The sequence below is a fragment of the Colwellia sp. 75C3 genome (assembly GCF_002836255.1).
GTDB lineage: Bacteria > Pseudomonadota > Gammaproteobacteria > Enterobacterales > Alteromonadaceae > Colwellia.
The window spans coordinates 1-115,343 of sequence record NZ_PJAU01000055.1 but is presented as its reverse complement, the minus strand read 5'-3'; the positions used below and the strand labels follow the sequence as shown (position 1 = coordinate 115,343).

Here is a 115,343-nt window from a genome sequence, read left to right as displayed (position 1 = left end):
CAAAGTTTTGTACCACTGCTACTACCAAAAGTAAGTGTGCCAGACCAAAGTTCCTCTGTTGGAAAAACATCACTCTGGCAGCTAAAAGCAAGCCCTTCAGAGATCACTTTGCACTCACCACCATCATCGGAAATGAATGCGGAGGTTAAGACTTTATTACTCGAAGATGATACTTGACCTGATATTGTTAACGTACTGCCCGTCATACACTGATATCCTTCGGCAGATTTATCTTGGCTAATATTGGAAAAGTTTTCTCGTATCTGGGTACATGAAATAAGGGAATAATCTGTATTTAGCTGAATATAGCCATTCCAGCCATTGCCCCAATCATAAACATCACAGGAATAGTTAAGTAGATATTGTCCGCCACTTGGTTTCATCACCTCTCCAATAGCGCAATTTCCGCTACCATCAGAAGTATTTACCATCATATTACCAACAAGTTCCGTAATATCCTCTGGAGATACAACAGAGACAGAGCCAGTAATAATGTGGCGTTGAGAAGGAGGATCACTTGGATCAAATGGGCAAACATCATCTATAGAGAAAATTGAAGAATCAAAGCTATCAACCAACTCACTATTTTCGTTAAAACAGAAAAAATCAGTCGGTACTTGTGTAAATAAATCACCAACTGTTCCCTGTTTATTGCTATCGGGACGCACCATCACTCCTTGATTAATACATTGTTCACCGCCAGTATCACTATTATTTAATGATGAAATAACAAAGTCATGACTGGCTCCATTTTCTGTAGGAATTTGTGCAGCATCCCCAACACCAATAGAGTAATAAATAATGTCACCTGATTCATTTTTTACAGGTACACCTTTTTCATCTACTTTATAAGTCATCCCTCTATAAACTCTCCTCGCGGCAATACTAGGTTGCTGCCAAAGGTTGTCCGAAGTGGGATCCCCTTGGCACACTTTATCTTTTTGAGATATTCCTCCATCGAGAATAATACCAATATTGCCGTGCCAACCTCCCCCTAGATAACAGGTATAATGATAATATTTATAATCGCCTTGTGGCGCAGTAACCATCGCTTGAGTATCGCCAACACTTAGCTCAACTGTTTTTCCGCTCATATCGGTATAATATTGCTGGCAATAAGCAGCATCCGAAGCTTTGACAAAAATATCACCAGGATTAAGTTTGTTTTGAGACGCTACATCGATATAAACAGAGCCTGATATTCGAACGAAATCTGTACATTCACCGCTATCAAGGTCACATGCATCCACAAGTGTTAATACAACATTTCCTTCGGTATCGACCAACAGGCTATCATCATTTTCAGCCTTATAGACTTTCATTAAGTCCTCATTAGTCGCTATTAATATCGCGGAGTCATAATCACTTATCACTCCGGCACCTAATACCGCACGACCTGTAGCAGATGGAATAAGCGCTTCAAAAGCATCACCGACAGAATCTCCCGCTGAACGTGGTTTTTGCCAAGCAATCGATGAATTTACACTAACAGTTTGCTTTTGTTCACTTCGATTTTGCCAGTGAACAAAAATAGTAACGTCTTTTACTTTATTCGCGTCAGCAATAGACTCTACTCGCGTAAACGAAGCGTTAGTACCGGTGAATAAGGTTTCATTACCATTAGTTATATTACTATAGCTTTCTGAAAACTCCTCTTTCGTGGTGATATCTGCACTATAGTTTCTTAATTGCTCAAGCCGCTGCTGTGCAATGACCATCGCTTCCGATTGTGCCTTGTTATCGCTACTTTTCTTGATAATATTAGAATGTAATGTTCCTATTGATAACAAGCCTACAGCTAAAATCATCATCGATACTAGTACTTCAATTAGGCCGACTCCGCCTTGGTATTTTTTAATTAATTGCATACTGTTTTCCTCGTTAAAAGTCTCGCCAAGAGCCCGCAGATGAAGCTAAAGGACCATTTTCGCGAGTACCTTCTAATAAGCCAGAGTTGTACCAAATGTCTAAACTACCTGTGGTAGATTTTGCGATGCCACCAATAATGACTGCCCCATGAATGGTACTATTACCAGATAGAGAGGCATCTCCCATAACATAAACAATGCCATAGAAATGAGGACTTCCTTTTAAGCTGGCATTACCATTAATAATAACGATTGAAGGTGCTTCATTTGCTGAAGAACAGCGGTTGTTGCCTGTGACGCTAACCTTGCAACCCACCGTTACTTTACCTATATCAACATCACCTTCGTACCAAACTATTTTATGCTGAGCTAAATTTGCTGCGCTATTAAAGTCATCACCATTTGCTGCGGATAAGTCAATGTCGACCATAGCAGCACGATAAGCCTTAGGTGACATACCAAAAAAATTTTCAAACATTTGTTCTGCGGTTAAATTGGCTAAATTTGAGTCATGTTCAATAATGTCTAAACCAATGGTCGTTTTATTAGATGTTTGCGTTTCACTGCAGGTCATTGGTGTATCCATACAACTGGGATATGCAGGATCAGCTGGATTAGCAATATAAGTAGCAGTACTATTGTTAGAGCCAACATCAACATCACCACCACTCCATATTGTGCTGCTACCTTCCAAGTTATGCACGGTAGCAGAGCCGTTAACATCAACCGTACCATGCGCAGTTAAAGGGTTATTAGGGACATTTGGCAAAGCATCAATCACGGTAACAAATTTAGTTATTGTACGAGTTGCTGTACTGTCATCACTAAAACCTTGCGCTACTATTTCAAACGCTAAAATAACATCAGGATCGGAGTCAATATCCCTGATAGAAACCTCAACACGTTGTTGACCTACCGCACTGGTATTCACTGTGCCAACATTGTCACTGTTTAACTCAAATATCGCATCAATAATGCCATCACCATCTCTGTCAGGGTCATCTGAAATATACTGATATGCTGCTGAAACACCAAATTCTGCCGCTTCAAACGCTAATTTAGATCGCATTTGATTATTGATTACTTTTTGCTCAAACAAAATTGAACGTGTCGTAAATAAAGTCACCAATGTGATTAATAATAGAAATATAATGGAGAAGGTTATGACCACAGCTCCACGTTGTCTTTTCCCATTATAGGGTGTTACATTTTCTCTTGTTTTCATTATCACCAAGTCCTAACTCTGTCATTTCTTACTCTAAAAACTTGATTCAACTGACTTTTAACAAAAGGATCACCAGTTAAAGAAGACTCTATTTTTACAGTGATTTGCACCGTTTCACTAGTAACATCACCGCTAGTTATTTTGGGTGATTGTTGATAACAATCCATTTCCGCATCATCATCAATACCGTTACTTGAATCATTGTCGACATTGTCTGGTTCACGGGTATTAATACAAACTGATTTTTCTAACGAAAAGGTTAACTTATCAATATTAACCACTTCGCTATCCGTGAGATCTTCCCAAGTGCCACTAAGACAACTGTCATGTTTTGTGCTGGCAATATCACCTACATTACGCATTTGAGCAACGCCAGCATTTAGACGAAAACCAACAATATCTTGAGCACTTAACACGCCGTCACCATTAATGTCATAACTAAAAACTAAACACTCTCCAGTAGCAGCACTGTTGCCAAAAATAACGGTATTACTTTTAAGACTATCAATCAGTGTTAATTCACTATGACTGCTTTCATTAAAAGGATTAGCTGATGGGTCTCTGGCAATATAATCACTTATCGTTGAATCTCCCTGTCCCCAATAGCCTGCACGGCGAATATCGCTGCCAATCATATTCATTAAAGCTGAGCTTTGCTGCAACAGCTTACTCATTTGTAACGTATCGCTACTACTAACAACTGTTGATACATAAACACTCATAAGACCAGAGATAACAATAGTACCTAGCGCGAGAGAGATCATGAGCTCAACTAAAGTAAAACCTTTCGAACAGGTATGTGAATAAGTACGCTTATATAGGGGGATTTTCCCTGATTGATTCATTAGCAATTTTTGCTACTATAGCCAACAATGGAGTCATCAGGTGAGCACATTCTGATCATCCCTAACCGACTGATTTTGATTTTTAATTTATTGCCATTATTGGATATAAGAGAAATTTCACCTGAGTCTGAGAGTCCTCTCATGGGATCAAAAGTAATTTGTGAATTTGAATTGGGGCTAGTAAAGTTGTCAATATTCATTCTAACGTTATTAAAGTCACTACCGGCAAACCGCATCAAAATTAGATCATCCATATCAGTACCATTGTCACCATGTATAATGTCATCTCCATCATTCACAACGACTGTACAAGCATTAACAGCTATCGGATTAATCTGAGATAAGTCACAACCAGCAGTGCCTTGCGAAAAACCGTAAAGCCATTGCTCTGAACCTGAAGCAGAGAAACTCATGGTTACATTTGTTGAGCGTGCAATAGATTCAATCCGTGCTTGTTGCAAATGGCCATAAACTTGCTCTGAAGCACCAACAATACGTTTTTCATCAAAAGTATCTAAAAAGCTGGGTAAGCCTATGGAAAGCAATATAGATAAAATTGCAATACTAATAAGTAATTCTAATAACGTAAAACCTTTTGCGAAGGCTCTATTTCGGTAAAAGAGTGGTGGTACTATGGGGTGCATCTACTGTCCAATATGATTAAATATCGTTCACGAAATTATTTCAATGAGCGTTAAAGCGAGGATATTACGGTCAATAAGAAAACAATTGTAGATGCGTAGCGTTAAGCTTTGTAATTAAAGGTACGAATTGATATTTATGAGTTATAGGAACGAATGAAAGCGTAGGATCATGGCGGGATAATATTAACTGGTACAGATTCTATTTTTGATGCCTTTTGTCAATAAAGGCATCTTATTAAATAAATTAATGATTACAAAAGTCTTCCTTGAATAAGGTACAGCAGAGCTAAATAACCCCTAGATAAACCAGCCTACTATACTGCTAATTAACTTTGGTAACATACCTAAAGGTTCAACAACCAAGCCATCCAATACTATTTGAGTTGATTTATCATGCTGACTTAACTGGCTACTCAACATCAGTAAATCTGCCGCCATTAACGGTAATCCGGACTCTTCTGGTTGATAAATAGTACCTATTTCATAATATTCACCTGCTCTGTTGGTCATTTCAATATGCGCCCCTAGTATTGCGCTTACTTTATGCTTACGGGTGAATTCAACCAAACGAGTAATACTGTCTTTGTAATCATGCCACTCTTTAACATAGATAACTCCAGGGTAAAGTGTATCTCCAGTAAGCAACCACTTGGTTTGTGTATCATAAATTGAAATAGCTTCTTCTTGATGACCAGGTGTTGGAATAATAGTTACACTGCGCCCGCCAAGATCGATAGTTGTCTGTTCTTCAGGCCAATCTTTAAACGCGTAATATTCTTTAATCCCCTTACTGTTAGGTGCCACTACCGTAACATTTGGCTGATTTTCAAATTGAGAGTCTGCGCTGTAATGATCACTATGACTATGTGAATGAATCACCAGCACTTCTCGATTACGACTATTGTCTTGCTCTGCATGCTTTTTATTTAAAGTTTGTACTGTTTTATAAAGAGGAAATTCCTGTTCACTTGCCGTTGCGCCGGTATCTAACACCAATATTTTATCTTCACCCACAAGAACATAGATAAATGGCGCTTCATAACTAAGACACTTATTTTGGCGAAGTATGTAACTCGATTTATCATATTGGAAGACTTCAATAGCCGGATCATCATTCGATTTACAGTCCTCAGAACCATGCAGCCATTGCTTATTCTGCAATGACTCGATTAATTCATTAGATGTTTTATTTGAAAAGGTATTTGAAACTTTATTTGAGATGTCATCACTAAGCTCTTTATCTTCGTCAGCAACCACTTCGCTTGCTAAAGAAACTAAAAGTATTGCGAGTAGTAAACGGTTTTTCATCATATTTCCTTGAGTAAACAATATGAAGTAAGTCCAGCTAAGCTGTCTACTTCATCGGTGTTAATTTATTGAGTCTATCCATTACTAAGGAAGTTCTGTGCCAGTTTTAATATAGATTAATTATCCATCTTTATCAGCCAGTTACGACAAACAATACTAATTAATGCTTCTTCGAGCTTTACAATTGTTCGATTTCATCATGAAAATGTTCGAATCTAATTTATAACAATTATTTTTACTTCCTCAATTGCTGCACATTTGCTGCACATTAACGTTTTAAGCTAACTATACCCGTTCCACTTGAAGATGTAGGATTCAGCTGGAATTATAAACGCCTTTAGGCAAGGCGTTTATTGAAGTTAATAGTTATTCTATTGTCGAAATCAATAACGCAGCATAAAGCGTTTATAAACCAGCCCTTTGGGGAAGCATGAGCAAAACATACTCGTCGTTACATTTGTTTTTAAGGGAGTAACCCTTAACAAAAAAATGTGCCTTGATTATGATTTACTCAAATTTACTGAAACGAGCACTTTCAAGTGGAGCGGGTATATATCAACGCAGCATAGTGACAGGTGGATTCACCGAAAAGGAAACTTAACAATGAAAGATAAACTTAGTATTTGGAATAGCTCAAACTCAGTATTTTTGAGCTTATTAGTCGCATCGACATTGAGCGCTTGTGGTGACAGTACAACGAGTGATGATAGTGGTGAGATTATAATCACCAATACTGCACCCGCCGCTAATGCAGGTAGTGACCAAACCGTATTCATCAACAGTACCGTTGTGCTTTCAGGTGAACTAAGTAGCGATGCTGAGGGTGATACCCTTGGTTATGCTTGGACTTTATCAACACTACCCAGCGGCAGTGTTGCAACCTTGTCGAGTGAAAATACTATTACCCCTTCATTTGTCGCAGACGTAATGGGTAGTTATATTGTTCATTTAACCGTGGATGACAGTCAACTAAACAGTGAAGTAGATAGTGTTGAAATTACAGTGTCAGAGATAACAGAGGGCTCTACCTCGAACGTTTTATGTGATTATAATTATAACGAATTTAATGATTCAATTTATGTACTTAATGACAGTATGGCGCAATGGAGCTGTACAAATGGCGAACGTTTACTCAGCGCTAATGGCATCCCAGATCATGACGTAGGAGAATTTCCAAACGCGCATAATCCCAATACAATTACCGAACAATCGGTATCTGCCAATCTAACGTTATCACCACTAGAATCTACAACCGCGACTACCTTGGGTGGTCCAAGTGGCGCTACCGGTTATGTACTTAATGGCGTAAAAATTGATGCCAACACCGCAGGAAGCTGCGATGACAGCGGTAATAACTGCAGTCTCATCGGCAACACAGGTAATTGGCATATCGAAGCATTAGGCCAAACGAGTTTTAACTTTGGTACTGATGACAATAATGCCCACGTACAACCTGGTGGCATATATCATTATCATGGAATGCCTGAAGCTTTTGTTACGAAGCAAGGTGGTAATAGCGCAACGATGACAATAATCGGCTGGGCCGCTGATGGTTTTCCTATTTATGCGCGGTATGGCTATAGCATAGCTAGTGATTCAAGCTCTGCACTTAAGTCGATGACCGGTAGTTACGAACTAGTGAGCCCTGTGAGTAGTGCTAGACCTTCTGCTGATATTTATCCATTAGGTACTTTTGGTGAAGATTGGCAGTATGTAGCTGGCTCAGGTGATTTAGATGAATGTAATGGTCGTGTTGGCGTAACCCCTGAATTCCCTGAAGGTATTTATCATTATTACGCTACCGACAGTTACCCCTACTTTCAGCGCTGTGTAAAAGGTGAAGTTGAAGTTACTGGTGCAATGCCGCCACCATAATCAAGTTCGCTCTTTTGCCTTTCAATCACTATGAATATTTTCCAAGGACATTTTACTCAACCATGTCCTTAGTAACAAAAGCTGATAACTCAGCGTTTAAATAAACTGAGTTATCTTCACTTTACTTGGAATTAACACAATGAAATATTTAAAAAAATCATCGGTCATTGCTGCTGTAATATTACTTAGCATACTATTTTCTCAGCAGTTATATGCACATATGATAGTTGCCCAACATGGTACATTAAACGTTGTTGATGATGGCGTATTTATGGTGCTTTCATTGCCCGTTTCAGCCTTTGAAGGCATTGATGATGACAAAGACGGTAAACTTTCTTCCAAAGAGTTCACTGAGCATCGCCCTGCCATCATTAAAAGCATTCACAACAACATTGTATTAAAAGAAGAAAATGGCAAAGTAGCGCTACAAGGCATGATGTTATCACCGGTTACTTCCCATCATTCACCTAAGTCGCCAGCGTCACAGCTAATGGTTATGGGACGTTACACAATAATTGAGCCAAATAATGAGCTTGAATTTGAAGTAACATTGTTTGGTAAAGAGACAGTAGAAAAAACATTAATAATCACCGCAACGCGGAAAGAAAGTGATAGTAAACAAAAAATTGAATTATCGAAAAATAAGTCAACGGTAATACTATTTGAATAAACTCTTTGCCGCATTGCCATTAGTTTCACTAACGCTAATGCATAAGCTTAATGATCTATAGTAACTATCTTTTAATTACTGTAATGGTGTAAACCTTTACAGAGTAATAAAGCTAAAATTCAAATAGCCAACTAATCGTTATCCACGCTAAAGCCTTTATGTACCCATCGATCTCGTCCCTGACTTTTTGCCTGATATAACGCTTGGTCTGCTACTTTTAATACTTGGCTTATAGTTACTCCCTTAACAAATTGACTAACAAGACTTGAGCCAATACTGCATGTTAAAGTGAGTGATTTTTCATTTGGTATTTTTACTAACCTAATATTATCTAGAATACGTACAATTATCTTTTCTAATTCTTCGGTAGAGATATTTTGTAAAATAATAGCAAATTCCTCCCCGCCAATGCGTGCATGAAAATCACTCTTTTGTCTTAGTGCCATCGACACTGCATTGACAACAGCAACTAAACACTCATCCCCAACGTCATGACCATAAGAGTCATTCACAATCTTAAAATAATCTAAGTCATAAATAATAACAGCAACAGGCAATACTGCGCCGGCATCATTAATCATCTCCTTGCTAAACTCATCAAAATATCGTCGATTAGCAATCTTAGTCAAAACATCAGTTCGAGCCATCTCATTCAGTAAAAATGTTCTTTTTTCTACTTTATTCTCAAGCTCTTTAGTCAAATTATTTGAACGTTTTAAGGTAAAAAACATGCAGAATAGACCAATCATAGAAAAAGAGATAAACATTATATAAGCATAATTAACCGTGATTGCTACGCCATCTGTATTAGCCGCTAATGGAATAGTGATATCAATAGCACCACGTATATCACCTATTTCCCAATCAGTTTTAGGGCTCGATTTATGATTGTTATGGCACGCTATACAACTTGCTTCCATAAAAATGGCTTCGGCATGACGTAAAACAGGCAGTCCGTTAAGGCTTTCTACGCGTTCAAAAACGGTTCTCTCCGCGGAAAGCTGCTCTAGAGCGTCATGTTGAAAAGGATCTTGTGGGCCCGCTAATATTGTTCTTTCTGAAAACGGGTATTTACTATAAGTGCTTAAAATAAAGCCTTCTTGGGGCTTTGAAATTGCCTGACCTAATTCAATAGCGAAAGTAGCAGGGTTAGGAATAGCTAACGCATGGTTATGGTAATTAGCTTGCACGTGAATGTCAGAATGTGACCTGATCTTGGCCACAGCGTTAACACTATAAGAAACTCTCGCTTGGTTAATAACTGACGCCAATACTTCAGCGGTACGTGAGGCAAGTGCTCTTGAAGCTGAATACTCCAACTTTTGAATAGCAATTAATGAAATGACAGCCATTAAAATAAAGAACAATGCAAAATAACTCATTACTTTATTTTGAGAAGTACTCATAATAATGAAGTCCACCTTATAATAAGCGATTTAATCGGATTTAAGCTATGTTCTCTGGAAAAGGAGGCATTAGCCATACCATAGAGTATTGAAGAAAAACCAACGAGATATTCAATGATGTCTCAATTCGATAGCCTACTATTGATAATAGACCATTCTTATTTACATAAAATGATAAAACTCAATTCACGCAGTTTCCGACGAAAAAGGAGTCTTATATATTCGATAAATGGTGATGATAAAAGCTAATTACAACGTTGTAAATTAGCTTTTACCTTGTCGATTATCTATTTTTCAGCAGCTATTTTTATCTGTTATTTCTTAGCGGCTAGAGCACGTGCTTGATGCAATTTCTTATAACTTTCAATCAGTCTTTGATGCTTATCTAAACCTTCAAGGTTCATGCTAGTTTCAGTTAAACCAAAGAATCTAACTTCACCAAATACCGAGCCAACGACATTAACCATGTTTTCTTCACCAAACATTCTATTGAAGCTATGCAGGTAATCTTCAAGCTCCATTTCTTCGTCTATGGTCACTTCAAGTACCGAGTGAATGGCTTGATAGAATAAGCCACGTTCAACGGTATTGTCATTGTACTGTAAAAATTCTCCCACTAACTCAATAGCATCTTCAAGTGCGCCTAGTGCTAAACAGATAAGAATTTTCAATTCGAGAATGGTTAATTGCCCCCAAACTGTATTTTCATCAAACTCAATACCAATTAACGTTTTGATATCAATGTAGTTATCTTGCTGACTTTCTTCTAAGCGGTCAAATAAACTGGTTAATTCATCTTCACTTAAACGATGAAGATTTAAAATATCTTCACGGTAAGCTAATGACTTATTCGTATTGTCCCAAATCAAGTCTTCAACTGGGTACACCTCTGAATAATCAGGTACTAACATACGACAAGCGGTAGCGCCTAATTGGTTAAACTCAGCAATATACACTTCCTTGCCTAAGTCTTTTAAAATGCCCATTAAGCCGGCATTCTCTTCTTCATTGGTACCAGAGAAATCCCATTCAACAAATTCATAATCATGTTTGGCACTAAAGAAGCGCCATGAAACAACACCGGTTGAGTCAATAAAATGGTCAACAAAGTTTTCAGGCTCTGTTACTGCCATGCTATTAAAGGTAGGTTTAGGTACATCATTTAAACCTTCAAAGCTTCGACCTTGTAATAATTCAGTTAAGCTACGCTCTAACGCTACTTCAAAGCTTGGATGCGCACCAAATGAGGCAAAAACCCCACCGTTTTTAGGGTTCATCAAGGTGACACACATTACTGGGAATTTTCCGCCTAATGAGGCATCTTTTACCACAATAGGGAAACCCTGCGCTTCAAGCCCTTCAATGCCTGCTAAAATAGCTGGGTACTTAGCAATAACGCTTTTAGGTACATCAGGTAAAACGATTTCTTCAGCGATAATTTGCTTTTTAACAGCACGTTCAAATATTTCTGAAAGACACTGTACTTGTGCTTCGGCTAAGTTATTACCCGCACTCATACCGTTACTTAAAAATAAGTTTTCAATTAAATTTGACGGGAAATAAACCGTTTCACCATCAGAGTGGCGAACATAAGGTATTGAACAAATACCACGCTCACTCATACCTGAGTTGGTATCAATTAGGTTTGAGCCGCGAAGCTCGTCTTCAGGGTTATAAATAGCTAAACAATAATCATCTAAAATATCGCTCGGTAATTCGTCATTCTCACCTGGTTGGAACCACTTTTCATTAGGGTAATGAACAAAATCACTGGTCGCAATATCCGTCCCGAAAAATTGATCGTTATAGAAGAAGTTACAGTTAAGTCGCTCAATGAATTCCCCTAAGGCAGAGGCTAACGCACTCTCTTTCGTTGCGCCCTTACCGTTAGTAAAGCACAGTGGGGATGCAGCATCACGGATATGCAATGACCAAACATTAGGTACTATGTTACGCCACGAAGAGATTTCAATTTTCATACCAAGGTCAGCCAAAAGACCTGACATATTGGCAATGGTTTCTTCTAAAGGTAAATCTTTACCTAAAATAAAAGTGCTAGTGCCATCTTGTGGCTGCTGCATCAGCATAGCTTGAGCATCACCTTCAAGACTAGTAACTGCCTCAACTTTAAATTCGGGTCCCTGCTGAACAACCTTTTTAACCGTACAACGGTCAATTGAGCGTAAAATGCCTTTTTTATCTTTTTCAGAAATGCTCTCAGGTAGCTCGACCTGAATTTGAAAAATTTGATTATATCTATCTTCTGGGTCAACAATATTATTTTGTGATAAACGAATATTGTCCGTTGGGATATCACGAGAATTACAATAAACCTTAACAAAGTAGGCTGCACACATAGCTGAAGAGGCTAAGAAATAATCAAAAGGACCAGGCGCTGAGCCGTCACCTTTATAACGTTTAGGTTGATCAGCGATGACACTAAAATCGTCAAACTTGGCTTCAAGTCTAAGGTTGTCGAGAAAGTTAACTTTGATTTCCATTGATATATTTCCGAAGTTGTATACAGCCAATCGGTGGATTGGTTTTAATGCCGCTAATTATCGGATTTTTTGAGTCATTAGTCTTGGATTAATTCAGCAATAATGAAATAAATTACACAAAGCACTCTTTCTCGATGAAATAGTGCTTTATTCAGACCAAGCTTTATAGAGAAGAAACTTCAACTTTTCAATATCTGTCAGGGTATTAATACCCGTATTTGAAGAAGCTTCAGAGTAAGCGCAAATACACAATGCAGCGAAAGGTATTACGCGGTTAATATTCCATACTAGGTATGAGTGATTAATTCATAAAAAAGGCTCCTTTATCAGCCGTACAATAATTATTATGCAGGTGATAAAACAGCCTATTCACTAAGTAAGGTTTACTGCTCTAAAATGATAGAGTTACTCGGTTAATACACCGTATAAAGCAATTTCTTCTGCTGTCATCCAATGGATACTGTCAGCTGAAGCAGCTTCAAGGGTATACCAGTAAAAGTCAGTCGTTATGCCGATAGCATTATAATAATCAAGGTATATATCATGTGCTTGATGTCCTTTAGGATAATCTAATGCAGCCTTGCCACTGCCATCACTCCATGAATGAACACCGATTTTAGCGCCTGGGGCAATACTGCGTTTAGTTCCTGCTAAAAACATATCGCTACCGCCCGATGCCACCATGCCATTAGCAGGGATATGAGTAGCAATGCCACGATTTCTAATTTCCATTGACGCAAGCAAGTTAATGTCATCATCCATAGAGCCCGGTACATTTTGCATTACCAGCGTTTTAATTTGTGGATAGCTATTAAATAATGTCTGCATAACAGCTAAAGTATTTGAACCGATAACACCATTCATATAAACAGTATCAGCGCTGTCATCATCATTTTTAAAAGTGAAAGTGGCTAGTTTTTCTTCGCCTTCACCTTCATCAGTATCAGCCTCTGTTAGGCTAATAGTGAACTCTTGAGCAGAGTAGTCACCATCGGGTAATATTGCTGCCAAACCATATTCGGCATTTGTTAGCAGCTGATATACTGCAATGTCCTGGTTTTGTACTTTTTCACTGGTATTTAACTGCCACTCCTCGCTAATTTCCGCTAAACGTTCATCGCCTGCTTGAGCACCTAAAATAGAGGTTAACGACCAATAAACATATTCAGTCACCATGCAGCTATAGTTACAGGTTTCATCATCATAGGTATACCAGGCTGCATTAGGGTAACTTGCAGGAATGCTTTCAAATTGACCACCACGCGCAATATCCATCGCATTGCCGATGTCTGAGCCTATTTCTTCACCAAAAACTTCTGGGTATACACCGGCATAACCAATATGGGTGATCAGGTGTAAAACTTCTTCAATCGTGGCATCAAAGCCCCCTTCTGCGCCCCCAATAACCACTTCACTGGCATAAAGATCTTGTAATGCTTCCGATACTGATTCTGGAATTTGTTCAGAGATGGTTCCGATTTCGCTTTCATCTTTAGCCATAATTAAAGTAGCACCTTGTTCAAGCATATACTCGACCACTAAGGCATTATCCGGTTGACCATCTTCATCATTATCTAAATATTGCGCCATCACATTAGCTGCGTGTAACATCGCTTTATCAGGGGTCTGTGCCGTACCATAAATTGGGATGCCAAACACTGAGGTTTTCTTAGCAAAGGCTTGCTCTAATGATGAGTTTTCACCTGCTTCGCTTTCATAAGTTAGCTCTGAAATTTTATCTACACAGCTTGCATCAACCACTTTATTGGGTTCAGCTAAAAAGTCACTCGCTAGGTTATTAAAACAAGTAGAGCCAGAAAAGAGTTGTCCATGACCACCTTGTGGGTTAGTGAGGTTTTGTGCATTAGGCATGTTTTTAGCAACCAATTTCCCCCACGCTGCAGGTGTTTGAGTATCTTGATCACCATTAAGTATTAATACCGGTAAATTGCTTGTCACTGCTTGTGTCTCAATGTCATTAGCTGGAGCAAGATCCCAAGCTTTACATGAAGCCTTATCGAAGCCCATATGATACATATCACCTACCGTAACTTGTGTGCTTGCTGACCACCCCTCGCTGTTATCACCTGTTAAAGCTGTAATATTCAGAAATGGATATTCTTCAGCACAAATAGTAGATAGACCCATAGCATTGTAGAAGCGATCTTCTTCGCCCTGCTCATCACCTTGAACATCATCTTGCTCTGTCATGATGTTATTAAAAGCTGATGCATATTTACTGACATCTTTATTGACTGTTAGTAAATAATCCATAATTACCGGCTGTGCACCAAGTTCAAGTAGGATTTGAACAAATTCTCTACTTTCAATAATCATGTCTTCATTATGCATACGGGCGATAATATCTTCGATAATCATTTTGAATTCATCTGCAGGACAGTCAGTTGAATTTTTACAGTTTTTTACTATTTGATTTAACGACTCATAATTTGCCCACGGCGTATCCGTAATACCGTTCACTTCGATTGGGAACATACCATCGAGAATAACACTACGAATACCTTCGCTATTTTCACGCATAATGGTAGTAGCAAGGCGGGTACCATAAGAGATGCCATATAAATTCCACTCTGCGACATTTAAGGCTTTTCTTAATTCAATAAAATCCATAGCATTTTGCACACTTCGATAAGCATTTAAATCAACACCTGATGCTTCCAGCCTTGTTTTACATGCTGCTACTTGCTCTGGCGTACCTGCCATGTCAAATTCTGTACAAAACAATGCAGGTTTTGAATGGCCTGTACCACGTTGGTCAACTAAATAGACATCCCTGTCATTGAGAAAGGTAGCATCTTCTTTGATGTACTCAATACTTGACGTTGCACTACCACCTGGACCACCTTCTAAATAAACAACTGGATCAGATTTTTTATTGGTTGAAGTAGAAGCAAGCTTAACAACTGCAATTTCTATATTCTTTGTGGATGCTGGTTTGCCATATAAAGCATGCTTTTCTGGCACGGTTAAGTAACCACAACTAGAGCCAGAAGTTAGAAGAGATAGCTGTGCCGCTGACAACATATTCTTACACTCAACATCTTTATATGCACTAACGTTAGGGACCGTTGGTGTGGTAGTCGTTTCTTTTTTTGTGTCAGAGCCACCACAAGCCGTTAATATGCTTGTAGTCATTACTGCTAAGGCGATAAGCGATTTATTGGATTGCATCATTATAATTTTCCTTTATTACTCATTAATAAAATAGTTGCAAAACGCTTTTATAACGTTTCAACCTGCAACATAAGTGATGAGTGATTATCAACGATTCAATAGAGGTTTAGGGTAAGCACAAGTAAGCCACTGTAAGCATAACTAGTGTTTGTAAGCACATGTAAGCTGGACTTTATTAGCGCGAACTTTTACGTTAAATTTGCATCGTGGTGCAATAATAAAGAGAAATGATGAGCAAGACACGAATATTACTTATTGAAGATGAAGCAGAAATATCACGGTTAACCGCCATGTACTTAGACGCTGAAGGCTATCAAGTTTCCGTTATTGATGATGGTTCACTAGCAATAGAGGCGATAAAAGCTACCCAGCCCGAATTAATTATTCTCGATTTAATGCTGCCCGGCATGAGCGGCATTGAAATTTGCAAACTTGCCAGAGAATTTTATCAGCAACCTATTTTAATTCTCACCGCCTGCGATGATGATGTCAGCGAAGTAAGCTTATTAAAAATGGGCGCCGATGATTATTTAGTTAAACCTTTACGACCTCATGTACTTGTCGCCAGAATAGAAGCATTGCTAAGACGAAACCAACATGCTCAAGAGAAAAAGCGTGAAAACATGCCATCAAATTCAGCATTGACAATAAATGAAGCCAGTAATCGATAAAGTTGTAGTGTCAGAATCTTCTTTAGGCGGTGCTATGTTTTCTTTTACTCAAGATGTTTAATACAATACTTTGCTGGTAAAATAACTTATTCAAGGTTTTATTAGTTCCATTACCGCCTTTTTATAACCATACCTTCATCGCTATAAAGGTATGGTTATGTAGATTTACTCTTGGGCTATTCCCTTAGGCTCTTTCTTTAAGGTATGTCAGTGCATCTAGTCGGGTAGCAAATACATGATCAGGTGCTATTTTATCGAGCAGTTTTAATTTATTAAAATCCTCTGCCACACGTTCACAGACATTTGATAGTAAAATATCTCGCCCTTGATTTTGATAACTAACAACAATTTCTTCAATGGCAATAGTGCTAGTAATGCCAACGAATCGCGCATCAGTTAAATCGATTAATAAGGTTTTATTTTGATCTGACTCTGAAACACTTTGTTTTAAGCCGCGAGCAACACCAAAACCAATAGGTCCTGAGATATTAAGCAATAATACGCTATCATCCATTGACGCTAATAATTGCCTTTCTGGCGGGGATAAATGCTCGGCCTCTTTCGCGGTACATAACTTAATATTATCCAGCTGGATTTCTGATAAGCGGCGAATTGTTACTAAGTTAGCTACAAACACGCCAACTAAAACCGCGGTTACTAAATCAAATGCTACTGACATGATCATAGTCGAGATCATTAAGCCAACGCTAAACAAAGGCACTTGATGAAGTCGCTTGAGGAAGTTCCAATCAATAATACTGATGCCTACATGGGTCAAAATAGCGGCTAAAACGGCCACAGGAATATACGCTGTGTATTCCCCTGCCCATAAAACAATGGCTAAAATAAAGAGAGCATGAAGAATACCCGACAAAGGCGTAGTACCACCTGCTCTTAAATTCGTGACTGTACGCATAGTCGCGCCACCACCGGGTAATGCACCAAATAAACCGGCAACAATATTACCAATACCTTGGCCAACAAGTTCTTGGTCTGAGTCATGTAATTCGTTAGTAATACTATCAACGGTTAGTGAGGTCATTAATGAATCTAAGGTACTTAATGTGGCAATTAGCAATGCTGATTTAATCATTTCACTGGCTAAAGCATTGTCCCATATAGGCATACTAAACGAAGGTAATTCGCTGGCAATTGCGCCAACTACAGGCATATCAGCGCCTGAGAAAACATAAAATATTGTTGCGCCCGCTACCGCGATAATACTGGCGGGTACCACACGACTATATTTTTGCGGCCATAAAAAGAGAACCACTAAACAAGCCAGTCCTAATAAAGTATTGGTGCTAGTTAGCGTGCTGAGTGACAGTTGTAATTCTGGTAATGAATGGCCGAATAAAGGTTCAATTTGGGACAGAATAATTAACACACCAATGCCCGAAGTGAAACCTGAAATAACGGGGTATGAAACAAGAATAAAGTACTTACCCAATTTAAAAATACCAAAGAGCATTTGAAACAGCCCAGCTAAACTCACTACGGTAAATGCCGCCGCAATACCATTTTCAGGTGACTGTGCAACAAAGCTGGTTAAGATAGCAACCATAGCAACCGTTAAACCGGTATTAGGACCCGATATTTGTTGGTTAGTACCACCAAATAAAGAGGCGAATAGCCCGGTTAAAATAGCACAATAAATACCGGCACTCGCACCCGCGCCAGAGGTAACACCAAAAGCTAATGCAAAAGGAAGAGCAACTATTGTTGAAGTTAGCGCACCAAAAATGTCGCCTTTAATGGTTTTTCGGTTAAAATGGGCTAAAGAAAGCATGGCTACCTAATTTAAATTTGTTGATTAGTGGAAATAGTACTCATATTGCTGATATTTCGTTCTTTATATCAACGTCGAAAGAACTATTCCCATGAAAAGTACGCTGTGAAGCATTTTACACTCATTGCTCCAATACCTCGTTAGAGACCAAAGTATAGATTATACACTAAAAAAACCATTTCTTGACACTATTGACAAGTTTTCTACTTTAGGTATAGGATGAATAATGCTCATTTTCAGATAAGTATCATTAAATAGCACTAAAGTACTAATAAAGACATTAGCAAAGTAAAATATTCTGGGAGATATACTGGGGCCTTTAGATTACTGATAATTAACGTTAACTTGATTTTACCATGTGAAATTTAACGGTTTTACTTTTCACCGTTATCTCTCGTTATCGTTAAATTTATAGGATATAGCGTATATCCTATAGTTCAGACTGGTTTCACTATATGGAATTGACAAAAGCTTTAACTTGTTAACTTTGCTTTTTATTTATGTATTAATAAATCAGCTATGCGGAAATTGGGTCCAACACAGCCTCTTTCTTAATATTAGCAACCGCTGTCATTATCGGCTTTATCGGTGAATCAGCGACTAGAGAGTTAAGTTTTTAAAAATTATTACCAGCAGGTCAAACTTTAAAAAATACAAATAAACGACCTTAAATATAAATCAACGAGAGAACTGTAGTTATGGAACAGGTTAGCAAATCTTGCGAGAATGAAACTGAAGAGCAAAAAGATGACGTCGGTCTGTTAGAGCGTCTTTTTAAACTATCACAGCATAATACCACGATAAAAACTGAACTCATGGCAGGTCTTACTACCTTCGTGACTATGTCTTATATTATGTTTTTAAACCCTATCATTATGTCTAAAACAGGCATGCCATTTGATGGTTTGTTCCTAGCTACCTGTTTAGGTGCTGCAATTGCTACCATCATAATGGGTATGTACGCTAACTGGCCTGTCGGTCTTGCGCCAGGTATGGGGTTAAATGCCTTTTTCACCTTCTCCGTTGTTGGGGGCATGGGCTACAGCTGGGAAATAGCCCTAGGTGCTGTATTCCTGTCTGGTGTTATCTTTGTATTAATGAGTGTCACTCGGCTTAGGGAGTGGATGCTTGACAGTATCCCCATGAGTTTACGGCTTGCCATGACTGCAGGTGTTGGTCTTTTCTTAGGTTTTATCGGTTTACGTTTTACCGGTATTATTGTTGCTAACCCTGATAATGTTGTAGCCCTTGCTGACATGACCCATTTTGGTTTTGGTGCATTTGGCCCAGAAGCGCCGGCATTAGGTTTCCTAAGTTTCTTATTAATCGCTGTTCTTAGTTACCGTAAAGTATTTGGCGCGGTATTGATTGGCATTGCTGTAACGACCTTCATTGCTTTTGCGATGACTTGGTTACTTCCTACTGATTTCTTTGTGGTTGCTGAAGCAGCTAAATCATTTGCACCTGAATCAGGCTTTGTTGCCTATAAAGGATTATTAGCGATCCCTGAGTTTTCGGCCCTTGAACCTATCTTTTGGAAAGCAGATATTGTTGGCGCTTTTGAAGTCGCATTAATTCCTGTTATCGTTACCTTTTTGTTTGTGAATATCTTCGATACTGCTGGTACGTTAATGGGTGTTGCTGAACGCGCTAACCTACAAGATGAAAACGGTAAAATTGAAGGTTTAAGCAAGTCATTAAAAGCTGATTCTGTTTCTTCTGTTATTGGTACAGCTTTTGGTTGTCCTCCAGTAACATCGTATGTTGAATCTGCTGCTGGTGTTGCTGCGGGTGGTCGTACAGGTCTTACTGCTGTAACTATTGGTTTGTTATTTGCTGCGGGGGTATTCTTCTTACCACTAGCGCAAATGTTACCTGGTTTTGCCGTTGATGGTGCGCTTATTTATGTTGCCATGTTAATGATGAGCTCGCTTAAAGGCTTGGATTGGGATGATTTAACCGAATATGCACCTGCTGTATGTACGACAGTTATGATGGCATTCACCTTTTCTATCGCTAATGGTATTGCCTTTGGTTTTATCACTTACACGGTATTAAAAGTAGGTGCAGGAAAATCGAGTCAAGTATCTAATGGCGTTTGGGCATTAACAGCATTATTTGTTGCTAAGTTTATCTTCTTAAACTAAACATTACGTTAATGTGAAAAAAAGCCTTTGTTCGCAAAGGCTTTTTTTCGTTTAAATAGCCTTTTAGTTTTTAATCACTAACTTAAATAAAAGAGATAACTATGAAACATACCATTGAAGTCATGATCTCAGAAGAAAAAATTAAAACACGCGTCGCCCAATTAGGGATACAAATTAGTGAGCATTATCAAGACAGCGATAATTTAGTTATGGTGGGCCTATTACGCGGTTCATTCGTGTTCATGGCTGATTTGACCCGAGTTATTACCGTTAATCATAGCGTGGATTTTATGACCGCATCAAGCTATGGCAATAGTATGGAAAGCTCTCGTGATGTGCACATACTTAAAGATTTAGATGATAATATTGAAGGCAAGGATGTTTTGTTGGTAGAAGATATTATTGATACCGGCAATACATTAAGTAAAGTGCTACAAATTTTAAATTTACGTGGACCTAATTCCATTCAAATTTGTACTTTGTTAGATAAACCTACGCGCCGCGAAGAAGAAGTTGCGGTTAAATGGGTAGGTTTTGAAATCCCTGATGAGTTTGTCGTGGGTGTTGGTATTGATTACGCACAAAAATATAGAAACCTGCCTTACATTGGTAAGGTCATTCCTACTGAGTAATCTGTAAGAAATATTTCTTTGAAGAACGTGTACTTAGTAATGGCTACGTAACGCTATTAAAGGCTAATACAAGGTAAGTTTTGCAATAACAAACTTACCTTGTATTAGCCTTTTAGTCGTATAATTTCATTGATGATATGATCAAGATTAATAGGTTTACCGACAAAACCCACCATGCCTGCCTCAGCACACCTTTTTTTATCTTGTTCCATTACATTAGCGGTCATAGCAACTATAGGCATATTTTCGTTGCCTGGCAGTTTTAGAATTTCTTTCGTCGCGGTTACACCATCCATTTCTGGCATTTGCATATCCATAAAAATCATGTCGTAAGCTTTATTTTCTACCGCGGTTACGGCTAATCGGCCATTCACAGCAATATCGACGGTATAACCCAATTTACTAAACAACTTACGGGCAATGACTTGGTTAATATTATTATCTTCAGCCACTAAAATAGTTAAGGGATATTTACTCGCCAGCTCACTTTTATTTTTGATAAGGATGTTTTGACTATTGTTGACTAGTTCCTCGACCACCGCTAAGTTAAGGGCTAATGAGAAAGTAGAGCCTTGACCTTCTTTACTCTTTACAGATATGCTGCCCTGCATTTGTTTAATCAACTGCGCACAAATAATTAGCCCTAAACCGGTACCACCATACAAACGCGTGGTTGAGGTATCTACCTGAGAAAAAGGCTTAAACAATTTATCATGATCTTCTACAGAAATTCCAATACCTTGATCAATAACTTCTATCGTTAGGCTGCAATCGTCTTCCGTTAATGAATTTAAGACTAGGTTAAGCTGAACAGTACCCTTGTTGGTAAATTTAATAGCGTTACTGAGTAAGTTTAATAAGACTTGCCGTAATCTTAAACGATCACCCACTAAATATTTAGGCAATTCGTTATCGAGGGATATTGAGATGGTGATACCCTTTTGCGAGGCCATACTGTCGAGTAGATAACAGCTTTCATTAATCATTAACCTCAAATCAAATGCCTGTAGATCTAGGTCTAATTTGCCAGCCTCTAATTTAGAAATATCAAGAATATCATTAATAACAACCAGCAAACCATCACCACAAGAGCGGATACTCTCGATATATTCTAACTGCTGTTTATCTAGCGTGGTATCTTCCAACAAAGTAAGCATACCTAAAATACCATTCATTGGTGTGCGGATTTCATGAGACATATTTGCTAAAAAGTCTGTTTTAACTTTAACCGCCGACTCCATTGTTTCAATAGATTTTTTTAACGACACCGCCATTGAATTAAAGCTTTGAGCAAGTAAATAAAACTCGTCTGTAGAATTTAGTAATAGCGGTGAATCAAAGTCGCCTTCCGAGATTCTTTTTGTAGTTTCCATTAATTGATTAAGGTTTTGAACGATATAACTATAAATATACACGGACAAAAAAACAGCCAGTAATAAGGTTGAAATAATACCTATAACCACTACCCATTTAGCTTTACTGACTGCTTGCTCTGCTGATAACTCTCGCGCTAATAACAGAGACTCTTCGACTTGAATAAACTCTGACTTTATTTGCCGGATCTGATCAATAATATTCTTGCCTGTTTGGGCTTCAATTAATGCTATCACGGTATTCATGGTATTCATGGTATTCATGGTATTCATGGTATTCAAGTCTGAGTTATTGACCTCGCGTCTAGCACTAATTTCTTTTTCTGCTGCTTCGACTAACCACTGTTTTTGTAATAAATCTATTTTTGTTAATCGCTCTACTTGAGTGGCATTGTCCGAAACAAGCTGTTTTAAATTATCTAACTTAGTTGTCCATACATACCCCGCTTCATTAAAGGGCTCTAAAAAAACTTCATTTCCTGTGATTAAAAAACCTCGTTCACCTGTTTCCATATCCACTAATAATTTCAATAATTCATGTCCCTGAGAGAGAACACGGTGGGTATGTTGAACCCATTTAGCCGTTTCAAGCTGTCGCTCAGTACTCACATATAAAAGTGTCGCAACGAACGTCATCAATACCAGAGGAATAGCAAAGGCGAACACGATTTTTTGACGTATTGATAAGTTCAAGCGATTTAAGATGGAATAAGTGTTCAAAGGAGTTATCCAAGAATATATTTAGCTAATTAATTTATGCTTTTCAATACTATAACTTGGCAGGATTTTTTAAATATAGCAAGAATGAGTGATAATCCCTTAAATATATAACAGACTGATGAGAAATATTAGACAATAAAAAGCCGACAGAAGTCGGTTTTTTATTTTAGAACATAGCATGTAATCAGAATACTACCGAATTTTTTTCAATAAAATTAACGACGTGAACGCTTATGCTTCATTGAGCTAAATTTTTCTAATTGCTCTTCAGTTAACACACTTTTCATAGCAAATTTACTTTTTGCTTTAATCAACGCCATAGCAGAAAAAACATCTTGATTATTTTCCTGTAATTGAACAAAAGCTTGTTCGTCAAAGCTATCGGCAGACATTAAAGTTTTAACTTGCTCACGAAAGGCTTTCATTGCTGGCTTTATTGTTTGCATTTGTGCTTTTTCTTCTGCTTTTAGTGTTTTAATATCAGCTTGCTGGCTTTCTGATAATCCTAATTTACGCGTGAGCTTAGCCAGTTTTTTTTCACTCATTTGTTGCTGATTTTTCTCATGATGACCTTTATGGTTTGAGTTGTCATTACCAGCAAAACTTACCGGTGTTAAAACCAGTGCAGAACAAAGTGAAGTGGCAATTGCTATATTTTTTAATGTAATTTTCATTGGAAATTCCTTTATGGGTAATTTTATTATACTGATAGAAAGTTAGCTTACGCTTGATTAAGTTCAGCTATAGTATATCTAGGCTTTATGCAAAGCAGTGCAAGGCAGTGTAAAGCTATGTAAAGTTCTATTCTGCTTAGCTAAGTTCACGTAAACTAAGAAACTGATCGTTAGTAAACTGAAACAGTTATGTCTCTTATTCTTAAAAAGCAGCCACTCATATGACACAATCCCCGACACAAACTAAACACATCTTATTAATAGATGATGATGCCGAGCTTGCTGAGCTATTAACCGAATACCTTGACAGCGAAAATTTCCAAGTAACGTCATGTTTAGATGGTGCCAGTGGTTTAGCTAAAGCATTTGATGACAGTTTCGACTTGATTTTACTTGATGTCATGATGCCAATATTAAATGGCTTTGAAGTATTAAAAGCTCTGGGCGGTAATCATAAAACCCCTATTTTAATGTTAACAGCTAAAGGTGACGATAATGACCGAATTTTAGGTCTTGAATTAGGCGCTGATGACTATTTGGCTAAACCTTTTAAACACCGTGAATTATTAGCACGCATTAATGCGATATTAAGACGTATTTCCATTGTAAAAAGTCAGAGTTCGTCACAACTAAATGCTCCGACTGAGCAACTGATCGTTAATCAGGTTAGGGTTAACCAAGCAACTCGTGAAATAAGCTGTCAAAATAATTTACTTGAGTTAACCGGTACTGAATATTTAGTGCTTCTTTATATGCTTGAAAATCATGGTAAAATAGTCAGTAAAAATGAAATATCAGAGCAAGTACTCCAACGTAAGCTCACTCCATATGATCGAACTGTTGATGTACATGTTGGTAATGTTCGTAGAAAATTACTCGCTATTGATCCAGTAGATAAGATGAAAACGGTACGTGGTGCTGGTTACGTTTTTTTACAAGGTGAGCACTAACAATGACTAATGCTACGAATAAGTTAGCTTCACCACTGCATAAGAAATTCTCCTTAGGCATTAGCTTAAAACTGTTTCTTGCTTTTTGGATAGTTATACTCATCTCAGTACTCATTAGTTACCTAGTCACCATGCAATTTAGGCATAGTCCTAGCCAAGAACAAGCCAACCCTCAACAATTAAAATTGTTAAGCATGTACACTGAGAAGTTAGCGAATAAAAAACAGATAAAACTTAAAGCAATACAGAGAAGTTTTGACCGTAAACACCATCAAATGTTAATCATAAAAAAAATCAGTAATAATAAAGTTTACGCGCCAAGAAAGCGTGGCTGGATAGAAGTAAAAAACTACTTAGAAAAGCATCCCCTCGATAACCCCGTGACCATTGATTTTGATTTTACCAAAGTGACGTCTTCTCAACCCATAGTTATTAATGGTGAAAAATTTCAACTTTTCATTGCCAGTGAAATGCGCCGTAAGCGTATCGTTAGCTGGGTAACCCAATTACCTTTGGCCATGCGTTTAATCATGCTGTTACTGGTTAGTTTCCTATCATGTTGGTTGCTCGCTAAGAGCTTTACAAAGCCTTTGATCGCTTTACAAAAAGCAAGTGAAAGTATAGGTAAAGGTAAATTAGCAACACGTATTACAAAATTTGAACAACGCTCTGATGAATTTGGCGCCCTTGCACGAAGCTTTAATCAAATGGCTGAGCAATTAGAAAACAATATTACAGCGCATCAACGTTTATTAGGTGATGTCTCACATGAGCTAAGATCTCCCTTAACACGTTTACAACTAGCGGTTGCTTTAGCCGAAAAAAATATGGGCAATAGCGTTGAACAGCAAAAACATTTAAACCGCTGTGAAACTGAAGTAGACCGATTAGATGAAATGATAGCTGATGTATTAACGCTTTCAAGACTGGAGCATAACCAGAATGTCTTCGATGCTGATGAGATTGATCTCAAAGATTTAGTAGAATATGTAGTTAACGACTGCCAATATTTTGCTACCAGTAAAAATGTCACTATAGATTTCAAAACTGAATTTAGCTGCCCACTTTTAGCCGACAGTAAACTGGTCGCGAGTGCCATCAGTAACGTTGTTAATAACGCAGTAAAATACTCACCTACAAACCAAGTGGTTACCCTTGAATTAAGCGAAAAAGATGAACAGATAACGTTAACTATTTCGGATCATGGTCCTGGTGTACCTGATGAAATGATAGAAAAACTGTTTACTCCTTTTTTCCGCGTGGCAGATGGCAGAGAAAGAAGTAGCGGAGGCACTGGTTTAGGATTAGCAATTGCTCAGCAAGCTATAACCTTGCATCAAGGTTACATAGTCGCCCAAAATCAAGTCTCGAGTGGTTTGAAAGTTATAATTACCTTACCAACATTATTGAAGCAGAATAAAACTAATGTTTAACATTCTTTAAACTGTTTAAGGCTTAATAGTGTCGATTAAATCCATGCATTTGTACAACAAACCAAAATTATTGAGCTTAACAACCCTAAACAAATGATACAAAAAAAGGCACCTAATTAAGTAGGTGCCTTTTAATTTCAACTTGCAATACTTTTGTTATTAAAACAAGTCAATTTACTTACGTGTTAAAACATTAACATCTGTATGCGGAAAAGCTTTACCGTAAATATCTAAATGAGTTGTCATCGCGTAACGTAAACTATCGCCATTAACTGTCACTGTCATTTCAAACTTTGTCGTTTTAGCATTTTTTTGCATAAACGGAGACTGGCCTATTTCAGTGTCAGTCGACACTTTAATTGCCCCTGATGCGGTTAGTTTACCACTCGCCATCAGCGTCACTGCACGTGGAATACTCAAGGTATAATGTATCTCTTTGGTCGCCGCATCATAGATCCAGTAACCTATTTGATCATGAAACTTTTTACCATCCGCTTTGCGAAAAACTTCTTGATGATAACTTAAAATTGCCAATTTTTGAGTGCCTGCATTAGTCACATCACCAACGACTTCAACTTTAATTGTTTCAAAATATGGCGCCACTAGCGGGACAGTTTTTCCTGGTGCAACATCTACGCCCTTATCTCCTTCCCATGTCCCAACTAAACTAGCGATAGGGCCAAATTCTAAACCGTCTATCTTTGTACTTTTTGCATTAACATTAACCGATAATAATGTGATAAATAACACTGATAATAAAACAACAACTGCTCTCAAGGTAAAACTCCGTAGACATCTATAAAATAGATGAAATTATATCAAGGCTCCTATTTACTTATTGTTTAATTGTGTAACGATAGTTCATGTATTGAACCGTTTAAGAGCAAGTTATCGTTTATCTTCTGTGAAAATACATTATGGAAGTAGCAAACGACTTCCATAATGTAAGTTATGCTTTAAAACACATCCCAATGTTCAACAATTTTTTTAATATTGTTATCAAAACGCCATAAATCAACCGTTTGCAAATTATCAGTACCTGGGCCCGAAAAGGTCCAAACCATATCACCCTCACCTAACGTCAAAAAGATTGATAACCCTCCAGTACCTCCGCCACTAACGTAGTTAAACAAACCCTCACTACCATTTGGCACCCAAAAATTATGTTGCAGGTAACTTGGGTCTACTAGCTCTTCAATTAAATCAAGATTCTGGTTGTTGAATAAGTCCAAATAAAAATTAGTCACGATCACTTTATTTATTTCTTCAATACTAGTATTCGTATTAGCAGATGTGTCCGTAGGATAAATATATAAGTCACTAAAAACAGAATTACCACTTGCTGTGTTCATGTTGGGGACCATAACCACATCCCAATGTTCCGTGATCATGCTGTCTTTCAACTTATATAAGTCAACTCTAGCACTACCAATAAATTCATTATCAACGTCTTGCGCATAGTGCCAATGTACTGCAACATAATCGCCATCAGCGACGATATGTTTAATCGTTGCCACATGACTAGGGTTGTTAGCCGTCATTGTTTCGAAGTATTCTTCTTGCCCTGCAACACCCGCTGCAATGTCGGAATTATGCTGAATAAAGTCTTCTGCATATAAGGAAGTAACTAATCCGGTATTTAAACCATTAATCACATCGGTGTATATTTGTTCTACGATTACTTTATTATCATTTTCTTCTTCGACACAGGCGGTAACACCCAATAGCAGCACCAGGCTGGCAAGTTTGATTATGTTCATTTAACTTCCTTTTTAAAACTATTATTATTTATTAAATATCGAATAAACGTTCTATTTCATTGTAAATAAAATCTAATATAAGATTATTGATGTGGTATTTTTGTGAATCAATTTTATAAAAATCAATGTCACAATTTGATTTTGTGTTAATGTATTGTAAAGATACATAATGAAAAACTAAAAAAAACATCATTGTTTTATTTGGTTTAAATTCAAGCGGCTATATACATTGACAACAAAATTTTCTGATGAAAAATTCAGCTTTAACGAGTTTGAAGCAATCCCTCAAGCCAACTTGTTAATTAAAAGATCTCGAGAAAAACGAATAGAGCCGAAAGTGATGTCGTTATTAATATTACTGGTAAGTAAAAATGGTGAAGTTGTTACTCGAGCTGAAATTTTGTCTGCACTTTGGCCAAATATTGTTGTGGGTGATGAAGTTATTTCTCAACTGATTTATTCATTACGCAATGCGCTAACTGATGATGCAAAAAATCCGAAATATATCGAAACTATTCCCAAAAAAGGCTATCGATTCATAGCGAAGGTAAAGCTAACTACAGCAGAACACTGTACAACAGAGCATAGGACAACGATTGAAAACAAAGCACTGATTGAGAGTTTACAAAATAATAAACACGTCAGTCTAAAAGTGAAATGGTTAGTAAGTAGCTGCTTACTTTTAATTACAGTATCAATAAGTACTTGGCTGTTGAATAATGCTTTATTAGATAAAAACGTCAGTCACTTGAGTATTCAGAATATTTTACCTGTCACCAAAGATATAGGTGTCGAAGGCGACTTTAGCTTTCATGAAAATCATAATAAAATGATTTATGTCAGCGCTCGCGGTGAACGGGTTGATCTTTATCTAAAGACATTAGGTGGCAATCAGTCAGAACAAGTCACTAATGATGAATGGGGTGAATACTCTCCTATATGGTTGGACGAAAAAACCATTACCTATATCCGAGAAAAGTCAGGCCAATACCAAATTATTCGACATGAGCTACCCAGTAAAGTTGAAATTATTTATGAATCTGACAACGCCATTTTTAATTTATCTCTAAAAACAAATGAGGCTTCTGCGATAAGTTTCATTGAATACGATGATTACCAACATAATAAATTACATGAAGTTAAATCAATAAACACGATTAATCGTAAAGTGACCTATTTACATGAATCGACCTTAAATTTACCGAGCGATATTCGATATCAAGTCTATTCTTTAGACGGTCAAACACTTTATTTTTTCAATAACAGTAATAAAGTAAAAGAAATAGTCTCTTTAAACCTTAAAACCCATCAATATATAACTATCACGGACCAGTTTTCGTGGGTTGAACACATCGCATTGCTTGACTCAGGAAACTTACTCATATCAGGTGTAGTATCAGCAACTAAAGGTATTTGGCAGCTAAATATAAATGATCATTCGATTAACAGCATACTACCTAGCTCAGGTGGTCAACGTATTATTCGAGCACAACTTAAACAAGGCCACCTTTATTACGCCACCTATAAAGCGTCGACGAATCAAGTAATCGCCGATATTGACCAACAAAAATTTGATACTCTGCCCAAACTTAATAGTGATGCCAACGAATATTATGGTGTTTATTCAAAAGATAATAAGACAATTTATTTTGTTTCAAATCGAACTGGATATTATGAAGTATGGTCCTATAACCTTAAGTCTCAAAAAACCAAACAAGTGACTCAATTACAGGCAAGTTTTATACATAGACCGGTGTTATCTAATACCGAGGAATTTTTTGCCATCGTCTATGAAAAAGAAAAACTAACCTTGTCCATTATTTCATTAATTACAGGAAAACCTGTTAAAGAAAGTTCAATTCCTAGTATGAAATATCCATTAGCATGGAGTAAAGACGATAGCAGTATATACATTAGCGAACACGTAAAGCACGTGAATATATACCAGTATGACCGTAGTACATTAGAGTCGACGTTAATACAGCCTAATGCGGGTCTGTTTGCCCAAGAAAGCTCAGACGGAGACAAACTGACATTAATCGATTATAAAGTGGGAGGTTTAATTATCAAAGACGTTATTCATGATAAAACAACGTCACTTATCCACTCAATTACTCATTTAGATTCTCTAGTGCCAGGAGAGTTAAAAGTGATTGACCAAACGGTCTACACCATAATAAAGAACGGCCCATCAAGAAAAATACAGCAAGTCCTTATAGGAAATGATGAGCAAATATCGTCAAGTAAGTTGTTGATGACTTTACCTAATTGGTCTCGAGTAACAGATTTTAATGTGGATGGTAGTAAAGCCATTTTTTTCAAAACAGATCCACCCGAGGGCGATATTATGAGAGCTCAATTAAATAATTAGCGTAATAAGCGCGTTATGCCACCCACAAAAAAGGTCATTGGTCGCATTCTGCTGTTTCTATTACATGTTTAACGATAAGTTAACTGCCTAGGAAATAAAATTACCATAGGAATTGTTATGTTACGTTTAATCGCTTCACTGTCAGTTGTTAGTCTACTTTTTAGTGTTCAAAGCTTAGCAGCTGATCTCATCTTGATTAGCCCGGATAAATTCAACCTAAAAGCTGATTATTATCAAGGTCAAAATAACGAAAAAAACTTAAACAAACGTGCGGTATTAATGCTGCATCAGTGTAATTACAATCGCACTATGTATAACCATATCGGCGAGCAATTAGCACAACAAGGTATTCATGCGCTAAGCCTCGACTTTAGAGGTTTTGGTGAAAGTGTTAGTGACGAGTTTAACGTTGCAAAAATTCGTCAACTGCCCCAAGCAGAGCGAGGTCAAGCGTGGACTAAAATGTCTTCTCATTGGCCAGAAGACGTGCAATTAGCCTTTGATTATTTAAAAGATAAGGTTGGTAACCGTGGGCAGGTAGGCATCATTGGCGCAAGTTGTGGTGGCAGCCAAGCCATCACCTTAGCTGAAAAAGAAAACATCAGCGCTATTAGTTTTTTCTCCTCATCACAGCGTGATAAAAATATTGTCCGTTATGGTAAAACGTTAGTAGAAAAACCTACCTTAATCATCGCTTCAGAGGATGATGGCAGAACATTCACCAGTGCCCAACAGCTTTTTTCAACGGCTAAACATCCCAATAGTAAAATGATCTCATACAAAGGCAGCATGCACGGGTATCCGTTATTAGACAGTGATAAACAGTTAACAAAAACAATTGTCGCATGGTTTGCTAATAATCTAGCTAGTGACTAAATAATAGCAGGACTAAAGTAATATGACTTTAGTCCTGCTATTCTGTTAGTTGAGTTTTCAGATCACTTATTACTCAGGTTATACTTGCTATCTTGCAGATTCACTCACTGACTCTACTTGCTTGGAAGTGCTAATTTAGTACTTCTATAACGCTAAAATTCTTGTCTATCTACGTTATAACAACTCAATATTTTTTCACATTTCCTTACTTGTCTTTGTGAACCTGTATCATTGTTGGTCGTTGACGCTGCAGATTGAAGATCAGCGATTTCAAAATCAAACGTATCCCCAAAAACTGCGTCTTGCTCGGTAATAACCTCTGTTCTTGAACCATGAGGCCAGGGTATTTCTGTAATTTTTTTAGCTACTTGCCCTTTGGTATTATTCATTGCTGGCATAGTGACTTTTAGATTATTAATAATTTTATTCACTTTGATATAGTGGTTTTCATTTACTTGACCACTTTTATACAAAAAACCTGCATAACGTTGTGCCGTGGAATGCTGATCTTTCAACGCTTTTACCAACCATTTATCCGATTCGCCGACATCTTTAATACCCAATTCGCCTGTACCGAATATAACACCGAGTAGAAATGCTGATTCAACATGGCCATTTCTAGCCGCTTTTCTTAAATATTTGATACCGGCTTCATTATCAATAAATTTATCTTCCATCAGATAGAAAATTCCAGTGCGGTATTGCGCATAGGCAAACTGATATCTTGATGCTTTACGAAAATAACGAAGAGATTTATCGAGATTCTTTTCCGTACCATATCCCTGATAATAAAGCTCAGCTAACGCCGACATAGCATTAACACGCTTTGCTATAGCCATAACTTTCCATTTATTAAAATAGGCAATACACTGTTCTTCCATACACGAATCAATAGGAATTGCCTGGCTGGGTTTTGCTAATAGGGTACAAAATAAAATAAAAATTAAGGAAAGGTGTTTTAAATAGGTCATTGTTATTATTCCGTTAATACAATTTATTGACTAAAAAACATCCTAACTAAAAAAAACAAAGACTACAAGGCAGCTTGATAAATAATCATCGTTTATAAATAACTACAGTAAATCAAATGCAGAAAGCAAACTACGTGCACTGAGCATCAAAGTAACAGCTACGACTATGCCTGCCAAGATATTTTGTTGACGAGTATTTTGCTGTTCTCCTAATATTTGACTATTCATCATCCATAATAAAAACAGCGCTATTAACGGTAATAAAATACCATTAGCCACTTGAGCGAACCAAATGACCGTCATGGGTTTATAACCTAAGCTAGAAATAATCACGCCGAGTAACAAAATAATAAACCAAATGGCTTTAAAGGAGAGTGAATTAAGTTCTTTGTTTAAATTTAAAATACCGCTTAAAGCAAAAGCCGCAGCTAACGGTGCTGTTACAGCCGAGGATATACCCGCAGCAAACAAACCAATCGCTATAAATATACCTGCCGCATCACCAAAAACAGGCTGCAAAGCAGGGGCTATATCCGCTGCATTAGTAATGTGAATTTGTTGTCCAAAAAAGGCACTTGCCGCTGTTGATACAATAGCGATTGAAATCAAACCACCCAAGGGTATAGCAAAGTATAAATCTTTTCGAGCATCATCAAGCTGCTCAACTTTCTGCCATTTCTTACTTGCTGTCGCGCTATGTAAAAACAAGTTATAAGGCACAACAGTAGTACCAATTAACGCAATAACGGTAAGTGTTGCACCTGTAGGTAAACTCGGGATTAATAAACCACTGAAAAAATCGGACCAATTAATATCTATCAAGAAAAAACTCGCTAGAAACGCCAAGCTCATCACTCCTACCAAAACAATCAGTGACTTTTCGATAATGCGATAGCTGCCTGTGGCTAAAATACTTAAAGCAACCAAGCCTATTACTATTGGCCAAACGGCAGAGGAGCCAAGCAGAGGTTGCTCTCCAAATAGATGCGTTAAACCTAAACTTGCCCCGGAAATATTACCACCTTGATAAGCGGCATTACCCACGACAATAGCGCCGACCACAAGAAATATAGATAAGTACTTACTTACCGGATTCGTACAAGCTAAGCGGATATTCTCACCTAAACCTTGCTGAGTTACCACGCCCAAACGCGCTGCCATTTCTTGCAAAATGATAGTGGCAAAGACAGAGAAGACAAGAGCCCACAATAAACTAAAGCCGTAATTTGCGCCGGCCATTGTTGCCGTAATAACGGTGCCCGGTCCGATAAAAGCAGCGGTAACTAAAACTGCAGGTCCAATTTGAGGGAATTTAATCATAATTATTACTTTTTTATTAATATAACCTTGTCAGGGAAATTGTCAAACCACTCAATGTAATAATTTTACAACATATAAATGCACCGCTAAATATTACTCATATTACACTATACTTAAACACTAACTATCCTTTCTATCGTTATTTTGAGGCTGTAAATGGACGAAAATATTTTAAATTCAGTTATTGAAATAACGAACAAAAGAGATACAGACTCTTTAGAAATTAGTATGAGTTTAGCGCTGGTTGAGCAAATAAAGTGCCTGCGCTTGATCATATATAAAAGAGTGAATGCCGAACACACCTTAACAATACGATCTAACATTGACCTTATTGTTCATGATACAAAATCTAAATATGAATGGTTAGAACCCGAGTTTGTTCAAAACATTAGCGATGAATTAAACTCTTGTTTTAAGTTTTCTTGTCTTATTCATAATAAACTTGAAAATGAAAATGAAGAAAGTTGGCATCCAATAGTCATCGGACAACAAACTGTCGCGGTAATCTACCTTAACTCAATAAAACTCTCTAGAGAACAACAGGTGTTGTTAAATGGATTTTGTCGTATATACGAGAACTATCTAAGCATACTGAAAGAAAGTGAATGTGATAAGTTAACAGGGTTACTCAACCGACAAACCTTTGAAGTAAAAGTAAAACGATTTAGTGAGCAAAAAAATAAAAAACAACTTGATGAATTGAACAGTGACAATAAACGAGCGCCGCATCAAAGTATAAGCACATGGCTTGCCATCATAGATTTAGATAATTTTAAAAGGGTAAATGATCAATTTGGCCATGTATGCGGAGATGAAGTTTTACTTACCTTTGCCCAGCTCATGAAAAAACACTTTCGCAATGAAGACTTGCTATTCCGTTTTGGTGGCGAAGAGTTTATTTTAGTGATGGAAGCCCCCACATCAAAAATACTGCATATAAAATTGAATGAATTCAAAAATGCAGTTAATAGTCACCAATTCCCATTTATTGAATCATTAACAGTTAGTATTGGTTTTACTTTGTTGGATCCGAATATGTTTATCTCCTCAATTGTTGATAGAGCAGACAAAGCGCTTTATTACGCTAAGGATAATGGAAGAAACACAATTCATTGCTTTGAAGATCTCATTGAGCAGAAGTTATTACAGCGCCATGATCCTGCCCTAAACTCCCCTGTAGAGTTATTTTAATTGGCTTTATATTACTTACTCTATCAACTAAAAAATTTATTGAATGATTAACTCCATTTTATTTTGGTTAAACAGTTTATCTTTACATTCAATATTATAAAAGAAACCAATTTCTGCTTCATGCACCGAGCTTTCAGAGAATTGTAATTTTTGCTTCTGAACTTCGCTTAAATTAGTTTCTGATAAGACCAAGTTGTCACCAAAAGCGTAATCCACTCTATTTTTTAAGACAAGTTGCAGCCCTTGTTCTATGGATTCAACATAAACCATTTGAAGACCTGCATCTAAGATGTTTTGATGCATTTTACCGATAACATCAGGCCTTAATAAGGCAACTATTTTCCCCTTTAGCTCCTTAAGTTCGGTCCAGTGGAAACCTTCTTTTTTTCTTAATCGGTAGAAGCCCATACTGACAACATTATCTGATAAGGAAACAAAACGGGCAACTTTATTTCCCTCTCTTGGTGGGTAAAAGGACAGACACCAATACCCATCTTTGATGACTCTATTCGCTCGTGCGGGTGGTAAGAAAAACGGCGTCAAGGATACACTAAAGTTTGATTGTGCATATTTACTTAGCAATATAAAGCTTGAACCATCGCCTGTTAGCTTTGAGCTCGTATAAGGAGGGTAATCAACCGCAATAACATCAACGTTTAGCCGTTCATCTGCAGAAAAAACAAAAAAACATAATAAGCAGAGTAATAAAAAAATAATTCTTTTCATAATCTATTATCAATCGATGAGCGATTACATAACTTAACATATAAACATAACACTGACTAATTGAGCATTAAGAAGATAAGTGATGGTTCAAAACGGTAGTTTGCTGAAAGAAATAAAAGTACTGACTGTTTATTTTACTACTATCTGATGTTTATCGCAGATACAAAAAAGGGCACCTCGTATGAGGTGCCCTTTTTATAGAATATGGCGGTGAGCGAGAGATTCGAACTCTCGAAAGGGATAAACCTTTACACGCTTTCCAGGCGTGCGCCTTCAGCCACTCGGCCAGCTCACCGTATCGTTGTTAAAAGGTCTATTTCGAGACAAATTTTTCAACTGCGCTATGGTAGGTAAAAATCTTTTATAGTGCAAGTAAATTCAGGGTGTTAACCGGTAAAATAACACTGAATGCTCAAAGAACGTTCAGTGTGAGTAAACTTGTGCACCGTCATAGCGTTTTACGCGTTGCCTTTGACTTTTAACTTATGCTCTTCTGCAAAATTTAGCATTCTGTCTAGTGAGATAGTTGCTTCTTTCGCTAAGGTTTCATCTACAAATATTTCTTTGCCTACAGAGCTCTCTAAAGCCTCTGCAATAGACTTGAGACCGTTCATAGCCATCCATGGGCAATTAGCACAACTTCTACAGGTTGCGCCGTTACCACCTGTTGGTGCGGCGATAAATGTTTTGTTTGGACTCGCTTGTTCCATTTTATAAAATATGCCTTTATCGGTAGCAACAATAAAGTGCTGATTTGGCATATCTTGGCTAGCTTTAATTAATTGACTTGTTGAACCTACCGCGTCAGCAAGCGCCACTACGTTTAATGGTGATTCAGGATGAACTAAAACGGCTGCTTCAGGGTATTTAATTTTAAGATCTTGTAATGCTTTGGCTTTGAATTCGTCATGAACGATACAAGCGCCCTGCCACATTAACATTTCAGCACCTGTTTCTTTTTCAATATAGGCACCTAAGTGACGATCAGGTCCCCATAAAATAGGTTTACCTTCGCTCTCAAGCATATCTACAATCTCAAGAGCAATGCTCGACGTTACTACCCAGTCGGCACGGGCTTTAACAGCCGCAGAGGTGTTAGCATAAACTACAACAGTGTGATCAGGGTGTTCATCACAAAAGGCTGAGAACTCGTCAATAGGGCAACCTAAGTCTAACGAACAAGTCGCTTCGAGTTCAGGCATTAGCACTGTTTTCTCAGGTGTTAATATTTTAGCTGTTTCGCCCATAAACTTAACTCCTGCAACTATTAATGTTTCTGCAGGATGTTGTTTACCGAAGCGAGCCATTTCTAGAGAGTCAGCAACACAGCCGCCTGTTTCTTCAGCCAGAGCTTGAATTTCAGGATCAGTGTAGTAGTGAGCAACCAATACGGCATTTTTTTCAATTAATAGCTTTTTAATTTTCGCTATGTATTGTGCCTTTTCATTATTTTCTAAAGGCTTTGGCTTAGCTGGAAATTGAAAATCAAAATCAACCGCAGTATTACTTACACTCATGAGTTCTCTCTAATTCTGGACACGTAAAAACGCGCCAATTATAAGGGAAAGCGGTACTAATGTGTAGTAGATAATAGAGGGTATTAATGGCAGTAGCCGAGTAATCAAGAAAGACTATTCCTAAAAGTGAATTCACCGTGTGTTAATAAGGTTTTTTAGCATCATAATAATCATCAGTAGTATTTGGATATGGCTTGACACTAATATCCCTTAAATATTTAATAAACTTAGATTTACAAGATTATTTTTTACAAGAATATCATATGGATTTACTGAATTAGCAGAGTCGGCCATGAAGGATTTGAACCTTCGAACTAATTGAGCCTGGACGGTTAAAGGCCATGGCTTTTGATATTAACTAGGATTTTTATCGGAAATACTTGAATGGTGTTGATTGAATTAGAAGTGGTCGGCCGTGAAGGATTTTAACCTTCGAACTAATTGAGCTTGGACGGTTAAAGGCCTTGGCTTTTGATATTAACTAGGATTTTTATCGGAAATACTTGAATGGTGTTGATTGAATTAGAAGTGGTCGGCCGTGAAGGATTTGAACCTTCGAACTAATTAAGCTTGGACGGTTAAAGGCCTTGGCTTTTGGGATTAACTCGGGATTTTATATAAGAGATACTTGAATGATATTGATTGAATTAGAAGTGGTCGGCCGTGAAGGATTTGAACCTTCGAACGCATTGAGCTTAGACGGTTAAAAGCATTGGTTTTTGGGATTAACTCGGGATTTTATATAAGAGATACTTGAATGATATTGATTGAATTAGAAGTGGTCGGCCGTGAAGGATTTTAACCTTCGAACTAATTGAGCTTAGACGGTTAAAAGCATTGGCTTTTGGGATTAACTCGGGATTTTATATAAGAAATACTTGAATGATATTGATTCAATTAGAAGTGGTCGGCCGTGAAGGGTTTGAACCTTCGAACTAATTAAGCTTGGACGGTTAAAGGCCTTGGCTTTTGGGATTAACTCGGGATTTTAAATAAGAGATACTTGAATGATATTGATTGAATTAGAAGTGGTCGGCCGTGAAGGATTTGAACCTTCGACAAATTGGTTAAAAGCCAACTGCTCTACCAACTGAGCTAACGGCCGTTCCTAATAATTCTGGCTCGTAAGCCTTTTACATTGTTTACTACGATATTTATTCTGAACTTTTACTTTTCTACATTTACTAGGAGTGGTCGGCCGTGAAGGATTTGAACCTTCGACAAATTGGTTAAAAGCCAACTGCTCTACCAACTGAGCTAACGGCCGTTCCTAATAATTATGGCTATAGGCCATTTACTATTTATTGCTACGAAATTTATTCAGGTAAATATATACTGTTTTACATTTAATTAGGAGTGGTCGGCCGTGAAGGATTTGAACCTTCGACAAATTGGTTAAAAGCCAACTGCTCTACCAACTGAGCTAACGGCCGTTCCTAATAATCATGGCTTATAGGCCATTTACTATTTTCACTACGATTTATTCAGGTAAATATTTACTGGTCTATATTTTATTAGGATTGGTCGGCCGTGAAGGATTTGAACCTTCGACAAATTGGTTAAAAGCCAACTGCTCTACCAACTGAGCTAACGGCCGTTCCTAATAACATATACTTTTACTTTCTTGAATTGGTCGGCCGTGAAGGATTTGAACCTTCGACAAATTGGTTAAAAGCCAACTGCTCTACCAACTGAGCTAACGGCCGATTCAAGAGTTACATTTTCAATATTTACTTGCTCAATTATCTTTACGATAAAGAGACTTTTTATTCAAACTAAAACATCACTTCAATAAGTTAACATTTAAGTTAGAAAGTGGTCGGCCGTGAAGGATTTGAACCTTCGACAAATTGGTTAAAAGCCAACTGCTCTACCAACTGAGCTAACGGCCGTTTTATCTTATAAGTAAATATTAATCGTTCTTGAATTGGTCGGCCGTGAAGGATTTGAACCTTCGACAAATTGGTTAAAAGCCAACTGCTCTACCAACTGAGCTAACGGCCGATTCAAGAGTTACATTATAAATTTACTTGCTCAATTATCTTTACGATAAGGAGACTTTTTTTTCACACTAAAACATCACTTCAACAAGTTACATTTTAAGTTAAGAAAGTGGTCGGCCGTGAAGGATTTGAACCTTCGACAAATTGGTTAAAAGCCAACTGCTCTACCAACTGAGCTAACGGCCGACGTTGTATTGAGTCACTGCCTCAATGCGGGGCATATAATACTCAAAATTTATTTAAGTGCAACTATAAACTTCGTTTTTCTTAATATTAATTTCTGTTCGAGTAAATTCCCAGCAATACGCTAGTTTTATCAGCAACAAATAGCATGTTCATGCTATTTGCGATCAAATACTTTAGTTAGTTAAACTGGCTAAACGTGGTTTTGCTAGTTTTGCTGCCGTTGAGTTTGGGTACTCTTTTAATAATTTTTGATAGCTAGTTATCGCTTTTTTAACATCATTTTGCTTTTGGGCAACCATGGCAAGCTTCAATAGTGCATCAGGACGCTTGGTTGAGTCTTTATACTTATTAACTACAATCAGGAACGCTGTGTTAGCTTTGACAAGTTCGCCTTGGTTGAATAGTAATTGTCCTAACCAGTAATGAGCATTGGGCGCATAACTAGAATTTGGAAAGCTTTTATTAAACGCATTAAACTCAATAATCGCTTGTTTATAACGTTTGTCTTTTAAGACTAAGTTAAGAGCACGGTCATAGGTTTCATTTTCAGTTAAATTATCACTATAACTTGTCGCGTTTTCTGCAGTACTAATAGTCGCCATAGGGTTAGTCGTAACTGAGGCTGCTTTACTCGTTGACTCAAGCACTTCATTGACTCGTCTATCAATTTCTTGATAAAGCTCTCGTTGACGCTCTAATACTTGGCTTAGTTGATGTGTATGTAACTCTGTTGCACCACGAAGTTCGTTCACTTCGGTTTGCAATAGGTCCAACTGACGCTGGATATTCACTTGTGCCTTATTACGTGAGTCGAGCTTACGTGACAAAGTAGTTAATTGCTCTGTTAACGCAGAAGAGTCGATAGAATTGGCGTTAACATCAATGACTGGCGCTTTAGCTACAGCTAACGCACTAACGGCGCTAGCTGTAAACATCATGCCAAATAAAACTTTATTTAGTTTCATTCAGTTACCTGCTTATGTGAGGCTTATCAAGTCTTAGTAAACTAAAACTGCACGACGGTTTTTAGCGAAAGCATCTTCACTACGGTCTTTAACCATTGGCTTTTCTTCACCGTAGCTAACTACTGTAAGTTGGCTAGCTGAAACACCCATATTTTCTAAATAGGTAGCAATAGATTTAGCACGACGCTCGCCTAATGCAATATTATATTCAGGTGTACCACGTTCGTCGGCATGACCTTCAACTAATACTTTTACATCAGAGTTAGCATTTAAGAATTTAGCATGTGCATCTAAGATTGCAGAGTACTGATCATTTACATTTGAAACATCAAAATCGAAATAGATGATGTGTTCAGAACGTAACGTTTCTAATTCTTGACGCTTTTGTTCTTCAATTTCAGCAGCACGTTTTGCAGCAGTAACTTTCACTGCTTCGGCTTCTGCTATTTTAGCATCAGCTGCATTTTGAGTCACTTGGGCATTAGTATCTACTTGGCTGTTCTCATCACTATCTGAGTTTGAGCTACAAGCTGATAAAACGGTAAGAGGTAAAGCTATTGCTAGGCATTTTACTATGTTATTAAAGCGCATGTTATTTTCCTTTGTCCTAAAATTAAAATTCAATTAGTTTGTTTTGTCTATCTTATTATTATAAAAATGGCGACCAAGCGGGTGCTTTTACTTGACCATCAAGTGCAGGCAATCTCGCTTTAAAGCGGCCATCTACCGACACTAAACCCAACACTTGTCGATTATTGTGTAAAGTACTGTATATGATCATACCACCATTAGGTGACACACTTGGCGACTCATCTAAACGAGTTTCGGTTAACACCTGGAATAATCCAGTCGCTAGCTCTTGTTTCGCTAAACGATACTTTCCGCGAGTTCTATTGACCATAATCAGTTGTTTACCATCTGGTGTAACTGAACCTCCTAGGTTCACCTCACCGTCAAAAGTTAAACGTCTTACTTTCCCCCCGGCTAAATCTACGCGATATAGCTGTGGTTTTCCACCCCGTTCTGAACTAAATATCAATGATTTACCATCAGGTGTCCAACTAGGCTCTGTATCTATCGCTCTATTACGTGTGATACGTCGTACTTTCATCGTCGCTAAATTCATCACATATAGGTCGGGGTTACCATCTTTTGACAGTACCATTGCCATGCTTTTTCCATCCGGAGAAAAGCGTGGCGCGCTATTAATACCGCTAAATGAGCTGATTAATTTTCTCTCGCCAGTGTAAATATCGATGGTATGAATTTGCGCTTGATGATTTTCAAACGAAACATACGCCAACTGCTCGCCATTAGGGCGCCAAGATGGTGACATTAACGGTTCTTTTGAACTTAACAATACATGTTCATTAAAACCATCATAATCGGCAAAAGCCAGTTGATATGGATACTTTCCTTGATCACGAACAATAACATAAGCTATTTTACTTAAAAAAGCGCCTTTAGTTCCCGTGAGCTTTTCATAAATAACATTGCTGATACTGTGCCCATATCGACGGGCTTGATTCAGTTGGATGTTGGCACTGCTTTGCGCCAATATATGATCTTTACTATTAACTAATTCGCCATTACTAAGCATTGACGTTTCACCACCGGTAATCTGCCCACGTATCACATCGACAAGCTGATAACTGACTAAATAACGACCCGGTGTCACTTCACTAATTTTACCGACGACTAACGCCTCAGCACCAAGGTTTGCCCAAGCGCTGTAATCAATACTTTTAGAATCAGAAATAGCTTGTGGAAATTTATCATGAGCAATGGGGCTAAACTTACCACTACGTAATAAATCATCGCTGATTACTTTTGATAACGATTCTGGACGTTCACCTGCACCTGTCCATTCAAAAGGTACGATAGCAATTGGTCTAGCGCTATCCACCCCCCCTGTAATGACAATCTCTAATGTTGCCATTACTTTCGTTGAACTTAACGCGATAACAGCGCCGAATAAGACGCTCGATAATAATTTCATATTTTTGTTATTTTCCTTTAGGTCGCTTCATTTAACGCTACCAATATATACAATTTAACTGAATGTAAATACTATTCCGCTAGGTGAAGTAGTACTGCTGCATTAAAATTCGGGTATTACCGTCACCCCAAGTTTTCGCATTTCTTTAAACACTTCAGGATCTTTCGAGACAGGTAAGTTGCCCGCTTTACCAACCGCTATTCTAGCGGCATCACAGACTACTTTATCGCCTTGCCCAATTTTGACGTCAATAACAAAGCCAGAAGGTGCTAGCGTAATAATTATTCGACAAGATTTACCCGTCATCGTACTTTTATCACTGAGCATTCGCTGATTAATACTCTGCGTAATTAATGCAGCGTAACGATCAACTTCTGACATCACTTGCTGTTGCCTTGCTTGATTCCGACTCGCCATTTCATCAGCCATTTGCTGCGCTAACATAGCATCTTGAATGGCCTGCTCTTTCGCGGCTATTTCTTTACGCTTACGGTCAGCAATTTTTTCAAGTCGTAAGTTTTCTGCTTTCTTCGCATCAGCTTCTTCTTTCAACCGTTTAGATCTGGCAGTAGCAGCTGCTTTTTCAGCAACTTGTTTTTCCTGTTCTTTTTGCTTACGTATTTTCTCAGCTTTAGCTGCTTTAGCATTCGATGATTTGGCGGCTTTATCAGCTTTAATTTTTTCTTGTTCTTTTTTCTTACGCTGTTTTTCTAGTTTTTTGATACGTGCTTCTTCCCTAGCACGACGTTTTTTAGCATCTGAAGCACGCTTTTCAACGGATTTAAGCCGTTTCTTTTCGGCATCAAGTTGATCGGTTTTTTGTTTCTTTATTTTATTTACCGCTCGCTCAAACGTAGCTTTATCAATCACTACCGCTTTGATGGGATCGCCAGATTGTTTTGTTGGTGTAGGTTTTAACTTAGGCGTGGATGAAAAATCGCCTGCAAGTAAACCCACAAGCAAAAAAACATGTAATGCGAGACTTAACCACAATGCTTTAGCATAAGGTGATGTCGTAGTAAAACGAGATATTAACAGCTGACCCACGTTATTCCTCCACCGAATCTGTCATTAAACCAACCGAAGGGACACCTGCGACAGTTTGTAGCATTACCATCAACTGGATAACGGCGTTATACGATACCGCACCATCACCATTAACAACAACAGGCGTGCCTGGTTCAATAGCTAAGTGCGCTTTAACTAATACTGCAACTTCTTCCGCCGACATAGGCTCTTTGTCGTTAGCTCCAACGGTTAAGTAATAACGACCTTGTGCGTCAACACTAGCAACAAGCGGTGTTTTACTGTCTGCATCAAGTGGCTCAGCCTCTGCTTGTGGCAAGTCAACTTTTACCCCTTGGGTAATTAAGGGGGCGGTAACCATAAAGATAATTAATAACACCAACATCACATCAATGTACGGAACTACATTTATTTCAGCCACTTTGCGGCGTCTAACTCTTTGGTACATAGTAATGCCCTATTTAGTAGATTGCTCAGCGGCTGATTGACGTTGTAAAATACTTGAAAATTCATCCATAAAGTTACCATAGCTGTTTTCAAGCTTTTCAACTTTATGGCTAAAGCGGTTAAAGGCAATTACCGCAGGAATGGCTGCAAACAAGCCCATTGCCGTAGCAATTAAGGCTTCAGCTATACCAGGCGCTACCATAGCTAGCGTTGCTTGTTTTACCGCACCTAAGGCAATAAATGAATTCATGATACCCCATACCGTACCGAACAAACCAATGTAAGGACTAATAGAGCCAACGGTTGCCATAAAAGGTAAATGTGTCTCTAAGCTGTCTACTTCTCTTGATAAAGCAACACGCATAGCTCTGTGTGTGCCATCAACAATAATTTGTGGGTTATCTATATGACTTTTTCTTAATCGAGCAAATTCTTTAAAACCCGCAACAAATAAATTCTCAATACCTTCTACTTGTGGTTTTGCACACGTTTCACTATAAAGTTTACTTAAATCAGCGCCGCTCCAGAACTTATCTTCAAATGCTTTTAATTCAGCAGCCGCTGTACGCAAAATTTTTCTGCGTTGAAATATCATTGCCCAACAGACAATAGAAAAAGTAAGCAAAACAAGCATTACAAATTGCACCAAGATGCTTGCTTCTAAAAATAAATTGAAGATTGATATTTCAGCTGACACGTTTAAACGCTCCTAATATTAATTCGGGAATAGCACAGGGTTTATTCTGACTAAAATCAACGCAAGCAATACGTATATTGGCCGTACATAATACTTGCTTTTCTTGATTGGTAATTTGTTGTTGAAACACTAAACTTGCGCGTTTCAATGTTACGATTCTTGAGCTCACTTCAAGTAGATCATCTAGCTTGGCCGAGGCAAGATTATCCATTTCAACCTTTCTGACCACAAAACCTAGCTTTTGTTGCAAAAATACTTCTTGGTTTATACCTATTTCTCTAAGCCACTCTGTTCGAGCTCGCTCAAAAAACTTTAAATAATTGGCATAATAGACAATACCGCCCGCATCAGTGTCTTCGTAATAAACACGAATAGCGAATTGATGTGTAGTTTCTATGTTCGATTGAGATGTTACTTCAGACATTGCTATTAGTATAATTATTTGAGGGTTAAATGATTGATGTGCTAAGTGGCTCTATAGTAATAGATAAAGCATTACGCAAACAAGGTGGCAGAGATAAATACTTACATTTATTCGCATAAAAAACACGAAATATGCTTTTTGATAGCTAAAAAACAAAAAAAGCGCCATAAGGCGCTTTTTAACGTAGAACTAGCAAATCAATTAACTTTTATATTAGTTATGACGAGGTGCTTTTTCAGTACGACGAACTGGGCGTTGTTGTTGACTAACAACTGCTTCATCTGAAGTAGTAATTGCAAGAGGTTGACGACGAACACGTACACCTTTCAATTGGTTAAACAAGTCAGTTGGGATACCTTTAGGTAACTGAACAAAACTATGTTTATCATGCAAGTTAATAGCACCGATGTAACTACTATCAAGTGAAATTTCATTAGCAATTGCACCAACAATATCACCTGGACGAGCGCCATGTTCTTTACCGACTTCTAAACGGTATGTTTGCCAATCAACATCTGTGCGGTTAACTTTAGCTTTACGTGGTTTTTCATCACGAGCTGGACGGCTATCGCGACCTGCGCTGCGGCTATCACCACCACGAGAATCTCTACGGCTATCGCCACCACGAGAGTCTCTACGGCTATCATTACTACCACGATCATTGCGGTCAGTACGTTCACGCGCATCACGACGAGGTTTAGGATCTTCTTTTGGTTGAAGTGGTTGCTTCATTTGCTTTTGGAAAAGCAATGCTGCAGCTAAATCAATCATAGAAACTTCAGATTCAGCAGCCATGCCTTCAACAATTTCACGCATGCTTGAGATATCTTTATCAGCAACAATTTTTGCTACTTCAACACGAGTACGTTCAATACGTATTTTACCAATATCTTGGATATTTGGTAAATCGTAGTTAAGCACAGTACCATTTGTTAAACGCTCATAATGACGAATTGAGTACATTTCACGTGGACGTACAAATGCAATTGACATACCTTCACGACCAGCGCGACCAGTACGACCAATACGGTGAACATAAGCTTCGTTATCACCAGGTAAGTCATAGTTAATTACAAGAGATATACGTGGAATATCTAAACCACGAGCAACAACATCTGTAGCAACTAAGATAGATGATTTACCAGACTTCATCTGGTCAATACAACGTTCACGTTGTGCTTGGTTCAAATCACCATTTAGTGCTAATGCAGGGTAACCAGCACGCTCTAATTTTTCAGCAATATCAACAGTATCATTACGAGTACGAACAAAGATAATCATTGCATCGTATTCAACAACTTCAGCAATACGCTCTAACGCAGTCATTTTAGTGATGCCACTAACTTTCCATGCGTACTGAGTAATGTTAGCTTTTGCTTTTTTAACAGCAGCAACTTTAATGTGCTCAGGATCTTTTAAGAAACGGTTAGCAATTTTACGAATTGCTGGTGGCATTGTTGCTGAGAATAAACACATTTGTGCAGTTTTTGGAATGTGATCCAAAATCCACTGAATGTCTTCTAAAAAGCCCATGTTTAACATTTCATCTGCTTCATCAAGCACACAAACACGTAATTCATCTAACTTAAGGCTTTTACGACGTAAATGGTCCATTAAACGACCAGGTGTACCAACAACAACTTGTGCGCCACGCTCTAATTGTTGAAATTGTGGTCCGTAAGATTGGCCACCGTACAATGTAGCAACACGTAGACCTTTCATGTCTTTACCGAAAGATTCAATTGCTTCAGCAACTTGCATTGCTAATTCACGTGTAGGTGCTAAAACCATTAATTGTGGTTTTCTAATTGAAGTATCAATTTTTGCTAATGCAGGTAAACCAAACGCAGCAGTTTTACCTGTACCCGTTTGTGCTTCACCTAATACGTCTTTACCAGCAAGTAATGGCGGTATAGTTAGTGCTTGAATATCGGTAGCAGAGGTAAAGCCAATAGAAAGAACGGCAGATAATAAGTTTTCAGGTAAGCCTAAAGAGGCAAAAGCTACAGCTTCAGGTTCTGTTACAGTTTCGGTTTCAGTTTTTTGATCAGTCATAAATAATTTTCATCTTCGCAAGGCAGGCGCATTACTTGAGCATAATTACTTGGGCGTAATTATAAAAATCAATCACAAAGATGCCGCCAAGTTAACTGTTAGTTAATTAGCTGCACTTGTTAGCATTTGATTTAAATTGCTAAGTCTTAACCTGCGTAAAATATATACGAGGAAACCACCAGGAAGACTTAGGCGCATAGCGTTCAATTGACGCTATATTTCTTGCTAATTCTAGGGAGAATTAGCTGGCAAGTCTATTGGGCGGTAAAACCCCACTCATCTCGATATACTTATACATCCATTAAACTATTGCTAGCTAGTATAAATAAGTCACTTTGGACTAACTTCGGCTAAGCTTCACTCAACCTGTTATCGAGGCGCGCATTATACAGAGATCTGATGAGTTGGCAAGAAGTTTATAAAATAATGTCTTGGTAAAGGTTAGCGTATTTTACCTTGTGCGAATTAAAGATAAACTTTCTCAAAGACTCTCTACCCTCCTGTAAGTCTTTAAATTTAGCGGCAACAACATTTTCTTCATGCCTAACCAGATCAAGCTCAAGCTTTAGAGGCTTCTCACCTGCTAAGCTCATTTCAAATGAAGACTGCTGCAAATCAATATAGTTATTATCTGTGGTTGGTACTTTTAACGTTAATCCTGTCGCCGAAAGTGATAACAGCTCAACGTTTTCACCATGAAAAATATCGATGATAGCAACGTTTTTAGGGGTAGTTACACGCCAACTACGCTCACTACCTTTGACATCAATAATTTCAGGGGTACCTAGCTTTGGCGAGAATTCACCTTGCTCACTAATCGATAGAGAGACGGGAAACCATAATTGATAATGATTAATTTCTGCCAACAGGGTTAACTTACTACCCATTAACACTTGTCTTACATAGTCAGGTACCGCTGTTTGTACACTCAGTTGGTGTTGTGATTCATTTACCATGCTGTCGTTTGATTCTGCAATAAAAATATTACTGAAGAAATCTAATTCTTCCGTCGAAAATTCCACTTGAATCTCATACTGGCTGTTATTATTATGTTAACAACCCTAACAAAAATGAAACACAAGTGCAATTATCGACCAAGTAAAGCTGAATTATCATTCAAAAAAAACTGACGGATAATATTATTCTTCGGCACCATTGAGTATATCAGCAAAGTTTTCAAGTTTATCTAGTGCTAAACCATGAATAGATTTACGTGGATAGCGACCAGTTTTACTAATAACCCCCGCCTCGACTTTCATCAATAACTCCAGTGATTGATCAATTGTTTCAACGGCATGAATAGCAAACTCTCCGCGAGATACAGCATTAATAACTTCATCATTAAGCATTAAGTTAATCACGTTGGTTTTTGGGATAATGACACCTTGCGTACCCGTTAAACCTTTATCTTTGCATAACTGGAAGAAGCCTTCTATTTTCTCATTAACACCACCGATAGATTGCACTTCACCGTGTTGGTTAATTGAACCTGTTATCGCAAGACTTTGATCTATGGGTAATAAGGTAATAGCAGAGATAAGCGCACAAAGCTCTGCCATGGAAGCACTATCACCATCTATATGCCCATAGGATTGTTCTATAGCAATATTCGCAGATATACTTACCGGGAATGTTTGACCATATTTATGCCCCAAGTAACCAGTTAACAGTAAAACACCTTTAGAGTGAATCGACTTGCCTAAGTCTACTTCTCGTTCAATATCGGTAACGCCTTCACTACCCGCATAAACCGTTGCCGTTATACGTGCAGGAGTACCAAAAACACTATCACCAATTTCAAGTACCGTTAAGCCATTCACTTTACCGATAAACTCACCTTCCGTGCTGATTAATACCTGTTGCTCCTTAATCTCACTGAGCCAAGTTTCACTTAATCGTCCGATACGGCGCTTTTTCGCGGTTTGTGCTAAAGCAATATGCTGCGCTGTTAACGGACCTTTACCACCTTGTTTTTGCCAACAGTAATTTGCTTCATCGAGTAAATCGTTCACTTGCACGATATTCGCTGAAATTTTATGCTTATGTTCGCCTCGTCTGAGGGCATATCGTACTAACTCTAATACTGCCTCGTCACTCACTTTGGGATAATTATGCTGCTCAGCCCGCTGTCTTATCAATTGGCCAAAAGCGATTAAATTGCTATCTGTTTTATCTAGATGACGGTCAAAGTCTGCTAATACCCTGAATAGCTCAGTAAACTCTTGATCGTAATCTTGTAAGGTGTAGTAAATTTCGGCATCACCTAACAAGATTACCTTAACTTGTAGCGGAATTTTTTCTGGTTGTAAGCTATAGCCACTAGACGGACTAAATTCAGAATAAGGATTCTCAATGGTAATTTGCTGAGTTTTCAAAGCTAACTTCAAGCGTGACCACACCATAGGTTGGCTTAACACCTTCTCGGCATCCAATAATAAGTAACCACCATTGGCTTTATGTAACGCGCCAGGTCTGATTAAGCGATAACTGGTATAACTCCCCCCCTGAAAACTAGTATAATCAACATGACCAAATAAGTTTTGATAGGTTGGGTTTTGTTCATAAATCACCGGTGTACCTTGAGTTTCCTCATGTGGTACCAGTAAGTTGGGTAAAAAATACTCCACCATTAACTTACGTAGCTCTTTATCTGTTGGCGTATCATCAGATTCAGTGACTAAAATGTCTAAAACAACATCTATTACATGGCTTTTCACTTTAGCTAAATACTTGATTACACCTTCATTTTCACTGAACTCTTTTTCTAATTCTTCAATGTAAGGTTTGATTGCTTGCTCTGCAGTGTCATTTTTAAGTTGCCTCAATTGATCGAAAGAAAGACGTTTCCATACAGGTAACTCTAATAATTGTTCAGAAAGTACATTTTCTAATTCACTGAGTGATTTATAAAAATTAGTTCTTTCTTCTTCAGTTAACTTACTGAACTCTTTATCACTTAATGGTTTACCGTCAACTAGAGGGGCAAAACCTACTTCGCCATCTTCTTCATACAAAACAACGTTTTCTTTTAGAGCAAGCTCTTCAACGACAGCAATGGCTTGGTCGTATTTTCTATTAAACTCTCGGTCAATGGCTGACTTTTGTCTTTGGTAACCTGGATTATCAAAAACCTCAGGAAATAAACTAAGTAAACCATCAATAAATTTATTCATGCTTACCAATAATTCTTTGCCGCCACCAGGCTTAACTGACAAGGTCAATGGAATATGGCTTTCGTCAAAATTATTGGTATAACACCATTCATCTGGTGATGTTTGCGCGGTAGCAAGAGAGGTTAACATTTGCTTAATTAACGTTTGTCGCCCAGTACCATGTTCACCTAAAGCAAAAACATTAAAACCTATTGCAGACATAGACAAGCCGAACTCCAACGCCTCTTTTGCTCTTTCATGGCCAACAAAATTTTGCGTTGCAACATCATTAAGTTTACTGGTTGATTTTTCACCACTGGAGAACAATGAAGCTGACAAAGGAGAAGTTAGATCATCAGCACAAAGGCGAGTTTGATCGGCAAGGCAAGCTGGAGTTTTAGTCATATAAATCCTTTAAAGAGCGTTTTGAGTCTCACTCTTAATAATGAGAGTATCGAGTTTTACCTTTCGACATCAATGTATCGACGCTAAGGTATCGAAATTTTCCGCTAGTGTACTTGTTAACATTTTAGCTAACAAGTTATTGTAAAGTTATGGATTTAATGGAAGACGAATAAAATCTGTTGATCCACAGTGAACACAATCACCTATTTCACTAAAATGCATAATACTCATTCGTTCATCGCATTGTTCGCATTGCAGTTCACCAAAACCAATGAAGTCGCCACTTTTGTATAAGCCATCATGATTGAAGTCATCAACAAGCTCGGCCCATTCCACTTGTGATTTATCTGTTAATTTAGCAAGGTTATCCCACAATGTTTCATTTAATAATCCTAAATAGACCGAATTATTGGCTTGTCTCCGATTTAATTGATAAAAGTCATGCAGGTCATATTTCAAATTTTCAGTAAATTGTTGCAGTTTCTCCTCAGACATTGTTTCAGCAGCACCAGCATATAGTTTAGCCTGTTTAATAAACTCATCAATGTGCGGCTTTTGCTCAACTTTTACTTCAACTAACCAGTCATTGAGTTTTCTATAAATATCAGCAAAGTAATCGTTTTGTTGTGACATTAGTATTCTCCTTCATGCTTATTATTTTAACTATAGGTTCAAGTATAGGAAAAGTTATAGTTTACGCTTAATTATGCTTGTTGTTACCCAGCTATATAAGGTATTCTACAGCGATAAATCACATCGATTTGACCTTTGTTTATGCCGCTTTACGTCGCGAAACAAGCAATTCGGTAACACCTTAAAAGCATTAGAGAAAGTCTTAATGGAAGCCATTTATAATCCCCAAGCGATAGAAGCAACAGTACAAAAATTTTGGACTGATAACAACACCTTTCAAGCTATTGAAAATCCAGATAAAGAAAAGTTTTACTGCTTAGCCATGTTTCCATACCCAAGTGGTCGTTTGCACATGGGTCATGTACGTAACTACAGCTTAGGTGATGTTATTTCTCGCTACCAACGTATGCAAGGCAAAAATGTCATGCAACCTATGGGTTGGGATGCCTTTGGTTTACCTGCTGAAAATGCTGCAATTAAAAACAAAACTGCGCCAGGAAAATGGACCTACGAAAATATTGACTACATGCGTAATCAATTACAATCACTGGGTTTTGGTTATGACTGGGGTCGTGAATTAGCTACCTGTAAACCTGATTACTATCGTTGGGAACAATGGTTCTTTACCCAACTTTTTGAGAAAGGTTTAGTGTATAAGAAAAATGCCACGGTAAACTGGGATCCAGTTGATCAAACTGTTTTAGCTAACGAACAAGTTATTGATGGTAGAGGTTGGCGTTCAGGTGCTCTTGTTGAACGTAAACAAATTCCACAATGGTTTATTAAAATTACTGCTTACGCCGAAGAGTTACTTGATGATTTAGATCAATTAACCGAATGGCCTGAGCAAGTGAAAACCATGCAACGTAACTGGATTGGTCGTTCTCAAGGTGTTGAGATGACGTTTGCGGTTAGCGATTCAACTGAAAGTTTTGATATTTACACAACTCGACCTGATACGTTAATGGGTGTTACTTATGTTGCCCTTGCTGCACAACATCCATTAGCTGTAGCAGCTGCAAAAGATAATGCAGATTTAGCCGCTTTTATCGATGAATGTAAAAACAGTAAAACCACTGAAGCTGATATGGCAGCAATGGAAAAGAAAGGTGTTGATACCGGCCTTAAAGCTATTCACCCACTAACGGGTAAGTTAGTCCCTGTATGGGCTGCTAACTTTGTGTTAATGGATTATGGTTCGGGTGCGGTAATGTCGGTACCAGGACATGACCAACGTGATTATGAATTTGCAACTAAATATGGCTTAGAGATAGAGCAAGTTATTGCCGGTCAAGAATCTGATGATATTAGCAAAGCTGCTATCACAGAAAAATCTACCTTAATCAATTCAGGTGAATTTGATGGTTTAGATTTCGAAGCAGCGTTTAAAGCAATCAGCGATAAATTAATCAGCGAAAACAAAGGTAAAACGACGACTAACTACCGTTTACGTGATTGGGGAGTTTCTCGCCAACGTTATTGGGGTACGCCAATTCCAATGCTTAACCTTGCTAATGGTGAATCAGTTCCTGTGCCTGAAAGCGAATTGCCGGTAATATTACCAGAAGACGTGGTTATGAATGGTACAACATCACCGATTAAAGCGGATCCAGAGTGGGCAAAAACCACTTATAACGGTGAAGAAGCTCTACGTGAAACAGATACCTTTGATACCTTCATGGAATCTTCTTGGTATTACGCTCGTTATTGTTCACCAAATGATGACACCCAGATGATTGATCCTGCTAAAGCAAACTACTGGTTGCCTGTAGATCAATATATTGGTGGTATCGAACATGCAATATTGCATTTATTATACTCACGCTTCTTCCATAAATTATTACGTGATGTCGGCTTAGTTGACTGTGACGAACCGTTTAAAAAGCTTTTATGTCAGGGCATGGTTTTAGCTGAAACATATTATCGTGAAGCTGACAATGGTGGTCAGGAGTGGATTGCACCAACAGATGTTACCGTAGAACGTGACGACAAAGGCAATATCACCTCATCAATTAGTAAAATTGATGGCCTACCTGTGTTATCTGCAGGTATGAGCAAAATGTCTAAATCCAAAAATAACGGTATTGACCCGCAGGAAGTTATCGAGAAATACGGTGCTGATACTGTACGTTTATTTATTATGTTCACTTCACCACCAGAGCAAACCTTAGAATGGTCTGATGCCGGTGTTGAAGGCGCACATCGTTTCGTTAAACGTGTTTATAAATTAGCGCATGACTTTGTTGAAAGCACTAGTAACTCACCTGTTGTTGATATTGCGACGTTAACATTAACTGCTGGCCATAAAAAATTACGTCGTGAATTACATAAAACTATTGCAAAAGTAACCGATGATATTGGTCGTCGAAATACGTTCAACACTGCAATAGCTGCCATCATGGAATTAATGAATCACTTGGGTAAAGCTAAGCTAGACAGTGATGAAGATAAAGCGATAATGCAAGAAGCAGTTCGCGCCGTGGTATTAATGTTAACGCCAATTACTCCACATTTATGTCACAATTTATGGCAATCAGTTGGCGGTAGTGATGTTAATGTTGAAGATGCTACTTGGCCTGCAGTCGACGACAGTGCTTTAGTTGAAGATGAAAAGCTTATTATCGTGCAAGTGAATGGTAAGTTACGTGCCAAAATTACCGTTGCTGCCGATGCAAGTAAAGACGTTGTTGAAGCGCTAGGTTTAAATAATGAAAGTGTATTGAAATTTACCGAAGGTAATACCATACGCAAAGTTATTTATATCCCAGGTAAGTTACTTAATATTGTTGCTAACTAACGTGTTGCCAACTGATTTTTTGTGCAATTAACAGGTAAATGACCAATGTATAAATTAAGCCTTGCCATTAAGCGCTTAACCTTGAGAAATTTAGCTATCGCACTGTTAACCACAAGCTTATTAACAGCTTGTGGTTTTCAACTCCGCGGTGATTATCTACTCGATGATGAATTACAAACACTTTATGTTAGCTCTACTGATGTTCACGGTGAGTTGACACGATTAGTTAAGCTCAGCTTAACGCGAAATCAAGTTAATGTGTTAAAACGTTCGGAAACTGACATTCCTGAATTACGTATAATTTCGGATAAATTAGATAGACGTACGTTGTCATTATTTTCTAATGGTCAAGTGGCAGAATACGAGCTGATATATTCAGTGCACTATCAAGTACGCTTTTCTGGTGAAGATGCCAAAGATTTTCGCTTTGAGCTTTATCGGGATTATCAAGACGATCCTAACCTCGCCTTGGCTAAAAGTCGTGAGTTATCATTATTATTAAGTGAAATGAGAACGTCAGGTGCAGATAAAATATTGCGCGATTTGGCAAGAATACAGCGCTAATTCTTAGTGATGCTTTAATATCACTACTCATTGCAATATTTACCTTACAGCTAGCTATTATATAAAATAAAGGCCTTCATGAAAATTTATCACAACCAACTAGACAATACCTTACGACAGGGGTTTAAACCTGTTTGGTTGGTTTTTGGTGATGAACCTTGGCAAAAAAACAGCAGTTTAACCGCTATTAAAAATCATGCGAAAAACCAAGGTTTTAGTGAAATCATTCGTTTTAGCAGTGATACTAGTTTTGACTGGCAGCAATTACTTGATGAGTATCAATCATTAAGCCTTTTTGCCAGCCAACGTATTATTGAAGTTGAATTAACGTCGGTTAAAGTGGGTGATGCCGGTAATAAAGCACTACTTGCCTTAGCTGAACGACTTACTCAAGACGCCAATAGTGGTCATGCTCCACAAGATGTTATTTTTATATTCCACGGCGAAAAACTTGATGCGCCTAGTGCCAATAGAAAATGGTTTAAAAGTCTGACCCAATTGGGCTGCTATTTACCTTTATATGACATTGAGCTAAAAGCCATGCCTCAATGGCTGAATAATCAAGCAAGACAATTGCAACTTAATATATCGCCTGAGTTAAACGCCCTACTAATAGAATTGTTTGAAGGTAATTTACTTGCCCTTACCCAAGAGCTAGATAAATTGGTATTACTTTTTGGTTCACAAGCTATCAGCATCGAACAAGCAGAGCAGCTTATCATCAAGCAGGCAAAATTTAATCCTTTCCAGGTTATCGATGCGTTATTACGAGGTGATTGTGCAAAATGTATCACTATGCTCGATCAACTACAGCAAGAAGGCATGGCACCAGCGCAGTTAATGTGGGTGTTTCACAAAGAAATAAACCAGCTATACACTATGTTAAACCAATTAAAGCAAGGTGAGAGTATTGCTAATATTTATAAGCAATATCGTATTTGGGATAAACGTAAACCACTATATCAACACGCCTTAACACACATCAAACTTGATAACGTCAAGCGTGCCATGATACGTATTGCTGATATTGATTTATTAAGCAAAACCAGTAGTGAATTTAATATTTTCATCTTATTAGCTGATTTATGTATCACCTTGTATCACGGTGAAAAAACAGCAGCCTTTAGTCTTAACTATGGCTAATTAGAGTAAACAATGACATCAACAAAGCTCGGCCTAAATACTCACTTAAATACAGGCATTGGTATAAATACAGGTATCGGAATTTTAGGTGGCACCTTTGACCCTATCCATTTAGGACACACTCAATCAGCACAAGCGGTTGCCAATGAACTTGGTTTAACTAGGGTACTTTTAATACCTGCTCATATTCCCCCTCATAAACTTTCAGCTGAGTTAGTGCCTCATGCAAGTGCAAAGCAACGCGCTGCCATGGTTGAAATTACCTGTCAAGAAAGTGAACTATTCACCTGTGACCCCCGTGAATTAAATCGCGCTGGACACTCTTATACTGTTGATACCCTCAAAGAGCTAAAGCAACAATACCCCAAAAAGACGCTGTATTTTATTATTGGTATGGATTCACTACTCACTTTTACGCGATGGCATAAATATCAAGAAATTTTATCTTTGTGTCACTTAATAGTGAATACACGACCAAATCATTCTATAGAACAATTAAATCATGAAACAAAGACCTTACTCAGTAACTATCACACAGTTGATATTGCTGAACTATCGCTTTTTGATTCAGGACGGATATTTTTTGCAAATGAATGCTTCTTTGATGTTTCATCAACAGATATACGCCAACGTTTAGCGCAAATAAAAACGTGTGATCAGTACTTATTGCCCTCAATTTCAGAATATATTCACAAAAACAAGCTTTATCGTTAACCCTGAGCGTAAAAAGTGTTAATATCGCACTATTATTTATTGTGCACGTTAAAAGTGCATCAAAAGTTACGATTAACGATAGGAATAACACCTTGCAAACTGAACAACTTAAAGCATTTGTCATAGAAAAACTTGAAGACATGAAAGGCAGAGACATCATTGCTCTTAATATTAGCGATAAAGCAAGCTTTGCTGATTACATGGTTATATGTTCAGGTAATTCGAACCGCCATGTAAAATCTCTTGCTAACTCTGTTGGTATGGAATGTCGCGCTCAAGGTTTAGAGCCACTTGGTATGGAAGGTAACGATATTGGCGAATGGTCATTAGTCGACTTAGGCGATATCATTGTTCATGTTATGACAGATGAACAACGTGATAAGTATAACCTTGAGCAACTTTGGGCTGAATAACTCCCCTTGTCTAGTAAAGAGACGAGAGCTACGTTAGTTTCATTCGCTATTGCGGATTGCAACGCTCTCGTTAACTTTTTCAAGGCAATTTCAATCTGGTCACTTCAACCTAAAAATAAAAAATATTTATGAAACTCACCTTATATGCCGTCGGTAGTAAAATGCCTGCATGGGTTAGCCTAGGATTTGCTGAGTACAGCCGTCGTTTTCCTCGAGATTTAAGCTTTCATTTAGTTGAAATCCCTGCCGGTAAACGTGGTAAAAATGCTGACATCAGTCGCATACTCGCTAAAGAAGGTGAATTATTACTTGCTGCTATTCCCAAAGGCAACCGTATTGTCACTTTGGAAGTTGAAGGACAACCCTGGACAACACCAAAACTTGCCAAACAGCTGGAAAACTGGCAACTTGATGGCAGAGATGTCGCATTGCTTGTTGGTGGGCCTGAGGGATTATCTCCTGCTTGTATCAAAGCTTCTGAGCAGAAATGGTCATTATCAGCGTTAACGCTGCCTCACCCAATGGTACGAATATTGATAGCAGAGAGTTTGTATCGCGCTTGGAGCGTAAACACTAACCACCCTTATCATAGAGAATAGCTTTTGTTAATGACTACCATAGCCTTACCTTTAGTAAATAATCTTATTTTTAATAGCGTGCGCTAATGTCTCCCCGTCGCGTTGTTATACGAAATCAATCCGCTGAAGCAAATTTATTTGCTCGACGTGCATTTATTGCTTTTACTGGTGTTGTCCTCGTTTTATTAATACTTTTTGGCAATGTATACAATCTGCAAGTTGAATCTTTCGAAAAGTATCAAACACGCTCCAACTCTAATCGCATTAAGCTACTTCCCGTTGCGCCAAACCGCGGTTTAATCTATGACCGAAATGGCGTATTGCTTGCCGATAATAAACCTGTTTATAGTTTAGAAGTGATTGCTGAAGATGTAGAGGATATTAAAGCCAGCATTGTTGAGGTAAGTAAATTACTCAATATTACCCCAGAACGTCAACGTAAATTTTTTAAATCAATGAAACGAAAGCGTCGTTTCAAACCGGTAGAACTCCACTCTCGTTTAAGTGACCAGCAAGTTGCTTTATTTTCAGTTAATCAGCACAAATTCCCTGGTATTTTCGTTAATGCTCGTTTAAAACGTTATTATCCTTTTTCCGACTTAACCACACATAATCTTGGTTATGTTGCCCGTATTAACAGAAAAGATGCCAATAAGTTAGCATTAGATGGTAAATCTGAAAATTATGCTGCGACCTACGGTATTGGTAGGTTAGGAATTGAAAGATATTATGAAGATATGCTGCACGGGACTATTGGACATCAAGAAGTAGAAATTAATAACCAAGGCAGAGTGATCCGTACACTCAACTATACGCCGCCAGTACCCGGTAAAGATCTAACCTTAACTTTAGATATTGAATTACAAATGATAGCTAAACGTGCCTTATCTGGTAAGCGCGGTGCCATTGTAGCAATGGATCCTCGAACTGGGGGCATTTTAGCTATGTATTCAAATCCAAGTTACGACGGTAATTTATTTGTTCATGGTATTAGCACTAAAAACTATAAAAAGTTACTTGAATCAAAAGATTTACCATTGATTAATCGCAGTGTACAAGGTTATCCACCCGCCTCTACCGTTAAGCCCTTTCTGGCTTTGACTGGTCTAGAGGAAAACATCATTACTCCCACGACAATAGTTAACGACCCTGGCTGGTACAAACTAGAAGGTCTGCCGAATAAATATCGCGATTGGGCAACTTGGGGGCATGGCAAGGTTAATTTAACCAAAGCGATAATAAAATCGTGTAACACTTATTTTTTCGATCTTGCCTTTAAATTGGGCATTACTAAAATAAGCAATATGATGGAAAAATTTGGCTTTGGTGATTATACCGGTATTGATATCTACGAAGAAAATAAAGCCATTATGCCCAGTGTTGCTTGGAAGCGCGCACGTTATAATCAGCATTGGTATACCGGTGATACACTCAATGTTGGTATAGGGCAAGGTTATTGGACAGTAACACCGCTGCAATTAACGCAAGCCTTGACCACCTTAGTCAATCATGGTGAACGTAAGGTTCCGCATTTATTAAAAGCGAATAGTGAATTAATCATTGAGAGTAGTGGTAATGCCTATCATCAAATTACCCCTGTTATCTATGAGCCACGCGCACCTTTAAAGCTTAAAGTAGATAACCATTGGGAGGTAGTTCTCAATGCCATGCATAAAGCTGCTGCGGCGTATGACGCCTTTAAAGGTTCGACCTATGATGCTTCAGGTAAAACAGGCTCAGCTCAAGTTGCACGTATTAAACAAGGTGAAGAATATGATGCGAAAACAACCAGCGAAAATAAACGTGATAATGCGATGTTTATTGGTTTTGCCCCTTATGATAACCCTGAAATAGTGGTTGCTGTTGCTATTGAAAATGTTGCAATAGGTGGCGGCGGTACTAATGCTGGGCCTGTTGCTAGACAAATGATGGATCAATATTTCGGTGACAGAGTTATTACTAGGCAAACGCTCAAGGCTAAAAAGAGCACTAAAGCTAAGCCAAAATTCGATTCGACCATAAAAACAATACCGCAAGAGGCTGACTAATGCGTACTAGCGGGCAAGACCAACAAAAAGTTCACAACTTTTGGCAACGACTGCATATAGATGTACCATTATTAATTGGTATATTATTATTATTAACGTTAGGATTATTTCTTGTTTATAGCGCTGGCGGCCAAGAAACCGCTGTTGTTTACCGTAAGGCAAGAAGCATTGGCGTTGCCCTAATCGGTATGTTTATCGTCGCGCAAATACCTCCCTTGGTTTATCGAAAATGGGCGGTACCTGTATTTATATTAGGCTTGTTGATGCTCATCGGTGTATTGTTATTTGGTCATGTTGGCAAAGGTGCACAGCGCTGGCTTGATTTAGGTTTTATAAAATTTCAGCCCTCTGAAATTATGAAACTTATCGTACCGATTATGATTGCTTGGTATGTAAGCCAAGACAATTTACCGGTCAAAATATCAACGGTCGTACTTGCCTTTATATTAGTGCTGTTACCAACCTTACTTATTGCCAAACAACCCGACTTAGGTACTTCGCTATTGATTGCCAGCTCAGGGATATTTGTTATTTTTCTTGCTGGTGCCAGTTGGCGACTCATTGGCGTTTGTCTTGGTTTAGCTTCTGCTTTTGCCCCCATTTTATGGATGTTTTTGATGAAAGGTTATCAAAAACAGCGCGTGTTGACGTTTTTAAACCCCGAGCAAGACCCGCTTGGCTCTGGCTATCATATTATTCAATCAAAAATAGCCATAGGCTCGGGCGGCATTGAAGGTAAAGGTTGGTTGCAAGGCACACAATCACAATTAGAATTTTTGCCCGAGCGCCATACCGACTTTATTTTCTCGGTATTTAGTGAAGAGTTTGGTTTAATTGGCGTTGGCGCCCTACTTGCTCTGTACTTATTTGTCGTAATGCGCGGTTTGTGGATTGCGGTTAATGCCCAACATGCTTTTACTAAATTACTCGCCGGAAGTCTTACCCTAACCTTTTTTGTTTATGTTTTTGTTAACATAGGTATGGTATCTGGATTACTGCCGGTTGTTGGCGTGCCATTACCTTTAGTTAGTTATGGTGGTACTTCTATGGTGACATTGATGTTAGGTTTTGGAATATTAATGGCCATTAGTACCCATCGACGTTTCCATGTTTAACGTTTCCCTGACAAATTTCACGCTATTTTGCTAACGATGAGCTTTATGACTAAACGATTTACCTTACTGTGTTATGTATTACTATTCTCATTGTTGAGTGCTTGTAGCTCAGACCGATATCAGCAAAAACATGACAGCACACCGACACGCCTGCCAAACCAAGCAGAATTAAAAGATGCGATTGCCCGTGCGGAGCCTTATAGTCGAGGGGGTAATAAAAATTATAAAGTTTTTGGTAAACCCTATAAAGTATTAACATCAGCGCAAGGTTTTGAACAAACCGGAACGGCCTCTTGGTACGGTAAAAAATTTCATGGTCACCTCACCTCTAACGGTGAAATTTATGACATGTATACTATGAGTGCTGCTCATAAGAATTTACCGTTACCCACGTATTTAAAAGTCACTAATACCGCCAATAATAAATCCGTCATTGTACGCGTAAATGATCGAGGTCCTTTTCATCAATCACGTATTATTGATTTATCTTATAGCGCTGCCTATAAGCTCGACATGTTAAAAACGGGTACTGCGCACGTTAAAATTACCGCGATTACAGACTTTGATAAAAAAACAGGCAAGGTAATAATTCCAGTAGAAAATCCAGTAGACAAATCGGTTTCGTCTGTGACTAGTTCAACAGCAACTACTCCAGCTAATATGGATAATAAAAAGCAATCCTCTGCGCAAACAACCACAACTATGGGTATTGCTACACCTTACATTCAAGTTTTTGCCACCAGTAAAAAAGAGCTTGCTATTAGTACGGCCAATAAGTTAAAAAAGCAATATAAACAACAAACCAGTTATCCTGAAAATCAAGGGCTATATCGTATTCAAATAGGTCCTATTAGTGACCTTGCAACATTAAATGCATTATTATTGGCGCTAAAAGAAAATGGCTACCCTAATGCTTATCCACGTACCGCGCCACGATAAACATCATCCACATATGTACAAGAAAAAAGCACAAGCTCCTTTAAAACGGAATTAAATAAACGTTGTTACATTTATAACGGTTTTTCTTCGATTATATTGACAATATCTGTTTTTTGCCCATAGCCAAGCTATTTAGAAGTGCTATACTTTCGACCAGTTGATTTTCCTTAATTTTCCACATACGACTAACACTATGACTAAAACAATAAAAAATTCTGGCAAATATGCCAACAACAAATTATTTACCTTTATCAATGGCGCGCTATTTAGTGCCGCCATTGCACTTATGCCCACTGCGCACGCTATTACTATTATCCCTGATGCGCCGCAAATTAATGCCAAAGGTTTTATCTTAATTGACTTCACCACAGGTAAGATCATTGCTGAAGAAAATGCTGATACCCAGCTAGCACCTGCCAGTTTAACCAAGATAATGACTAGTTATATTATTGGTAAAGAGCTTGAAAACGGTAATATTAAAAACACTGATAAAGTGATGATCAGTGAAAAGGCTTGGGCTAAAAAATTCCCTGATTCTTCAAAAATGTTTATTGAAGTAGGTACTGAAGTACCTGTTAGTTTATTAAATCAAGGGATTATCGTTGCTTCAGGGAATGATGCTTGTGTAGCTATGGCTGAGCACATAGCAGGTAGTGAAAGTGCTTTTGCCGACTTAATGAATGCACATGCAGAGCAATTAGGCATGTCGAGTACCTTTTTTGAAAATAGCCATGGTTTAGACTCCACGTCTCATATGACTACCCCAAGAGATATGGCAACGCTAGCCATTGCACTTATTCGAGATGTACCTGAAGAATATGCAATCTATAAACAAAAATCTTTTACCTATAACAACATTAAGCAGTATAACCGTAATGGTTTATTGTGGGATAAAAGCTTAAACGTTGATGGTATGAAAACCGGTCACACTTCAAATGCAGGTTACAGCTTAGTTACCTCGGCAACTAAGGGTGATATGCGTTTAGTTACCGTAGTGATGGGCACAGCAAGTGAACGCGCACGTAAAGTAGAAAGCAAAAAGTTATTAAATTATGGTTTTCGCTTTTTTGAAACAATTACCCCATATAAAGCCGGTGAAGTATTTATCGCTAACCGTGTTTGGATGGGCGACAAAGAGAATGTAAATTTAGGTATTATCTCAGACACACCAATTACCATTCCTCGTGGTCAACGTAAAAACTTAAAAGCAAACTTTGAGTTAAACCAGCAGCTAACAGCGCCATTAGCTAAAGGGACCGTAGTAGGAACATTATTTTTACAACTTGAAGATCAAGATATTGCTCAATATCCGCTTGTTACCCTCGAAGAGGTTAACGAAGGTAGTTTATACAGCCGCTTAGTTGATTATGTTAAGTTGCAATTCGCCAACTAGACATTATTAAAATATAGTAAAAAGAGCCTCTTAATTGAGGCTTTTTTGTTTTTGGGAAAGAATTATATCAGCTCTTAATATTTAATGATAAAATGGCGACATTAAGTCGTAATGTCGCTCGATAGAGAAGTAAATAAATATGAAAACCAAGTTTGACGAATTATTAGAATTTCCTACGGTATTAAACTTTAAAATTATGGGTGTTGCCTGTGACGAATTACCTGATTTGATCATAGCTGAATTACAAAAGCATACCCCTGGTGATTACATACCTAAAATAAAACCGAGTTCAAAAGGTACTTATCATTCGGTTTCTATTGCGGTAACCGTTACCAGTAAAGACCACATTGAAACTATCTATAAAACGTTAACTGCAATTGAGCAGGTACGATACGTTTTATAATATCTATTTAAAAACAGTACCCATTTAATGCGATTAGCTTTCAACACTCCAGATTGATGAGGTTTGCCTAGTGCTCCCAAGTTCAACAGTCGAGCAAGATGTTATTAATCTTGCTGACTCATTAGTCATCCGACAATTAAATACCATGGATTACAGCCAAGTTTGGCAAGCCATGAAGGATTTTACTGATAACCGTGATGACACTATCGCTGATGAATTATGGCTAGTAGAGCATCCAGCGGTTTTCACCCAAGGTCAAGCAGGTAAATCAGAACATTTACTGGTACCAGGTGATATTGAAGTAGTGAAAGTTGACCGCGGTGGTCAAGTGACTTACCACGGCCCTGGCCAACAGGTGGTTTACGTTATGATCAACCTACGCCGAAAAAAAATTGGTGTTCGGCAATTAGTAACCTTGATCGAGAACAGTATCGTATCGGCGTTAACTGATTATAATATTGCCGCCTACGCTAAAGCTGACGCACCGGGTGTTTATGTGGATGAGAAAAAAATCGCCTCATTAGGATTACGCGTTCGAAAAGGCTGCTCTTTTCATGGTTTAGCCATGAATGTGAATATGGATTTATCACCATTTTTACGTATCAACCCTTGTGGTTATGCTGGTCTAGAAATGGTACAAACGGCTGATTTACAAGGCCCAAAAGATACCGCTAGCGCAGGTACTGCGTTAGTGAAACATTTAATAAACTTACTTGAAGCAACCAATGTTAGCTATCAATCGGGTTTACCAAACGAGAATAACACGTATCATGAGTAGTGATTTAACCTCAGAAGCAAAAACATCTAATCGTGCTGCCGGCGAAAAATTTCGCGATGCAGATAAATTAGCGCACATCCCAATTAAAGTTGTTAGTTCAACCAAAGCCACTATGTTACGGAAACCAAGCTGGTTACGTATTAAATTACCTCGCTCTAGTGAGCGTATTGATAACATCAAGGCTAATTTACGTAAAAACAACCTGCACTCAGTATGTGAAGAGGCTTCATGCCCTAATTTATCTGAGTGTTTTAATAACGGCACTGCCACCTTTATGATCTTAGGTGATCTTTGTACTCGCCGCTGCCCATTTTGTGATGTTGGTCATGGTCGTCCATTACCCCCGAATAAAGATGAGCCAAAAAAGCTAGCAAATAGCCTTAAAGATATGGGCTTGAAATATGTTGTGATCACCTCTGTTGACAGAGATGACTTACGTGATGGTGGCGCACAGCAATTTGCTGATTGTGTTAAAGAAATTGGCGAGCAAGCGCCCAATACTAAAGTTGAAATTTTAGTGCCTGACTTCCGTGGTCGTATGGATAAAGCACTTGAGATACTTAACCAAAACCCACCACATGTTTTCAACCATAATATGGAAACAGCGCCCCGCCTTTATACTAAAGTACGTCCTGGCGCTAACTACCAGTGGTCATTAGACTTACTTAAGCGTTTCGGTGAAGCAAACCCAACTGTAACCACTAAATCTGGCTTGATGGTTGGTTTAGGTGAAACTAACGAAGAAATTCTAGAAGTAATGCAAGACCTACGCAATCACGGTGTCACTATGCTTACCGTTGGTCAGTACCTGCAACCAAGTAAAGATCATCTTGCTGTTGAGCGTTATGTACACCCTGATGAGTTTGCTATGTTTGAACGTGAAGCAAAGAAAATGGGCTATGAACATGCCGCTTGTGGTCCACTTGTTCGTTCAAGTTACCATGCTGATAAGCAAGCTGCAGGTGAAGAAGTTAAGTAACTTCCACTTTAGCTAAGCTGTATTAGTGTAAAAATGAAAGCCAGTAGTGATACTGGCTTTTTTATTACAACTAAATATTGTTGAACTTACCAGTTCAAATTAGTAGTAACTCACCTATAAAAATCCAAAAAAACAGCTATTAAATATTTTTCATACTAAAATAATTATGCATTTTAGCGTTATTTTCCATATGCCTACCCCAAAATTATAAAGCTGATACAGATTGATTAAATTTTGTAATATCAACTACAGTTTTTTACTTAAACTCCAACCACATACAACGAGTCATTCCTCACTACACCTGCTCCCTAAAAAACAACAAACACCTAAGTAATTGTTTAATAAGAACTCTTTGATGAAGTTCATCTCCTAAGATATAATGATTATTACCTTGAAATGGAATGTGGATGTAAACCGCATGGCTCAAATATTACTTAAACTTCACTCATAAGTCACATCAAAAGCTCACAGAATTCGTTTTAATTTAGCATTGAATAAATATAAATTCAGTAATTCTACATAACAATTCACCAAAATAAGTGTTTGCACCTCTGAAAGTTTTCATTTATGTTACATATTATTAGCGATAACAAATACGAACATATTAGTACATAAAGTAATAATGGCTAATAAAATCAAAGAAATTTATCACTATATAATAAGCATAATAAAAAAAATCAAGGACTTACAATATGAGAAAAGGTTTTAACTACAGTACACTAGCACTGTCTATCTGCTTGGCAGTAGGTAGTACTGTGTCCTTCGCCGCAGAAAAAGATTCTTCTGCGGACGCTGCTAAGTCAGATATAGAACGTATAGTTACTGTTGGTACACGTATGTCCAACCGTACAGTCGCTGACAGCCCTGCACCAATTGATATCATTTCAGCCGAAGCAATTAGAAATTCAGGTGCGACAAGCACGCCAGATATGCTTCGTAAACTTGCCCCTTCATTTAATATGAACAATACCACGACTTCTGATGGCCAAGATTTAATGCGTCCCGCATCACTAAGAAGCTTAGGTCCAGATCAAGTATTAGTATTAATTAATGGTAAACGCCGTCATCAACAAGCCGTTGTAGCTGTACAAGAAAATGTCGGTCGCGGCAGTGCCGGTACTGATCTCAGTTCAATTCCTATGACCGCTATTGCTCGCATTGAAATATTACGCGATGGTGCGGCTGCGCAATATGGCTCTGATGCGATTGCAGGCGTTATCAACATTATTCTTAAGAGTGACGAGGGTGGTACTGCTTGGACGCAATACGGTCAAACAAGTGAAGGTGACGGAGAAAGCTTTGAACTAGGCGCTAACTATGGCTTCAAAATTGGTGACCAAGGCATGTTAAACCTCACTTTAGAATATGCTGATAATGGTGAAATGAATAGAGCAACACCAACAACATGGTTTGGCTCTATTGCAGAGCCAAAACAATTGTTACTTGTTGGTGAAGCTCCAACAGAAATGACGAGCCTATGGGCAAACTTCACTTATGATTTAGGTAAAAACAGTCAACTCTATGCCTTTGGTGGCTTTACCGCTAAAGAAGGCGAATCACTCGGCTTTTACCGTGGTGCTGCTGATAATCGTGTATGGAGCGAGTTATACCCAGAGGGAGTAACACCACAATTAGGATCTAAATCTGAAGATTTCTCATTGGCGGTAGGTTATAGAACTGAAGTAGCTGATTGGGAAATTGATGCTAGTATCGTTACCGGTGAAAACCGTTTCGAATTCAGTAATATTAACTCTCTTAATGCCAGTTATGGCCCAGACAGCCCAACATCAGCTTATGATGGTGCGCTTGTCTTTAGTCAAACCACATTTAATGTAGACGCCGTTACTGCCGTTGATTTAGGCCTTTATGATGAAACCTCTATCGCTATTGGCGTAGAATATCGAATAGATGGTTATCAACAAGAAGCCGGTGATGAAGTAACTTATGCGCGAGGCGACACCCTTTGCGGTGAATCATATAATCCTGAGGGTCTCACGACAATTATTGACTGTACTGGTGATGATATTACCGCACCTGGTATGCAAGGTTTCCAAGGTTACAGTCCTGCAATGGCGATAGATACTGATAGAAAAAGTTTTGCTCTCTACTTAGATACTGAAACCTACCTATCTGAAGACTGGCTGATTGCCGCTGCGGTTCGTTATGAAGATTACGATGACTTCGGTAGCACCGTTATTGGTAAATTATCAACGCATTTAACATTAAATGACAATCTATCACTTCGTGGCTCTGCTTCAACAGGTTACAGAGCTCCGGGTATGCAGCAGTCTAATTTTACCCAACGTTCTATTTCATTGGATAATGGTGAGTTAGCTGATTTAGTTACTTTACGTCCAAATGATGCACTTGCTCAAGAGCTTGAGTTTAACGAACTGAAAGAAGAAACCTCTACTAATATTTCCGTTGGTGTGGCATATAACAATGGTAACTTCTCATCAACCCTTGATGTCTATCAAATAAATATTGATGACCGCATTGCTTATTCAGGGAATATTACCCGCGGCATTAATACTGAAATCGATAGTTTCTTTGATAGCCATTCAGGCACTGACGGGGCACTAGATGGGGTTAAGAATGTATCAATATTCACCAACGCCACCGATACTGAAACCTTAGGACTTGATTGGGTAAACCAATATACACAAGATATCGCAGACGTAGGTAGCGTTGTTTACGAACTTGCTTATCATCATAATAATACTGAAGTCAGCAACATCAATACGTCATCATCGATAGTTCCTGATGAGACTATTTTTGATGCATCACAGATATTATTAGTCGAGAAAGGCCAGCCACAAGACAGATTAAGTGTCTCTGCCATGTTGGATTTAGATAGCTGGACAGTAACGGGTCGTATGACTCATTACGGTGAAGTGTCTACTGCAGCTTATGGAACACCAACGAATACTTGGAGCGCAAAAAGCTTATTTGATGTAACGGCTCGATGGAATGTTACAGATCAGTTAGACATCAGCGGTGGTGTTTTAAATCTAACAGATGAATACCCTGATGAATGGGGCGATAATGGCGGTATTTTCCCAGAGATTGGTTTTAAATACGGTTGGGCAAGTTTTCCATTTTCACTTGCCGGTCGTGAATATTACGTAAGAGCTACTTATAACTTTTAAAGTTAGCCAGTAGCTAGAACAACAAGCCAGCTTTGCATCATTTGCCTTGCTGGCTTTTTTATATTCACTATATTGCCTGACTCAAATTTATAACTTTGGGTTTTTCGGGTAAAACTTATCAGGCATGCTACTAATGTGTTCAAAAAAACGGGTATCTTTATACGGTAACTTCATAAAACCTGAAATTCCAACACCATCAATCGTAGGTAATAATGTCAATAACTTCGCTAAACATGCTTTAAATTCTGCTTTTTTCTCATGATTGAGTAACATCAAATAACTGTGAATCTTTAAATGTTTAGGTAGTACTTCGAAAATAATACAGCCGGTGTGGTGAATTAAGTTTAACTCGGCCAAAACAGTCATTAGCTCGTCAGGCAGATATAAATACTCATCGGGATCTTTACCATCTTCAAAATAAGAATGTAATCGCGTTATATCGTCAACATCAGGCACATCACTAATGTCAAAATTTATCTCTTGTGCAGGTTTAGCAATAAAAGGCTGACTTTCACTAATGCGTTCAACGTGCAGCGTATTACGAGCGTTGAATAAACAACTTTTAAACACACCAACACGAAATATGCCCTGAGCCAAAGAAATAATATTGTTCACAGCACTGGTAAAAGAGTTTTTCAGCGTTTCATCAAATAACGTTAAGTTAGAATCAATGTAAACACCCTCTTTAGCCCAGCGAATAGCAATCCCACCCACAACGGGGAAGTTACCTAATCGACTTAACGCGGCAATAAAGGCTTTTTCATTATCTCCCATGCCCATCAGGTAGTTTTTATAATATTTGTCCAGCTGCGCGTCATCAATTTCCGATAAACTGTCATGCCCCGTTTGCTCACGTAAAAATGACTTCCGCGAACCGTAAACTACCGTATCAATTTGACCGCTTTGCGGTTTAGCCCACACTGGAATATGGGCAATAACTTCAACCTGGGTTAATTTATCAGCCAAAACAACGTTATTAAGGTAACTAAGATTATTAAAAAAATAATCACCGGCTTGGCTTCGTAATTTTTCATCATCACTCAGCATGCCTGTTAAGACTTGTGCCAACAATTTAGGCAGCCCTAAAGCATTGGCTGGTATTACTTTTATACCATATCGACAGGATTGCCCTGACGCTAAAGCATACAGTGTTGCAGCTAAGCCTTGTTCATCAAATCGAGGCGTCGATAACCCACCATTAAGTTGCTCAGGGCCAATAAAGTAAACATCACCTAAACGGGCATTACTGTGCTGTAAGTCACTACTCATTAACTCCATCACATTGGTGCTGGTGCTTTGTTGATTGCAATCAAGCTGCGCACTTACCGATGAGCCCCAATCAATGAGCTGCACTTTGCCAGTACTTTTATCATAAACTAGATTTGAAGGTTTAATATCGCCATGCACCACTGGCTTTAACTGTCGGTGATTATTGGCTTCGCGTAAATACAGTAATATATCAGCTAGCTGTAGTGCGATACTCATCACTAATTCAGGGGCTAACGGTCCAACTTGTAGTGATAACTGTTCTAAATCTATACCTGGAGCTCGGGTCATTTGTAAAATAGATTGGCGTTTTATTTTTTGATACTCAATGACTTTAGGGATTTGAGGGTGGTTAAGTTGACCTTGAATATCGGCTTCTTCTGCTAAGCGATCTTGTACGTGTTGCGGTAAATTCACACGAGAGAATTTAAAAACGACCGGTAGCTCTTTTTCTTCACTCTCTCTACGTTTAATACCAGAGAAGACAAAGCCGTAGGCCCCTTTCCCCAGAAGAGCAACCTCTTCAAAACCGACTTGCTTTAATTGCTGCTGACAAAGATCAACCCATTGTTTTAACTTAGTCGCATCTTTATGACTAAGTAAGTAAATGGATTGCTCTTGAGCAATATAGAAATGCTGTAATTTTTTATTGGTCACTAAATTGACTTCCGACTAATGTATCCAAACTGCTTAAATATCACTTTATGCCATGTTCTCTTAACTTCATTGCTATTTTATTGTGTGAAACGTTTAAACGCTCAGCTAACTTTCGTGTGGTTGGAAATAATGGGTGCAGCTGTGCTAACAATTTAGCTTCGAAATCTGCCTGAGCACTAGACCAATCTGTAATTGTCTCAATACCCTTCTCACTATCTGGTGGCTGATTACCAACATGTTTATTGAGTACTTGTAGTAAATCATCAGCACAAATATCTCCGCCATTACTTAAGGCTATTACACTAAATAGTACATTCTGTAATTGTCTGATATTTCCTGGCCAAGCAAAGTCCTGCAATATGGTAAGTGCATCTGCGGTCAATTTAGGCTTAGCAATATTCGTCTGTTGACTATTATTGACTTGTTTGGCTGCATTTTCAATAAAGAGGTTTGCTAACAAACTCATATCCTCAATGCGATCTCTTAACGGAGGCAATTCAATACTAAGTACGTTAAGACGATAATAGAGATCTTCTCGAAAGGTTTTTTCACTGATTAACTTGGCTAAGTTTTGGTGACTGGCACTGATAATACGAATATTAGCGACAAGCTCTTTAGTACCACCAACACGGCGATAAGTTAGATCCTGTAAGAAACGTAATAGTTTAGCTTGTAAATAGGGTGACATTTCAGCAATTTCATCTAAAAATAAACACCCTGCTTCGGCCATTTCAATTAAACCAGGTTTTCCGCCTTTTTGAGCGCCGGTAAAGGCACCACTGGCGTAACCAAAGAGTTCACTTTCTAACAAATGCTCTGGCAATGCCGAACAATTAATGGCTAAAAAAGGTGCTTTGGATCTGGAGCTGGCTTGATGTAATGCCCTCGCGATTAATTCTTTACCGGTACCCGTTTCACCACTGATTAAAACCGGTAAATCCAATTCAGCAAAACGTTTACTTTGCGCCTTAATTAAACTGATGCTTTTTGATTGGCCAATAATATTGTCAAAACTGTGCTCTTGATGACTTTGCATCAAAGATATTTGTCGCCCTAAGGTTTTCATCGAACGTAGCAGTAATACAAAGCCGCTTATTTTTTTGTCGCTGTGTATTGCTAATTGATTTACGGATTTCGATATTACAGGGCTTATATCAAGTATGTAAGCTTTACCTTGAAGAGTCACTGCCTGACTCGTGGCAGTATTAGTGAGCATTTTTTTATTAATTTGACCAATAAATGCTTCTATTGGCTTGCCCAAATAGTCAGTCGCAACCAAATCATGTGCGTCGTCTCCGGCTGCTGGCTGAAGTTTGTGACTGGCCTTATTCATCGCTAAAATTAAGCCATTATTATCAACATCGATAATAGGCTCTGGCATTTTATCTAATAGTGCTTGTAAATGATTCTCTCGCTGCTCGCTGGGTAATAGGTTGATCATATCAACACTTATCACTCCCCTAACACTGGCTAAACACTCTCTAATTAAAGACAAGGTTAGCGCGTCATATTGAACGTGCACATAGGTAAAGCAGCTGATTATTTCAACCGCTTTTAAATTCCAAGCTTGTTTGGCAAACACTGCCAATATTTCTTGTGAAATACCAATTCTATCGCTTGATTCAATAACAATACGCATAAGTAGTGACGTTAAAAGTGATTTGTAATGTAAATATGACACAGTAATGATATTAGTACAAACATGATTAGCATCACTTTTAATGAGTTTGAGTACTACTTTTAACTGAAAATCACTTTCAATCACGCTGAGTTGTCATTAATTTATTACAAAACCTTACCCTATTATTGCGATTAAAACATAAGTGATTGAAAAATAACTGATTTACATATTGGCTACATAGTTGCAATACACTAGTTGCAACAACTATATAAGCGTGGAGCTTATGTACTAAGTCCCGTTGGCCATTATCAAATAAATAATAAAAATAATAATTTCACCTCACTTTGGAAGAGAAGCTATGACTAAGTTTAAGAGCAAGAATATTGAAACTAACGCCATTCACGCTGGCAGAATTGATGATAAACAGTTCGGCTCGCTTGCCACGCCTTTATATCAAACCTCAACCTTTATTTTTGATAATGCTAAACAAGGTGGCGACCGATTTTCCGGTGAGAGTGAAGGTTATATTTATACCCGCTTAGGCAATCCAACGACTCGCCAATTAGAACTACGCGTTGCCGCATTAGAATGTATGGATGATGCAGCCGCAACAGCTACAGGTATGGCAGCAGTTTCTGCAGCGTTATTAACTAACTTACAAGCTGGCGATCATATGATTTCGTCAAAAGCAGTTTATGGTTGTTCATTTGCATTGATGAATCATATGTTCAAAAAATTTAATATCGAAGTAACTTTTGTCGATATGACAGAGCCTGAAAATATCAAAGCAGCCATTAAAGAAAATACCAAATTAGTCTTTTTAGAAACACCCATCAATCCAAATTTAGTGGTATTAGATTTAGAAAAAATTTGTGCTATTGCTAAAGAATACAAATTATTGTCCATCGTAGATAATACTTTCCTTACCCCAGTTTTACAGCAGCCGGCAAAATTTGGTGCTGATGTTGTTGTCCATAGTGCGACTAAATACCTCAATGGTCATGGCGATGTTGTCGCTGGTATCGTTTGTGGTAGTTTTGATATGATCAATGAAATCAAAATGACTACCCTAAAAGATATTGGCGCAACAATAAGTCCTCATGATGCTTGGTTAATTATACGAGGCCTTAAAACATTACCTATTCGAATGGATAGACATTGCAGCAATGCTCAAACGGTAGCTGAGTTTTTAGAACAACACCCTATGGTTAACGAAGTTTACTACCCAGGTCTTAAAAGCCATTCAGGTTACAAATTTATTGGAAAGCAAATGAAGGCCGCGGGCGGTGTTATCGCTTTTGAATTAAATACTGATCTGACCGGTGGCACCACATTTATTGATGCCATGGAGCTATTCTCTATTGCGGTAAGTTTAGGTGATGCTGAGTCATTAATTCAGCACCCTGCTTCCATGACGCATTCGCCTTACACGCCTGAAGAACGAGCTGATGCCGGTATCAGTGATAGTTTAATACGTATTTCCGTTGGCTTAGAAAGTGTTGAGGATATTGTTGCTGATTTAACGCAAGCATTAGCCAAGGTAACACTAAGTACCTGTGAGAACGTCACTAGCATCACTAAAGCCGCTAGTGCAGCTTAGTTAGCTTATGCTCTTAGCCGCTTTCATGATAACTGTCAGAGCTTGTTAGCAACAACAGTTACAAATTGCAGTACATAAAAAAGCCTCAATATGTTGTTCACATATTGAGGCTTTTTATAAAGATATTTCTACTTACTAAATAAATTTAGTAAGTTAGTTGTTAAAACTATTTCTTAGGCAATTATTTCTCTGTAAAGATAATCGCTAGTTGAGGTAATAACTTATCTTTTAATGCTGCTAATTCGTCATCAGAATAAGGCGTTAACGCTTGCTGACCCCAAATAGGTTTTGGCCATTGTGCATCGGCTTTAAAACGAACAACATGATGAACATGTAATTGCTCAACCACATTACCGAGTGCGGCAACATTCATTTTATCGCCAGCAAACACTTGCATTAGCAATTCACTCAATAAACTCGACTCATTAAGTAGTTGCTGCTGCTGTTCCCATTCTAATTGAAATACTTCATTAATATCAGCAACCTTAGGCACTAAAATAAACCAAGGGTAAGCACTATCGTTACATAATAGTAATTTACACAAAGGAAAATCAGCTAACTCAATACCATCGAGAGCTAATTGAGGATGTAAACTAAATGTTGTTGTTTCACTCATGATTAAAACCTTGTTATTAACAAATTATTATTAAAGTTAACGATTACACATCACTACTAAAGCTTCTGCTCATGTCACATGTTAGATATAAATCAATTAACGTTTATTTTTACGACCACGACCACGTGCTGCTTTTTTAGTTTCTCTCGCTGTTTCTAATACTCGCTCGTTTTTCTGAGAGTAAAACAATCGTGCCTCAAGCTGATAGTTTTATTTCCGCCCATCCAAGTGAGACTCTATTAACGCTTGTTTTTACGACCACGACCACGTGCTGCTTTTTTAGCTTCTCTCGCGGCAATACGTTTTTCTTCTAATTCTGTGAAGTGAGCGTTTTCTGCATCAATGATATCCGGTAATTCAAAGGAAATAGCACCGAGAGTTTTATCACGAATCTCATTAATTAGAATAACTGACGCTTTATGTAAATCAACACGACCGCCACTTTTAACACAGCTGCGTTTACGGCCAATCGCTTCTATTAAGTCTTCTTCGTGTGCTGGTAACTCGCTAAGCTTATAACGGTCCATTACGCGTTTAGGGTAATTCTTTAGTAAATAATCTGCGGCAAAATAGGCAATATCATCATGATCAAAAGCAGTATCTTTTACCGCGCCTGATACCGCTAAGCGATAACCAGAGTTTTCATTGGCTATTTTAGGCCATAACATACCCGGAGTATCGAAAAGGTATAAACCTTCTTCAAGACGAATACGCTGTTGACCTTTAGTTACTGCAGGCTCATTACCCACTTTAGCTTTTGCTTTGCCTACTAAGGTATTGAGTAATGTTGATTTACCAACATTAGGTATCCCCATTATCATCGCATTGATTTGCTTGCCTTCTTCATCTTTATTCGGCACCATCTTACGAATTAAACCGACAAGATTTTTTGCTACACCCGGCTGCTCGGTGGTTAAAGCAATCGCTTTTACATTATGCTGCGACTCTAAATACTCTAACCATATCTTAGTGCTTTCAGGATCCGCTAAATCACTTTTATTAAGGATCTTTATCAGTGGTTTATCACCTCTGATCTCAGTGATCATAGGGTTTTCACTACTAAAGGGTAAACGCGCATCACACACTTCAATAACCACATCTATTTGCGGTAATATCTCTTTTATTTCTTTTTGCGCTTTGTGCATGTGGCCTGGAAACCAGTTAATCGCCATGAAAATCCTAATATATCTATTATAATGACGCGATTTTAACAAGCTTTTAGCCAGCGTGGCTAGCCATACTTGGTATTATATCAAACTAGCTAAATAACGTTCTTTGTATTGACGAGGGCTGATGCCATGAAACTTTTTAAAACAACGGCTAAAGTGACTGCTATTAGTAAAGCCTAAGGCAAAACATGTTTGAGTAACCTGCTGACCTTTTTTCAATAAACTCGCCGCTTGCTTCAACCGACTTTGTAATTGATAAGCCATAGGGCTGCAGCCTAAATGTAATTTAAACTCATAAAAAAACTTGGTTCGACTCATGCAAGATATCCGCGCTAAATCATCAATATTAACATTTTCATTTATATGCAGTTCAATATAATTTAATGCGGCATTTAAGCCATTGTTATCTGGCTCTTGCTGTGAAAATGCCAAAATAAATTCACGCGTTTGCTGGTGCAATAATCGAATAGTTAGCTCTGATACCGCCAGCGCAACCATAGCACTTCGGTCTGGATGGTTTTCTGAATAAATGTTCACAATACGATTTAAGACGTTTTGAGTTTCACTATTGTGATGAGTATGCACCAGTTTTTGGTCATATTGCCAATGACCAAACGCCTGATTGAGTGGCTGTTGCTGGTTCAACATGGCAGACACCTGCTGTACCCTATCACTGGATATTTCTATCGCTAAACAGGTGGTCGGCTCAGCAAGTTTGGCAATAGGGAAATCAATTTCTACTGATCTTCCCGGCGCCATAATAAAAGATTCATGGGGTAAAAACTCACCATGAAAATCATCTTGCGCGCTGTGCATTACTTTTTTACCCGTCACCATAGCGCAAAAAAGTAATTGATCAGAATGTAACTTCACCTTCTTCGCTGCTTGATAAGTATCATAAATACTCAACTCAGATTCAGGACCTGCAAAGGTAAGTTTATTTTCAACCAGCACTTTAGGTGGCTGTCTAACACTATCAATGGCTTGTGTGATCATAAAAATTAATCCGTTAATGTGAACTTACAGGCAAGTTTTCTGAATTTACAGCACAGTTAAGTGATCGCTAATTGACTAAGGTAAATAACCATATACCAAACGGATTAATTAATCGACCAACTTAGAACTACATTAACGAGCTTAGAACGAACAAAATAGATTAACCATAGTTATTCTATATTTCATTCATTTTGTAAAGTTATCAGTTTGCTAATGAGCTCCCGAAGGGCGAGTTTAAAAGGCTTATATGCTGCGTTATTTATTTTGAAAAGGGAATAACCATTTTCTTCAATAAATGCCTTGCCTCTATGCCTTTTAATTATCGCTAAGTGGCCAATAAATTAGTCCGATTGGTATGAATCAAAAATACAACAATAATAACGAGCAATCGCTTTACACCATTACAAAAAACTAAAAGTAATGCATTGCTAATTCAGCGTTCAACTTAAGAGGAAATGTTATGATATATGCAGCACCGGGTTCAGAAAATGCAGTAATGAGTTTCAAAACACGCTACCAAAACTTTATTGGTGGTCAATGGGTTGAGCCTCAAAATGGTAAATACTTTGATAATATTAGCCCGGTAAATGGTCAAGTAATTTGTCAGATACCGCAATCAGATCACCTTGACATAGAACTAGCACTTGATGCTGCACATAAAGCGAAAGAAGCTTGGGGAACAACCTCGGTAACCGATCGCTCAAATGCGTTATTGAAAATTGCTGATAGATTAGAACAAAACCTAGAATTACTCGCTGTTGCTGAAACGTGGGACAATGGTAAAGCCGTTCGTGAAACCTTAGCGGCAGACATTCCACTGGCAGTTGATCATTTCCGTTACTTTGCCGGCTGTTTACGTGCTCAAGAAGGTTCATTAGCGGAATTAGATGAAAAAACGGTTTCTTATCATTTTCATGAGCCTTTAGGTGTTGTCGGTCAGATAATCCCTTGGAACTTCCCAATATTAATGGCTGCTTGGAAACTTGCGCCCGCATTAGCTGCAGGTAATTGTGTGGTGCTTAAACCTGCTGAGCAAACCCCTGCTTCAATTTTAGTGATGATGGAATTAATTGAAGACATATTACCCGCTGGTGTACTCAACGTGGTTAATGGTTTTGGCGCTGAGGCTGGTGAAGCATTAGCCACAAGTACCCGTATAGCTAAAATTGCGTTTACTGGTTCAACACCTGTCGGTGAAAAAATCATGCAAGCTGCTGCGAAGAATATTATTCCTTCAACGGTAGAGCTTGGCGGTAAATCACCCAATATTTTCTTTGAAGATGTGCTTGATCATGAAGATGAATATTTAAGTAAATGTATTGAAGGCGCAATATTGGCCTACTTTAACCAGGGGGAAGTATGTACTTGCCCATCACGCTTATTCGTTCAAGAAGATATTTATGACAGATTTATCGAAAAAGTTATTGAACGTACCAAAGCTATTACGCGTGGTAATCCATTAGATACCACCACCATGGTTGGTGCTCAGGCATCAAAGCAACAATTTGATAAAATATTAAGTTACATTGAGATAGGTAAAAAAGAAGGCGCTGAAGTCCTTATGGGCGGTAACGTTGAACAACTAACGGATGAGCTAAACAGTGGTTTCTATATTCAGCCTACCTTGTTAAAAGGCACTAATGATATGCGTATCTTCCAAGAAGAAATTTTTGGTCCTGTGATTTCATTAAGTACTTTTAAAGACGAAGCCGAAGCACTTGCACTAGCTAATGGCTCTGAGTTTGGCTTAGGTGCAGGCGTTTGGTCTCGTGATATGAACCGTGCTTATCGTATGGGCAGAAAAATTGAAGCGGGCCGTGTTTGGACCAATTGTTATCACATGTACCCTGCTCATGCGGCATTCGGTGGTTATAAAAAATCAGGTGTTGGTCGTGAAACCCATAAAATGGCATTAGAGCAATACCAGCAAACCAAAAACTTGCTGGTTAGTTATGATGTTAATCCGCTCGGTTTCTTCTAACCGAACGCCTTAAAAGCTCCCACAATAATCAGCCAACCCTGTGATATCACTCGGTTGGCTTTTTTATACTTTAAGTAGCTCACACACAATACTCTTTATAACTGATTACTGTCAGTTGTTATACCAAGCCATCTTAAACGGAAATACTGTTTATTCAGCGCCTAAATAACCTGCTTATTGAAAGATGATTTAATATATCGGTTAGTCGTTATTTTAATATCCGTCATAGGCCTAGGTATATTTAAGCGAGTATTAAGGCTTATACCCAAACAACCTCAAGATGCTCGTTTCAGGACGGCTGGGTGATTCATAATCAAGGCGCGTATTTTACTAAGGGTAATTCCCTTAATTACATACGCAACGATGAATATGATTTGCTCAGCCGTCCCCACAGGGCTGGTTTATAAACGCTTTATGCTACGTTATTGATTTCGATAAGGGAATAACCATTCTTTTCAATCAAGGCCTTGCTTAAAGGCGTTTATAATTCCAGCTGAATCCTGCATCCTGAGGTTGATTGGGTATACATATATCTGATAAAAAATATAAAAAAAGAGAGAGGTAGTACATTGCTAAATGAACTAATATCGAATGAGCTAATATCGAACGAATTATCTGAAAATACCGTACTGCCTTTATCCTCATTGAGTAAAATAGCAATTCACCCGCTACGAGAAAAACTCTATAACGAATTACACAACAGACCTTTTCAATCAATAGCCTCCCCTGCTCAACTTACCCACATTGCAATTCAGCATCAAGGGAAATTAAAGCAAGAAGAGCATGAGTTTATCTCACTTTTATGTAATAGATTTCAAGTAAACTCACCCGCAGAGTCAATGCCCTGTTTTTATCAAGACTTTGGTTTATTTAGCCTTCGTTGGGAACGCCATTTAGAATATTCCACCTATACCTTTATTCATCAAGCGCCCTTAACTGTTCTGCCCTTTATTAAAAATGCGATTGATTATGTCCCCAGTGATTGGTTTGACAAAATGCCTGGTCAAGTCATCTCTGCAGTTCACTTAGTCATTGAGTCTGAAAGTATTGATAAAGCTATAACACACAAGGTTGAACATTTTTTTGACAATATGTCATTGATCGCCAGCGCTCCGGTAAATTCACAGGCGAAAGTATGGAGTTCATTTAAATTACATGAAGATGGTTTTGGCCGTTTTCTGATATACCAACAAGACTTATCGGCTGCGCAGCTCGGTCGATTAGTTCAACAATTATTACAACTCGATACTTATCGGTTAATGGCAACGCTGGGCTTACCTTTAGCTCAAGAAATTAACAGTGAACTGAATCAACTCGATATACAACTGCAACAAGTGACCACTTATATAGCCTTAGGCACTGATAAAAGCGATAGAGAACTACTAACACAAGTATCTAAGATAGCGGCAAAAGTAGAAGATTATCGTAGTCAAAGCACTTATCGTTTTTCTGCTACTAATGCATATTACGATGTCGCCTTGCAACGAATGGACGAACTAAAAGAAGAAGAAATCCCTGGTTATATGACCTTGCAAGAGTTCTTAATGCGTAGAATTACCCCTGCAGTTAAAACCTGTCAAACCGCGGCTAATCACTTAGAAGATATTTCGAGGAGAGTCACCCGTGCTAGTGATTTATTACGCACACGGGTTGATATGGTGTTACAAGAACAAAATCAAATCTTATTAAAATCAATGAACCATCGTGTGCACGTACAAATGCGTTTGCAACAAACCGTTGAAGGCTTATCCGTGGCAGCGATCAGTTATTATGGCATGCAATTATTTGAGACCATGCTAACGTCATTACCCACCTTGGGTATTAAATATAACCATGAACTAGTCAGTGGCTTTGCTGTACCTATTGTTATTGTTACTGTATTTGTTGGCACACGTCTGATACATAGGCGCTTAATGAAAGGATTACAATAATTCAAACATGCTAACGATGCTGTTTACTCAAAACACTAGGTATTTTGTTCACGTATTAACTTGCATAAACATAATTTTATATCTTGCTATTTTTTAGTAGCTAAGCACTCACTTATTGCTGATAATGCTAATAATTAAGTACATTATTCACTATGTACATTTATCATCAAATATCTTTAAATAAGAGTTAGCTATTACGTTATGAGTAAAAAATTCTACGTTATCTGGAAAGGCGCCCAAACGGGTGTATTTACTACTTGGCCTGAAGTTCAGCAACACACTGCCGGTCGCTCTGATGCTCAATATATGGGTTTTGAATCAAAAAGTGCCGCAGACCAAGCGTTTGCTTCAACGTATACCAAAGCATTGATGCAACGGTCATTAAGTAAAGGTGGTACAACTACCGCACCGACATCAACTCGTAAAACGACGAGTAAGGCAAGTGGTAAAACAGCCACTATTAGCCCTAATGGCCCAAGTGATATTGAAATTTATTGCGATGGCGCTTGTTCACCTAACCCTGGAAAATCAGGCACCGGTATTGCAGTTTATGAACTAGGTAAAGTCACTTCTTTGTATTACGGTTTGTATCACCCCAATGGCACCAACAATACTGCAGAATTAAATGGTTTACTTTCTTCATTCCAAATAGCGCAGCACTTTATTACAAAAGATAGCGAAAAGAGTATTTGCATATTATCTGATTCAAAGTATTCAATTGATTGTATTACTAAGTGGGCTAAAGGTTGGCAAGCAAAAGGCTGGACCCGTGGTAAAGGCGAAGAAATTAAAAACCTAGCACTAGTACAGCAATGTTACGCGCTCTATAAAACCATACACACTAAAATAACTATTCGTCACGTTAAAGGTCATGCCAACATAGAGGGTAACGAACTGTCTGATAGAATGGCCGTAATAGCCCGCGTTAAACGACAAGAAGCCATGATCCGTTATGACCAAACAATCGATATCAAAGCCATTCTTGCCATGCAACCTGGCTAAGCGGTTCTATTATTTAAACATCTCAAAAATGAAGCTGACCTGACCTAAACTAAACTGAAATAATATGCCAATTAATATCCTGATTACTATCGCGCTTTTATTGTTAACGGCCTTTGTACTTTCTCGTATATTTACCTTGCCGAGAAATATTTGGTTATTATTTATTTCACAGCCTTTAGTTATGTCCGCTTCACCTATTATTGTTTTTATCGGCGGCATATTATCCAGCAAAATGGCTGATGATCCGTCACTGGCAACGCTGCCCATTACCTTAATGATTTTAGGTGTGGCTGCAGGCTCTATTCCTGCTGCTATGCTAGCTAAAAACAAAGGCAGAAAGTTTGCTATATATACCGGATTAAGTTGCTCTTTACTTGCGGTTTTTTTAGCAATTACCTCGGCAAAACTGGCACTATTTGAGCTCTTTTGTTTTGCCAGTTTGTTAGTTGGTGTCGGCGGAGCGTTCATTCAACAGCTTCGCTTTGCCGCTATTGAAAGTAGCTTAAATGCTGATGATGTTCCTAAAATATTATCGATATTAATGCTTAGTGGTGTATTTGCCGCCTTTTTGGGACCTGAAATCGCCGTAGTAGGTAAAGAGTGGCTAGCGTCACCACACGGCTATGCTGGCTCCTTCTTATTACTCGTTCCCTTTATTCTCTGTGCAATGTTAATGATGACCCTCTTTAAAAACCCGCCGGTGAATGGAAATGAAGTTGTTGGTGAGGCAAGAGAGTTAAAAGTTATTGCGAAACAGCCCATCTTTTTAATTGCTGTGTGTACCGCTACCATAGGTTTTGCGTTAATGAGTTATTTAATGACCGCAACGCCGATTAGCATGCATCATATGCAAGGCCACAGCCTGCAAGAAACAAAGTGGGTTATTCAAAGCCATATTGCTGCCATGTACTTACCTTCATTATTTACCCCATGGTTAGTAAAATACGTAAAGCTAAAAGGGCTTATGTTAATTGGTACGTTAATTTATGCGATAGTTGCCTTTATTGCGTTATCCGGTCATGAAGTAATGCACTACTGGTGGGCACTTATTTTATTGGGCATTGGTTGGAATTTCTTATTCTTAACTGGTACCTCGTTATTACCGCAAAGTTATCACGCCAGCGAGCGTCATAAAGTGCAAGCAACCAATGACTTTATCTTGTTTGGCTTTCAAGCCGCCGCGTCATTATTAGCGGGTTGGGTATTGTTTAATGCGGGTTGGCATTGGGTTGTGGTAACCAGTTTACCCTTTATTATATTACTCTTTATTGTGGTCAGTTTTTACCATCGACATGAGAAGAAATTGCCATTGAAAGTAAAAAAACAGTTAGTGTAATCGTTAAACTGTATTGTCTGTAACCTTAAGATTACTATTAATATTAACAATAAAAAAAGGAATTATTTATGAATGGTACAACTATGGTAGTTGTGATTGTTTGCGTAGTATCAGTTGTTTTATATAAAATGTTTAACAAACACTTAGAATTCAAAGAAAAAACAATCGAACATAATAACAACGCAGATGACAAAACTGATGAGCTAATAAAAGAAATACAGGCATTGAATGAACGTATTCAAGTACTTGAAACCATTGTGACTGATGAAGGCTATCAAGTTCAAAAAGATATTAATAAGCTATAAGACTATTTATTAGCTAAGTTTTTATTTTTGACGGAGTATTTAAACAATGAAATTAATTATGAAAACTGAGTTTGATAATCTTAGGCTCAATAGTAAACATGATTATGACACTGACAGTAATGGCGAGAAACAAGTCGTGAAAGTGTATTGTGATGAACTGCTAATTGCCAAAAAAATCAAACTAAAAAAATCAGTTCGTTTTTTTGGCATTTCAGGGTATGAACAGTATCTCACTCAGGAAGACGTGTAGAAGTAGTTACAAAACCCCAGGCGTAATTCTGAGGTGGTATTAACTACTTCTTTAACATCGATTTTAAATCCGCGAATGGATTATAGGTGGCGGTATCTTGGTTGGTATCGCCAGCTTTCACTTCAGTTTTATAATTAGCATGGTCTGTATATTTGGCATGCTCGTTGTCGTGACAATAGATACATAACAATTCCCAGTTACTGCCGTCATTTGGATTATTAGTATGATCGTGATCCATATGATGTACGGTCAACTCTCTCAAGTTAGAAAATTCAAAAGCACGTGCACAACGGCCACATACCCAAGGGAATAATTTTAATGCACGGTCACGATAACCTTTTTCTTGTTGTTTGTAGTTGGCACTAGTGCCAAAGCGATCTGAGGACATAATAATAAAGGACGGTAAATAAGTTATATAGCTAGTGTATTGCTAAGCACCTTACTTAGCAACACTAGTGCTTAGCAATAGCGGTCAAGAAACAAAAACTACATATTAAGGGTATTTATTTCTACTTTAGTTTGCGTTTCCAATGCTTCCAGCGTTTTTCCATGTGGGATCGGTAAACGTGATTCAGGATCCACTTGTACAAAAACGATATCATCCGCCAAACAGATGGTTTTTTTAGTGGCTTTATTACGTACTAAGCAAGTAACGGTAATAGACGTGCGCCCTACCTTTTTAGTCACTAAGCCAAATTCAACCACATCTCCCTGCATTGCTGGAGACTCAAAACTAATTTCACCAATATGTTTAGTCACCAGGCAATTAGTTTCTAACTGGCAAATAGCGTAAATAGCCGCTTCTTCATCAATCCATTCTAGGGCACGACCACCAAATAGAGAGTTGGCATAGTTTAAATCGTTTGGCATAACAAGACGACGGGAAAGAAAGCGCATAAAAAGCCTTAAGGTAAATGTATATTAAAGTGGTATGACCTATTATAGCACTTCTTACATCAACAGCTGAGCATTAACTCTAATTGATGTGCCGTTATCTTTATTCCGTTTTATTATTTCTGCGCTGATCGTCATAAATAATGAGAAATACGTCACCAAGTGAGAATAATTAACTTATTTGTTACGGTTTATGCTGCCTCTAATTTTACATTCCCCCCAGCACAATCACTAATACCATAAAGCCAACCTCATTAAGACATCAAATAATCAACTTAAATAGAAGCAGGTAAATGTGCAGTCATACTCGCATTTGAATAATTCCAAGTGATCGTATAACCCCGAATGACTGGTAGAAATGTTACCAAGCCTACGAACAGTAAGATCCATGAGCAAACCTCATATATCAATGAAATAAAATCAATTTTATTCATATAACGAACCAAGTATAAAATACACTCTGCTTTTAACTTTAGACAATATTACAGTTTAGCCTTTAGCATAAACCAAAAAATACGGTGAAGACTACTGGCTGAGAAAATCAGTAAAGCAGATTGGAAAGTCTAGAGAGAGAGCAAACAATAAATTCAGAATTTTTCTAAGAAAATAGGATACGTATCACAATGAATACAAACTTTACCTTTACTATTAAGAGCATTTGTCTCGATGAAAATTATCACCCCTCAGACAAGACGCGTATCACGACCAACTTCGCTAACTTGGCCAGAGGAAGTTACCGTCAAGCGAACTTACGCAACGCTTTAAAGATGATTGATAATAGTTTTAATGCCTTGGCTAATTGGGATAACCCCAAAGCAGACCGTTATTCTGTCGAACTTGAAATCATTTCTGTTGATATGGATATTGAAGACAACGGTCAGGCCTTCCCATCGATTGAAATATTGAAAACGAATATTGTAGATCACCAAACGAACAAGCGTATTGAAGGTATTGTAGGGAATAATTTCTCCTCTTATGTCCGAGATTATGATTTTAGTGTATTACTGCAAGAGCATAATAAAGACCAACCGAAATTTAGCATTCCAGATAACTTTGGTGAACTCCATGGAAAACTCTTTCAGTCTTTTGTGAATTCAAATGTTTACAAACAAAACTTTAATAAAACACCCGTTATATGTCTCAGTGTTTCTGATACTAAGACCTATCATCGAACTGAAAATCAGCATCCGGTATTAGGTGTTGAATACCAGCCAAATGAATCTTCTTTAACTGAGCAATATTTCAAAAAAATGGGCTTACAGGTTCGTTATTTTATGCCGCCAAATAGTGTTGCGCCTTTGGCTTTCTATTTCTTTGGTGATTTATTGAATGATTACACTAGCCTTGAGCTGATAAGCACTATTAGCACAATGGAAACTTTTCAAAAAATATACCGACCTGAGATTTATAACGCTAATGCTGTTGCAGGAAAATCTTATCAACCAAATTTAAAGAACCTAGATCATTCACTAACTCAAATTGTTTATGATCGAGAAGAGCGTGGCCAATTAGCTACAGAGCAGGCTAAATTTACTGAGGAACACTTCATTAAACCGCACCAAACTGTTCTTGAGCAATGGTCAGCTAACTACGTTCAAGAGCTTAGTTCAATAGCTTAGTTCAATAATTAATTTAAAATATACGGCATCTTTATCATGAAAACTAATACTCCTAAGGTACTATTACCTACTTCAACAGCAGGCAGCTTGCCTAAACCCTCTTGGCTTGCACAACCTGAGACTCTTTGGTCACCTTGGAAATTACAAGGAGAGGAACTAACTGACGGTAAACACGATGCTTTACGTTTATCATTACAAGATCAGCAACAAGCAGGTATTGATATTGTCAGCGATGGCGAGCAAACGCGGCAGCATTTTGTTACTACGTTTATTGAGCACCTCAACGGTGTTGATTTTGAGAAACGTAAAACCGTTAAAATTCGTGATCGTTATGATGCAAGTGTCCCAACGGTCGTTGGCCCTGTTAGTCGCCAAAAGCCAGTTTTTGTTGAAGATGCCAAGTTATTACGTCAGCAAACTAAGCAACCTATTAAATGGGCTCTGCCTGGTCCCATGACAATGATAGATACGCTTTATGATGATCATTATAAAAGTCGGAAAGAACTTGCTTGGGAGTTTGCCAAAGTTCTCAATCAAGAAGCCAAAGAATTAGAGGCGGCAGGTGTTGATATTATCCAATTTGATGAGCCTGCATTTAATGTATTTTTTGATGAGGTTAATGATTGGGGTATTGCTTGTTTAGAGAGAGCAATTGAAGGACTTAAGTGTGAAACGGCTGTACATATTTGCTACGGCTATGGTATCAAAGCGAATACCGATTGGAAAAAAACGTTAGGGTCAGAGTGGCGACAATATGAAGAAGCTTTCCCCAAACTGCAAAAATCTACTATCGATATTATCTCACTAGAATGTCACAACTCTCATGTTCCAATGGAGTTACTTGAACTCATTCGTGGTAAAAAAGTAATGGTAGGGGCAATAGATGTCGCAACCGATACCATTGAAACACCTGAGGAAGTAGCAGATACCCTACGAAAAGCACTTAAGTTTGTCGATGCCGACAAGCTTTATCCTTGCACCAACTGTGGCATGGCCCCTTTATCTCGTGACGTAGCAAGAGGGAAGTTAAATGCGTTAACTGCAGGTGCAGAAATAATCCGAAAGGAACTCTCCATCAGTAACGAATCAATATAATAATGCCTAAAAAATAGGGGCATACTTTTTAACTGTTTGTAATGGCCTCTTGAATTGATAGTAAGGTCATTGCCGTTATTAAAAATCATGCCTAAGCACTTGGCTCTGGATCGTGATCCCCATAGTATGTTTATCGGGTTTGATGTGTCTAAAGAGCAATGGATCTTCGATCAGAGACTTCGAAGATGACGTTTACCACTATTTCATGAGTAAACTCCATCAGCATGTTAAAAATAGAAGTAGTCATTAATGAATATCATTGAAGTTATAACAAATAATATCTCACCCTTTTTAGCATTGGTTGTCACAGGTGTATTCGCAGGAATTTTAGCTGGTTTGTTAGGCGTAGGTGGCGGTATCGTCATCGTACCTGTGCTATTTTTCTTGTTCCAGAGCTTTGGCGTATCACCAGAATCTGCGATGCTAATTGCGACAGCAACCTCACTGGCCACCATAGTACCAACGTCCATTAGTTCAATTCGTTCTCACAATCAAAAAGGTAATGTTGATTTTGACCTGCTCAAACGTTGGGCTGTATTTATTCTTATGGGAGTATTGGCTGGTAGCTGGTTAGTGACTCGCGTTGAAGGTACTGTGCTTGCGATGTTGTTTGGGGTGATAGCGGTTTTATCGGCACTAAACATGCTGCTCCGAACGGGGAAATCTGCTCTGTACCCAAAACTACCTAATGCAACAGGACAAACAGTTATGGGGGCATCCATTGGATTTTTCAGTTCTATGGTAGGGATCGGCGGCGGCACACTCTCGGTTCCACTACTCACCCTATATAATTATCCCACCCACAAGGCCATTGGCACAGCTGCGGCAATAGGGTTAATCATTTCGTTGCCAGGTGCGCTAACAATGTTGACCTTGGGTAGTACACCAACCGATGCACCAGCGGGCACATTTGGCTTAGTCAATCTATTTGCCTTCATTTGTATTGTGCCGCTAACGGTACTATTCGCACCGGTAGGGGCATCACTGGCAGCAAAATTAGATGCGGTAAAACTGAAAAAAATCTTTGCCTTGGTATTACTATTTACTGGCTTACGTATGTTGGCGCAACTTTTCTTATAGATTAAATCCCTATAAATGCTTGTTAAACAGTAAATGATAATTGTAAATGAACTTGTTTGATTGATAAAATGAACTGCACTCATCAATCAAACAAGTTCATCATTAAAGCGAGGAGTTAACCGGTGTTAGAAAGGATTCATTTAGAAATACTAACGGCAATAAAAGAGCATGGAACCCTGACTAAAGCTGCTGATTCGTTGCACTTATCTCAATCTGCATTAAGTCACAGTATCAAAAAATTAGAAGGTAAAATTGGTACTCCGATATGGAAAAAAGACGGTCGAAATTTGCGTCTTACCGCCGCTGGAGAACGCATTCAAACGCTTGCTAATAGAGTATTGCCTCAGTTTTTACACACTGAATTATTATTGAATCAAATTGCAAAAGGTGAAATGGGATCGCTACGAATTGGAATGGAGTGCCATCCTTGTTATCAATGGCTACTTAGAGTAATTCAGCCTTATCTTGAGCAATGGCCAGCCATTGATATGGACGTGAAACAGGAGTTCCAATTTGGCGCTTTAGGTGCATTACTCAGCTACGAGATAGATGTACTTATTACACCAGATCCGCTATTTAAACCTAAAATAGACTACATACCCGTTTTTGACTATGAACATAGACTGGTCGTTTCCGCGTCTCACAAACTTGCCAAGCAAGATTTTGTCTTACCTGAGCAACTCAGCGAAGAAGTACTGTTTAGTTACCCTGTTGAGCCCCTGAGACTCGATATTTTTAGTCAATTTCTTAATCCAGCAAAGTGTTCGGTAAAGAAACACACAAACATTGAAACAACTGAGATCATGTTACAGATGGTTGCCGCTGGTCGAGGTATTTGTGCTTTGCCGGGCTGGTTAGTAGATGAATACGCAAAATCAATGCCTATCAAGAGTCTTCGTTTTGGAGAGAAAGGTATTAATAAACAGATTTTTGTCGGTATTCGCAAGACCGATCAGCATCTTGACTACTTAAACGATTTCATTGCTCAAGCTAAAAACACAAAATGATCAATTAGCGTGGCCTTTCGGGGGGCTGAATAAAAATTAAACGCCTGCGATAGAGAATAAGGTAAACTTGCCACTAATCTAGGTAACTGTCTCTTGAACGCTCAAATGCGCCATGGTAAGTGTTTTTCTAACGACAACTGTTTTCTTGAACGGACGTTAGGCTTAACGAGTCGCTACCTTCCGCTAAGCGTATTTAATTGTCTTGATTTTAGGGTAAACAATGAAGAAATATATTGTCTTGTTCAGGGGAATTAATGTCGGGGGTAAAAACTTATTACCGATGAAAGCGTTAGTGCCATTACTAGAGCAGAAGCATTTTGAAGATGTTTCATCTTATATTCAAAGTGGTAATGTCGTGTTAAAAAGCGCTAGTGATCCTACTGAAGCTATTACAAAAATAGTGCTAGATAACTTCGGCTTCTCACCTAATATATTTACTTTGCATGAAGATGAATTTTCAATGGCCTTAACAAATAATCCCTATCAGACCTTTGAAGGAAAGTTTGTCCACTTTTACTTTTGCCATCATGTTATTGCGCTAAACCAAGAAAAAATGGCTAAATATCTTGCGGGTTCTGAAGTCTATTTTGTAAAAGATAAAGTGTTTTACTTACATGCCCCAGTGGGTATTGGCCGCTCTAAACTTGTCGCCAATATAGAAGCTTGTTTAGGTCAATCCGCAACAGGTCGAAATTTAAACACAGCAAAGAAAATCATCACTATGTTAGGGAAATAATAAAGGCGCTACTATTACGTAGAGCCTTTTAATTAGCGACAGGTTTGTTTCATATTTAATGTTGGCTAAAAAACATTCATTACGAAAACATCTTTTTCAAACCATCTGCTAGCTCAACAAAGCGCTCTTTCATACTACGTTTAACTTTAATACTAACGCCACTGAAAATAGAGAAACCTTCTATAATAATGGTCGGTCTACTAGCACTATTTTGATTTACCGTTGATGTTCTTGTTTGACTTGGCGCTATATTATCAATGCTGCCAAAGATGCAGAACGCTTTTGATACTACATTGACATTTTCAGGTACATAAATAGTATCACCACTAAATAGGCTAAACATTTTAATGCGTACCACTTCTTGGCTAAACTGAGCATCGGTAAAATCAATATCAGTACCACTGAATATACTTAAATAGCGTGTTTCTTTAGCTACTCTCCAGACACCGCCACGGTTACTACCACTAAAGATATTAACCATATAATCCAATTCTTCAGCTTCACCAGCAACATAATTAGGTGCTAAGTCTTGTTTTTTACTTTCCACAAACGCTTTATCAACCGCTAAGGGTAAGTCGCTTGTTAGATCCACTAAATCTTGATGGTTGGCCAACTCCATGGCTTGGTCTAAACGACGTTCAAAAGCCTCATAAGATAACTCGCCATGGCTATAATTCATGATCAATTGATCAATCACTTCACTACGAACGGTTTCAATGGGTCTATCTGTTAGAGTAACGGTCATTTTACTTTCCCTGTTCTTATAAGTTATTTATTACTTATTTACATATGAGTAATACTGTAACAAATACAGTAGCAATGACAATGCCAACAATATTAACGATAAAATACAACAAGTTGAAAAACAAAGCAGAATAGCGAATGATAAAAATACAATTAACTGGTTATTTTGACTAAAATCAGGGGGGATATAATAGAGTCAAGTTTAGGAGATATAACAAATTTTTTAGAAAAATAATGTTATAAAAAGTACTTCAACCTTGGATTAGGTTTGGATTGTTAATTCAGAAACTAAACAGTTAAAAACTTTATAGTTAGCTCTGATCCAATAAAGATAATATAGTGGCTTAACTTAAAAGTGTATCGCTCAATTAAAAGAAAAAGGCACGGAGTTGACGCTAGTCAATGAGTATCTAATACCCGTAATCAATCAAGATGCAAGTTTCAGAGTGCACTTTGAATGGTTACGGGTATAGACGCCTTAATTTTGCGATACACGAATAAGATAAGTAACTATTTAGTGAAGCACTGCGCGAATAGGTAGCCCTGCACAGATTTCAGCTTCAGTAATTAGAATCTCTTCTAAACGCTGATCAACTTCTGCTTTGTCAAAATACTCATACGCCAGCTCAACAAATAAGTTTTTATGCTTTTCTTCTGAGTTTGCAATAGCGACATAAAGATCTTGATCTTTCCCTTCAGGTAACGCTTGTGAAACTAACCAGAATTTCTCATAACCACGCGCTTCGATTACTGCCGCAACTAGCAATCTATCCATTAAAAAGAAACTGCTACCGTTACGAAATAAGGCACGTAGCTGGTTGATATAGGGATCTTTTTTATCTTGGCCTAAAGTGATGTCGCGGGCAATAAGTAACTTTAAAACTTGCTTGAAATGAATAAGTTCTTCAATCGCTAAATCTGTCATAGCACGAACCAATTTAGCTTTGTCTGGATAATGAGATAACATTGCCATCGCCATACCCGAGGCTTTTTTCTCAGCGGCGGCATGGTCTTGTAAAAAATGACCAAAGTCAGCCATAACGGCATCAACCCAATCTTGACCCGTGTGGTGTTTTAATTCAAACATATTTACTACTCTCTAAAACGATATTTATTTAATGGAAGTCTCGTTCGCTATTTAAATAGCACAATTGGCGTGATCTTACCTGTGAAATTTTCACTCTACAATAGTTAACCCCACCTCTACTTGATACAGATGGCTAATAAAGTAACTTATCAATTTTACCTTTATTGGTAGACTCTACTTTTAACTTATTATGAAGACCTTGCCAGGCTTTTACTTTACCGCCTAGATTAATTTGTTTAAAACCGCCCTCTCTCGCATTAGCACTGTCAATATTAAGAAAAGCTAACATTTTCAGGTAACTTTTTTCATCACTAACATCAATGGTAAGCAAATCTTGTGCTCTGTTTTGAAAGTATTCTTCAATGCCTTGCTGATGTCGGTTATAACAGTTAAGTAAAAACTCATCACTGTTAAGGTTATCATCGGTAAGAGGAAAAAAAACTTCATTATAACAACGTTTTAAATGTGGATTAAAACCACCATCTGACCGTTGTAAGTTTACCATCATACGCTGTAATAATTGCCTGATAGACGGCAACCATCTTTCAGGTGATCGGGTGAGGTAAATAAACTTGCTGTTGGGAAAGTGTTTATCTAATTTTTGGTAATCACAAAAAATCGGCGTATCCGCTAATACTTGCGCTTGTGAAAAGGCATCTTGGGTATAGGCATTATGCGCAGTTTTAAAACCTTGCTCTAACATGGCCAAGCAAACACTAGTGGTTGCCGTTCTAGGTAAACCAATAATAAAAATCTTTTCTATCGACACGAAATTAAGCCTTTTAAAGATGAAATGAATACTGTAAAAATATTAAACTAACATATCAGTTAAGTAGTAATAAAATAGCCGTAAAATAAAACGAATACCTTGCGAAAAACAAGCAATTATAACTTATTTAGCCATTTAACAAACACACATTTGACAGTGATCAATAAATGCCTTATTTATGAGAGCATACTGAGTACATACCAAGTACATTATAACAAAGACAGTAGCCAAGGAAAATTCATGACAGCACAAGATGAGCAGCGTGATAGCGTCAAATGGGGAGATTACTTAAAGTCTGGTAATCGTATCTTTATCGGCTCCAATGCCGCTGTACCTAATGCCTTAATCGATGATTTGATAGCCAATAGTCAGGGCCTACATGATATTGAAACCGTCCATATTTTAACATTGTCTGAGAATGTCTGGGCTAAGCCTGAACATAAAGATTTATTTAAGGTAAATAGCCTATTCATTGGCGGTAAAAATATTCGTGAAGCCATTGCTGAGGGTCGTGGTGATTATACCCCTTGTTTTATTTCCGATGTACCACGCTTATTCAATGAAAATAGCTTACCGCTCGACGCCGCCCTTATTATGGTGAGTCCACCTGATGAATACGGTTATTGTTCTTTAGGCGTTAGTGTAGATATTGTTTCTGCTGCGGTAAAAGCAGCAAAATATGTTATTGCACAAATAAACCCTAAAATGCCACGTACCAATGGCCATAGCTTTGTCCATGTAAATCAAATTCATGCATGGATAAATGTCGAGCAAGACTTGCCACAAGTAATACCACCAGAAGTTGATCGCCGTACTGAGCAAATAGGCCAGTATGTTGCCATGTTAATTGAGAATGGCGCAACGTTACAAATAGGTATAGGTAAGATCCCTGAAGCGGTATTACGTTATTTAGGTAACCACAAAGATTTAGGTATTCACAGTGAAATGATCTCCGACGGTGTCATTGACCTGATGCTCAAAGGGGTTATCAATAACCGTAAAAAAACCTATCATAAAGGCAAAGCCGTAGTCACTTTCTGTATCGGTACTCAAAAAGTTTATGATTTTGTTGATGGTAATCCTCATATTGAATTTTATCCTTCTGAGCATGTTAACTCACCTGTGAAAATTGCTAGAAACGACAATATGGTTTCTATTAATAGTGCAATTGAAGTCGATTTAACGGGTCAGGTGGTTTCAGACTCTATCGGTTATCAGTTCTACAGTGGTATTGGCGGACAAGTTGATTTCGTCCGCGGCGCTTCGTTGAGTAAAGGCGGTAAACCCATTATCGCCCTTCCCTCAACGACAAGGGATGGAAAAACATCACGCATTGTTGCGCATATTACTGAAGGCGGCGGCGTAGTGACCTCACGTGGTCATGTTTCTTATGTGGTGACAGAGTTTGGTATTGCCTCGCTGCAAGGTAAAAGTATTCGAGAGCGTGCCTTAGAGTTGATTAAAATTGCCCATCCTAAATTTAGAGAGCAACTACTTAGCGATGTGCGTAAGCATTATTGGGTACCTGAGTACCAAGAAAGCTCGCCAAGTTCAGTACCTGAATTAGGTACCATAGAAATGAAACGCTTTAATTTTGCCGATGTTAATTACATCTTGCGCCCTTTAGCGCCGGCTGATGAACGTAAGCTACAAGAATTTTTCTATTCCCATAATAAAGAAACCTTGATGATGCGTTACAACCATCATATTACTCAAATGACGCGGGAAAAATCGTGTAATTTGGTCAGCGTAAATCAGCATATTGATCTTGCGTTATGTTTTACCAAAAAAGATTCTTTGGGTGAAGCCATTCAAGCGGTAGCGAGATATTACTTTATTGAAAGCATCAATAGTGGCGAAGTAGCCTTTGTTATTAAAGAAAGTCTACGTGGTCGCGGCATGGCAAGCACCTTATTAGGTGAAATGATTGCTATCGCTAAAATTCGAAAACTAGATAGCTTAGTCGCTTGTGTACGACAAGATAATGCCTCAATGCTTAAAGTGTTTGAGCGCTCAGGCTTTGTGCGCCAGCCAAGTGAAGATTTTGATGAAATAAGTTTAAAGCTACCACTCAGTGAAGTGACAACTTAGAGTTAACAACCACATATCTGATATGTGACTTGAAAAAAGCGAAAACGAGTTGAATATGCAGTGACCATTCAACTTTAAGTGTTAGCGTTCAAGTAAAAGGAAAAAGCACTGAGTTGACTTCTTTTAAAGAAAAGTTCAATGAGTACTTTTGACGCCTTAATTACGTCATAGCGCAACAAGATGAATGGTCACTAACAAAAAAAGAGAATGATTATGCCAGTTGGAATAATAGGCCACTATAAATGTGGCGAACATGACATGGGTGACCATCACCCGGAAAATGGTAAGCGCTTAACCGCTATTTCAGACCAATTAATTCGTAGTGGCTTAGATTACGTAGTCCGTCAGTTTGATTCGAAACCGATTGATAAAGGCTTATTAGCCTTAGCACACACACAAAAACATATAGATTTTGTTTTTGATAATGCGCCTAGTGAGGGTGAAGAAAACTTTACCGTTGGTGAAGATTCAGTGATGAATGCAAAAACACTCACCTCTATTTTATATTCCGCAGGAGCAGCTGTTGATGCGGTGGATTTAGTCATGGAGGGTACTTTAGGTTCTGCATTTTGTGCGACAAGACCACCAGGACATCACGCAGAACATGATAAAGGTATGGGCTTTTGTTTTTTCAATAACGTAGCCGTTGCTGCTGCTTACGCAAAGAAAAAATATGGCGTAAAACGTGTTGCTATTGTCGACTTTGATGTGCATCACGGTAACGGTACTGAAGATATTATAAAAAATCACTTTAAGGCGACAGCCGAAGACGATAAAGGCTACTTATTTTGCTCCAGTTATCAATACCCACTGTATCCTTTTGAAATTGAAGAAAGTGATACACCGCCTATTATCAATGTACCTTTAGCGGCAACAACTAAAGGTGAGCAGTTCCGTGAAAAGTTAACCGCGCATTGGTTACCGGCCTTACATAAATTCAAGCCGGAATTAATCATTATTTCGGCTGGTTTTGATGCCCACATTGAAGATGATATGTCACAGGTGAGTTTAACTGAAGCGGATTATCGCTGGATCACTGATGAACTAAAAACTATCGCTAATGAATATAGTGAAGGTCGCATTGTATCAGTACTTGAAGGTGGTTATGCACCAAGTGCGTTAGGCAGAAGTGTCGTTGCTCATATCAATGGTTTGATTGGTAATTAATTAGCGAACACTCTATGTAGATCCACACCAATAAAAAAGCCGACAAGTGTTATAACTTGTCGGCTTTTATATTTAAAATGCTATATCAGCTAGAAATACCAAGCCAAAGATACCTGTGCATGGTCATCATTACTTAAGGTATAAAGTAAGTCATTTTCATCATTACTTTGTAATAATCGTACATCAACACTGGCAATAAAGTTATCACCAAAGCGTCGATTTGCTTCAATAATAAAACTAAAGGCATTGTGATCTAAGTCACTACCAAAGCCCATTAATAGCTCACTACTTTGCATGTCGTTAAAGGCCAACCTAGCCCCGACGAACAAATCATTCTGCATTAATGAACCTTGCGCGCCAAGTGCTACTTCACCACGTGAATCCCAGCTATGTTCCATCAATAAACCTAAGTCTATATTCGATTCAAACACACCAACAAAACTGTATTCAAAACCCGCTTGGCTTGCCCAAAAGTCTTCCAAACTTGTACTGCGATGTATGCCTTCAAACTTCCATAACCAGTCACCTAAGGTAGCTTGTACATCGACACCGAGTTGATCCATTTGGCTATAATATTGCTGTAAAGAAGCTTGTTGCAAGGTGTTCTGCGCAGTAGGCGTTAGATAAGCTTCACGATTGGTTCCATGAAACCAAGAAGCACCTAGGTCAAAGTCACCAACACTATGTGACCAACGTAAAGCTACATCAAGGTGCTGTTGCCCTGCTGAGGATTCATAGTTAACATTGTCTTCATCAACGACTAAGGGTCCACGTAAACGCCCTTCGCTACCCGCATAGGTTCTTTCTCGAAAACCGGGCAATAAAAACACATCAACAATGCCCCAATCATTCACTAATGATAAGTTGACCATTTGCTGGCCTAACTTGTCTTCACCATCAAAATCTTCAACACCATCGGTTTGATTAATCACATCAACCAGGTGTTGAAACTCAGTCACACCCCAGAATTCTTTGCGAATACCAAGGCGTAACTCCCAATCATCACTGGCATGTATATAAGCTAACTCTCGAATATCACCGTGAGTACGCTGTGAATCATGACTGTCTACGCGATAAAAAGGTGTAAATAAAAGACTGTCACTACCATCATTCCACTGCCAATAGAGCTCAGGCTCAACCGAGAAAGAGGTTTGACTATGACTTAATTGCTCAGAATGAAGCGCGTCATCAAAAAAATAACGCTGCTCTAGTGCAATATTACCCGAGGCTTCAAATTCAACATCACTTGCCTGCAACGAATTGCTAAGCAGTATGCCCGTGCATACTGCGATAGCGGTTACTGATCGCTTTAGCTTGCCTGTATCTAACGAAAATTTCATCTGCTTAGCGCGCTCGTTTTAATGAGTTACGGTTAAAGTCACTGTCAGTTAAACCTGTTTTAAAATCATAGTTACTCCACTTTAACTCAGTGCTTTTACCATTTTGATGATTGATCATTTCTTGTTTATCAGCACGCCAATGCTTAGCTAAATATTGCTTATAATCACTAAAGGTTAGCGTTTTAAGTAATGAGTTTTTGCGATCATAAAAATCAATTTTATTAATTCTATATTCTAAGGTATCAAGCCATACGATACGGCGAGTATAGCCTGAGTTTTCATCCACAGGATATTGCTCAACTTTAAAATTTGTTAAGCCATTAACTTCTTCTACACCAAGATATTTATAACTGTATTTTTCTACTTCGAACGAACTTAAATCTTCAAAAGCAAACTCTGAACCCATAAAAGGCCCTGACTTATTACGTGATGAAATACGCTTCACACGCTTTAGTGCAGGTAAAAATAACCATTGGTCGTCAGCATCAACGGGATGAGAAAAGCTTAAAAATGCAGTGCCTTTAACATCACGTGGCTTATTAAAAATAGTAAGGCTCTTATCGCCATCATTATCTACTTCTAACGATTTCATTTTTATTTCACGAATACTTTCTTGCCCTTGCTTGTTGCGTAACAACATCTGCATATCAGCGGTGCTGTCTTGCCAGCCTAGATCGCGTTTTTTGGCTTCCACTGAGATGTCTGAGCCTTTTTGTTCTTCTGCGCTTAAGGCAAAAGAAGCATTTGAGACAAGTGTCAAACTTAACGCGCTGACCATTATTACGGCACTGAGTAATATTTTTTTAGTTAACATAGTAAATCCTTATAAAACTGTTATTAAATTTTTTGTAAAACTTTAATAGTATAATACCAAGTTGATTAAGTTCATTCCCACTCAGCGAGAGTTAAAGGGTTTAGAGGCAAGGCATTGATTGAAGAGAATGGTTATTCCCTTGTCAAAATCAATAACGCCGCCTATGAACCCTTTAAACTCGCCCTATGGGAGCTTACTCAATGACCACTAACATCGTTGAATTCATTTGGTTTAGAATGACTAGACCTAAACAAATTTGCCTTGTTATTGAACATTTAGTACAGCTCTGTGTTGGAAAGAAATTTAATTAAATTGGTATAAGCAAACTTATCAACAAGTTCTGCTGACAAGTTTACTTGTTAGGCCTAGCGTATTTAAACCGCTTCAATCGCCTTTTTAATTGGTGCATCAACCACAGCATCAGTACTTTCATTCACTTTATTTTTACTTTTATCAAGCAATATTAGTAATGGTGGTAAGAATAAGAAATCAACGACAAGTGCAATGAAAATGGTGAGCGCGGTTAAGAAGCCCATATCAGCATTCATTTTAAATGATGATTGTGCCAGTACCGTAAAGCCGGCAACTAATACAAAGGTAGTGACCCATAAAGCGCGTCCAACATTATCAAAAGCATAATGTACCGCTTCTTTTGGGTTGGCATTTTTGTCACGTCTCGCATGAAGATACTTACTTAAAAAGTGCACGGTATCGTCAACAACAATACCTAAAGTCATACCAATCACTACCGATAAACCTAAACCGACTTGCGCGCTAAGTAAGCCCCAAAGACCAAAGGCAATCGCTGCTGGTGCTAAGTTTGGCAATAAACTAATCAAACCAAAGCGCCAGCTTTTAAGTGCGACACCCAATAAAATAGAGATTAATATTAACGCCAGTGTTGTACCAATAAGCATGCTAATAATATTGCGTTGACCTATATGAGCAAACATTAAGCTTGGGCTAGCAAAATCAACTTCGTACTGTGGTGCGTGTTTGGCAAACCACTCAATCATGTCTTCTTCAACATTAATCAGTTCATTACTGGTCATGTTTTTAAAGGTCGCGACAATTCTTGATGAAGATTTATCCACGTCTAATTGGTTATTTAAATCTAAACCATAAGGTAATGACATTTCATACAATAATAAGTATTGCGCCGACATTTCCTGGCTGTCTGGCAATTTATACCAACTAGGATCATCACCGTGCATATTCTTATTTAGACGCTTTAAGGTATCAGTAATCGTATTAACATGATCCGTTTCAGGGCGAGCACGTAACCAATCACTAAAGTCACTGACACTATTTAGGTACTTAGGGTTGTTAATACCACTTGATTCACCCGTTTTCACTGAGATTTCAACAACCATCATGCCAGATAAATTTTCTTGCATATAATCCGTTGCTGCGCGATATGGCACCGTTTCATCGAAATATTTAACAAAATCATCATTGAGTTCATTGTTAGGAATGAACATTACTGACGCGACAATCAAAACACTGGTTAAAGGTAATAAAGCTTTACGTTTGGCAATAACAAAGTCTGCCAATTTAGCCATAATATCTTTCTTATGTTCAGATTGCTTTTTCACTCGCACTGGTAACACCGTTAACAATGCCGGGAAAATAGTAATAGAAAATACAAACGCTAACATCACGCCAATAGCGACTAAATTACCTAAATCTCTAAACGGCGGTGAATCAGAAAAGTTCATGCTTAAAAAGCCAATAGCGGTAGTAATACTGGTCAAAAAGATAGGTTGCAAGTTGATTTTGATACTACGAGCAATGGCGGTACGTTTATCAGCGCCTTGACGCATCTCATAAAACATTGAAGTTAATATGTGAATACAATCCGCTACGGCTAAGGTCATTATCATTGTTGGTGCTGATGATGAGGGTCCTGTTAGATAAAAACCTAACCAACCGGCAAGCCCCATGGTAGTAACAATGCTCATAATAATGACAAGTACCGTGGAGATAGTACCGGTAATGGTTCTAAGCAATAGCCCAATAGTAACAATGACCACAAGAAACATCAGAGGAATAAGCGTTGAACCATCACTAATTGACGCCTCACCAAATGACGTGTTCATCATGATCATGCCCGAGAGATAAACTTCAACATCTGGGTGCTCAGCTAAAAATTTCGCTTGAATAGCACGTACGCTGGTAGCAACTTCAGGCGTTTCTGCCATCGGATCAATACCCGGTAATTGCACAGTAACGTTAACAACAGACACATGACCTGTTTTAGATATTATTTTATTAACCAGTAAAGGCTCACTGATCGCAATCTGTTTAATTTTTTCAAGCTTATCGCTGGTTAAATTCTGAGTAGACATGACGAGATCTTCAACAATCATGTCATCTTCTTCAGCATAGGTGTATTGAAAATTAGTGACTGAATCAACACGTGTTGAATAAGGTACTTGCCAACTTTCTTTGGTTAATGTCTTTAACGCTGCTAAATGTTCAGCTGTGAAAACATTGCCATCTTTTGGTACGACAACAAACGAAACATTATCACTTTTGGCATAAACTTTTTGCATCGACTCAAAAGCGGTTAATTGTGGGTTTTCTTCACTAAAGAAAACACGATAGTCATTTTTAAATTCTAACTTTTGTGCTCCTATACCAGCTACCATAGCGAAAGTAATACAAACTAGTATTACCCAAAATGGATTTTTGCCGACAAAATTATAGAGTTTGTCTCTCATTGCTAATCTCCTTATAGTATAAATTTATGTTCATTAATGAAGAGTCTTTTAGATGACGAATCGTCACCTTATCTGTCAAAAAAATGCGGTTAATTACCGCACACTTTTATTATCTGGTTTACTAAGAAGAGGCTAACTAAAACTACCAAAGTTTAGTTCACGCCCTTTTGTCTTGATTTGTGCTAACTCTTGCGGAAATAATTCCGCTAAAGCGATTTGTAATTCTGCACAATGGCTACTATCTTTCGTTAGCGGTTTCCAACCCATACCGTCGAATAACATATTACTTAGGTTAAACAGTTCACGCTCTACAATGAGATTAGTTCTCCCGCTACACTGTTCCACTTCACCTGAAAGCAAGGTAATAGCGCCATAAGCCATAGACCAATTGCTAAAACATAATTGCTGTATATCCATTTTCATAGGAAGTGCCAAGCTATTATCATTTAAACCGTCTTCTACAATGCCGTGAATGGAAGTCATTAACTTAACTTCTAACCGTTCACCCTCATGAATATGTTTTTCACTTGATTTTCCCGCTACATTCGGCGATTTAGCACACATAACACATTGAAAAAGTGCTGGATATAAAATCGCATAGATAAGATAAGAGAAGTTTAATAACAGCATACGTGAACGTGCACAGCCTTTGAATTGGTATGCGCGATAAAATAAATCGCCTAAAACTTCAATGGAATAATTACCAATGGCTAAGAGTAAATCTTCTTTACCAATAAAGTGTTTATAGACAGTGCCTTTTGAAAAAGGTACTTGAGCGACCACTTTATCCATGGTGAGGTTTTCAATGCCATTTTGCTGAATAAGCAGCACAGCTGAGTTGATTATTAACAACTCTCTTTCTTTAAGTGCGGTTTCATCAAGTAGCTTAGGTGGTGTCATAAGGTTAACTCATACAGTTGTGACGAATCGTCACTGACGTTTCGTCACATAATGAACTGCATTGTAAACCTTGTCAATATAAATGTAACCCAAATGTACATGGCGCATTATTTGACCATTCTAATAGGGTTCAAGGGGCGATATTAATGCGGACACTTATTGTTAGCATTTTAGGTAAAACATGGAGAGTTGTTTAATCTGCTCTAAAATAGATTATATTGAGGAAGGTACATCCGCATTTGAACTCAAGCCACATTACTGACCTAAATTAGCCCTCAAAATTAGGCCGATTTATGTTCACTTAGATACGATTGCTGACATTTCAATATTTCGTTTTTATGACTTCTTGCTGAGCTTTGCTGACATTATCTGCTAGTTGTTCTTAGATCAACTGATAATCAATAGCCGCCTAAGGATTTTATAATTAGAGTGTATTTTGCTGCTTTGCTACCGTTGGTGTTTACTACATAATAGACAGCCCGTCCGATAAAAAAGACGCTTTGTAAAAAAACATTACTATTAATGTTAGTTTTGTTCTGGTCAGGCCGCATTAGGTAAATTTGTTCAATATTCAGATTTTAATGATGCTTGGTATTTTAGCCTATCGTATACACCCTCAGATTTTAGCTGAAATAAAACATCTGCAAGTTTAGGTGCAAGTGAGGTATGTTTTTTATTTATAAATGGGTATGAATTATGCTCATCTAATATACCAACTTGCTTAATATCTACTCCTTTAAGCTTCTCAGTCGATAACAAGGCATCTACGCGGCTTTTAAGGTCAATAAATAAGTCTGTTCTACGTAATTTTAATTTCATTATCCCTTGATAAGTCGTTGTGACTGTAGACAATTGGCTACCATTAACCCTATGTTCTAATTGTAACTGTGTATTTTTTGCACCTCGAACATAGTCAATACGCTCAAGCAAACCTGATAAACTATCCCAACTATCATAACGTTTTAGCTCGCTCAGGGAATAAATAGCAACTTGAGTCCTCATTATAGGCTCTTCAACTCTGATTAAGTTAGGATAACTTTCATGGTAGTTATAGATCCTTTGTGGCTCGCCGTCTACTTGCCCTAAATTAGACATGTAAGAACAACGCTTTAGCGGACAAATGGTGTAATTAAATTCAATACCTAGTCGGCTAAAAGCTTCTGTGTAGAGTAATGCATAGAACTTGTAGCGTACATTGGCCTCAGGATTGACCTCAAAGGCCATTGTGAATTTATCAGGTTGTTTGGAAAACACTGAAAGAGTTACTGAATAAAAAAGTAAAAGTATCGTACAGTACACTTTGATGCTAGAAAAAAATGGATATCTATTTTGACAATATTGAATACTTCTCTCCTCTGCCTAAAAGATCAATTAGTTGAATAATTATTACTTCTTTTAATTTAGTACACTATTAGCAAATATGGACTGCTTTTACACTCTATCTTTCATAACAAACCTAATCAATTGCTCAAAAATACTATTATTTGGTAGCAATATCAAAGCACACTTATTTTTTCTGTCATCTGCAACTAGCTAAGGCTAACTTTACTACAGAGGAATGCGTGGTATAGATGATGCGCTTGAGTTTTATGAAGCAACAGATATTTAACTTTCACTTAAGGCATGGACGCTTTCTTCAATGATACGATAGCCGACATTAACATCAATAGTTTTCTGAGCTATTTTTAGTCTTCATTAAGTGTTGAGCTACCTTCATCTTGACAGTCAATAATGCCACCACAGCGGTCGTTCTTCATCAAACAGTTAATACTAACTTTGTATATTGGAGACATTAGCTTTTGGTTGCTCTTTAGCTCAACTGATCGCTAAAGTAGCGGACGTTTTGTGTTCTAAACCATGATAAAAGTATGAAATAAATATCAGTTGTATGATCTGAACTTTAACCTTAAATTATGAGATTACAATACAGAGATCAATTATCTACTTTCAGCATATTCCGACCCGCTTCTTTAGCTTTGTATAACAACTCATCTGCACGTTTATATACTTGGTTTATATCTATTTTCTCATCATGTTTATTACAATAAAGTCCCATAGAAGCAGTTAGGTACTTACTTGCTGTATTTTTTACATGGGGTATTCTTAGACTCTCAATATTATTTTTGATTAGCTTTGAAAAAGTAATTGCTGCTTGCATATCTCCAGAATTGAAAACCACACCAAATTCTTCCCCCCCCAATCGAAAACAGTAGTCTTCACTCCTATGAGCAGTATTTCTGATTACCTCACCAACCATTTTTAATGCTTTGTCACCTTCTTGATGACCATAGATATCGTTATATTTTTTAAATAAATCGATATCTATAAATAAAAAACAACATAATTCTTTACTTTTTCTCGATTCGGTTTTGGTGTTGTTAAAAAGGAATTCAAACTTCCTTCGGTTTAATAGACCAGTTAATGAATCAGTTATAGATAATTTTGTAATATCCGTCTCAAGTTTCTTGAATTCTGTGATATCAATATGAATCCCATTCATTCGAATAGCTGTACCATTTTCATCACGTAGAAAGACTCTGCCAATATCGTGAAACCATCTCCACTGACCATCCCCACACATCATGCGAAACTTAGCATCGTAAACATCAGTCTCGCCATGTAAGTGCTTTTCAATAAGTTTACTTGTTGCTTCCAGATCATCGGGATGAACAATAGATGCCCACTTTGTGAGTCCATCAATGACATCTGAGAAGATGTCATTATTTATCCTGAAGTCTTCATCTTTGTATTTTTTTTGAGTTACCCATGTTTTATTTGCAATAATGCGATCTTCTTGAGGGTAATAATCCCAACAGCCAATGTTTGCTCCTGTAACCGCATCACTCAAACATTTAATACTTTCCTTATCTGCTAATTGCAACTCTTCTAATTGATGTAGATTGGTAATATCAGTAAGTGAACTAATAATATTTCCATTATCACTTTTAACAAACCTCATTTGAAATGTGTGTTCGTTACTCTGGTATTTTAAAAAATACTCTTGAACTGTAGAAGATGCAGCGCACTGCTTGAAAATAGCCCTCAGCTTTTCGCTATCTTCCTCTCCAAATAGATCAAATATAGAAACAGATTGCATTTCATTGATGGATAACCTTCTAAGGATACGCTCCTGTTCATTAAAGAAAAGATAGTTCCCTTCCAAAGAGGTAAACTCTGCAATGCCAAAAGGCTGTTGGTTCAATATCTCGACTAATTCAGTTTTATTCACTAATCCCTCAGCTTATCGTTCATCTATATTAGTAATGTTATTCTGATTTTTCTGCTTATTCTATTATTTCTTTCACAAAAAATATAAAAAGCAGACTAGATCAATAAAGCCCAACATTTCACTCTGCGCAAAGACCTGTCGCTTTATTAAAAATATGAAATGTCATCTTCCGTATCTAACTGAGCATAAATCGGGGTGGTTTTAACCGATGAATTAGGTTGGTTTTAGTATAAGTTAGCTTCATGAGATGGAAGGTATGATACGAAAGAAGACCTTAGCATCAATAGATATTTGAGCTGTGTTTAGTGTTCATTAGACGTTGAACTACCTTCATCTTGAGAGTCAACAAAGCAGTAATAGAGACTTAAAATCAAAGCGACACCTCCTCCGATAAAGCTGCCCTGCATTAAATAATAAAGTTGTTCTAAATTTCATCTTAAATATTGAAAAATCAAAACTCAAATTTGATCGAAAATACCGAAAGTGGACATTCGATTAATATCTTTTTACATTAACTTTTGTACATTGAAAATTTAGTGGTTCTATGGCTGTTTGGAGCACATAACGCCATATAAAATATTTACTGTTATCTCTAAAAATGTGGCTAATTTCACTTTGCCACACTTTTAATTTGTTAAATCAAAATAGGATCTTAGAGTAATTAAGATCCTCTCCTCTTCGCGTAGCAAATTTGACCTTAAGCGAAAGCCTTTCATTAATATATGAAAGTGATGCTGACAAAGTTTATTTAAGCTTTAAATTGTTGGGCTAATGCACTTAATTCATCGGCATTGTCTTGTAGGGATCGAGAGTGCTGCGTCATTTCTTCTAATTGCTCTAAACTACTATGACCAGAGCTAACAATTCTATTAATATTTTCATTTAACTCTTCTGCAACCGTACTTTGTTCATTAACAGCGGACTCAATATGAGAAGCCATGTCATTAATTTCTACTGTTGAAGTTAAAATGCTATTAATTGATTCACCAGAACTTTCAGCCCCCTTAACGGACTCCTGACTTTTTAGTTGACTTTTTTCCATAACTTTAACTGCTGATTTGGCGCCTAGTTGTAACTTCTCAATCGTTTTTTGTATTTCAGAGGTGCTCTCTTGGGTTCTACTGGCTAAGGCTCTAACTTCATCAGCAACTACTGCAAATCCTCGCCCCTGTTCACCAGCTCGCGCAGCTTCGATAGCAGCATTTAGAGCAAGTAAGTTTGTTTGATCAGCTATTCCTCTAATAACATCTAATACAGATACAATGCCATCAACATCTTTTTCTAAAGATCCAACAACAGAAGTAGCCTCATCTAGGTGTAGAGATAATTCTTTAATGGAGTCAATTGAGTCAACGATAATACTCGATACTTCTTTAGCATTATTACTTGCCATATCTGCTGCACTAGCGGTAGATTGGACATTACCTGCAATCTCTTTCGCTGAAGATGACATTTGCGTGATTGCTGCTGCTACCTGGTCAGTTTCCAGTTGTTGATTTTGCAAATGACCTTTGCTAGCTTCTGAGGCACTACACACTTGACTAGAAACATTACTCGTATGTTGGACGGAAGTTTGAATGGATTGTACTAAAGACTGAATTTTCTCTGCAAAATGATTAAAAGAGTCTGACACTTTTCCTATTTCGTCATCGCGTTTAACTCGTATTCTTTGGGTCAAATCGCCCTCACCACGAGCAATATTCTCTAATGCATCGGCAACCTCAGAAAGTGGAGAGGTAACTAATTTTGAAAATATTATAAATAAAAATAAAACTAGAAACACTGCGAGTAAAACACCTTTGACAATGGCTGTAATTGCTAAAGCGGAAAGCTCTGATTCAATGGGTGCGTTGCTAATATATAAATGAACAGTGCCAAGTTCATTCGGCTTACCATCTTCAACAAAATGTAACTTAAAACTTTTGAATTCGCTTTCTATTTTCCCTTTTGATTTAGCTGTCACTTCACCTGATTCATTGACAAGGGTTATTAACGATATATCATCGGATTGTTGTTCTGAGTTTAAAATTCCCTTTATCTGTTCTTCTTCGTAATTCCAAATCGATGCAGGTAAGTTCAATTTAAGTCTAGATTCAACTAAAAGCAGATGATTTTCTTGTTTCAGCTTTAAATGATTACTTTGTGAGATATAACTATAAATGCCAAAGGTTGATACTAAAATAGTGACTATAAGAAGAGCTGACAGAATAAGTTTAAAAGAGATGGACTTGGTTACTTTCATTTTTAACCTTTATTAATAGCAGAAAATAGAATCAGAGGTAACTTCTTTCTAGCGAATAGATATAGCGCATAGCATATATAGTCTTTTGCCTAGCTTACAACTTTAGTGATGGCTGTACGCAGTTAATGACTTATCACACACTATCATCATATCTAATGAAAAATAAATAAAATAACAATCACTTGTTAATCTTCATCTATTCCTAAAGTTATGCAGTTAATATTAATATAGCTCTAATTTTTAATACGTCAACCGCCCCTAACCTTATATTTTACCAAATTTTTTATTAATTCCTGCTATTGGTCTATGCTGAGATTATAAATATTGTTTTGCGATGTATTAAAAGCAATCCGATGTTTGAAGACTAATAACTTATTAAGAACACAGGTTATTATTAATTTTTAATAGGGAGGATAGATGAAATATTTTTTTATTATAATACTATTTTTTAGCTCAAGTGCTTGGGCTGCTACATCAAGCACAGTATCAGGTGTTAGTGACTATTTATTCAATGGCGTTAGCCAAACAAATGAAAAGCCGGCCTTACAAGTTAGTATTGATTGGGCTGGCGACAATGGTATGTATGTTGGTGCTTGGGGGTCAAATGTTAAATTTGGTGAAGGTACTAACCTTGAAGCTGATGCATATGTCGGTTATTACACCGCATTAACATCCAGTATAAATTTAGATGCTGGAGTAGCTCAGTATACCTATCATGGCGCAGATATTAGCTCTGATTACAATTACGCTGAAGCTTGGACAAAGTTTAACTATGGCAATACAAACTTGAATTTTTGGTATGCATGGGATTATTTTGGTACTGGGGCTGGACATGTAATAGCTATGGTTACACAAACATTCCCAGTATCTGATAATCTGTCGATTATTGCTGGAGCCGACATATCGTCAAGCCTTGACGAAGATAAATGGTCATGGGAGGCTAATGATAAAGACTATATACATTGGCGAATAACTGCACAATATAACTTAAAAGGATTTGATTTATCTTTAGGCATTGAAGGCACAGACTTAGACACATACGGGGACACAACCCTATTACTTACTGTTGCTAGAACATTTAATTTTTAACGGGGTATTTATGCGCAATATTTTAACTTTAATTATTTTACTACTTATTACTAAAACAGCTTTTGCCGATACGGTACATTTAACTTCACTTTCATGGCCTCCTTATTCTGATAAAAACATTAAAGAACAAGGGGCATCCGTTGCTGTAGCAAAAGCAGCTTTTAAAGCAATGGGGCACGAGTTAATTGTAGATTTTTATCCTTGGTCAAGAGCCGTCAAATTAGTAAATACCAAAAGTTCCAAATATGTTGGTTACTTTCCTGAGTATTACTATGAAACCAATGATTTTAATTTTTCAGATCCTATGGGAAATGGCCCTTTAGCCTTAATTCAAAACAAATCAAAGCCTATTAACTTTAATGATTTAAGTGATTTGAAAGGCTTGAAATTAGGTGTTGTACAGGATTATATAAATACCCCAGAGCTTGACAAAATGATTGCTGATAAAGAAGTTAATGCCAAAGCAGCTCTTTCAGATAGTGTTAATATAAAAAAAGTTGCAAGTAAGAGACTTGATATGGCAGTTATTGATGTTAATGTTTTTAACTTTTTACTCAGTTCAGATAAAAGCCTTAAAAAGTTTGAGAATAAAGTTGAGTTAAATAAAAACTTATTAGCAAATAAAAAATTATACATTGCCTTTAGAGGGGATGAGGTAGGGAAGAAATGGCAGAAAATATATAATTCAGGTTTAAAAAAATTAGACGTAGATGTTATTATGACTAAATATTTAACCAGTAAGTAACCAACAAAAACTTAGGCATAATAGCTTATAACGCCAAAGTTCAAACTACCTACTGCTTGCTGTAATGAGTGTATTTGTTTGGGTGTTCTCGCCCTTAAAATGTAAGCTAGCATTAACCAAGCAATAGGTACTTCATATTTTGAATATTCTATGATGCAATGTGCCCCATTATAAATCAAAGAGCTGTTTTAATAACTTCACTAATTGTTAACGTTCATTACTCAAATATCAACGACGGCTTTGAGTTTAAACCAGTCCCACAAGTGAGCAGAAAATCTTGGCTAATATTGCCCTAAATATGCTCCTGAATTTGCAAAGGCTTAATGTCCGCAATTGGCTACCTGTTGACCTAAAGAACACCCAGTAGCTAACGTCAGCAAAGCGAACTTTAAAGACATGATAACATAAGACTATTGCGGCTAATTAGGAGACCAAATTAACTATGCCACTACAATTCAAGTTTATTGGTTTCGATAGTCGTTTAGTTAAGCTGTTCGAGTTTAAAATAGTGCCTACTGACAAGTAGGCACTATGGGGATAATACGGTAGGCTACTGCTGAAATTTCTCAACCAACTGTATTCTTTCTGATGTTTTAGGGTGAATTGAGAAAAAATCATGCATCGCACTATGCGCTTTTCCGTCATTTTCTTTGAGATAATAATCTTCCAAATTTCGCATCGCATCAACAAAGCTTTGCAAAGGAATATCATGCTGGTTTAACAACGTTAATGCATAAGTGTCCGCTTGTATTTCGAATTCACGAGAATATGTTAAATCAAGCAGTAGCGTAGGAAGTCCTGTTACTAGGTCAAAAGTCTCAACATCACCCGTAATAAATACTACCATGATGGTCAACATAGCATCTTGGATCATCCGCTGCGTCATATGCTTTTGAGTTAAGTGTCCTAATTCATGGAATAACACCGCGATGAGCTCATCATCAGTTTGTATTAAATTAACAAAATCATCCGTAAAAACAATAACGCCATTTGGTAACGCTAGCGCATTAGCTTTCATGCCAGATCTAAACTCCAACGTAGGTTGTAAGCCTTTATAATTTGATAAGTAGGGCGTCATTAAAGCTCTTATTTCTTGCTGCCTTTTGACTGGCAAAGTTGATGGTTCAAAAACTGTCTCATCTAAGAGATCTAAACTAGAAAAAAGTTTTGCTGAGGTGAAATAAGGCACGTTGTGAGCCATTAGTTTTGCAGTGCTTGGTATGCCATACACAACGATGCCATAGAGTAAGACGATCGTAGCTATTGTAGAAATACAAATTAATTTTGAATTGTTTTCTAAATGGTACAGCCAAGAGTGTTGATTTGATGAACGGCTCGTTTGCCAAGTAGTTAACTTATCAATTTCATCATGATTATCACAAACAAAGAGTTGTTCGTCATCAAATGTTATTTCTCGAGGGGTATTACCTAAACGAGATTCAACAGCATAAGATTGATGCTCAAATGATAATATTATCTGCTGTTCGGTTAGGTGAACAGCCGTTATTTTATGGTCATTGTTAACCTCTAAACGCGCGGTATGGCGTTTAGAGGTTTTACCATCGAGGTAGATACCTTCTATTAACATGGAGTATGGCTTTTATGCAAAATCAAATACTTGACCAAACTCTTCACCCAAGGCACTAATATTTTCTTTTTCAGCTGCACTAAAATTATCTAAGCTACCGCTGGTGTGCATCGTTAAACAAGAACAAATATATTTTGTCATGCGTACTTTAGCTGCCGGTAGATATAAACCTAAGGTAATCATGGTTAGAAACAGGTTGGTCAGAATAACTTTTGCTGTTGCGGCTATTGTTAAATTAGCTTCAAATTTGTGCTCAATTAAACTTAAGCTAGCATAAAAAATATTAGTGAATGATACAACAACATAAATAATTACCGCGAAATAGATAACGATATAAAGTAATGATGAGATAACACTAAAAGCAGGAACAAAATAGGCAATTAAGGCAATAGGAAGTCCTACCGCGAGACTAATGCCAATGGCAGTTAAAAATATCATGCCGTAATCTTTATAAGTCGCATTAAAATCAAACTTGCTCGTACCGTAAGCGCTGTTGCGAACAAAGTATTCATTGCCTTTTAATAAGGCTAACGGGTACAAAATACCTAAAGTAAGTATACCGAGTATTGGCCAAACATAAATAACCATAAATGCCTGCCCATATGAGCCTTTAAAACGGAACTGAATGTTTTTATATGACGACATTCTATGATTAAAGCCCATAGATTGATTTATGAAATAAGGGATGGCTAACATAAGTGCTATAGCTAAACCTCCGGCAACTATCGGAAAAAATAGGGACATAATGTAGTAACCTATTAAAGCAGCTACCGCGATAAGTCGACCTTTTAAAATAGTTATAGGGTCTGCTAGATAACGAAAATTATCATTATCTAAGTATAAATTTGAATAGAAATAACGATTATTTCTTACTTTAGCCCAAGCTGAATAAATACCTAGCGTGACTATGGTGAGTAGGATATTCACAATCCAAATTTTAAAGTATTCCATTCCGTCACCACGGAATTCAAAGCCTAGGCTTCTATTTCCTGATGTCGTGTTGTTCGAATTTTGTTCAGCAGATATCTCTGAAGGAGGGTTCATTATATTATCCTTAATTTATAGTTGTTTTCCGTAACCGCTTAATTAATTAAGCGTTTGAATACTATACAAGTTTAAACCACGATGCAAGCTCGTATAACATTATAATATATCGATAGTTTTAACTACTTATAGTCAATTTAATTAGATATTTTAAGCTAAGACCTAGTTCAAATTAACAGGTCACTTTCAGTACTCTAGTGTGTATTGGGATAACCTTTTAATACATGCAGACAAAAATTGCTATAGAGCTATGACTAAACTATACGTAACGTTACTAACTAGTTTAGCTTCGTACATCATATATAGGATGCTTTATCATGAGTCATTAATAGCTATCTAGATCAGAGAATGATTTAAGTAATTTAGGCACTAACCAGTTTTCAAATAACTTAACTTTTTTCCATAAAAATTGCTGTTCAGGCGCTACCAGATAAAGTGAATAAGGACTTTTTATCGAGTAGTTGAGCAGTTTAACTAAACGGCCATCACGAATATGTTCAACGACTAAGCTACTATTTACTAAAAGGAACCCGCGGTCATGAACTGCACTATCAATTAAAGGAAGTGCATCATTGGTTTGCATTATAGGAACCAACTTTTCATATTTGAAGTTTATGCTTTTACAGTAATCCTGTAATGTTTCCTGTATTCCAATACTTGTATCTTCTATCCAAGGTAAACGAAATACTTGCTCAGGGTTATCTTTATCAATACCAACGAGTAACTTAGGGCTTGCAACAAAGATGAGATTGTCATCGTAGATTTTCTTCTCGGTTAAATCACAATACCCTCCTCTCCCCATACGAATAGCTAAATCAATATTCGACTGTTTAAAATCAATGAGATCACCTGATGGAGCTAGTTGCACCATTATTTCAGGGTGTAATTTTTGGAATTCCTCAAGCCGAGGAATAAGCCAAAGAGAACAGAAAGAATGTACCGTTGAAATCCGTAATATAAGTGGATTAGGATCACCCGTAACAACCTGAACACCTGTTGTTAGCTCATCAAATGCTCTTTGAGTAAAGGGTAATAGCTTTCGACCTTTTTCAGTGAGTACTGTTACTTTATTGGTACGGTCAAACAATTTCAATTGGAGGTTTTCCTCTAACAATCGAATCTGTTGGCTAACGGCAGCTTGTGTCACATTAAGTTGTTCCGCTGCTTGCTTAAAGTTTTTAGATTGTCCTGCTACTAGAAAAAACTGTAAGGACTTCAGTGGTGGTAAACGTTTCATACTTAAGTTTTTCTTAATCGTTATTAATTTAAAATCGTTTGTTTTACAACCTTATCATAATTAATATCTTATCTACACTTAAGATATTAACTGAGAATAAAATGAACAAAACATCACTACAACGTCTTATAAACATATCATTTATAAGTTTAGTTATTTTTAGTAATCTAGTTTCAGCAGGTCAAATCACAGTTTATGCTGCAACAAATTATCCTTATAAAAATCTGATCAACCGCACTGATGTTGTTAAAGTTTTCTACACCACAACTGAAGGAATCCATAAATGTAGAGTTGAGATTGTATTAAACAGCATGAAATGGACCTCTATGGAAAAAGAACTGCACAATAATGTTTTGAACGATGATATTTTACCTAATTGTCTATCGAGAGATAAAGCAGAGAAAATACTATTTCAAACGTTTCTTCAGTTTGGGCAAGGCCTGTAATTGAGCTATAAAGATAATCAGGTACTGGCTTTAATTATCTAGCCCAAATAACTATTCACCTAATCTATGGGAGGTTATGACAACAATTGTTACATTCAATATTGAAAGTTTATTAATTTCTTACCGCTCTTCTTATATGGTATCCATAACAATAAACCTGAAGAACCTATAGATGACAGTAAAAGATCACACTAGCTTAGTTGAAGGGAAGATATCATCGACAATATGGCGTAATAGCCAGCCTATGTTTATGGCCATTCTATTGTTATTAATGTATGAGTTATTAGAATCAGGTTTAATTGCATTAAGTAGTACGGCAACGTTAACGGCGTTTGGTTTTACTGTACCCATCACTGCTGCAATGACCGCACTTGCAGTAGGAACAAGTATTCGTTGTAATAATAAGGTTGTGAAGTCTGCCTGCCTTGAAAAAAACAACCTTGGCTTGTGTATAAGCCAAGCATTTATTACCTCAGGATTAATCCTATTAACTATAGCGCTATTAGCATTCCTATTTTCCGAACAATTACTGCAATTATTAGGTAACAATCATTGGCTGTCGAGCGAAGAGTCAACAAAGGCGCCGGAATTAGCTGCCGAGCAATTGAGTTATATAAATAATCGCTATTTGACTTGGTTCTTTTTAGGCGCTGTTTGGCAAATGAATAGCATCTTTCGAGCATTAAACTTCACCCTGCTCGCCAGTAACATCATGATTGCTTGGATAGTCGTTAAAGGTTCCTTGGCTTTATTACTCTTACTACCTCAAAGCCCTTTATATTATGACAGCTTAGTTGCTATATCACTGGTTCACGCTATTAGTGATATTAGCTTTACCATAATATCTTTTTATATCTTGCAGAAAAAAGTAAAACTGGGCTGGCCTACATTTCCGCAGTTTAAGACTCAGTGTAAACAAGCCAAACTAACCAGCACACTTGTTATAGTTCAGCAGCTTATTACTCCATTAAGCTTAGCGATCTTAACCATTATTGCTGCGAGTTATAATCCCACCTATGTAGCTGCGTTTGCATTAATCTTTAAACTTGAAGCAATAATATTGTTAATACCCATGGCATTAACAACATCCATGCCTGCTATTATTGGATTTAACTACTGGACAGGACACCACGATAGGGTGAAGCAAGCATATCGTTATATGTTCGCTATTGTCTTAATTGCGCAATTAATTATTGCTATCATTTTGAACTACACAGTAGACTTTTGGGCTAACTCCTTATGTCCACACGATAGTGTGACCGTACATTTAAAACATTATCTTACCTGGTTGCCTTGGGGTTATATTGGCGCGGGATGCGTGATTGTTTATCAAGCGACCCTAAATGCAAAAGATAAAGTTATCAATGCCAGTTTACTCGGTATCATCCACCGACTTGTATTGGTCATTCCTTTAGCATGGTTTGGCTTCAATGATAGCGAATACTCACTTTATCCAGCGTTAATGTTAGCGCATTTGTTCGCTGGGATATGTGTAATCTATTTATTTAGAAAAATGCGTATTGTCACCGTTAAAACAACACCAATAAAAGAGCAATTAACTACTTAAGTAATTGTGGAGATCAAGGGAGTGAATTAATAAAATTGAATTCGAAGTTATTGGGACGATATAAAGAAAGGTTAATTAAATTGGATTAAGTAGATAAGATTTGATGGGATTAAATCTTATCTAAAATAAAGCTAAACTAATGATAAGTGAAGATCAGTAAAAGGGATAAAGATGCTTTATCCCTTTTATTAGCCTATCTATTAACCAAAGATAGCTCTCATTATACCAATAGCGTGTTCAACACTCTTACCGGCTTTAACTTGTTTGAGAATTGTTTCTCGTTGAGCTTGCATATACTCAGGTAAATCATCTTCAGCTAATGCTTGATCAACGATTTCATCCGGTGTTAGTTTTGTACGAGCACGACGAGATGACTTATAGCTACTTTCAGTGCTATTTGATTTTTTGTCACGGATACGAAGATAATTAGAGCTAAGAGCAAAATCTTCATCAGCAAACAAGAACAAATCGACTAAAACGGCTCGAACGTTCCAAAGTTTTAGTTCTTGTTCATCTTCAGGTTCCGCTTGATGCCACCAAGCAAAAGTGCGTAAAGTGCCTATCATATCTTGCCAATAGCTATCAAAATCAAAAGCATTAAATTTAGCTATAGATAAACCTTGGCAAAACACATCTATTTTTGCGTTTGTTAAGGCTATAAATTGATCCGGACGTTTCATCGCTAATAAACGAGTAGCTGCAGCTAATGGTGGTTTTTCACCGGCTTCTTTATCAACAGTATAACTAGTAAATATTTTTTTGTAAGCACTAACAAATTTCTGGTACTGCGCTGGCGTAACATCACCTGTTTCTGGAATATGGCTTAAAGCCAAGTCAAAACTTTCTGGTTGTTGTGCTAATAAGATATGAAAAACTTTTGCGCCTTTAGTTGAAGCAAACCATTCAACATCAAATTTATATTCTAAATGACTATGTTGATTAGTGTGTTTACCGGCGAAAGCAAGACGTTCTAACTCACTCATTTCGGCTAAGGTCTTGTCCTTTATACTTTGAACATAATCAAGTAAAGCTAATCTTTCTTCAAGGGCATGTAAGCCTGCTTGTTGTTCAACAAAAGCAGTGAATATAGGCCAAGGTGCAATACGTGCCATTTTAAACTGACTAACACTTGCACCAAGTACAAGTACTTGCTCTAGTTTTTTTAAACTAGGAAGTTGATGTGCTTCTAATAAAGCAATATTAATTCGATTACGGCAGACATCAATTAGCTCTGTACACCAACCAAGAAAATCATCAGGTCTGTTTTCAACTTTAACCGCAATCAGGTTTAAGCTTAATTCAGTAACATGCTTTAAAGCATTTTGATATGAAGCATTTTCAGCATCATTTAGTGCCATTTTACCAGGGGAAGATAATAACTTTCTCATTAGAGAATAAAACTCCAGAATTACATCAGTACAAATAGACGATTAATAATACAAATCGCACGTAAACTACATATTCAGAAAAGCAAAAAGCCCGACTCTTTCGAATCGGGCTTCTCAGTATACCAGTTTCATAATGTTTCGCTACGCTCTCACATGGTTTATCGTAACCTAAGTTACATAGCCATCGACATTTGCTATTCATTATTAAACAAATTAGAAGTCTAGCAATGTCCCGCTACGCTCTCACATGGGCTTTACTGCGACATAAGTCACACTACCATCGGCGCTGTTGCGTTTCACTAATAAACA

At 37.7% G+C, this 115,343-nt stretch carries 91 protein-coding genes and 9 tRNA genes (1 of these 100 running past the window's edge); 42 read left to right on the top strand and 58 right to left on the bottom strand.

What is annotated here, in order from left to right:
* The 5 genes from CXF85_RS14655 to CXF85_RS14635 form a co-directional block, all read right to left on the bottom strand.
* Nucleotides 1-1,868 carry the 5' portion of a type IV pilus modification PilV family protein gene (locus tag CXF85_RS14655; protein WP_101229392.1) on the bottom strand. It extends 145 nt beyond the left edge of the window, so only the first 1,868 of its 2,013 coding nucleotides appear in the window; it begins with the start codon at nucleotides 1,866-1,868; its stop codon lies off the left edge, out of view.
* Nucleotides 1,869-1,881: 13 nt separating this feature from the next.
* Nucleotides 1,882-3,093, bottom strand: coding sequence for a pilus assembly PilX family protein (locus tag CXF85_RS14650; protein WP_101229391.1), 1,212 nt, complete (start codon nucleotides 3,091-3,093; stop codon nucleotides 1,882-1,884).
* A 2-nt stretch (nucleotides 3,094-3,095) separates the two neighbouring features.
* Nucleotides 3,096-3,938: a PilW family protein gene (locus CXF85_RS14645; RefSeq protein WP_101229390.1), complete on the bottom strand. Its 843-nt coding sequence runs from the start codon at nucleotides 3,936-3,938 to the stop codon at nucleotides 3,096-3,098.
* Nucleotides 3,938-4,582 (bottom strand): GspH/FimT family pseudopilin, encoded by a 645-nt coding sequence (locus tag CXF85_RS14640; protein ID WP_101229389.1) that lies wholly within the window; start codon nucleotides 4,580-4,582, stop codon nucleotides 3,938-3,940. The genes CXF85_RS14645 and CXF85_RS14640 overlap by 1 nt, the downstream gene beginning before the upstream one ends.
* A 297-nt stretch (nucleotides 4,583-4,879) precedes the next feature.
* On the bottom strand, nucleotides 4,880-5,890 hold the full coding sequence (locus CXF85_RS14635; protein WP_101229388.1) for an MBL fold metallo-hydrolase: 1,011 nt from the start codon (nucleotides 5,888-5,890) through the stop codon (nucleotides 4,880-4,882).
* A 603-nt stretch (nucleotides 5,891-6,493) separates the two neighbouring features.
* Here CXF85_RS14635 and CXF85_RS14630 point away from each other — a divergent pair.
* Nucleotides 6,494-7,765 (top strand): YHYH protein, encoded by a 1,272-nt coding sequence (locus CXF85_RS14630; protein ID WP_232771213.1) that lies wholly within the window; start codon nucleotides 6,494-6,496, stop codon nucleotides 7,763-7,765.
* 139 nt (nucleotides 7,766-7,904) lie between these two features.
* A complete protein-coding gene (locus CXF85_RS14625) occupies nucleotides 7,905-8,435 on the top strand; it encodes a hypothetical protein (RefSeq protein WP_101229387.1) in 531 nt (176 codons plus the stop codon).
* A gap of 131 nt (nucleotides 8,436-8,566) precedes the next feature.
* Here CXF85_RS14625 and CXF85_RS14620 read toward each other — a convergent pair whose 3' ends face one another.
* The 3 genes from CXF85_RS14620 to CXF85_RS23165 all read right to left on the bottom strand — a co-directional run bounded on the left by CXF85_RS14620 (nucleotide 8,567) and on the right by CXF85_RS23165 (nucleotide 15,537).
* Nucleotides 8,567-9,841: a diguanylate cyclase domain-containing protein gene (locus CXF85_RS14620; protein ID WP_101229386.1), complete on the bottom strand. Its 1,275-nt coding sequence runs from the start codon at nucleotides 9,839-9,841 to the stop codon at nucleotides 8,567-8,569.
* 314 nt (nucleotides 9,842-10,155) lie between these two features.
* On the bottom strand, nucleotides 10,156-12,342 hold the full coding sequence (locus CXF85_RS14615; protein WP_101229385.1) for an OsmC domain/YcaO domain-containing protein: 2,187 nt from the start codon (nucleotides 12,340-12,342) through the stop codon (nucleotides 10,156-10,158).
* A gap of 405 nt (nucleotides 12,343-12,747) precedes the next feature.
* Nucleotides 12,748-15,537 carry an alpha/beta fold hydrolase gene (locus tag CXF85_RS23165; protein ID WP_232771212.1) on the bottom strand — a complete coding sequence of 930 codons (2,790 nt, stop codon included), beginning with the start codon at nucleotides 15,535-15,537 and terminating at the stop codon, nucleotides 12,748-12,750.
* Nucleotides 15,538-15,767: 230 nt separating this feature from the next.
* On the opposite strand from CXF85_RS23165, the gene CXF85_RS14600 reads away from it, so the two are divergent.
* Nucleotides 15,768-16,208, top strand: coding sequence for a response regulator transcription factor (locus CXF85_RS14600; protein ID WP_101229384.1), 441 nt, complete (start codon nucleotides 15,768-15,770; stop codon nucleotides 16,206-16,208).
* Between the two features lie 184 nt (nucleotides 16,209-16,392).
* Here CXF85_RS14600 and CXF85_RS14595 read toward each other — a convergent pair whose 3' ends face one another.
* Nucleotides 16,393-17,997, bottom strand: a complete 1,605-nt coding sequence (locus CXF85_RS14595) for a SulP family inorganic anion transporter (RefSeq protein ID WP_101229383.1) — start codon at nucleotides 17,995-17,997, stop codon at nucleotides 16,393-16,395.
* Between the two features lie 698 nt (nucleotides 17,998-18,695).
* Here CXF85_RS14595 and CXF85_RS14590 point away from each other — a divergent pair.
* Complete coding sequence (locus CXF85_RS14590; protein ID WP_101229382.1) at nucleotides 18,696-20,144, top strand: NCS2 family permease; 1,449 nt, start codon at nucleotides 18,696-18,698, stop codon at nucleotides 20,142-20,144.
* A gap of 101 nt (nucleotides 20,145-20,245) precedes the next feature.
* Complete coding sequence (gene hpt, locus CXF85_RS14585; RefSeq protein WP_101229381.1) at nucleotides 20,246-20,776, top strand: hypoxanthine phosphoribosyltransferase; 531 nt, start codon at nucleotides 20,246-20,248, stop codon at nucleotides 20,774-20,776.
* Between the two features lie 104 nt (nucleotides 20,777-20,880).
* Here the strand turns inward: hpt and CXF85_RS14580 are convergent, their stop codons facing one another.
* Nucleotides 20,881-22,869, bottom strand: coding sequence for a CHASE3 domain-containing protein (locus CXF85_RS14580; protein WP_157829113.1), 1,989 nt, complete (start codon nucleotides 22,867-22,869; stop codon nucleotides 20,881-20,883).
* Between the two features lie 215 nt (nucleotides 22,870-23,084).
* Nucleotides 23,085-23,543, bottom strand: coding sequence for a Spy/CpxP family protein refolding chaperone (locus CXF85_RS14575; protein ID WP_101229379.1), 459 nt, complete (start codon nucleotides 23,541-23,543; stop codon nucleotides 23,085-23,087).
* Between the two features lie 221 nt (nucleotides 23,544-23,764).
* Here CXF85_RS14575 and CXF85_RS14570 point away from each other — a divergent pair, with 221 nt between their 5' ends.
* Together CXF85_RS14570 and CXF85_RS14565 are read left to right on the top strand one after the other, a co-directional pair.
* A complete protein-coding gene (locus CXF85_RS14570) occupies nucleotides 23,765-24,493 on the top strand; it encodes a response regulator transcription factor (RefSeq protein WP_101229378.1) in 729 nt (242 codons plus the stop codon).
* Between the two features lie 2 nt (nucleotides 24,494-24,495).
* The gene (locus CXF85_RS14565; RefSeq protein WP_101229377.1) at nucleotides 24,496-25,926 is read left to right on the top strand and encodes an ATP-binding protein; all 1,431 of its coding nucleotides are present in this window, start codon (nucleotides 24,496-24,498) and stop codon (nucleotides 25,924-25,926) included.
* Nucleotides 25,927-26,100: 174 nt separating this feature from the next.
* Here CXF85_RS14565 and CXF85_RS14560 read toward each other — a convergent pair whose 3' ends face one another.
* Together CXF85_RS14560 and CXF85_RS14555 are read right to left on the bottom strand one after the other, a co-directional pair.
* On the bottom strand, nucleotides 26,101-26,703 hold the full coding sequence (locus CXF85_RS14560) for a heme-binding beta-barrel domain-containing protein (RefSeq protein WP_198555650.1): 603 nt from the start codon (nucleotides 26,701-26,703) through the stop codon (nucleotides 26,101-26,103).
* A gap of 179 nt (nucleotides 26,704-26,882) precedes the next feature.
* Nucleotides 26,883-27,686 (bottom strand): nuclear transport factor 2 family protein, encoded by an 804-nt coding sequence (locus tag CXF85_RS14555; protein WP_101229376.1) that lies wholly within the window; start codon nucleotides 27,684-27,686, stop codon nucleotides 26,883-26,885.
* 229 nt (nucleotides 27,687-27,915) lie between these two features.
* On the opposite strand from CXF85_RS14555, the gene CXF85_RS14550 reads away from it, so the two are divergent.
* Entirely contained in the window at nucleotides 27,916-30,057 is a 2,142-nt protein-coding gene (locus tag CXF85_RS14550) for a winged helix-turn-helix domain-containing protein (protein ID WP_101229375.1), read from the top strand.
* Between the two features lie 117 nt (nucleotides 30,058-30,174).
* On the top strand, nucleotides 30,175-30,933 hold the full coding sequence (locus CXF85_RS14545) for an alpha/beta hydrolase family protein (RefSeq protein WP_101229374.1): 759 nt from the start codon (nucleotides 30,175-30,177) through the stop codon (nucleotides 30,931-30,933).
* A gap of 152 nt (nucleotides 30,934-31,085) precedes the next feature.
* Here CXF85_RS14545 and CXF85_RS14540 read toward each other — a convergent pair whose 3' ends face one another.
* Both CXF85_RS14540 and CXF85_RS14535 read right to left on the bottom strand, forming a co-directional pair.
* Nucleotides 31,086-31,904: a tetratricopeptide repeat protein gene (locus CXF85_RS14540; RefSeq protein WP_101229373.1), complete on the bottom strand. Its 819-nt coding sequence runs from the start codon at nucleotides 31,902-31,904 to the stop codon at nucleotides 31,086-31,088.
* A 102-nt stretch (nucleotides 31,905-32,006) separates the two neighbouring features.
* The gene (locus CXF85_RS14535) at nucleotides 32,007-33,224 is read right to left on the bottom strand and encodes an Nramp family divalent metal transporter (RefSeq protein ID WP_101229372.1); all 1,218 of its coding nucleotides are present in this window, start codon (nucleotides 33,222-33,224) and stop codon (nucleotides 32,007-32,009) included.
* Nucleotides 33,225-33,380: 156 nt separating this feature from the next.
* On the opposite strand from CXF85_RS14535, the gene CXF85_RS14530 reads away from it, so the two are divergent.
* Nucleotides 33,381-34,415 (top strand): GGDEF domain-containing protein, encoded by a 1,035-nt coding sequence (locus tag CXF85_RS14530; RefSeq protein WP_101229371.1) that lies wholly within the window; start codon nucleotides 33,381-33,383, stop codon nucleotides 34,413-34,415.
* A gap of 36 nt (nucleotides 34,416-34,451) precedes the next feature.
* Here CXF85_RS14530 and CXF85_RS14525 read toward each other — a convergent pair whose 3' ends face one another.
* The 22 genes from CXF85_RS14525 to CXF85_RS14420 form a co-directional block, all read right to left on the bottom strand.
* Nucleotides 34,452-35,141, bottom strand: a complete 690-nt coding sequence (locus CXF85_RS14525; RefSeq protein WP_101229370.1) for a hypothetical protein — start codon at nucleotides 35,139-35,141, stop codon at nucleotides 34,452-34,454.
* 205 nt (nucleotides 35,142-35,346) lie between these two features.
* Nucleotides 35,347-35,436, bottom strand: a tRNA-Ser gene (locus CXF85_RS14520).
* A 163-nt stretch (nucleotides 35,437-35,599) separates the two neighbouring features.
* Nucleotides 35,600-36,658, bottom strand: coding sequence for a quinolinate synthase NadA (nadA, locus tag CXF85_RS14515; protein WP_101229369.1), 1,059 nt, complete (start codon nucleotides 36,656-36,658; stop codon nucleotides 35,600-35,602).
* A gap of 1,029 nt (nucleotides 36,659-37,687) precedes the next feature.
* A tRNA-Lys gene (locus CXF85_RS14510) sits at nucleotides 37,688-37,763 on the bottom strand.
* Nucleotides 37,764-37,849: 86 nt separating this feature from the next.
* Nucleotides 37,850-37,925: transfer RNA gene (locus CXF85_RS14505), tRNA-Lys, on the bottom strand.
* A 90-nt stretch (nucleotides 37,926-38,015) separates the two neighbouring features.
* Nucleotides 38,016-38,091 (bottom strand) — tRNA-Lys (locus tag CXF85_RS14500).
* A gap of 88 nt (nucleotides 38,092-38,179) precedes the next feature.
* Nucleotides 38,180-38,255: transfer RNA gene (locus tag CXF85_RS14495), tRNA-Lys, on the bottom strand.
* A 33-nt stretch (nucleotides 38,256-38,288) separates the two neighbouring features.
* Nucleotides 38,289-38,364, bottom strand: a tRNA-Lys gene (locus CXF85_RS14490).
* A gap of 110 nt (nucleotides 38,365-38,474) precedes the next feature.
* Nucleotides 38,475-38,550 (bottom strand) — tRNA-Lys (locus CXF85_RS14485).
* 36 nt (nucleotides 38,551-38,586) lie between these two features.
* A tRNA-Lys gene (locus CXF85_RS14480) sits at nucleotides 38,587-38,662 on the bottom strand.
* Between the two features lie 109 nt (nucleotides 38,663-38,771).
* Nucleotides 38,772-38,847 (bottom strand) — tRNA-Lys (locus CXF85_RS14475).
* A gap of 173 nt (nucleotides 38,848-39,020) precedes the next feature.
* Nucleotides 39,021-39,812 carry a tol-pal system protein YbgF gene (ybgF, locus tag CXF85_RS14470; protein ID WP_101229368.1) on the bottom strand — a complete coding sequence of 264 codons (792 nt, stop codon included), beginning with the start codon at nucleotides 39,810-39,812 and terminating at the stop codon, nucleotides 39,021-39,023.
* A gap of 33 nt (nucleotides 39,813-39,845) precedes the next feature.
* Nucleotides 39,846-40,403, bottom strand: a complete 558-nt coding sequence (gene pal, locus CXF85_RS14465; protein WP_101229367.1) for a peptidoglycan-associated lipoprotein Pal — start codon at nucleotides 40,401-40,403, stop codon at nucleotides 39,846-39,848.
* Nucleotides 40,404-40,461: 58 nt separating this feature from the next.
* On the bottom strand, nucleotides 40,462-41,811 hold the full coding sequence (gene tolB, locus CXF85_RS14460) for a Tol-Pal system beta propeller repeat protein TolB (protein ID WP_101229366.1): 1,350 nt from the start codon (nucleotides 41,809-41,811) through the stop codon (nucleotides 40,462-40,464).
* Nucleotides 41,812-41,913: 102 nt separating this feature from the next.
* A complete protein-coding gene (gene tolA / locus CXF85_RS14455; protein WP_232771211.1) occupies nucleotides 41,914-42,858 on the bottom strand; it encodes a cell envelope integrity protein TolA in 945 nt (314 codons plus the stop codon).
* 1 nt (nucleotide 42,859) lies between these two features.
* Nucleotides 42,860-43,285, bottom strand: a complete 426-nt coding sequence (gene tolR / locus CXF85_RS14450; RefSeq protein WP_101229365.1) for a protein TolR — start codon at nucleotides 43,283-43,285, stop codon at nucleotides 42,860-42,862.
* Nucleotides 43,286-43,294: 9 nt separating this feature from the next.
* Nucleotides 43,295-43,981, bottom strand: a complete 687-nt coding sequence (gene tolQ / locus CXF85_RS14445) for a protein TolQ (RefSeq protein WP_101229364.1) — start codon at nucleotides 43,979-43,981, stop codon at nucleotides 43,295-43,297.
* A complete protein-coding gene (gene ybgC / locus CXF85_RS14440; RefSeq protein ID WP_101229363.1) occupies nucleotides 43,971-44,405 on the bottom strand; it encodes a tol-pal system-associated acyl-CoA thioesterase in 435 nt (144 codons plus the stop codon). Before ybgC ends, tolQ begins: the two co-directional genes overlap by 11 nt.
* A gap of 213 nt (nucleotides 44,406-44,618) precedes the next feature.
* Entirely contained in the window at nucleotides 44,619-46,460 is a 1,842-nt protein-coding gene (locus CXF85_RS14435) for a DEAD/DEAH box helicase (RefSeq protein ID WP_101229362.1), read from the bottom strand.
* Nucleotides 46,461-46,876: 416 nt separating this feature from the next.
* A complete protein-coding gene (locus CXF85_RS14430) occupies nucleotides 46,877-47,482 on the bottom strand; it encodes a hypothetical protein (RefSeq protein ID WP_101229361.1) in 606 nt (201 codons plus the stop codon).
* A gap of 117 nt (nucleotides 47,483-47,599) precedes the next feature.
* Nucleotides 47,600-50,017 (bottom strand): Lon protease family protein, encoded by a 2,418-nt coding sequence (locus CXF85_RS14425; RefSeq protein WP_101229360.1) that lies wholly within the window; start codon nucleotides 50,015-50,017, stop codon nucleotides 47,600-47,602.
* A gap of 147 nt (nucleotides 50,018-50,164) precedes the next feature.
* A complete protein-coding gene (locus CXF85_RS14420; protein WP_101229359.1) occupies nucleotides 50,165-50,650 on the bottom strand; it encodes a zinc ribbon-containing protein in 486 nt (161 codons plus the stop codon).
* Nucleotides 50,651-50,855: 205 nt separating this feature from the next.
* Here CXF85_RS14420 and leuS point away from each other — a divergent pair, with 205 nt between their 5' ends.
* From leuS to CXF85_RS14350, 14 genes are all read left to right on the top strand, one after another.
* The gene (gene leuS / locus CXF85_RS14415) at nucleotides 50,856-53,447 is read left to right on the top strand and encodes a leucine--tRNA ligase (RefSeq protein ID WP_101229504.1); all 2,592 of its coding nucleotides are present in this window, start codon (nucleotides 50,856-50,858) and stop codon (nucleotides 53,445-53,447) included.
* A gap of 45 nt (nucleotides 53,448-53,492) precedes the next feature.
* Entirely contained in the window at nucleotides 53,493-54,011 is a 519-nt protein-coding gene (locus CXF85_RS14410; protein ID WP_101229358.1) for an LPS-assembly lipoprotein LptE, read from the top strand.
* A gap of 78 nt (nucleotides 54,012-54,089) precedes the next feature.
* Nucleotides 54,090-55,154, top strand: a complete 1,065-nt coding sequence (gene holA / locus CXF85_RS14405; protein ID WP_101229357.1) for a DNA polymerase III subunit delta — start codon at nucleotides 54,090-54,092, stop codon at nucleotides 55,152-55,154.
* A gap of 12 nt (nucleotides 55,155-55,166) precedes the next feature.
* Nucleotides 55,167-55,868, top strand: coding sequence for a nicotinate-nucleotide adenylyltransferase (gene nadD / locus CXF85_RS14400; protein WP_101229356.1), 702 nt, complete (start codon nucleotides 55,167-55,169; stop codon nucleotides 55,866-55,868).
* A gap of 92 nt (nucleotides 55,869-55,960) precedes the next feature.
* Nucleotides 55,961-56,281 (top strand): ribosome silencing factor, encoded by a 321-nt coding sequence (gene rsfS / locus CXF85_RS14395; RefSeq protein WP_101229355.1) that lies wholly within the window; start codon nucleotides 55,961-55,963, stop codon nucleotides 56,279-56,281.
* A 128-nt stretch (nucleotides 56,282-56,409) separates the two neighbouring features.
* Entirely contained in the window at nucleotides 56,410-56,880 is a 471-nt protein-coding gene (gene rlmH, locus CXF85_RS14390; protein WP_101229354.1) for a 23S rRNA (pseudouridine(1915)-N(3))-methyltransferase RlmH, read from the top strand.
* A 65-nt stretch (nucleotides 56,881-56,945) separates the two neighbouring features.
* Nucleotides 56,946-58,907: a penicillin-binding protein 2 gene (gene mrdA / locus CXF85_RS14385; RefSeq protein WP_101229353.1), complete on the top strand. Its 1,962-nt coding sequence runs from the start codon at nucleotides 56,946-56,948 to the stop codon at nucleotides 58,905-58,907.
* Nucleotides 58,907-60,022: a rod shape-determining protein RodA gene (gene rodA / locus CXF85_RS14380; RefSeq protein ID WP_101229352.1), complete on the top strand. Its 1,116-nt coding sequence runs from the start codon at nucleotides 58,907-58,909 to the stop codon at nucleotides 60,020-60,022. The genes mrdA and rodA overlap by 1 nt, the downstream gene beginning before the upstream one ends.
* Nucleotides 60,023-60,067: 45 nt before the next feature.
* On the top strand, nucleotides 60,068-60,961 hold the full coding sequence (locus CXF85_RS14375; protein ID WP_101229351.1) for a septal ring lytic transglycosylase RlpA family protein: 894 nt from the start codon (nucleotides 60,068-60,070) through the stop codon (nucleotides 60,959-60,961).
* A 193-nt stretch (nucleotides 60,962-61,154) separates the two neighbouring features.
* Nucleotides 61,155-62,354: a serine hydrolase gene (locus CXF85_RS14370; protein ID WP_101229350.1), complete on the top strand. Its 1,200-nt coding sequence runs from the start codon at nucleotides 61,155-61,157 to the stop codon at nucleotides 62,352-62,354.
* Nucleotides 62,355-62,493: 139 nt separating this feature from the next.
* Nucleotides 62,494-62,757, top strand: coding sequence for a DUF493 family protein YbeD (ybeD, locus tag CXF85_RS14365; protein ID WP_101229349.1), 264 nt, complete (start codon nucleotides 62,494-62,496; stop codon nucleotides 62,755-62,757).
* 145 nt (nucleotides 62,758-62,902) lie between these two features.
* Complete coding sequence (gene lipB / locus CXF85_RS14360) at nucleotides 62,903-63,535, top strand: lipoyl(octanoyl) transferase LipB (protein WP_232771219.1); 633 nt, start codon at nucleotides 62,903-62,905, stop codon at nucleotides 63,533-63,535.
* The gene (gene lipA, locus CXF85_RS14355) at nucleotides 63,528-64,514 is read left to right on the top strand and encodes a lipoyl synthase (protein WP_101229348.1); all 987 of its coding nucleotides are present in this window, start codon (nucleotides 63,528-63,530) and stop codon (nucleotides 64,512-64,514) included. The genes lipB and lipA overlap by 8 nt, the downstream gene beginning before the upstream one ends.
* 692 nt (nucleotides 64,515-65,206) lie before the next feature.
* The gene (locus tag CXF85_RS14350; RefSeq protein WP_101229347.1) at nucleotides 65,207-67,663 is read left to right on the top strand and encodes a TonB-dependent receptor plug domain-containing protein; all 2,457 of its coding nucleotides are present in this window, start codon (nucleotides 65,207-65,209) and stop codon (nucleotides 67,661-67,663) included.
* Between the two features lie 87 nt (nucleotides 67,664-67,750).
* On the opposite strand, the gene CXF85_RS14345 is transcribed toward CXF85_RS14350, so the two are convergent.
* Together CXF85_RS14345 and CXF85_RS14340 are read right to left on the bottom strand one after the other, a co-directional pair.
* The gene (locus tag CXF85_RS14345) at nucleotides 67,751-69,586 is read right to left on the bottom strand and encodes a protein kinase domain-containing protein (protein ID WP_101229346.1); all 1,836 of its coding nucleotides are present in this window, start codon (nucleotides 69,584-69,586) and stop codon (nucleotides 67,751-67,753) included.
* Between the two features lie 40 nt (nucleotides 69,587-69,626).
* On the bottom strand, nucleotides 69,627-71,351 hold the full coding sequence (locus tag CXF85_RS14340) for a sigma 54-interacting transcriptional regulator (RefSeq protein ID WP_232771210.1): 1,725 nt from the start codon (nucleotides 71,349-71,351) through the stop codon (nucleotides 69,627-69,629).
* 214 nt (nucleotides 71,352-71,565) lie between these two features.
* Here CXF85_RS14340 and megL point away from each other — a divergent pair, with 214 nt between their 5' ends.
* A complete protein-coding gene (megL, locus tag CXF85_RS14335; RefSeq protein ID WP_101229345.1) occupies nucleotides 71,566-72,807 on the top strand; it encodes a methionine gamma-lyase in 1,242 nt (413 codons plus the stop codon).
* A 181-nt stretch (nucleotides 72,808-72,988) separates the two neighbouring features.
* Here the strand turns inward: megL and CXF85_RS14330 are convergent, their stop codons facing one another.
* The 3 genes from CXF85_RS14330 to CXF85_RS14320 all read right to left on the bottom strand — a co-directional run bounded on the left by CXF85_RS14330 (nucleotide 72,989) and on the right by CXF85_RS14320 (nucleotide 75,588).
* Nucleotides 72,989-73,423: an HIT domain-containing protein gene (locus CXF85_RS14330; RefSeq protein ID WP_101229344.1), complete on the bottom strand. Its 435-nt coding sequence runs from the start codon at nucleotides 73,421-73,423 to the stop codon at nucleotides 72,989-72,991.
* A 239-nt stretch (nucleotides 73,424-73,662) separates the two neighbouring features.
* Entirely contained in the window at nucleotides 73,663-74,595 is a 933-nt protein-coding gene (gene ylqF / locus CXF85_RS14325; RefSeq protein WP_101229343.1) for a ribosome biogenesis GTPase YlqF, read from the bottom strand.
* Nucleotides 74,596-74,670: 75 nt separating this feature from the next.
* The gene (locus CXF85_RS14320) at nucleotides 74,671-75,588 is read right to left on the bottom strand and encodes a helix-turn-helix domain-containing protein (RefSeq protein WP_101229342.1); all 918 of its coding nucleotides are present in this window, start codon (nucleotides 75,586-75,588) and stop codon (nucleotides 74,671-74,673) included.
* 460 nt (nucleotides 75,589-76,048) lie between these two features.
* Between CXF85_RS14320 and exaC the strand changes: the two genes are divergently transcribed.
* The 6 genes from exaC to CXF85_RS14290 all read left to right on the top strand — a co-directional run bounded on the left by exaC (nucleotide 76,049) and on the right by CXF85_RS14290 (nucleotide 82,393).
* The gene (gene exaC / locus CXF85_RS14315) at nucleotides 76,049-77,569 is read left to right on the top strand and encodes an acetaldehyde dehydrogenase ExaC (RefSeq protein WP_101229341.1); all 1,521 of its coding nucleotides are present in this window, start codon (nucleotides 76,049-76,051) and stop codon (nucleotides 77,567-77,569) included.
* Between the two features lie 569 nt (nucleotides 77,570-78,138).
* Nucleotides 78,139-79,500: a DUF3422 family protein gene (locus CXF85_RS14310; RefSeq protein WP_232771209.1), complete on the top strand. Its 1,362-nt coding sequence runs from the start codon at nucleotides 78,139-78,141 to the stop codon at nucleotides 79,498-79,500.
* 201 nt (nucleotides 79,501-79,701) lie between these two features.
* Nucleotides 79,702-80,502, top strand: coding sequence for a ribonuclease H family protein (locus CXF85_RS14305; protein ID WP_101229340.1), 801 nt, complete (start codon nucleotides 79,702-79,704; stop codon nucleotides 80,500-80,502).
* 64 nt (nucleotides 80,503-80,566) lie between these two features.
* Nucleotides 80,567-81,838, top strand: a complete 1,272-nt coding sequence (locus CXF85_RS14300; RefSeq protein ID WP_101229339.1) for an MFS transporter — start codon at nucleotides 80,567-80,569, stop codon at nucleotides 81,836-81,838.
* A gap of 68 nt (nucleotides 81,839-81,906) precedes the next feature.
* Nucleotides 81,907-82,143, top strand: a complete 237-nt coding sequence (locus tag CXF85_RS14295) for a hypothetical protein (RefSeq protein ID WP_101229338.1) — start codon at nucleotides 81,907-81,909, stop codon at nucleotides 82,141-82,143.
* Nucleotides 82,144-82,189: 46 nt separating this feature from the next.
* Nucleotides 82,190-82,393, top strand: a complete 204-nt coding sequence (locus tag CXF85_RS14290; RefSeq protein WP_101229337.1) for a hypothetical protein — start codon at nucleotides 82,190-82,192, stop codon at nucleotides 82,391-82,393.
* 43 nt (nucleotides 82,394-82,436) lie between these two features.
* Here CXF85_RS14290 and CXF85_RS14285 read toward each other — a convergent pair whose 3' ends face one another.
* On the bottom strand, nucleotides 82,437-82,781 hold the full coding sequence (locus CXF85_RS14285) for a YajD family HNH nuclease (protein ID WP_033081615.1): 345 nt from the start codon (nucleotides 82,779-82,781) through the stop codon (nucleotides 82,437-82,439).
* A gap of 98 nt (nucleotides 82,782-82,879) precedes the next feature.
* Nucleotides 82,880-83,290, bottom strand: coding sequence for an acyl-CoA thioesterase (locus tag CXF85_RS14280; protein WP_101229336.1), 411 nt, complete (start codon nucleotides 83,288-83,290; stop codon nucleotides 82,880-82,882).
* Between the two features lie 620 nt (nucleotides 83,291-83,910).
* Between CXF85_RS14280 and CXF85_RS14275 the strand changes: the two genes are divergently transcribed.
* The 5 genes from CXF85_RS14275 to CXF85_RS14255 all read left to right on the top strand — a co-directional run bounded on the left by CXF85_RS14275 (nucleotide 83,911) and on the right by CXF85_RS14255 (nucleotide 88,824).
* Nucleotides 83,911-84,906 (top strand): DUF1852 domain-containing protein, encoded by a 996-nt coding sequence (locus CXF85_RS14275; RefSeq protein ID WP_101229335.1) that lies wholly within the window; start codon nucleotides 83,911-83,913, stop codon nucleotides 84,904-84,906.
* A gap of 36 nt (nucleotides 84,907-84,942) precedes the next feature.
* On the top strand, nucleotides 84,943-86,001 hold the full coding sequence (locus tag CXF85_RS14270; RefSeq protein WP_101229334.1) for a methionine synthase: 1,059 nt from the start codon (nucleotides 84,943-84,945) through the stop codon (nucleotides 85,999-86,001).
* A gap of 249 nt (nucleotides 86,002-86,250) precedes the next feature.
* Nucleotides 86,251-87,081 (top strand): sulfite exporter TauE/SafE family protein, encoded by an 831-nt coding sequence (locus CXF85_RS14265; RefSeq protein ID WP_101229333.1) that lies wholly within the window; start codon nucleotides 86,251-86,253, stop codon nucleotides 87,079-87,081.
* A 122-nt stretch (nucleotides 87,082-87,203) separates the two neighbouring features.
* Nucleotides 87,204-88,088, top strand: coding sequence for a LysR family transcriptional regulator (locus CXF85_RS14260; RefSeq protein WP_101229332.1), 885 nt, complete (start codon nucleotides 87,204-87,206; stop codon nucleotides 88,086-88,088).
* A gap of 220 nt (nucleotides 88,089-88,308) precedes the next feature.
* Nucleotides 88,309-88,824, top strand: coding sequence for a DUF1697 domain-containing protein (locus CXF85_RS14255; RefSeq protein WP_101229331.1), 516 nt, complete (start codon nucleotides 88,309-88,311; stop codon nucleotides 88,822-88,824).
* Nucleotides 88,825-88,903: 79 nt separating this feature from the next.
* On the opposite strand, the gene CXF85_RS14250 is transcribed toward CXF85_RS14255, so the two are convergent.
* The 3 genes from CXF85_RS14250 to CXF85_RS14240 all read right to left on the bottom strand — a co-directional run bounded on the left by CXF85_RS14250 (nucleotide 88,904) and on the right by CXF85_RS14240 (nucleotide 91,424).
* Nucleotides 88,904-89,569: a DUF1707 SHOCT-like domain-containing protein gene (locus CXF85_RS14250; RefSeq protein ID WP_101229330.1), complete on the bottom strand. Its 666-nt coding sequence runs from the start codon at nucleotides 89,567-89,569 to the stop codon at nucleotides 88,904-88,906.
* A gap of 513 nt (nucleotides 89,570-90,082) precedes the next feature.
* On the bottom strand, nucleotides 90,083-90,655 hold the full coding sequence (locus CXF85_RS14245) for a tRNA-(ms[2]io[6]A)-hydroxylase (RefSeq protein ID WP_101229329.1): 573 nt from the start codon (nucleotides 90,653-90,655) through the stop codon (nucleotides 90,083-90,085).
* A 133-nt stretch (nucleotides 90,656-90,788) separates the two neighbouring features.
* On the bottom strand, nucleotides 90,789-91,424 hold the full coding sequence (locus tag CXF85_RS14240; RefSeq protein WP_101229328.1) for a sulfotransferase: 636 nt from the start codon (nucleotides 91,422-91,424) through the stop codon (nucleotides 90,789-90,791).
* A gap of 240 nt (nucleotides 91,425-91,664) precedes the next feature.
* On the opposite strand from CXF85_RS14240, the gene CXF85_RS14235 reads away from it, so the two are divergent.
* Both CXF85_RS14235 and CXF85_RS14230 read left to right on the top strand, forming a co-directional pair.
* On the top strand, nucleotides 91,665-93,515 hold the full coding sequence (locus tag CXF85_RS14235; protein ID WP_101229327.1) for a GNAT family N-acetyltransferase: 1,851 nt from the start codon (nucleotides 91,665-91,667) through the stop codon (nucleotides 93,513-93,515).
* Between the two features lie 213 nt (nucleotides 93,516-93,728).
* The gene (locus CXF85_RS14230) at nucleotides 93,729-94,682 is read left to right on the top strand and encodes a histone deacetylase family protein (RefSeq protein WP_101229326.1); all 954 of its coding nucleotides are present in this window, start codon (nucleotides 93,729-93,731) and stop codon (nucleotides 94,680-94,682) included.
* A gap of 89 nt (nucleotides 94,683-94,771) precedes the next feature.
* On the opposite strand, the gene CXF85_RS14225 is transcribed toward CXF85_RS14230, so the two are convergent.
* From CXF85_RS14225 to CXF85_RS14195, 7 genes are all read right to left on the bottom strand, one after another.
* Nucleotides 94,772-96,022, bottom strand: coding sequence for a hypothetical protein (locus CXF85_RS14225; protein WP_101229325.1), 1,251 nt, complete (start codon nucleotides 96,020-96,022; stop codon nucleotides 94,772-94,774).
* 4 nt (nucleotides 96,023-96,026) lie between these two features.
* Complete coding sequence (locus CXF85_RS14220) at nucleotides 96,027-96,836, bottom strand: outer membrane lipoprotein-sorting protein (RefSeq protein ID WP_101229324.1); 810 nt, start codon at nucleotides 96,834-96,836, stop codon at nucleotides 96,027-96,029.
* A gap of 374 nt (nucleotides 96,837-97,210) precedes the next feature.
* A complete protein-coding gene (locus tag CXF85_RS14215; protein ID WP_101229323.1) occupies nucleotides 97,211-99,559 on the bottom strand; it encodes an efflux RND transporter permease subunit in 2,349 nt (782 codons plus the stop codon).
* A gap of 132 nt (nucleotides 99,560-99,691) precedes the next feature.
* Entirely contained in the window at nucleotides 99,692-100,459 is a 768-nt protein-coding gene (locus CXF85_RS14210) for a TetR/AcrR family transcriptional regulator (protein WP_101229322.1), read from the bottom strand.
* Nucleotides 100,460-101,023: 564 nt separating this feature from the next.
* On the bottom strand, nucleotides 101,024-101,713 hold the full coding sequence (locus CXF85_RS14205; RefSeq protein WP_157829112.1) for a transporter substrate-binding domain-containing protein: 690 nt from the start codon (nucleotides 101,711-101,713) through the stop codon (nucleotides 101,024-101,026).
* A 679-nt stretch (nucleotides 101,714-102,392) separates the two neighbouring features.
* Entirely contained in the window at nucleotides 102,393-103,688 is a 1,296-nt protein-coding gene (locus tag CXF85_RS22810; protein WP_157829111.1) for a sensor domain-containing diguanylate cyclase, read from the bottom strand.
* 748 nt (nucleotides 103,689-104,436) lie between these two features.
* Nucleotides 104,437-105,930: a methyl-accepting chemotaxis protein gene (locus CXF85_RS14195; protein ID WP_101229320.1), complete on the bottom strand. Its 1,494-nt coding sequence runs from the start codon at nucleotides 105,928-105,930 to the stop codon at nucleotides 104,437-104,439.
* Nucleotides 105,931-106,347: 417 nt separating this feature from the next.
* Here CXF85_RS14195 and CXF85_RS14190 point away from each other — a divergent pair, with 417 nt between their 5' ends.
* Together CXF85_RS14190 and CXF85_RS14185 are read left to right on the top strand one after the other, a co-directional pair.
* Nucleotides 106,348-107,019, top strand: a complete 672-nt coding sequence (locus CXF85_RS14190; protein WP_101229319.1) for a TorF family putative porin — start codon at nucleotides 106,348-106,350, stop codon at nucleotides 107,017-107,019.
* A 10-nt stretch (nucleotides 107,020-107,029) separates the two neighbouring features.
* Nucleotides 107,030-107,764 carry a substrate-binding periplasmic protein gene (locus CXF85_RS14185; protein WP_101229318.1) on the top strand — a complete coding sequence of 245 codons (735 nt, stop codon included), beginning with the start codon at nucleotides 107,030-107,032 and terminating at the stop codon, nucleotides 107,762-107,764.
* Between the two features lie 550 nt (nucleotides 107,765-108,314).
* On the opposite strand, the gene CXF85_RS14180 is transcribed toward CXF85_RS14185, so the two are convergent.
* From CXF85_RS14180 to CXF85_RS14170, 3 genes are all read right to left on the bottom strand, one after another.
* Complete coding sequence (locus CXF85_RS14180; RefSeq protein WP_101229317.1) at nucleotides 108,315-109,352, bottom strand: M48 family metallopeptidase; 1,038 nt, start codon at nucleotides 109,350-109,352, stop codon at nucleotides 108,315-108,317.
* A 12-nt stretch (nucleotides 109,353-109,364) separates the two neighbouring features.
* On the bottom strand, nucleotides 109,365-110,396 hold the full coding sequence (locus CXF85_RS14175; protein WP_101229316.1) for a YjgN family protein: 1,032 nt from the start codon (nucleotides 110,394-110,396) through the stop codon (nucleotides 109,365-109,367).
* Between the two features lie 325 nt (nucleotides 110,397-110,721).
* Nucleotides 110,722-111,633, bottom strand: coding sequence for a LysR substrate-binding domain-containing protein (locus CXF85_RS14170; protein ID WP_101229315.1), 912 nt, complete (start codon nucleotides 111,631-111,633; stop codon nucleotides 110,722-110,724).
* Between the two features lie 101 nt (nucleotides 111,634-111,734).
* Here CXF85_RS14170 and CXF85_RS14165 point away from each other — a divergent pair, with 101 nt between their 5' ends.
* Together CXF85_RS14165 and CXF85_RS14160 are read left to right on the top strand one after the other, a co-directional pair.
* Nucleotides 111,735-112,079, top strand: coding sequence for a hypothetical protein (locus CXF85_RS14165; RefSeq protein ID WP_101229314.1), 345 nt, complete (start codon nucleotides 111,735-111,737; stop codon nucleotides 112,077-112,079).
* Nucleotides 112,080-112,251: 172 nt separating this feature from the next.
* Entirely contained in the window at nucleotides 112,252-113,646 is a 1,395-nt protein-coding gene (locus CXF85_RS14160) for an MATE family efflux transporter (RefSeq protein WP_101229313.1), read from the top strand.
* Between the two features lie 200 nt (nucleotides 113,647-113,846).
* On the opposite strand, the gene CXF85_RS14155 is transcribed toward CXF85_RS14160, so the two are convergent.
* Entirely contained in the window at nucleotides 113,847-115,034 is a 1,188-nt protein-coding gene (locus CXF85_RS14155; RefSeq protein WP_101229312.1) for a hypothetical protein, read from the bottom strand.
* Nucleotides 115,035-115,343: the final 309 nt, after the last annotated feature.

Coding starts and splice junctions, on each gene's coding strand:
- CXF85_RS14650 (WP_101229391.1), bottom strand. CDS start 3,093: ATGAAAACAAGAGAAAATGTAACACCCTATAATGGGAAAAGACAACGT.
- CXF85_RS14645 (WP_101229390.1), bottom strand. CDS start 3,938: ATGAATCAATCAGGGAAAATCCCCCTATATAAGCGTACTTATTCACAT.
- CXF85_RS14640 (WP_101229389.1), bottom strand. CDS start 4,582: ATGCACCCCATAGTACCACCACTCTTTTACCGAAATAGAGCCTTCGCA.
- CXF85_RS14635 (WP_101229388.1), bottom strand. CDS start 5,890: ATGAAAAACCGTTTACTACTCGCAATACTTTTAGTTTCTTTAGCAAGC.
- CXF85_RS14630 (WP_232771213.1), top strand. CDS start 6,494: ATGAAAGATAAACTTAGTATTTGGAATAGCTCAAACTCAGTATTTTTG.
- CXF85_RS14625 (WP_101229387.1), top strand. CDS start 7,905: ATGAAATATTTAAAAAAATCATCGGTCATTGCTGCTGTAATATTACTT.
- CXF85_RS14620 (WP_101229386.1), bottom strand. CDS start 9,841: ATGAGTACTTCTCAAAATAAAGTAATGAGTTATTTTGCATTGTTCTTT.
- CXF85_RS14615 (WP_101229385.1), bottom strand. CDS start 12,342: ATGGAAATCAAAGTTAACTTTCTCGACAACCTTAGACTTGAAGCCAAG.
- CXF85_RS23165 (WP_232771212.1), bottom strand. CDS start 15,537: ATGATGCAATCCAATAAATCGCTTATCGCCTTAGCAGTAATGACTACA.
- CXF85_RS14600 (WP_101229384.1), top strand. CDS start 15,768: ATGAGCAAGACACGAATATTACTTATTGAAGATGAAGCAGAAATATCA.
- CXF85_RS14595 (WP_101229383.1), bottom strand. CDS start 17,997: ATGCTTTCTTTAGCCCATTTTAACCGAAAAACCATTAAAGGCGACATT.
- CXF85_RS14590 (WP_101229382.1), top strand. CDS start 18,696: ATGGAACAGGTTAGCAAATCTTGCGAGAATGAAACTGAAGAGCAAAAA.
- hpt (WP_101229381.1), top strand. CDS start 20,246: ATGAAACATACCATTGAAGTCATGATCTCAGAAGAAAAAATTAAAACA.
- CXF85_RS14575 (WP_101229379.1), bottom strand. CDS start 23,543: ATGAAAATTACATTAAAAAATATAGCAATTGCCACTTCACTTTGTTCT.
- CXF85_RS14570 (WP_101229378.1), top strand. CDS start 23,765: ATGACACAATCCCCGACACAAACTAAACACATCTTATTAATAGATGAT.
- CXF85_RS14565 (WP_101229377.1), top strand. CDS start 24,496: ATGACTAATGCTACGAATAAGTTAGCTTCACCACTGCATAAGAAATTC.
- CXF85_RS14555 (WP_101229376.1), bottom strand. CDS start 27,686: ATGAACATAATCAAACTTGCCAGCCTGGTGCTGCTATTGGGTGTTACC.
- CXF85_RS14545 (WP_101229374.1), top strand. CDS start 30,175: ATGTTACGTTTAATCGCTTCACTGTCAGTTGTTAGTCTACTTTTTAGT.
- CXF85_RS14540 (WP_101229373.1), bottom strand. CDS start 31,904: ATGACCTATTTAAAACACCTTTCCTTAATTTTTATTTTATTTTGTACC.
- CXF85_RS14535 (WP_101229372.1), bottom strand. CDS start 33,224: ATGATTAAATTCCCTCAAATTGGACCTGCAGTTTTAGTTACCGCTGCT.
- CXF85_RS14530 (WP_101229371.1), top strand. CDS start 33,381: ATGGACGAAAATATTTTAAATTCAGTTATTGAAATAACGAACAAAAGA.
- CXF85_RS14525 (WP_101229370.1), bottom strand. CDS start 35,141: ATGAAAAGAATTATTTTTTTATTACTCTGCTTATTATGTTTTTTTGTT.
- nadA (WP_101229369.1), bottom strand. CDS start 36,658: ATGAGTGTAAGTAATACTGCGGTTGATTTTGATTTTCAATTTCCAGCT.
- ybgF (WP_101229368.1), bottom strand. CDS start 39,812: ATGAAACTAAATAAAGTTTTATTTGGCATGATGTTTACAGCTAGCGCC.
- pal (WP_101229367.1), bottom strand. CDS start 40,403: ATGCGCTTTAATAACATAGTAAAATGCCTAGCAATAGCTTTACCTCTT.
- tolB (WP_101229366.1), bottom strand. CDS start 41,811: ATGAAATTATTATCGAGCGTCTTATTCGGCGCTGTTATCGCGTTAAGT.
- tolR (WP_101229365.1), bottom strand. CDS start 43,285: ATGTACCAAAGAGTTAGACGCCGCAAAGTGGCTGAAATAAATGTAGTT.
- ybgC (WP_101229363.1), bottom strand. CDS start 44,405: ATGTCTGAAGTAACATCTCAATCGAACATAGAAACTACACATCAATTC.
- CXF85_RS14435 (WP_101229362.1), bottom strand. CDS start 46,460: ATGACTGATCAAAAAACTGAAACCGAAACTGTAACAGAACCTGAAGCT.
- CXF85_RS14425 (WP_101229360.1), bottom strand. CDS start 50,017: ATGACTAAAACTCCAGCTTGCCTTGCCGATCAAACTCGCCTTTGTGCT.
- CXF85_RS14420 (WP_101229359.1), bottom strand. CDS start 50,650: ATGTCACAACAAAACGATTACTTTGCTGATATTTATAGAAAACTCAAT.
- leuS (WP_101229504.1), top strand. CDS start 50,856: ATGGAAGCCATTTATAATCCCCAAGCGATAGAAGCAACAGTACAAAAA.
- CXF85_RS14410 (WP_101229358.1), top strand. CDS start 53,493: ATGTATAAATTAAGCCTTGCCATTAAGCGCTTAACCTTGAGAAATTTA.
- holA (WP_101229357.1), top strand. CDS start 54,090: ATGAAAATTTATCACAACCAACTAGACAATACCTTACGACAGGGGTTT.
- nadD (WP_101229356.1), top strand. CDS start 55,167: ATGACATCAACAAAGCTCGGCCTAAATACTCACTTAAATACAGGCATT.
- rlmH (WP_101229354.1), top strand. CDS start 56,410: ATGAAACTCACCTTATATGCCGTCGGTAGTAAAATGCCTGCATGGGTT.
- mrdA (WP_101229353.1), top strand. CDS start 56,946: ATGTCTCCCCGTCGCGTTGTTATACGAAATCAATCCGCTGAAGCAAAT.
- rodA (WP_101229352.1), top strand. CDS start 58,907: ATGCGTACTAGCGGGCAAGACCAACAAAAAGTTCACAACTTTTGGCAA.
- CXF85_RS14375 (WP_101229351.1), top strand. CDS start 60,068: ATGACTAAACGATTTACCTTACTGTGTTATGTATTACTATTCTCATTG.
- CXF85_RS14370 (WP_101229350.1), top strand. CDS start 61,155: ATGACTAAAACAATAAAAAATTCTGGCAAATATGCCAACAACAAATTA.
- ybeD (WP_101229349.1), top strand. CDS start 62,494: ATGAAAACCAAGTTTGACGAATTATTAGAATTTCCTACGGTATTAAAC.
- lipB (WP_232771219.1), top strand. CDS start 62,903: ATGGATTACAGCCAAGTTTGGCAAGCCATGAAGGATTTTACTGATAAC.
- lipA (WP_101229348.1), top strand. CDS start 63,528: ATGAGTAGTGATTTAACCTCAGAAGCAAAAACATCTAATCGTGCTGCC.
- CXF85_RS14350 (WP_101229347.1), top strand. CDS start 65,207: ATGAGAAAAGGTTTTAACTACAGTACACTAGCACTGTCTATCTGCTTG.
- megL (WP_101229345.1), top strand. CDS start 71,566: ATGACTAAGTTTAAGAGCAAGAATATTGAAACTAACGCCATTCACGCT.
- CXF85_RS14330 (WP_101229344.1), bottom strand. CDS start 73,423: ATGAGTGAAACAACAACATTTAGTTTACATCCTCAATTAGCTCTCGAT.
- ylqF (WP_101229343.1), bottom strand. CDS start 74,595: ATGGCGATTAACTGGTTTCCAGGCCACATGCACAAAGCGCAAAAAGAA.
- CXF85_RS14320 (WP_101229342.1), bottom strand. CDS start 75,588: ATGATCACACAAGCCATTGATAGTGTTAGACAGCCACCTAAAGTGCTG.
- exaC (WP_101229341.1), top strand. CDS start 76,049: ATGATATATGCAGCACCGGGTTCAGAAAATGCAGTAATGAGTTTCAAA.
- CXF85_RS14305 (WP_101229340.1), top strand. CDS start 79,702: ATGAGTAAAAAATTCTACGTTATCTGGAAAGGCGCCCAAACGGGTGTA.
- CXF85_RS14300 (WP_101229339.1), top strand. CDS start 80,567: ATGCCAATTAATATCCTGATTACTATCGCGCTTTTATTGTTAACGGCC.
- CXF85_RS14295 (WP_101229338.1), top strand. CDS start 81,907: ATGAATGGTACAACTATGGTAGTTGTGATTGTTTGCGTAGTATCAGTT.
- CXF85_RS14290 (WP_101229337.1), top strand. CDS start 82,190: ATGAAATTAATTATGAAAACTGAGTTTGATAATCTTAGGCTCAATAGT.
- CXF85_RS14285 (WP_033081615.1), bottom strand. CDS start 82,781: ATGTCCTCAGATCGCTTTGGCACTAGTGCCAACTACAAACAACAAGAA.
- CXF85_RS14280 (WP_101229336.1), bottom strand. CDS start 83,290: ATGCGCTTTCTTTCCCGTCGTCTTGTTATGCCAAACGATTTAAACTAT.
- CXF85_RS14275 (WP_101229335.1), top strand. CDS start 83,911: ATGAATACAAACTTTACCTTTACTATTAAGAGCATTTGTCTCGATGAA.
- CXF85_RS14270 (WP_101229334.1), top strand. CDS start 84,943: ATGAAAACTAATACTCCTAAGGTACTATTACCTACTTCAACAGCAGGC.
- CXF85_RS14265 (WP_101229333.1), top strand. CDS start 86,251: ATGAATATCATTGAAGTTATAACAAATAATATCTCACCCTTTTTAGCA.
- CXF85_RS14255 (WP_101229331.1), top strand. CDS start 88,309: ATGAAGAAATATATTGTCTTGTTCAGGGGAATTAATGTCGGGGGTAAA.
- CXF85_RS14250 (WP_101229330.1), bottom strand. CDS start 89,569: ATGACCGTTACTCTAACAGATAGACCCATTGAAACCGTTCGTAGTGAA.
- CXF85_RS14245 (WP_101229329.1), bottom strand. CDS start 90,655: ATGTTTGAATTAAAACACCACACGGGTCAAGATTGGGTTGATGCCGTT.
- CXF85_RS14235 (WP_101229327.1), top strand. CDS start 91,665: ATGACAGCACAAGATGAGCAGCGTGATAGCGTCAAATGGGGAGATTAC.
- CXF85_RS14230 (WP_101229326.1), top strand. CDS start 93,729: ATGCCAGTTGGAATAATAGGCCACTATAAATGTGGCGAACATGACATG.
- CXF85_RS14225 (WP_101229325.1), bottom strand. CDS start 96,022: ATGAAATTTTCGTTAGATACAGGCAAGCTAAAGCGATCAGTAACCGCT.
- CXF85_RS14220 (WP_101229324.1), bottom strand. CDS start 96,836: ATGTTAACTAAAAAAATATTACTCAGTGCCGTAATAATGGTCAGCGCG.
- CXF85_RS14215 (WP_101229323.1), bottom strand. CDS start 99,559: ATGAGAGACAAACTCTATAATTTTGTCGGCAAAAATCCATTTTGGGTA.
- CXF85_RS14210 (WP_101229322.1), bottom strand. CDS start 100,459: ATGACACCACCTAAGCTACTTGATGAAACCGCACTTAAAGAAAGAGAG.
- CXF85_RS14195 (WP_101229320.1), bottom strand. CDS start 105,930: ATGAAAGTAACCAAGTCCATCTCTTTTAAACTTATTCTGTCAGCTCTT.
- CXF85_RS14190 (WP_101229319.1), top strand. CDS start 106,348: ATGAAATATTTTTTTATTATAATACTATTTTTTAGCTCAAGTGCTTGG.
- CXF85_RS14185 (WP_101229318.1), top strand. CDS start 107,030: ATGCGCAATATTTTAACTTTAATTATTTTACTACTTATTACTAAAACA.
- CXF85_RS14180 (WP_101229317.1), bottom strand. CDS start 109,352: ATGTTAATAGAAGGTATCTACCTCGATGGTAAAACCTCTAAACGCCAT.
- CXF85_RS14175 (WP_101229316.1), bottom strand. CDS start 110,396: ATGAACCCTCCTTCAGAGATATCTGCTGAACAAAATTCGAACAACACG.
- CXF85_RS14170 (WP_101229315.1), bottom strand. CDS start 111,633: ATGAAACGTTTACCACCACTGAAGTCCTTACAGTTTTTTCTAGTAGCA.
- CXF85_RS14165 (WP_101229314.1), top strand. CDS start 111,735: ATGAACAAAACATCACTACAACGTCTTATAAACATATCATTTATAAGT.
- CXF85_RS14160 (WP_101229313.1), top strand. CDS start 112,252: ATGACAGTAAAAGATCACACTAGCTTAGTTGAAGGGAAGATATCATCG.
- CXF85_RS14155 (WP_101229312.1), bottom strand. CDS start 115,034: ATGAGAAAGTTATTATCTTCCCCTGGTAAAATGGCACTAAATGATGCT.